Annotated in this window: 105 protein-coding genes, 1 riboswitch and 1 other annotated feature (2 of these 107 only partly in view); of the genes, 9 read left to right on the forward strand and 96 right to left on the reverse strand. The window is 28.8% G+C overall.

Annotated elements, in window-relative coordinates; genetic code table 11:
• The 11 genes from mutS to AACH12_RS07135 form a co-directional block, all read right to left on the reverse strand.
• Positions 1–887, reverse strand: partial view of a DNA mismatch repair protein MutS gene (gene mutS, locus AACH12_RS07085; protein WP_338534737.1) — the start only. Its footprint begins 1,789 nt before the window's first position; only the first 887 of its 2,676 coding nucleotides appear in the window; its start codon is at positions 885–887; its stop codon lies off the left edge, out of view.
• A gap of 15 nt (positions 888–902) precedes the next feature.
• Complete coding sequence (gene miaB, locus AACH12_RS07090; protein WP_338537355.1) at positions 903–2,285, reverse strand: tRNA (N6-isopentenyl adenosine(37)-C2)-methylthiotransferase MiaB; 1,383 nt, start codon at positions 2,283–2,285, stop codon at positions 903–905.
• Positions 2,286–2,456: 171 nt separating this feature from the next.
• Complete coding sequence (locus AACH12_RS07095; RefSeq protein WP_338534738.1) at positions 2,457–3,188, reverse strand: copper homeostasis protein CutC; 732 nt, start codon at positions 3,186–3,188, stop codon at positions 2,457–2,459.
• The gene (gene ptsP / locus AACH12_RS07100; RefSeq protein ID WP_338534739.1) at positions 3,178–4,890 is read right to left on the reverse strand and encodes a phosphoenolpyruvate--protein phosphotransferase; all 1,713 of its coding nucleotides are present in this window, start codon (positions 4,888–4,890) and stop codon (positions 3,178–3,180) included. The genes AACH12_RS07095 and ptsP overlap by 11 nt, the downstream gene beginning before the upstream one ends.
• Before the next feature lie 10 nt (positions 4,891–4,900).
• A complete protein-coding gene (locus AACH12_RS07105; protein WP_338534740.1) occupies positions 4,901–5,143 on the reverse strand; it encodes an HPr family phosphocarrier protein in 243 nt (80 codons plus the stop codon).
• 8 nt (positions 5,144–5,151) lie between these two features.
• Complete coding sequence (locus tag AACH12_RS07110) at positions 5,152–5,625, reverse strand: PTS sugar transporter subunit IIA (RefSeq protein WP_338534741.1); 474 nt, start codon at positions 5,623–5,625, stop codon at positions 5,152–5,154.
• Between the two features lie 23 nt (positions 5,626–5,648).
• A complete protein-coding gene (nagB, locus tag AACH12_RS07115; protein ID WP_338534742.1) occupies positions 5,649–6,374 on the reverse strand; it encodes a glucosamine-6-phosphate deaminase in 726 nt (241 codons plus the stop codon).
• Positions 6,375–6,394: 20 nt separating this feature from the next.
• Positions 6,395–7,513: an N-acetylglucosamine-6-phosphate deacetylase gene (gene nagA / locus AACH12_RS07120; protein ID WP_338534743.1), complete on the reverse strand. Its 1,119-nt coding sequence runs from the start codon at positions 7,511–7,513 to the stop codon at positions 6,395–6,397.
• A gap of 92 nt (positions 7,514–7,605) precedes the next feature.
• A complete protein-coding gene (gene nagE, locus AACH12_RS07125; protein WP_463671013.1) occupies positions 7,606–8,967 on the reverse strand; it encodes an N-acetylglucosamine-specific PTS transporter subunit IIBC in 1,362 nt (453 codons plus the stop codon).
• Positions 8,968–9,123: 156 nt separating this feature from the next.
• Positions 9,124–9,978, reverse strand: a complete 855-nt coding sequence (locus tag AACH12_RS07130; RefSeq protein ID WP_338534745.1) for a PRD domain-containing protein — start codon at positions 9,976–9,978, stop codon at positions 9,124–9,126.
• A 139-nt stretch (positions 9,979–10,117) separates the two neighbouring features.
• Positions 10,118–11,887, reverse strand: coding sequence for a sensor domain-containing diguanylate cyclase (locus AACH12_RS07135; RefSeq protein WP_338534746.1), 1,770 nt, complete (start codon positions 11,885–11,887; stop codon positions 10,118–10,120).
• A 129-nt stretch (positions 11,888–12,016) separates the two neighbouring features.
• Between AACH12_RS07135 and AACH12_RS07140 the strand changes: the two genes are divergently transcribed.
• Positions 12,017–12,193, forward strand: coding sequence for a YjfB family protein (locus tag AACH12_RS07140; protein ID WP_338534747.1), 177 nt, complete (start codon positions 12,017–12,019; stop codon positions 12,191–12,193).
• Positions 12,194–12,275: 82 nt separating this feature from the next.
• Here the strand turns inward: AACH12_RS07140 and AACH12_RS07145 are convergent, their stop codons facing one another.
• From AACH12_RS07145 to AACH12_RS07210, 14 genes are all read right to left on the reverse strand, one after another.
• Complete coding sequence (locus AACH12_RS07145) at positions 12,276–14,447, reverse strand: cache domain-containing protein (RefSeq protein WP_338534748.1); 2,172 nt, start codon at positions 14,445–14,447, stop codon at positions 12,276–12,278.
• A gap of 146 nt (positions 14,448–14,593) precedes the next feature.
• Positions 14,594–15,874, reverse strand: coding sequence for an L-cysteine desulfidase family protein (locus AACH12_RS07150; protein WP_338534749.1), 1,281 nt, complete (start codon positions 15,872–15,874; stop codon positions 14,594–14,596).
• A 3-nt stretch (positions 15,875–15,877) separates the two neighbouring features.
• Positions 15,878–17,323 carry an aminotransferase-like domain-containing protein gene (locus AACH12_RS07155; protein ID WP_338534750.1) on the reverse strand — a complete coding sequence of 482 codons (1,446 nt, stop codon included), beginning with the start codon at positions 17,321–17,323 and terminating at the stop codon, positions 15,878–15,880.
• Positions 17,324–17,455: 132 nt separating this feature from the next.
• Complete coding sequence (locus AACH12_RS07160) at positions 17,456–18,475, reverse strand: ABC transporter ATP-binding protein (protein WP_338534751.1); 1,020 nt, start codon at positions 18,473–18,475, stop codon at positions 17,456–17,458.
• Positions 18,462–19,265: an ABC transporter permease gene (locus tag AACH12_RS07165; protein WP_338534752.1), complete on the reverse strand. Its 804-nt coding sequence runs from the start codon at positions 19,263–19,265 to the stop codon at positions 18,462–18,464. Before AACH12_RS07165 ends, AACH12_RS07160 begins: the two co-directional genes overlap by 14 nt.
• Positions 19,266–19,284: 19 nt before the next feature.
• Positions 19,285–20,322 carry a tungstate ABC transporter substrate-binding protein WtpA gene (gene wtpA, locus AACH12_RS07170; RefSeq protein ID WP_338534753.1) on the reverse strand — a complete coding sequence of 346 codons (1,038 nt, stop codon included), beginning with the start codon at positions 20,320–20,322 and terminating at the stop codon, positions 19,285–19,287.
• Positions 20,323–20,371: 49 nt separating this feature from the next.
• A riboswitch (molybdenum cofactor riboswitch) is annotated at positions 20,372–20,486 on the reverse strand.
• Between the two features lie 92 nt (positions 20,487–20,578).
• Positions 20,579–22,537 (reverse strand): TRAP transporter permease, encoded by a 1,959-nt coding sequence (locus AACH12_RS07175; RefSeq protein ID WP_338534754.1) that lies wholly within the window; start codon positions 22,535–22,537, stop codon positions 20,579–20,581.
• Between the two features lie 150 nt (positions 22,538–22,687).
• The gene (locus AACH12_RS07180; protein WP_338534755.1) at positions 22,688–23,203 is read right to left on the reverse strand and encodes a DUF1850 domain-containing protein; all 516 of its coding nucleotides are present in this window, start codon (positions 23,201–23,203) and stop codon (positions 22,688–22,690) included.
• Positions 23,204–23,227: 24 nt separating this feature from the next.
• Positions 23,228–24,241, reverse strand: coding sequence for a TAXI family TRAP transporter solute-binding subunit (locus AACH12_RS07185; protein ID WP_338534756.1), 1,014 nt, complete (start codon positions 24,239–24,241; stop codon positions 23,228–23,230).
• Between the two features lie 263 nt (positions 24,242–24,504).
• On the reverse strand, positions 24,505–26,736 hold the full coding sequence (locus AACH12_RS07190) for a DNA topoisomerase (protein WP_338534757.1): 2,232 nt from the start codon (positions 26,734–26,736) through the stop codon (positions 24,505–24,507).
• Between the two features lie 247 nt (positions 26,737–26,983).
• The gene (locus AACH12_RS07195) at positions 26,984–27,535 is read right to left on the reverse strand and encodes a biotin transporter BioY (RefSeq protein WP_338534758.1); all 552 of its coding nucleotides are present in this window, start codon (positions 27,533–27,535) and stop codon (positions 26,984–26,986) included.
• 146 nt (positions 27,536–27,681) lie between these two features.
• Entirely contained in the window at positions 27,682–29,562 is a 1,881-nt protein-coding gene (htpG, locus tag AACH12_RS07200; RefSeq protein ID WP_338534759.1) for a molecular chaperone HtpG, read from the reverse strand.
• Positions 29,563–29,904: 342 nt separating this feature from the next.
• Positions 29,905–31,335 carry an adenylosuccinate lyase gene (gene purB / locus AACH12_RS07205; protein WP_338534760.1) on the reverse strand — a complete coding sequence of 477 codons (1,431 nt, stop codon included), beginning with the start codon at positions 31,333–31,335 and terminating at the stop codon, positions 29,905–29,907.
• Positions 31,336–31,475: 140 nt separating this feature from the next.
• Positions 31,476–31,823, reverse strand: coding sequence for a hypothetical protein (locus AACH12_RS07210; protein ID WP_338534761.1), 348 nt, complete (start codon positions 31,821–31,823; stop codon positions 31,476–31,478).
• 349 nt (positions 31,824–32,172) lie between these two features.
• Here AACH12_RS07210 and AACH12_RS07215 point away from each other — a divergent pair, with 349 nt between their 5' ends.
• Positions 32,173–33,477: an IS110 family RNA-guided transposase gene (locus AACH12_RS07215; protein WP_338534762.1), complete on the forward strand. Its 1,305-nt coding sequence runs from the start codon at positions 32,173–32,175 to the stop codon at positions 33,475–33,477.
• 187 nt (positions 33,478–33,664) lie between these two features.
• Here AACH12_RS07215 and AACH12_RS07220 read toward each other — a convergent pair whose 3' ends face one another.
• The 3 genes from AACH12_RS07220 to AACH12_RS07230 all read right to left on the reverse strand — a co-directional run bounded on the left by AACH12_RS07220 (position 33,665) and on the right by AACH12_RS07230 (position 36,501).
• Complete coding sequence (locus AACH12_RS07220) at positions 33,665–33,928, reverse strand: stage V sporulation protein S (RefSeq protein WP_338534763.1); 264 nt, start codon at positions 33,926–33,928, stop codon at positions 33,665–33,667.
• Between the two features lie 18 nt (positions 33,929–33,946).
• Positions 33,947–34,207: a stage V sporulation protein S gene (locus tag AACH12_RS07225; RefSeq protein ID WP_338534764.1), complete on the reverse strand. Its 261-nt coding sequence runs from the start codon at positions 34,205–34,207 to the stop codon at positions 33,947–33,949.
• Positions 34,208–34,830: 623 nt separating this feature from the next.
• Positions 34,831–36,501 (reverse strand): formate--tetrahydrofolate ligase, encoded by a 1,671-nt coding sequence (locus AACH12_RS07230; RefSeq protein WP_338534765.1) that lies wholly within the window; start codon positions 36,499–36,501, stop codon positions 34,831–34,833.
• A gap of 310 nt (positions 36,502–36,811) precedes the next feature.
• Between AACH12_RS07230 and AACH12_RS07235 the strand changes: the two genes are divergently transcribed.
• Positions 36,812–37,039 carry a putative Se/S carrier-like protein gene (locus tag AACH12_RS07235; RefSeq protein ID WP_338534766.1) on the forward strand — a complete coding sequence of 76 codons (228 nt, stop codon included), beginning with the start codon at positions 36,812–36,814 and terminating at the stop codon, positions 37,037–37,039.
• Positions 37,040–37,076: 37 nt separating this feature from the next.
• On the opposite strand, the gene AACH12_RS07240 is transcribed toward AACH12_RS07235, so the two are convergent.
• On the reverse strand, positions 37,077–38,237 hold the full coding sequence (locus tag AACH12_RS07240) for an HD-GYP domain-containing protein (protein WP_338534767.1): 1,161 nt from the start codon (positions 38,235–38,237) through the stop codon (positions 37,077–37,079).
• A 129-nt stretch (positions 38,238–38,366) separates the two neighbouring features.
• Here AACH12_RS07240 and AACH12_RS07245 point away from each other — a divergent pair, with 129 nt between their 5' ends.
• Complete coding sequence (locus AACH12_RS07245; protein ID WP_338534768.1) at positions 38,367–38,912, forward strand: DJ-1 family glyoxalase III; 546 nt, start codon at positions 38,367–38,369, stop codon at positions 38,910–38,912.
• 20 nt (positions 38,913–38,932) lie between these two features.
• Here the strand turns inward: AACH12_RS07245 and AACH12_RS07250 are convergent, their stop codons facing one another.
• From AACH12_RS07250 to AACH12_RS07560, 63 genes are all read right to left on the reverse strand, one after another.
• Positions 38,933–40,270, reverse strand: coding sequence for a replication-associated recombination protein A (locus AACH12_RS07250; RefSeq protein WP_338534769.1), 1,338 nt, complete (start codon positions 40,268–40,270; stop codon positions 38,933–38,935).
• Positions 40,271–40,368: 98 nt separating this feature from the next.
• A complete protein-coding gene (orr, locus tag AACH12_RS07255) occupies positions 40,369–41,430 on the reverse strand; it encodes an ornithine racemase Orr (RefSeq protein ID WP_338534770.1) in 1,062 nt (353 codons plus the stop codon).
• Positions 41,430–42,809, reverse strand: coding sequence for a GlmL-related ornithine degradation protein (locus AACH12_RS07260; protein WP_338534771.1), 1,380 nt, complete (start codon positions 42,807–42,809; stop codon positions 41,430–41,432). Before AACH12_RS07260 ends, orr begins: the two co-directional genes overlap by 1 nt.
• 85 nt (positions 42,810–42,894) lie before the next feature.
• A complete protein-coding gene (gene oraE / locus AACH12_RS07265) occupies positions 42,895–45,108 on the reverse strand; it encodes a D-ornithine 4,5-aminomutase subunit OraE (protein WP_338534772.1) in 2,214 nt (737 codons plus the stop codon).
• Positions 45,108–45,485, reverse strand: a complete 378-nt coding sequence (locus AACH12_RS07270; RefSeq protein WP_338534773.1) for an ornithine aminomutase subunit alpha — start codon at positions 45,483–45,485, stop codon at positions 45,108–45,110. Before AACH12_RS07270 ends, oraE begins: the two co-directional genes overlap by 1 nt.
• Positions 45,486–45,498: 13 nt before the next feature.
• Entirely contained in the window at positions 45,499–46,917 is a 1,419-nt protein-coding gene (gene ortB, locus AACH12_RS07275) for a 2-amino-4-oxopentanoate thiolase subunit OrtB (protein WP_338534774.1), read from the reverse strand.
• Complete coding sequence (gene ortA / locus AACH12_RS07280) at positions 46,907–47,218, reverse strand: 2-amino-4-oxopentanoate thiolase subunit OrtA (RefSeq protein WP_338534775.1); 312 nt, start codon at positions 47,216–47,218, stop codon at positions 46,907–46,909. The genes ortB and ortA overlap by 11 nt, the downstream gene beginning before the upstream one ends.
• 11 nt (positions 47,219–47,229) lie before the next feature.
• Positions 47,230–48,285: a 2,4-diaminopentanoate dehydrogenase gene (ord, locus tag AACH12_RS07285; protein WP_338534776.1), complete on the reverse strand. Its 1,056-nt coding sequence runs from the start codon at positions 48,283–48,285 to the stop codon at positions 47,230–47,232.
• A 275-nt stretch (positions 48,286–48,560) separates the two neighbouring features.
• On the reverse strand, positions 48,561–49,985 hold the full coding sequence (locus tag AACH12_RS07290; RefSeq protein ID WP_338534777.1) for a sigma-54 interaction domain-containing protein: 1,425 nt from the start codon (positions 49,983–49,985) through the stop codon (positions 48,561–48,563).
• 15 nt (positions 49,986–50,000) lie between these two features.
• Positions 50,001–51,230, reverse strand: a complete 1,230-nt coding sequence (gene glyA / locus AACH12_RS07295) for a serine hydroxymethyltransferase (RefSeq protein ID WP_338534778.1) — start codon at positions 51,228–51,230, stop codon at positions 50,001–50,003.
• Positions 51,231–51,387: 157 nt separating this feature from the next.
• Entirely contained in the window at positions 51,388–51,843 is a 456-nt protein-coding gene (locus AACH12_RS07300; RefSeq protein WP_338534779.1) for a SoxR reducing system RseC family protein, read from the reverse strand.
• Positions 51,836–53,632 carry an aspartate--tRNA ligase gene (gene aspS / locus AACH12_RS07305; protein ID WP_338534780.1) on the reverse strand — a complete coding sequence of 599 codons (1,797 nt, stop codon included), beginning with the start codon at positions 53,630–53,632 and terminating at the stop codon, positions 51,836–51,838. The genes AACH12_RS07300 and aspS overlap by 8 nt, the downstream gene beginning before the upstream one ends.
• Positions 53,632–54,942 (reverse strand): histidine--tRNA ligase, encoded by a 1,311-nt coding sequence (gene hisS / locus AACH12_RS07310; protein ID WP_338534781.1) that lies wholly within the window; start codon positions 54,940–54,942, stop codon positions 53,632–53,634. The genes aspS and hisS overlap by 1 nt, the downstream gene beginning before the upstream one ends.
• A 56-nt stretch (positions 54,943–54,998) precedes the next feature.
• Positions 54,999–55,165, reverse strand: a binding site (T-box leader).
• A 103-nt stretch (positions 55,166–55,268) separates the two neighbouring features.
• Positions 55,269–56,804 (reverse strand): coproporphyrinogen dehydrogenase HemZ, encoded by a 1,536-nt coding sequence (hemZ, locus tag AACH12_RS07315; RefSeq protein WP_338534782.1) that lies wholly within the window; start codon positions 56,802–56,804, stop codon positions 55,269–55,271.
• A 127-nt stretch (positions 56,805–56,931) separates the two neighbouring features.
• A complete protein-coding gene (lpdA, locus tag AACH12_RS07320) occupies positions 56,932–58,320 on the reverse strand; it encodes a dihydrolipoyl dehydrogenase (RefSeq protein ID WP_338534783.1) in 1,389 nt (462 codons plus the stop codon).
• Between the two features lie 169 nt (positions 58,321–58,489).
• Positions 58,490–59,110 carry an MBL fold metallo-hydrolase gene (locus AACH12_RS07325; protein ID WP_338534784.1) on the reverse strand — a complete coding sequence of 207 codons (621 nt, stop codon included), beginning with the start codon at positions 59,108–59,110 and terminating at the stop codon, positions 58,490–58,492.
• A 33-nt stretch (positions 59,111–59,143) separates the two neighbouring features.
• Positions 59,144–59,593, reverse strand: a complete 450-nt coding sequence (gene dtd, locus AACH12_RS07330; protein ID WP_338534785.1) for a D-aminoacyl-tRNA deacylase — start codon at positions 59,591–59,593, stop codon at positions 59,144–59,146.
• Positions 59,594–59,606: 13 nt separating this feature from the next.
• Positions 59,607–61,793 carry a RelA/SpoT family protein gene (locus tag AACH12_RS07335; protein WP_338534786.1) on the reverse strand — a complete coding sequence of 729 codons (2,187 nt, stop codon included), beginning with the start codon at positions 61,791–61,793 and terminating at the stop codon, positions 59,607–59,609.
• Positions 61,794–61,915: 122 nt separating this feature from the next.
• Positions 61,916–62,428, reverse strand: coding sequence for an adenine phosphoribosyltransferase (locus tag AACH12_RS07340; protein ID WP_338534787.1), 513 nt, complete (start codon positions 62,426–62,428; stop codon positions 61,916–61,918).
• Between the two features lie 73 nt (positions 62,429–62,501).
• On the reverse strand, positions 62,502–64,652 hold the full coding sequence (recJ, locus tag AACH12_RS07345; RefSeq protein ID WP_338534788.1) for a single-stranded-DNA-specific exonuclease RecJ: 2,151 nt from the start codon (positions 64,650–64,652) through the stop codon (positions 62,502–62,504).
• A 7-nt stretch (positions 64,653–64,659) separates the two neighbouring features.
• Positions 64,660–65,028 carry a LapA family protein gene (locus tag AACH12_RS07350; RefSeq protein WP_338534789.1) on the reverse strand — a complete coding sequence of 123 codons (369 nt, stop codon included), beginning with the start codon at positions 65,026–65,028 and terminating at the stop codon, positions 64,660–64,662.
• Between the two features lie 275 nt (positions 65,029–65,303).
• A complete protein-coding gene (gene secF / locus AACH12_RS07355; RefSeq protein WP_338534790.1) occupies positions 65,304–66,191 on the reverse strand; it encodes a protein translocase subunit SecF in 888 nt (295 codons plus the stop codon).
• Entirely contained in the window at positions 66,192–67,499 is a 1,308-nt protein-coding gene (gene secD / locus AACH12_RS07360; protein ID WP_338534791.1) for a protein translocase subunit SecD, read from the reverse strand. It lies immediately after the preceding gene.
• Between the two features lie 94 nt (positions 67,500–67,593).
• Positions 67,594–68,106 (reverse strand): gamma carbonic anhydrase family protein, encoded by a 513-nt coding sequence (locus AACH12_RS07365; RefSeq protein WP_463671014.1) that lies wholly within the window; start codon positions 68,104–68,106, stop codon positions 67,594–67,596.
• Positions 68,099–69,457, reverse strand: a complete 1,359-nt coding sequence (scfB, locus tag AACH12_RS07370; RefSeq protein WP_338534793.1) for a thioether cross-link-forming SCIFF peptide maturase — start codon at positions 69,455–69,457, stop codon at positions 68,099–68,101. Before scfB ends, AACH12_RS07365 begins: the two co-directional genes overlap by 8 nt.
• Positions 69,458–69,582: 125 nt before the next feature.
• A complete protein-coding gene (scfA, locus tag AACH12_RS07375; RefSeq protein ID WP_338534794.1) occupies positions 69,583–69,726 on the reverse strand; it encodes a six-cysteine ranthipeptide SCIFF in 144 nt (47 codons plus the stop codon).
• A 128-nt stretch (positions 69,727–69,854) separates the two neighbouring features.
• Positions 69,855–70,130, reverse strand: a complete 276-nt coding sequence (gene yajC / locus AACH12_RS07380; RefSeq protein WP_338534795.1) for a preprotein translocase subunit YajC — start codon at positions 70,128–70,130, stop codon at positions 69,855–69,857.
• A 78-nt stretch (positions 70,131–70,208) separates the two neighbouring features.
• Positions 70,209–71,342 carry a tRNA guanosine(34) transglycosylase Tgt gene (gene tgt / locus AACH12_RS07385; RefSeq protein WP_338534796.1) on the reverse strand — a complete coding sequence of 378 codons (1,134 nt, stop codon included), beginning with the start codon at positions 71,340–71,342 and terminating at the stop codon, positions 70,209–70,211.
• A gap of 22 nt (positions 71,343–71,364) precedes the next feature.
• A complete protein-coding gene (gene queA / locus AACH12_RS07390; protein ID WP_338534797.1) occupies positions 71,365–72,387 on the reverse strand; it encodes a tRNA preQ1(34) S-adenosylmethionine ribosyltransferase-isomerase QueA in 1,023 nt (340 codons plus the stop codon).
• 16 nt (positions 72,388–72,403) lie between these two features.
• Positions 72,404–73,948, reverse strand: a complete 1,545-nt coding sequence (locus AACH12_RS07395; RefSeq protein ID WP_338534798.1) for a SpoIID/LytB domain-containing protein — start codon at positions 73,946–73,948, stop codon at positions 72,404–72,406.
• Between the two features lie 20 nt (positions 73,949–73,968).
• A complete protein-coding gene (gene ruvB, locus AACH12_RS07400; RefSeq protein WP_338534799.1) occupies positions 73,969–74,982 on the reverse strand; it encodes a Holliday junction branch migration DNA helicase RuvB in 1,014 nt (337 codons plus the stop codon).
• 14 nt (positions 74,983–74,996) lie between these two features.
• Positions 74,997–75,608 (reverse strand): Holliday junction branch migration protein RuvA, encoded by a 612-nt coding sequence (gene ruvA / locus AACH12_RS07405; protein WP_338534800.1) that lies wholly within the window; start codon positions 75,606–75,608, stop codon positions 74,997–74,999.
• An 84-nt stretch (positions 75,609–75,692) separates the two neighbouring features.
• Positions 75,693–76,418: a radical SAM protein gene (locus AACH12_RS07410; protein WP_338534801.1), complete on the reverse strand. Its 726-nt coding sequence runs from the start codon at positions 76,416–76,418 to the stop codon at positions 75,693–75,695.
• A 71-nt stretch (positions 76,419–76,489) separates the two neighbouring features.
• Entirely contained in the window at positions 76,490–77,980 is a 1,491-nt protein-coding gene (locus tag AACH12_RS07415) for a YjjI family glycine radical enzyme (RefSeq protein ID WP_338534802.1), read from the reverse strand.
• A gap of 259 nt (positions 77,981–78,239) precedes the next feature.
• Positions 78,240–79,637, reverse strand: coding sequence for a Na+/H+ antiporter NhaC (gene nhaC, locus AACH12_RS07420; protein ID WP_338534803.1), 1,398 nt, complete (start codon positions 79,635–79,637; stop codon positions 78,240–78,242).
• A gap of 418 nt (positions 79,638–80,055) precedes the next feature.
• Complete coding sequence (locus AACH12_RS07425) at positions 80,056–80,895, reverse strand: response regulator (RefSeq protein ID WP_338534804.1); 840 nt, start codon at positions 80,893–80,895, stop codon at positions 80,056–80,058.
• A gap of 62 nt (positions 80,896–80,957) precedes the next feature.
• Entirely contained in the window at positions 80,958–82,238 is a 1,281-nt protein-coding gene (locus tag AACH12_RS07430; RefSeq protein ID WP_338534805.1) for a sensor histidine kinase, read from the reverse strand.
• Between the two features lie 11 nt (positions 82,239–82,249).
• Entirely contained in the window at positions 82,250–82,819 is a 570-nt protein-coding gene (locus AACH12_RS07435) for a xanthine phosphoribosyltransferase (protein WP_338534806.1), read from the reverse strand.
• Between the two features lie 15 nt (positions 82,820–82,834).
• Entirely contained in the window at positions 82,835–83,860 is a 1,026-nt protein-coding gene (locus AACH12_RS07440; RefSeq protein ID WP_338534807.1) for a DUF2804 family protein, read from the reverse strand.
• Between the two features lie 17 nt (positions 83,861–83,877).
• Complete coding sequence (locus AACH12_RS07445) at positions 83,878–84,123, reverse strand: hypothetical protein (RefSeq protein ID WP_338534808.1); 246 nt, start codon at positions 84,121–84,123, stop codon at positions 83,878–83,880.
• Between the two features lie 16 nt (positions 84,124–84,139).
• Entirely contained in the window at positions 84,140–84,649 is a 510-nt protein-coding gene (locus tag AACH12_RS07450) for a hypothetical protein (protein WP_338534809.1), read from the reverse strand.
• Between the two features lie 11 nt (positions 84,650–84,660).
• Positions 84,661–85,062, reverse strand: a complete 402-nt coding sequence (locus AACH12_RS07455; protein ID WP_338534810.1) for a hypothetical protein — start codon at positions 85,060–85,062, stop codon at positions 84,661–84,663.
• 30 nt (positions 85,063–85,092) lie between these two features.
• Positions 85,093–86,289 (reverse strand): trans-sulfuration enzyme family protein, encoded by a 1,197-nt coding sequence (locus AACH12_RS07460; protein WP_338534811.1) that lies wholly within the window; start codon positions 86,287–86,289, stop codon positions 85,093–85,095.
• A 3-nt stretch (positions 86,290–86,292) separates the two neighbouring features.
• Positions 86,293–86,946 (reverse strand): class II aldolase/adducin family protein, encoded by a 654-nt coding sequence (locus AACH12_RS07465; RefSeq protein ID WP_338534812.1) that lies wholly within the window; start codon positions 86,944–86,946, stop codon positions 86,293–86,295.
• 8 nt (positions 86,947–86,954) lie between these two features.
• On the reverse strand, positions 86,955–87,734 hold the full coding sequence (locus AACH12_RS07470; RefSeq protein ID WP_338534813.1) for an S-methyl-5'-thioinosine phosphorylase: 780 nt from the start codon (positions 87,732–87,734) through the stop codon (positions 86,955–86,957).
• On the reverse strand, positions 87,735–88,793 hold the full coding sequence (gene mtnA, locus AACH12_RS07475; RefSeq protein ID WP_338534814.1) for an S-methyl-5-thioribose-1-phosphate isomerase: 1,059 nt from the start codon (positions 88,791–88,793) through the stop codon (positions 87,735–87,737).
• 18 nt (positions 88,794–88,811) lie between these two features.
• A complete protein-coding gene (locus AACH12_RS07480; protein WP_338534815.1) occupies positions 88,812–90,107 on the reverse strand; it encodes an amidohydrolase in 1,296 nt (431 codons plus the stop codon).
• A complete protein-coding gene (locus tag AACH12_RS07485; RefSeq protein WP_338534816.1) occupies positions 90,107–90,841 on the reverse strand; it encodes a GntR family transcriptional regulator in 735 nt (244 codons plus the stop codon). The genes AACH12_RS07480 and AACH12_RS07485 overlap by 1 nt, the downstream gene beginning before the upstream one ends.
• Before the next feature lie 118 nt (positions 90,842–90,959).
• Entirely contained in the window at positions 90,960–91,778 is an 819-nt protein-coding gene (locus tag AACH12_RS07490; RefSeq protein WP_338534817.1) for an acetyl-CoA carboxylase carboxyltransferase subunit alpha, read from the reverse strand.
• Positions 91,771–92,646, reverse strand: a complete 876-nt coding sequence (gene accD, locus AACH12_RS07495; protein WP_338534818.1) for an acetyl-CoA carboxylase, carboxyltransferase subunit beta — start codon at positions 92,644–92,646, stop codon at positions 91,771–91,773. The genes AACH12_RS07490 and accD overlap by 8 nt, the downstream gene beginning before the upstream one ends.
• 23 nt (positions 92,647–92,669) lie before the next feature.
• Positions 92,670–94,019 carry an acetyl-CoA carboxylase biotin carboxylase subunit gene (locus tag AACH12_RS07500; protein ID WP_338534819.1) on the reverse strand — a complete coding sequence of 450 codons (1,350 nt, stop codon included), beginning with the start codon at positions 94,017–94,019 and terminating at the stop codon, positions 92,670–92,672.
• 7 nt (positions 94,020–94,026) lie between these two features.
• Positions 94,027–94,491 (reverse strand): acetyl-CoA carboxylase biotin carboxyl carrier protein, encoded by a 465-nt coding sequence (locus AACH12_RS07505; protein WP_338534820.1) that lies wholly within the window; start codon positions 94,489–94,491, stop codon positions 94,027–94,029.
• 216 nt (positions 94,492–94,707) lie between these two features.
• The gene (locus tag AACH12_RS07510; RefSeq protein WP_338534821.1) at positions 94,708–95,064 is read right to left on the reverse strand and encodes a hypothetical protein; all 357 of its coding nucleotides are present in this window, start codon (positions 95,062–95,064) and stop codon (positions 94,708–94,710) included.
• 91 nt (positions 95,065–95,155) lie between these two features.
• Positions 95,156–97,501, reverse strand: coding sequence for an EAL domain-containing protein (locus tag AACH12_RS07515; protein ID WP_338534822.1), 2,346 nt, complete (start codon positions 97,499–97,501; stop codon positions 95,156–95,158).
• A gap of 74 nt (positions 97,502–97,575) precedes the next feature.
• Positions 97,576–98,169, reverse strand: a complete 594-nt coding sequence (locus AACH12_RS07520) for an ATP-binding protein (RefSeq protein WP_338534823.1) — start codon at positions 98,167–98,169, stop codon at positions 97,576–97,578.
• A gap of 163 nt (positions 98,170–98,332) precedes the next feature.
• Positions 98,333–98,500: a hypothetical protein gene (locus tag AACH12_RS07525; RefSeq protein WP_338534824.1), complete on the reverse strand. Its 168-nt coding sequence runs from the start codon at positions 98,498–98,500 to the stop codon at positions 98,333–98,335.
• On the reverse strand, positions 98,487–99,251 hold the full coding sequence (locus tag AACH12_RS07530; RefSeq protein WP_338534825.1) for an ABC transporter permease: 765 nt from the start codon (positions 99,249–99,251) through the stop codon (positions 98,487–98,489). The genes AACH12_RS07525 and AACH12_RS07530 overlap by 14 nt, the downstream gene beginning before the upstream one ends.
• Positions 99,229–100,257, reverse strand: a complete 1,029-nt coding sequence (locus tag AACH12_RS07535; protein ID WP_338534826.1) for an ABC transporter substrate-binding protein — start codon at positions 100,255–100,257, stop codon at positions 99,229–99,231. Before AACH12_RS07535 ends, AACH12_RS07530 begins: the two co-directional genes overlap by 23 nt.
• 4 nt (positions 100,258–100,261) lie before the next feature.
• Positions 100,262–100,954, reverse strand: coding sequence for an ABC transporter ATP-binding protein (locus AACH12_RS07540; RefSeq protein WP_338534827.1), 693 nt, complete (start codon positions 100,952–100,954; stop codon positions 100,262–100,264).
• A gap of 37 nt (positions 100,955–100,991) precedes the next feature.
• The gene (locus tag AACH12_RS07545) at positions 100,992–101,804 is read right to left on the reverse strand and encodes an MBL fold metallo-hydrolase (protein WP_338534828.1); all 813 of its coding nucleotides are present in this window, start codon (positions 101,802–101,804) and stop codon (positions 100,992–100,994) included.
• An 80-nt stretch (positions 101,805–101,884) separates the two neighbouring features.
• Complete coding sequence (locus tag AACH12_RS07550; RefSeq protein ID WP_338534829.1) at positions 101,885–103,408, reverse strand: HD domain-containing phosphohydrolase; 1,524 nt, start codon at positions 103,406–103,408, stop codon at positions 101,885–101,887.
• 121 nt (positions 103,409–103,529) lie between these two features.
• Positions 103,530–104,474 (reverse strand): ROK family protein, encoded by a 945-nt coding sequence (locus AACH12_RS07555; protein WP_338534830.1) that lies wholly within the window; start codon positions 104,472–104,474, stop codon positions 103,530–103,532.
• 150 nt (positions 104,475–104,624) lie between these two features.
• The gene (locus AACH12_RS07560; protein ID WP_338537356.1) at positions 104,625–105,974 is read right to left on the reverse strand and encodes a glucose-6-phosphate isomerase; all 1,350 of its coding nucleotides are present in this window, start codon (positions 105,972–105,974) and stop codon (positions 104,625–104,627) included.
• Between the two features lie 347 nt (positions 105,975–106,321).
• On the opposite strand from AACH12_RS07560, the gene nuoE reads away from it, so the two are divergent.
• The 4 genes from nuoE to AACH12_RS07580 are packed head-to-tail and all read left to right on the forward strand — an operon-like array spanning position 106,322 to position 110,763.
• Entirely contained in the window at positions 106,322–106,807 is a 486-nt protein-coding gene (nuoE, locus tag AACH12_RS07565; RefSeq protein ID WP_463671015.1) for an NADH-quinone oxidoreductase subunit NuoE, read from the forward strand.
• Position 106,808: 1 nt separating this feature from the next.
• Positions 106,809–107,201, forward strand: coding sequence for a (2Fe-2S) ferredoxin domain-containing protein (locus tag AACH12_RS07570; RefSeq protein ID WP_338534832.1), 393 nt, complete (start codon positions 106,809–106,811; stop codon positions 107,199–107,201).
• Positions 107,202–107,212: 11 nt separating this feature from the next.
• Positions 107,213–109,006 (forward strand): NADH-quinone oxidoreductase subunit NuoF, encoded by a 1,794-nt coding sequence (gene nuoF, locus AACH12_RS07575; protein ID WP_338534833.1) that lies wholly within the window; start codon positions 107,213–107,215, stop codon positions 109,004–109,006.
• 14 nt (positions 109,007–109,020) lie between these two features.
• Entirely contained in the window at positions 109,021–110,763 is a 1,743-nt protein-coding gene (locus AACH12_RS07580; protein WP_338534834.1) for an NADH-dependent [FeFe] hydrogenase, group A6, read from the forward strand.
• 311 nt (positions 110,764–111,074) lie between these two features.
• Here the strand turns inward: AACH12_RS07580 and AACH12_RS07585 are convergent, their stop codons facing one another.
• Genes AACH12_RS07585 through AACH12_RS07595 form a run of 3 tightly spaced genes read right to left on the reverse strand, consistent with a single transcriptional unit; the run spans position 111,075 to position 113,399 of the window.
• Positions 111,075–112,343 carry a hypothetical protein gene (locus AACH12_RS07585; RefSeq protein WP_338534835.1) on the reverse strand — a complete coding sequence of 423 codons (1,269 nt, stop codon included), beginning with the start codon at positions 112,341–112,343 and terminating at the stop codon, positions 111,075–111,077.
• A gap of 51 nt (positions 112,344–112,394) precedes the next feature.
• Positions 112,395–112,838, reverse strand: a complete 444-nt coding sequence (locus AACH12_RS07590) for a universal stress protein (protein WP_338534836.1) — start codon at positions 112,836–112,838, stop codon at positions 112,395–112,397.
• 45 nt (positions 112,839–112,883) lie between these two features.
• Positions 112,884–113,399 (reverse strand): DUF5673 domain-containing protein, encoded by a 516-nt coding sequence (locus AACH12_RS07595; RefSeq protein ID WP_338534837.1) that lies wholly within the window; start codon positions 113,397–113,399, stop codon positions 112,884–112,886.
• A gap of 350 nt (positions 113,400–113,749) precedes the next feature.
• Here AACH12_RS07595 and AACH12_RS07600 point away from each other — a divergent pair, with 350 nt between their 5' ends.
• On the forward strand, positions 113,750–115,054 hold the full coding sequence (locus tag AACH12_RS07600; RefSeq protein WP_338534762.1) for an IS110 family RNA-guided transposase: 1,305 nt from the start codon (positions 113,750–113,752) through the stop codon (positions 115,052–115,054).
• 126 nt (positions 115,055–115,180) lie between these two features.
• Here the strand turns inward: AACH12_RS07600 and AACH12_RS07605 are convergent, their stop codons facing one another.
• On the reverse strand, positions 115,181–115,343 hold the final stretch of the coding sequence (locus tag AACH12_RS07605) for a ketopantoate reductase family protein (protein WP_338534838.1). 755 nt of this gene lie beyond the right edge of the window; the window shows 163 of its 918 coding nt (coding positions 756–918); its start codon lies beyond the right edge, outside the window; it ends in the stop codon at positions 115,181–115,183.

Consider the following 115,343-nt stretch of genomic DNA (forward strand, 5'->3'; position numbering starts at 1 on the left):
AGAAGTGATCCTTTTTTTTCTCCGCTTCTCATAGTTTCTCTTATTTCAAGGTTTCTTCTTGTAAATTTATCTAGTATCATAAAATCACTATGTGAGTAAATATCAATATTTGTAAAATGTTTTAAGTTAACTTTTTGTGTATCTTCAATATATTTAAGTAATGCTCCGCTAGAAGAAATAAGTGCAATATTATTATCAAATCCAATACTATCTGAAGTAAATACATTAAAAATTCTACTAATATTAGCTTCACAGTTATCTAAAGAAAAATAAGACTTATCAAGCGGTGTTTTTAAATAATCATTTGGTATTCTATCAATATATTCACTTGAAAGAGAAGAATCATATATAATTTCTGAAGGATTAATTTTATTTATTTCGTCAATTAATTTAATAAATCCGTCTTCAGCGTTAAAATAAGTAGTTTTAATTATTCCTGTTGTAATATCTGCATATGAAAATCCAAATTTATCACTAGAAAAATAAAGGCAAGAGACATAATTGTTTTTAGAATCACTAATCATATTCGGATCAATAATCATACCTGGTGAAATAGTTCTAATTACTTCCCTTTTAACAATTCCTTTTGCGGTTGACGGGTCTTCTACTTGTTCACATACAGCTATTTTAAATCCTTTAGACACAAGTTTTTCAATATATTTACTAGCAGCATGGTAGGGTACCCCACAAAGTGGTGCTTTTTCCTCAAGTCCGCAGTTTCTACCAGTCAGTGTAATTTCAAGTGCTTTTGAAGCTACAATTGCATCATCAAAAAACATTTCATAGAAATCACCTAATCGATAAAATAAAATAGAATCAGGATTTTTCTCTTTTATTGCAAAATATTGTTTCATCATAGGAGTTAATTTATTTTTGTTTATAATCATTATTTCCTCCCTATGCTATTTATCTAATACTTCAACTAATTCACCAACAAGTGAAAATTTCTTTGGATTTGTAATTTTAACCAAAACAAATTTTCCAATTAATTCATCACTACCTTCAAAATGAACACCATTATTCATACGTGACCTACCAGTAAGTAGTTTGTCTTCAGATTTACTTTTTTCTTCAACTAATACTTCTAGAATTTCACCTTTTCTATTAGCATTTTTTTCTATAATTATTTTATTAAGCTCATCTAGTACTTTTTCAAATCGAACGTGCTTTAATTTTTCATCAATTTGATTTTCATAAGTATATGCGGGAGTTCCTTGCCTTTTTGAATAGATATAAGTAAATGCAGAATCATAACGTACTTCTTTAATTAGTTTAATTGTATCTTCAATATCTTCATCAGTTTCACCTGGAAATCCAATTATAAAATCAGTCGAAATAGAAAGTCCTTTAATTCTTTCTTTTGCGTAATTTATCATTTCCATATATTTTTCTACTGTGTAGTTTCTGTTCATAGCTTTTAATAGTCTATTTGAACCAGCTTGAATAGGAAGATGTAAATGCTCACATACATGCTCACACTCTGCCATTGTATCAATTAGTTCCTTTGAAATGTCTTTAGGATGTGATGTCATAAACTTAATTCTCTCTATGCCTTCAATTTTGTTAACTTCACGTAATAAATCAGAAAATGATATTTTATTTTCAAGTGTTTTACCATATGAGTTTACATTTTGTCCTAAAAGAGTTACATCTTTTATACCATCATTTACAAGACCTTCAATTTCATTTATAATATCTTCAGTTTTTCTACTTCTTTCACGCCCTCTAGTATATGGAACTATACAATAAGTGCAGAAATTATTACAACCATACATAATATTAACATATGCTTTTAATCCAAACTTTCTTTCAAGTGGAAGGCCTTCTATGATTTCTCCTTCATTGTCCCAGACTTCTACAACTGTATTCTTAGTTCCAAATGCTTTAGATAATAGAGAAGGAAAATTATGAGTATTATGAGTTCCAAAAATTAAATCGACATGTCTATATTTTTTCTTTATTTCTTCTACTACCTGAGCTTGTTGCATCATACATCCACAAACAGCTATTTTTAAGTTGGGATTTTTCTCTTTTAGTGATTTCAGATGTCCCAAATTTCCATAAACTCTTAATTCTGCATTTTCTCTAACGCAACATGTATTAAAAATAATTAAATCTGCATCTTCTTTAACTTCAGTTCTTTCATAACCCATAAGTTTAAGCATACCAATTAATTTTTCCGAATCATGCTCATTCATTTGGCAGCCGTAAGTGATTATCATAAATTTATTAGTTTTATCTGTTTTTTCAAAAAGTTCATGATTTTTTTGTCTTATATCATTCATTATTATTTGATTTTTAAGAATTAATTCAGTTGGTGATACATATCTATCAATTTTCATTTTTGCCTCCATATAAGCCTTATAATACAGCTTATATTATAACATAATAAAGTCAAAAAAATTAAAAAAAGAATGAACATAATCAAATAAAAGATATTGTTCATTCTCTAATTTCTATGAGTTAATAGCCTTAACTATTTTTACAATTTTTTCTAAAGAAGCTTCTTCAATTAAATATTCGCTTTCCTTTGAAACAGAGCCCATACTTATATTTTTTTTTCTAAACTGCATTTTGCTCTGAGTAAAGTGTTTGCCCGAAAGATGAATCTCACTAATATTTATTTCTTTAAATTTACTTATATTATCCAAGTTTATTCCAGAACCTGCCATAATAATGACATCTTCACTTTTTTTAGTCAGTTTTTCTAATACACCAATTCCATCAATTGCTCTTTGCTTTCCGCCACCAGTAAGAATTCTTTTAATTCCAAGCTCTTTTGATATTTCAAGACTATTATCAAGATTATTTGACATATCAAATGCTCTATGAAATATAAAATCTTTATTTGGTGCAGATTCAATAGCTAGTTTCATTCTCTTTGCATCAATACTTCCATCTGCCTTTAGTATTCCAATTACAAAGCCTTCTATATTAAGCTCTTTAAAGAGTTCAATATCGTTTAACATACAAGAAAATTCATAATCATCATAACAAAAATCCCCAGCCCTGGGTCTAATCATAAGAACTACAGGAATATTTACATTTTCTAGAGTTTCTTTAACTAAACCAAATGAAGGTGTAGTTCCTCCAATTGATAAATCTTGGCACAATTCTAAACGCGTTGCACCAGCTTTTTCAGCTATTACTCCTGAACTTACTCTATCTACACATATCTCAATTTTCATATGAATGCACCTTTAAAGAGTCTTTTACTTGGTCAAGAGTTTTAGATAAAAGTACTTTTTCTTTCCATTTTTTTAATTTTGAAGAATCAATTTGCTTCATAGTAAATCTTGCTTTAAGAATACTTGAACTAGACATAGATAGTTCGTCTATTCCCATAGATATCCATAGTGGCAATAATAAACTATTTGCACCTGCTTCTCCGCACATTCCAACCCAAATATCATTATTTTTTCCAGCTTTTATAACATTTGCAATAAGATTTATAACTGCTGGTTGAAGCGGTGTATATATATTTATTAATTTTGGGTTCATTCTATCACTTGCTGTTACATACTGTGTTAGATCATTGGTTCCAATGCTAAAAAAATCAACTTCTTTTGCAAAATCATTTGCCATTATTGCAGCGGATGGAACTTCTATCATCATTCCTATTTCAATTTTATTAGAAATCTTTTCTGATTTTTTTTGTAGTTTCTCTTTTTCTTCATTATATATTTCTTTTACTTTTCTTATTTCTTCAATCATACTTATCATTGGAAACATAATAGAAAGATTACCAAAATAACTTGCACGAATAAGTGCGCGAAGTTGAGTTCTAAGAACATCATCATTTTCAAGACAATATCTTATAGCTCTAAATCCTAAAAATGGATTTAACTCATTAGGGAAATCCATATATGGAATTTTTTTATCTCCACCAATATCAAGAGTTCTTATTACAACTTTATGATTTGGAAAACTACTCAATATTTTCTTGTAAACTTCAAATTGTTCTTCTTCACTAGGAGCTTTTTTTCTATCCATAAATAAAAATTCTGTTCTAAAAAGTCCTATACCTTCAGCGCCAACTTCTAAAGCATGTTTTAAGTCTTTTTCAGTTCCGATATTAGAAGCTATGTGTATATACTTATTATCTTTAGTTTTTGATCTTTCATTTTTAAGAGTTAAAATTTTAGTTTTAAATTCCAATTCTTTTGTTTTAGTATTTTTATAGTATAGTACTTGTTTATTAGAAGGATTTGATATTAGTACTCCTTTATTGCCATCGATAATTAAATCTGTATTATCTTTAACTAATTTGCTAATATTATTTATTACTAGTGCGGGTATTTCAAGTGTTCTAGCCATAATAGCTGTATGACTTGTCTTGCCACCTTTTTCTGTAACGATTCCCTTAATATATTTTTTATTTAATTTTGCAATTTCGCTTGGCAATAAATCTTCACTTATAATAATTGTATCTTTGCATATTTTACTAAGGTCAATAGTTTTTTTACCATTAACTGCATAGATAAGCTTAGTCATAATATCTTTTAAATCAAGTGCTCTCTCATTCATATAATCGTTATCCATTTGTGAAAACATATCTATATAACTTGAATAAATTTTATGAATAGCATTCAAAGCATACTCATTATTTGCGATTTCTTTTTCTATATTTTCTTTTATCTCAGGATCATCAAGAATCATTAGATGCGCTTGAAAAATTGCAGATTCATCTTGGCTCATTGTTTCATTTGTATGACTAATTAAATGCTTAAGTTCTTTCTCAGTTGTTTTAAGAGCTTCATTATATTTATTTAACTGCAAAATTTGATCTTTAGATTTTCCCTTTTCAAGTATTATTTCTTCTTTCACATATATAAGTGATTTTCCAAAACCTATTCCTTCAGATACTCCAATTCCTTTTATTTCATTCATTTTTTCGCCCCTATAAAGAATTTAATAAATTAATTATTCCCTTCTTTGCTTCTAATTCGTCTTCGCCTATACACTCAATTTCAAATTTACTAGCAAATTTTGCGTCCATACTCATTATTGACATAATACTTTTTGCATTGAATTTAACACCATCTTTTATAAAATTTATTGTAGATTTATATTTTTTTGCTTCTTGAACTATCATACTTGCTGGTCTTGCATGAAGTCCCAATTCATTTTTTATCTCAAACATATTTCCTCCTACTTTGTAATTTTGATAATTTCTGTTTTTAATGCTATCGATTTACCGCTTTCTATACTTATTTTTTTATAATTATCATAATTGGTTATAACAATTGGACTTACAGTTGATTTACCTTTTGATTTAATGAAATCTAAATCCATTTCTGCTATTAAATCGCCTTTTTTAATAGTATCACCTGAGTTTTTGTAATTTTTAAATCCTTGGCCATTCAATTCAACTGTATCAATTCCTAAATGAATAAGAATCTCTACTCCTTGATCAGAAAGTATTGAATATGCATGTTTAGTAGAAAAAACTTGTATAAGTTTACCAGAAATTGGCGCATATACTTTGCCATTTGATGGTTTAATTGCTAGTCCATCTCCTACCATTTTTTTTGAAAATACCTCATCGTCCACTTTACTTAACTCAATGATATCACCTTCTATAGGCGAAATTAAAACAATGTTTTTTTTAAAAATTCCTAGCATAATATGCTCCTTCTATATTAATATTATAATTTACTTGCTGCTTTTTTATCTATTATTAGTACCACATCAGGATGAAGCTGAAGTACACTTGCTGGTAAGTTAGGTGTAATTGGGCCTTTTACCATTTGAAAAATTGCCTCTGATTTTTCAATGCCTGAAGCGAGTAATACTATTTTTTTTGATTGCATTATATTTTTAATTCCCATACTAATAGCCATTTTAGGAACATCATGAGAATCATTAAAAAATCTAGAATTGGCTTCAATTGTAGATTTATCTAAATTTACTAAATGAGTTCTAGCTTCAAATTTAATATCTGGCTCATTAAAACCAATATGTCCGTTTTGACCGATTCCTAAAACTTGAAGGTCAATACCTCCAACACTTTCAATTAGGTGATCATAATTTTTACATTCTTTTTCAATATCTTTAGCTTGGCTGAGTGGAATATGAATATTTTTTTTATTGATATTTATTTTAGAAAATAAATTTTTATTCATATAGTAATGATAACTTTGTTCATTTTCAGCTTTAATTCCATAGTACTCATCTAGATTAATTGTAGTAATTAATGAAAAATCAATTAACTTCTCTCTATAGTATTTAATAAGGCCTTTATACATTCCTTCTGGAGTTGATCCAGTTGCGAGACCTAAAACTGAATTTGGTTTTAGTATAACTTGACTTGCTAAAATTTGTGTTGCTTTAAAACTCATTTCTTCATAGTTTTCAGTTATGATTATTCTCATATAGTCCTCTCTTTAAAATATTAGAATATTTTTTCTCCTTCAATCCAAGTGGAAACAACATCTAAATTTTTATTTAGTATAACAAAATCTGATAATTTACCAATTTCAATTACTCCGTAATTAGAATCTTTATCAATTGATTTTGCAGGGTTTAATGTAGCCATTTTTATTATGTCGTATAAAGGTAATTTCGTTAATTCATTTATATTTTTGATTGCCTTATCCATAGTTAAAATACTACCTGCAAGAACTCCGGATTTTAATCTTGCAGATGTTTTATCAACATAAACTTCTTGGCCGCCAAGTTCATATACGCCTTCTTCCATTCCTCCTGCTCTTATGGAGTCAGTTATTATTATTCCTTGATCAACTCCTATTATATTAATAAAGGTTTCTAAAAATGCTGGATTTATATGAATTTTATCTGCTATAAACTCGGTTTCATATTTTTTACTAAAACATGCTCCAACTATTCCAGGCTTTCTATGGTGGAGGCCTGTCATTGCATTGAAACAATGTGTGCAGTGTTTAACACCCATCTTATATGCAATAAGTGCAGTTTCATAATTTGCATTTGAGTGACCAATACTTAAATTGATACCTGGATTATTTTTTATAAAGTCAAAATTATCATCTTCCTCAACCGCTAATGTTATAATTTTAATTATATCATTATATTTGTCAATATCTTTCCATGAAGGTTTTCTAATATATTTTTCGCTTTGAGCGCCTTTATATTCTTTGCTTATAAAGGGTCCTTCTAAATAAGCGCCCATTATTTTTGCACCTTTATAATTATTTTTATTTATAGCTACTTTAATTACTTCAAGTGAATCAATGATTTTAGAAAGTTTCATTGTCATCGTAGTTGCTAGATACCTTGTTACTCCTGTTTTTATAATTTCTTTTGATATATTTTCAAGTGATTCTAAAGATGAATCCATAACATCATATCCTTTGAATCCGTGTATATGAATGTCAATGAAACCTGGAGATATATAATTTCCCTCTACATCTATGATTTTACAGCCCTTTGGTGCTGCATCTTTTATTGATATTATTGTAGAATCAAATATTAGGACTTTATTATCAAGTATTTGATTTTCTAAAATAATTTTTCCATTAATAAATGCTTTCATATTTTCTCCTCCTTTTGAAAAAGATCCAAATTGAATCTCTTTCAAAAGTGCCAAATAATTTTGGCACGAATTTTATTAGCTAAAAATAACAACTAAAGTATTTTATTGATATTTGAAGCAATAATTTCTGCTTTTGTACCAACAACTACTTGCAGAGAACCTTCTGCTGGTCTGATTACTCCAGAAGAACCTAATTTTTTTAATTCATTTTCATTAATATTTTTATTATCTTTAACGTCTAAGCGAAGTCTTGTTATGCATGCATCAACGTTAAGTATATTTGTTTTTCCTCCAAGAGCTTCAATATAACTTAAAGCTAAATTATCAATAGAACCTTTTGAACTTACAATTATATCTTCATCTTCTCTACCAGGAGTTTTAAGGTCTTTAATTTTAATTATAAAGTAGAATAGTGTAAAATAAATTATTCCGAATACTAGTCCTACAGGAATAAGTAGCCATCCTTTTGTTGATAATCCCATATTAAGAAAATAATCTATTGCTCCTGCTGAAAATGTAAATCCGTGATGTATTCCAAGTAAATAAACAACTGCCATACTAAGTCCTGTAAGTAATGCGTGTACTAGGTAAAGTGCAGGCGCTAAAAACATAAACATAAATTCAATTGGTTCAGTTATTCCTGTTAAAAACGCTGTAAAGGCTACTGAAAATAATAAACCTGCTACCTCTTTTTTTCTATCTTTTTTAGCAGTTACATACATTGCAAGAGCAGCACCTGGAAGTCCAAACATCATAACTGGATAAAAACCTGTCATAAATATGCCTGCACTAGGATCTCCGGCAAAGAATCGCCATAAATCACCATTGGCACCATTATAAGAACCAAATACAAACCATACTAAATTGTTTATTACATGATGAAGTCCAATTGGAATTAGAAGTCTATTTAATGCTCCAAATGCAAAAACTCCAAATACTCCTGTGCTAATTATAAATTGTCCTATTTGATCAATACCACTTTGTACTAGTGGCCAACCATATCCAGCCATTAATGCTAAAACAATAGCTGTCAGTGATGTTACAATTGGAACAAATCTTTTTCCACCAAAAAATCCAAGCCACGATGGAAGCTCTATATCGTGATATTTATTATATAAATTACCTGCTATAATACCAATAATAATTCCACCTAATACCCCCATATTAATAGTGTCATTGATAGCTTTTGCCCCTTCTGTTAATGTAAAATAACCTACTGCACCCGCAAGCCCAGCTGCTCCATTGTTGTCTTTTGCAAGACCAACTGCAATACCTATTGCGAATAGAAGTGCTAGATTTCCAAAGATTGCACTACCTGCAGCGCTCATAAATGGAATGTTAAATACATCTGCCTGACCAAGTCTAAGTAAAATACCTGCAATTGGTAAGACTGCTACTGGAAGCATAAGTGCTTTACCTAGCTTCTGAGTTTTGCTAAAAAAATTACTCAAAATAATTCCTCCCTGTAAAATAATAATATATTTGTGTGAACTTTTATTATTTATATCTAGGATAAATAATAGATTGATTTAAAATCAATAGTTCACAAAAAAAGGCATAAACAAATAGAATCTCTATTCGTTTATGCCTGATTTAACAGTAACACACCTTTATTTATTTTTCTTAATTCTTCTAACTCTATCTATATGAATACTCATATAGCCAACTTCGTCGTCTGTAACTATAACATTAAAAGTTTCCTCAATTACTTTAGCTAATTTTATTGCAATTTTATAAGAATCTTTAAATTCTTTTTTTATATTTTCAAGTAGTCTGTTTTCAATACTTTGTTTTTTTCTAACTCTCTCAATTAATCCTCTTAAATGGCTTATAAGTCTTGTAAAGGTAAGTGAAGATTCATCAATCTTAAAGTCTAAGTTATTTTCAATAATACTCACACAATCTCTTAAGACTCTTGAATATTTTACTGTTTCATTAATTGTTTTATTTTGAAGAGCTGAATGAAGATGGAGTGCTATAAAACCTACTTCAGATTCATTGATTGAAATATTAATTTGCTTTTGTATCATATTTTTAGCAATTAGAGCTACATCATATTCTTTATTATATAAAACTTTTATTTGATATATAAATGGATTTACAATATCTTGACCACTTTTAATTCTTTCTATTGCAAAGCCAATATGATCAGTTAAGGCAATATGAATATGAGGATTTAAAGTTCCAATTTGTTTTTCAGCAATTTGAATAAACTCTTCGCAAAGTCCCATAATTTTAGGATCCAACTGCTCAACAAGTTTCATATACTCTCTATCAAGCTCGTGATTAATTGCAACGAATTTTTTTTCTATTTTATCTTTATCTAAAATTAATTCTTCGCCGATTTTAACGCCGAAACCAAGTCCCTTTCCTATTAGCACTTGTTCTTTATTATTATAAAGATTCTTAGCTAGAATGACGTTATTATTCATCACTTTAATTACATTGTAATGTCTTATTCTCATATATTCCACCTTATGGTCATAATATAAAAAGGCATAAACTTAGCGCTAGAAGCGAAGTTTATGCCTGATTTAACAGTAACACACATTTATTTAACTTATAAATAAATGATATAAAAGATTTATATTATTGTCAAGGACTTTATTTAAAATTCACTTGATTTTTGCCAAGATTTTTAGATGTATATAGGGCCTCATCAGCTCTTGTAATTAATATATCTAATTCGTCATTTTGATTTATTTGTGTTATACCAATACTAGTAGTGATTTTTTCGCTTATGTGAAAGTCTACGATGGAAAGTTCTTTTTTAAGGCGATTTGCAAATGATAATGCATCATTTAAAGTAGAACTTGGTAATATCATTATAAATTCATCGCCTCCCCACCTTGCAACAATATCAGATGTTCTTGCTAAATTTATTAGAAAATTTGAAAAGTCCATTAATATATCATCACCAGCATTGTGACCAAAATTATCATTAATATTTTTAAAATTATCGATGTCTAACATAAGTATACATATGTCTTCTTTATATCTTTTAACTCTATTTAGTGCTTTTCTAATATGATCATTAAAAGCTCTTCGGTTATATAAAGATGTAAGTTCATCAATCGTAGAAAGTTCAAACAGTTTTTTTTCAACTAAAAGCCTTTTATTTATTTCTTTTTCAAGATTAATTTTACTTGTAGTTGTTTTCTTTAATTGTTTTACCATTTCATTAAAGTTTTCAGCAAGCTGTCCTATTTCATTATCAGATTTAATATCGATTTTATAATCAAAGTTACCTTGACCAATTTTATTTACTCCATCTCTAAGTATTGTAAGTGGTTTTAGTATAATCTTCGAACTATAAATAGATACAAGAATAATAGATAGTATAGTAATAAATAATATTATAAAATACTTATTAGTTATACTACTTAGTTTAGATAAAACTTCTTTTTTACTTACACTAGTAAATACATACCAATTTTCATTTTGGTTGCCCTTAGAATGATCAATTGAATACTCGCTTCCACCAAAAGCAATTCCACTTGAGTTAAAAGTGTTACTTATAGGAGCTATGCTTATATATGAATTAGTATTTTCTATCTTAGATACTTTAGGCAAATTAAGGTATTTGATAAAACTGCTGTCAATACTCTTTGAAAGTGGTTCAGTATTTTCTCTTGCTACAATTAGGCCTTTTGAACGAACAATTGATATATTAATTGTATTATATATTTTATCATAGCTATTAATTGCTTTTAGAAGAGTATCATTAATATTAATATTAGCTTTTAATAAACCAATAAATTTATTGTTATCATAAATTGGAACAACAATACCAATTACATAACCGTCTACACTTAAGTCGAAGCCCCTATCGTCTAAAAAAACTTGTGGATTCCCATCGTTATAGCAAGCTTTCCACCAATATTTGTATTTGTGTGTTATTGTTGAGAGTTTATTAGTTAAACCAACAGCTAAACCGTATTTATTTGTTACAAAAATTTCTCCATAATAGTTATTACTTATGCTTTTTTGTTTGTTCAAATAATTAGATAAATCAGTTTCCATAAAAGATCTTGTAAATTCAGTATTCTCAGTTCTTTCATTTTTCCATTTTTCATTTAAATCCTTTAATAAAGAATCCCTATTTTCTAAAGAAATACTAGAATACTTTTCATTACTTTCCTTTAATTTTTTAATAAAAATAGGAGAAGCAGAAAGAGTAGTGACATTTCGAATCATGTCATAAAGGTGTTCATCAATATAAAATGAAACAAGTTTTGTTATTTCTTCAATTTTTACTTTTTCCTCATCAATAATTGAATTTTTATATATATTATTTAGTAAAATTGAACCAAAAGATAGGCTTATAATGCCAATTATTGTGATAACTATTATAAACTTGTTTTTTATTTTCATAAAAACCCCCAATTATGTATTATACTTACCCACAAAAATAAGAAATATTATATTTTTTGTAAAGTTTTATTATTATTAAGCCGATACCATTATATATCAATTTTTTCAAGATACAAAGGAGTGATTTTTATGGATATCGCTTCACTTTCAACTGCGATGAGTCAAATGAATATTGCAAGTCAAGTTTCAACAAGAGTTATGAAACTTGGTATGGATAGTGCAAAGCAAAATATGGAAAATCAATTAAAAATAATAGAGCAATCTGTTTCACCAAATCTTGGAAAAAATATTGATATAAAATTATAGCCTTTTAGGCTATTTTTTTGTATATAATTTAAATAAAAGTATACAATTTATGTATACTTTTATTTAATAATTTATAATTCAATTATGAATCAAATAACTTTAGGAATACTTCGGTTATACTAGGATCAAATTGTGAACCTGCACAAAGTTTAATTTCTTCTATTGCTTCTTTGTGTGTTTTTAAAATGTTATATGGTCTTTGATTCGTCATAGCATCATATGCATCCACTAAAGATAGTATTCTACACTCAATTGGAATTTCTTCACCTTTTATTTTTAAAGGATATCCTTCTCCATCCCATCTTTCATGATGTTTTAATATTAAATCTGCTATATCCGAAAGTTCTTGTGAGTTTATTGCAATCCTATAACCTATTTCTGAATGAGTTTTCATCTTCTTCCATTCAATTCGATTTAAAATCGCTTTTTTATTAAGTATACTATCAGGAATTGCAATTTTACCAAGATCATGAACTTCAGCAAGTAATAAAATTTTATCTTTTCTATCATTTGATAAATGCATACTTTGCGACATCTTTAAAGACATTTCTTTAACCCTATCTGTATGACCTTTAGTAACATAATCTTTTTCTTTAAGTATAGAAAGAAGTAAAGCTAACATTTGGTTTCTTCTACTTGTTCTATTTAATAGTTTATTTCTATACATCATGTCATCAGCATCTTTTAAGGCTACGCGTATATTTTCACTATCAGAAACAGAATATCCAATTGCTACACTTAATTTAACAATATTATTTTTTTCTATATTATTGTAGTCATCGATTTTTTTATTATGTTTATTCATTAAAAACGAAATTTTTTCAAAAGTAGAATTATAAATTATAATATAAAATTCATCGCCACCAGTTCGAGCAATAACCGACTCTGCAGAAAAAATTTCCTTTAATATATTAGCATAATCTTTAATTATTTTATTTCCAAATTTATGTCCAAAAGAATCATTTATTAATTTAAGTCCATTAATATCACTAACAATAACTGCAATATTATCAATTTTTTTTTTTGATATTTCATCAGTTTTATCATTAAAGTAATTTGAATTAAAAAGACCAGTAAGGTTATCATGTATACTTAATTTTATTAGTCTTTCTTCATATTTTTTTGTTTTAGTAATATCAGTATAAATTACGTAACCCCCAATAACAAGATCATTTTGTCTTAAAAAAACCGTTCTTAGAAGCACGTGAATTGCCTTACCATTTTTATCAAATCTAGTAGTTTCAATATTATTTTGAACAGCATTTAAAGAGTCTTTAACATGGTTTATTACATCTGATTTATATGGTTCTTCTTTTGCAATTAAGTCATATATCTTAGATCCTTGGCACTCACTTTTAGTATATTTATATAAATTAACAAATGCATTATTAGCCCTAATTATATTACCTAAATTGTCGAACTCTAAAATTGCATCATGCGAATATTCGAACAATACCTCAAATTTATGTTTTTCATCAAGTACTTTGGCTTTTTCTATCATAAGATTTTGCTTTGCTTTTTCTTTTTCCAAAATTTCAGATTGTAGTTCCTTATTTATTATTACATGTTTTATACTATATATTAAAAACAAAAATATAGATATTAAAATTACTAAATAGTATATCTGTGTATTCATAGAAATAAGTGATAATATATTAGTATATGAAGTTTCTAAATAAGTTCCAGTTCCAATATATGCATTAATTTCTGGAATACCTATTATATAGGCCCTTTTTTTCTCATAAATTGTAGAATTAGGTTTCTTAGATTCATACTCAATATATGAACCTTTTGGATTTTTTTTTGCAGTTTTAATTATTCTCCTAATAACATAATCACCTTTGTCATTAGTGAAATTCCACATATTTGTGCCTACTTTTGATGGTTCATAAGGTTGAACTAAATAATCACCATCATAATCGCTCATAAATAAATAGTTGCTAGAAAAGGAGTCAGAATAAGTCATTCTTGAAACAAGATTAGTAATTCTGTTTATTGCCTCTTTTTTAGTAATTTTACCATCATTTAATTCTTTTATTAGTGGTGAAATTGTATTGTATGATATAGTAACTTTTTGCTTTAAATCTAATGAAATTTGTCGATTTATTTCTTTATTTAAAACATTTGTTGTATATGTATTAAGAGAAATAAGTATCGAAAAAACTAGTAAAGTTAAGAGTACAATAAATTTTACATCTAGTTTTTTTACTATATTTATAAATTTTCGTTTGATTTTCAAATTATCATCACCCACTAATATTTATTTTAATTCACTTACAGTTCATTATACACTATAAATTGAAATTATCATAAAATAAAGTCCGTGTTTTAACACGAACTTTAAAAAATTATTACATATAAATTTCATTTAACTATCAATTATTTAATATAAAGTTTTTACTACTTAGTTTTAGCTACCATTATTTCTAAAATCATTTTGTCAACTTTTTCCATCCCTTTACTTCCGAGTGTTGCCATATTTAATATTGTTTTCTCAATATCATCATCTATTATTCCTTCATATCCACTAACACCTTTATCATTTAGTCCAAGAATAGCTGATGTATAGGCTGCGTCAACTGAATTCGCCACTTTAAGCGAGCAACTTGTTTTTGCACCATCACAGAATATTCCAGTAATTCCACCAATCTGATTTGCCATAGCTTTTATCATTTGTTCGTATGTTCCCTCGTGTAAATATACATAACCGGCAGACGCGCCTACTCCTGCTACAGTCGCTCCACAAAGCGCTGAAAGCCTCCCTAAATTTTTCTTAATATGAATAGGTATTAGATTACTTAATAGAAGCGCTCTTATTAATTTATCTTCACTTAGGTCTAATTTCTGCCACATGGAATATACAGGAATAAAAGCAGTAATACCCTGATCACCACTTCCAGAATTACTCATTGCAGCAAGTTTAGATCCGTCCATTCTTGCGTCAATGGCTGCAGTTGTCATCATAAGCGGATAATTTTTATAGTCGCTAGATAGAAAACCATTATCTATATTTTTTTTAATATTTAATCCTACTTGCAATCCATATTTGTTTTTTAAGCCGTCTTCTGAAAGCGCTTTATTTAATTTTACACCTTCTAATATAAAATCAACATCGTTAATGTCAACATTTAGAGCGAAATCCCAAATATCTTTAACTGTAGTTATAAATTCTTCATCCTTAATTTGGTTAGCAATTTTTCCTTCAATTTCTTTTTCAAATATAATTTCTTTATCAGTTTCAATTTTTACAATATTATCATGAATATTTACAATTTCTACTGTCGCACTTTCACCAAGTTTATTATAGAGCGTTGCTTTAATATAAAGCTTTTCTTCTCTAGAAGTCACATTAATTTTAACAATTTGTTTTTCTCTTAATAAAACACTTTCTTTTACATCTCTATCATTTATATCAGCTAAAACTTCTAATCCTTTATCTGAATTACCAGCAATCATACCCAGAATAGCTGCTAAATCGATACCTATAAGACCCGTTCCTGGTATTCCAACACCCATAGCATTTTTAAGTATGTTTCCACTTAATTCTAAATCAATTTTTACAATTTCTCCGTCAATATACTTCGATGCCTTAGAAGTTGCAAGTGCAATAGCAATTGGTTCAGTACAACCAAGCGCTGGTTTTAACTCTTTTTTTAATGTTTTAATAAAATAATTATACATTTTTCACCTCATATTTTTTATAATATCGTTAATAATTCTGACGCCCTTTATTATTTCTTTTTTTGTGCTAGATGTGAAATTTAATCTAATAAAATTTCTTCCTTCATAGCTATTATTAAAAAAGAATTCGCCTGGTATAAAGTCAACACCATTTTTAAGTGATTCTTTCAATAATAAATCAACAGAAATTCTTTTATCTAGCTGGCACCAAATATAATATCCACCTTTAGGAATTTGAAACGTTAGTTGGCCTTTATTTAACTCATTGACCATTGCATCTCTCTTTAATTTATAATGAGAACGAACTATTTCTAAATGCTCATTATAAAAATCTTTAGAAAGAAATTTGTTTATTATATTTTGTGAAATCGTGTTAGCGTGTATATCTATAAACTGATTAAGCAAAGTTAATTTTTTTATAACAGTTTTATCTGCGGCTATATATCCGATTCGAAAACCTGGAGATAAAGTTTTTGAAAAAGTTCCAATATGTACAACAAAGTTTTCCGTATCTAAAGATTTAATTGAAGGAGTATATTTATCAAAATAAAGCTCTCCATAAGGGTCTTCCTCAATAATAGGAACTTTGTATTTCTTAGATAAATATAAAATTTTCTTTCTATCTTCAATTGACATATTATAACCAGTCGGATTTTGGAAATTCGGAAGTAGATACATAAATTTAATGTTATTGTTTTTAAGTTGAAACTCAATATGGTTTAGGTCTATTCCTTCACCACTAATATTTGTAGAAATCAAATTTGCTTTTGCTTTTCTAAATAAATGAATGGCGCCGAAAAATGATGGATTTTCAATAATTATATTATCACCTGGGTTCACAAATGTTTGTATCAATAAATTAAGTGCTTGTTGAGAGCCTGAAGTAACCATTAATTCCTTATGATTTAGTTTTATATGTTTATTTGAATATAGATATTTAATTAAAGTTAAAACAAATGCTCTATCACCTCTTACTGGAGTTTGAAAAAAAATTTCATTGTTTTCAAGAATCTCAATGTTTATTTGCTTTAATTTGTCGTAGGGATAGACTTCTTTTGATGGAAATCCACCTGAAAGCGAAATTAAATTTTCTTTTGATACTTCACTCATTATTTTGGACATAATATTAATTGAATTTTTAAAGGAATAATTTCCTAAATAATTGTCCCAATAGATTTCATTAAAAATATTTTCATTATTTGCAATATTTTTTTCATATATAACGTATGTGCCTTTTCCAACCTTTGATTCAATTAAGCCCATATCTTTTAACAAATCATACGATTTTATTGTAGTACTTCTGTTTACTCCAAGGATATCAGCCAATTTTCTCTCTGAAAGTAAAATAAAACCATTTGGGTATTCTTCAGAAAGTATAAGCATTTCAATTTCATTTTTAATTTGTAAATATAGTGGCAAAGGATCATTTCTATTAATAGTAAATTTCATATTTATACCTCACATTTATTATATTCTTCAAATCAGCTTTAGATAAGAGCCAATCAAGATTAATTGGACCCATCCAATTAATTATATACCCTAAATATTTAAAACAAATAAAAAAAAGCTAAAAATACTTTTTTAATAAGTACTTTTAGCTTTTTTGTCAGCAATAAAATCTTCAAGAATGCTAATATCCTCAATATTTATACCAACGTATATTTTTTCATTAACTTCAAAGTTTTCTTTCATTTGTTCATTAAATGGTATATACGATATTATAATTCCAAACGAAATTTTAACTATCAATTCTATATACATATTCATTATTGAAATTTCTATTACTTCTCCTTCTTTAGTCAAATCACATTCAAGTTCTTTTCTCCCAATAAAAACGCTTTCTGGCCTAATACCAATATATTTATCATGATCAAGTTTTAAATATTTTCCTTTAAATATATTTTTCATACCAACAAAATTTGCGATAAAAGAATTTTTAGGAAAATGTAGTATTTCTTTCATTGATCCTGTTTGCACAATTTCTCCGTTATTTATAACGCTTACCTTATCACCCAAATAAAATGCTTCTTCAAAGCTATGAGTTATCATTAGTACAGTAATATTGTATTTTTTATGAATTTTTTTTATATCTCGAATTAATTTCTCTTTTATTTGAGTATCAAGAGCTGAAAGTGGTTCATCTAGTAATAATATTTCTGGTTTTACAACAAGAGCTCGCATAAGAGAAACTCTTTGTTTCTCACCACCGCTAAGAGATGTAGGAAACCTATTTAATAATTTTTCAATATTTAAAATTTTTATTAGCTCATTATATAATTCTTCATTTTCTTTAATTTTCTTTTTAAACCTAAATCCATATAAAATATTATCCTTTACAGTCATATGTGGAAATAAACTAAATTCTTGATAACAGATAGAGAGATTTCTATTTTCTGGCTTATAGTTATTTACATTTTGATTGTTAATGAAAATTCCATCATTTTCTGATTTTATAAATCCTCCAATAGAATCAAGTATTAAAGTTTTACCTGCACCACTAGGACCTAAAATTATATAGAATTCTCCTTTTTTGATTTTCAAATTAATATTTTTTAAACTAAATCTATCAAATCTAAGATTTAAATTCTTAATTTCTATCATTATGATACCTCTTTCCACTAAGTGATAATACTCTAAGTAGTAAAAATATGGATAATGAAACTACTAGTAGTATTATAGCAATAGGCATAGCATAACTTATACCATAGTTTGTGAATCTTTCATATATTAAGGTTGGAGCAATCATAGGATGGTATGCTAATATAATAACAGCACCAAACTCACTAATGGATCTTGCAAAAGTTAAAATCATACCGCCAAGTATATCTTTCCAAGCTAAAGGAAAAGTAATATAAATAAAGGTTTCAAAATTAGAAGCGCCAAGGATTCTAGACACATTTTCAGTTCTTTCTGGTATCCACTTGAAAGCTTCTTTACACGAATTAAACATAATGGGAAGACTAACAAAAATCATTGCAATAATTATTGCAATTTCGCTTCCTAAAATTTCAATATTATTTCTATAAAAAAAACTACCAATCATGCTTTTCTTTGATAAAACCGAAAGTAAAATTATTCCTGCAACAGTGTGAGGTAGTACAATTGGAACATCAATAATACTTTCAATTAGTTTTTTGAATTTAATATTACTTCTTACTAAAAAATATGCAAATGGAATTGCTAAAATTGCGCTAAAAAAAGTTGCAATAGAAGCAGTTTTAACACTTCTTATAATCACATTAATAACTGCTTTTTCATGTAAAGTATCAACAATAAGACTTGTATTTGTCCACGCAAAAGTATTAATAAGTGGAAATAATATAAAAAACATAATAATAAATCCACTTATTAAAGAAAATAAATAAAATTTATCAATTTTTCTTTTAATCATAAATTATCCTTTTAAAAATTTATTCTTTAATTATATTTTTAAGCCTATTAGGCATGAGTTTGTAATTAATAACTTTTGGTTTATCTAATACAGGTTGACCAGAATCAATAAGAATACTTTGTCCTTCTTCGCTTAATAAAAAAGTTATAAACTTTATTGCACCGTCTTTATTAGTAGTGCTCTTAGGAATAGTGAGACTATAAATAATCGGTTCAGCTTTTCTCTCAATTACTGTCCCTGGCTCTGTTCCGTTTAATTCAATCACTGCTTTATTGTATTTTTCTTTAAATTTTAATGATGACAAATTTATTTCCTCAGGTAATGAAATATATTTAAAATCAGGGTTAATTTTTTGATGTTGTTTAGCGACTGATTCATATTCAAATGCATAATCAAGTTCTCCAGTTTCAAGCATAGAAAGAAGTTCAACAGCTTTTGGTCTAATATTTTTTTCTTTACTTGCATTCTTTATTTTGTCATTTAATCCATCGATTTTATAGTAGTTTTCAGCAAGTTGCCAAAGAAGTAAACTTCTATATCCGCAAGGATCAGCAAATGGGTCGCTATAACCAAAATCCACATCATTCTTTGTTAAAATATCATACCAATTATCCTTAGTAATTTCATCAGCATATTTACTTGAAGTAGAATACATAATAACCATTGAATTTTTTGCAAATAGTAAATTAAAATCAGCAAATTCAGGAATTACTAAGCTATTTATTACATTGTAGTCTGCAGAAAACAGAATATCAACCGAATCACCTAGTTCTGTAATTTTTCTAGCAACAGTTCTACTTCCACCTGGAGTTCTTATAACATCAATATTTGGGTACTTTTTTTCAAATTCATTTTCCATTTTTTCAAGAGGAACAGAAAGACTCCCAGCATGGTAAATGACAATTTTTTCAGTACTTTTTTTGTTTACTTTGCTCTGATTTGTAGTTACGGTACTTAAATCTTTCGAAGATGAACACCCAAAATTAAATACAAGTACAAGTAGAAAAATCAAAACCAAAAATCCTCTGTTTGTAAATTTGTTCGATAATATTTTCATAAAAATCCCCCTAAAATAAAATACTTCCATTTTAGGAAGCAAAGTTATAGAGTAATCTCTATTAATTGCTTTCCAAATGGGAGGCTTAATTGTTTCCTATTAAACCCATCGTTTCATTTTCATAGCTATGCCTTAGAAAAATGAAATCGCAACGTAAATATTATAACATAATATAACAAAAAAAGTATTATAGGTTAATAACAACCTATAATACTTTTTTTGTTATGAATTAATTAAATACTATATTTCAAAAACTCTATGCTGCAACTTTTAATTTATTTTTTTTGTTTACTTGAAGAAGTACTGCTAAAGCAATTATTGCAAAACCAAATACATTAAGCATAACACTTGTAGTAATTAATAATAATCCTCCAATAACAAATGAAATTCTATCAACAATTGACATATTTGTAATAAAGTAATTTGTAAGTGCTGCTGCAATTGCAATTATTCCAACTAAAGAAGTAATTAACATAATAATTACGTTTAATGGAGTTGCATTAATTAATAACATTTGTGGACTATATACAAAAATATAAGGTATAATAAATGCTGCAATGGCAAGTCGTGCTGCTTGGAAAGCTGTTCTCATCGGTTCAGACTTTGCAACTCCGGATGCAGCAACCGCGGCTAGTGCAACTGGAGGAGTAACATCTGCTATAATACCAAAGTAGAAAACAAACATATGAGCTGCTAAAATTGGAACACCAAGTTGCATAAGTGCTGGTGCAGCGATTGTAGATGTAATTACATAGTTTGCAGTCGTTGGTACACCAATTCCAAGTATTAGAGATGTTAGCATTGTAAACATAAGTGTTAACATTAAGTTACCGTTAGCAATTCCAACCAAAATTGATCCCATTTTAAGACCAAGTCCTGTTTGAGTAACAACACCAATAATAATTCCTGCAGTTGCGCAGGCTGATACAACTGTAATTGCTGAACGAGCACCTTTTATCATACCATCAACGATATCATAAAATGATAAACGCGTTTCTTTTTTAAATCCTGCAACTATAATTGATGTGGCAATTGCTCCAAGAGCTGCTCTAATAGGTGTGTATCCTGCAACTAAAAGATATACAACTGTTATTATTGGAATAAGAAGATGTCCTCTTGTTTTCATAATATAACTAAGTTTAGGAAGTTCATTTCTTGGTGTACCTTTTAAGCCAAGTTTTTTTGCTTCAAAATGTACGCCTGACCAAACTCCAAAATAATATAATAAGGCTGGAATTGCCGCAGCTGCTATTACTTTTACATAGGCAGTGTTTGTAAATTCCGCCATTAAAAAGGCTGCCGCACCCATGATTGGTGGCATTAATTGACCACCTGTAGATGCAGTTGCTTCCACTGCGCCTGCGAATGATTTTTTGTAACCTAACCTTTTCATCATTGGTATAGTAAAACTACCAGTACCAACAACATTTGCTACAGAACTTCCAGTAAGAGTTCCCATCATTGCACTAGACATTACAGCAACTTTTGCTGGTCCACCAGCTGCAAAACCTGCTATAGAATTTGCCGAGTCTATAAAAAATTCACCCATACCAGTTTTTTCTAGATAAGCACCAAATAATAAGAACATAAAAATAAAGGTGGATGAAACACCGATTGGAATACCAAAAATACCTTCTGTAGTAAAGAAAAGTTGTTGAACAAGATTTGGAATATCAACACCACGATGAGCTAATTTTCCAGGAATGTATCTACCAAATAATGCATAAGCGATAAAGACAATTGCAATGATTACCATTGGCCATCCAATAACTCTTCTTGAAGCCTCTAAAACGAGTAGTATTGCAGTAATACCAACTATCATATCTAGAGTATTTACCCTACCTGCTCTTAAAACTAAGTCTTTATAAAATACTACAACATAAAGACAAACTGCTGCTGCAAGAACTGCCATAACAATATCAGCAGGATGCATTTTTTCCCTTGACCAATGCTTTCTCATTGGATAAAGTGTATAAACCAAAGTTAACCCAAAAGCTAAATGAATCGCTCTTTGTATCATTGCATCTAATACTCCAAATATACCAGTGTAGAGTTGGAATAATGTAAACGCAATAAGGATTCCAGCAACTATTTTTGCAGGAAAACCTTTAAACTCTCTAAAGTCAGATCCTTTATCAAACTCTTTAAGAAGCTTTGAAGCTTCTTCGTCTGTTATGATATTTTCATCAACTTTTAATGTTTTATCATCTACCATTGTATACCCCTTCCTATTCTATTATCTTTTCCTAGCTTTCTCTAGTATTTCATCAATTTGATCAAATATTAGAAGAAGCTAGTTTAAGATTTAGAGATTCTTTAGATAGAGTAATTAGCGTCTTTTCTAAAGAATCTCTATTTTGCTAATTTAAATGCCTATTTTATAATATTTATGTCCAATTTTTATAGCTAATTCATCTTTACAATAAATATTAATTAAATCTTCAGGCTTTGTTATTAAATCAAGCAGTTGATATTTTGTTCCATTTACAGTAATCCAATGTTTTGGAATCGGAGATATTCTCATTTTAATTGATTTCATTGTTCTGTTTCTATTAAGAATAAATTTTCCATTTGTTATATCAAACTTATTTTCCTTTTGTGAAAAAGGTAAGCCGACTCCAAATGATTCATAGATTGTCTTATATAAAACAATATCATTATTTTTATTTACTTTTAAAAATTCTTCAGCAGGAGTTAATTCAACAGAATGTATATAACCAATTGAAAATTCGTTGTTTGGTAAAAAAAATTCTGTTTTCATATAATCGTCAAGATCTTCTACAACAACAACCTTTGTTTTTTTTATATTTATAGAAAGAAAAACAATTACTATAAATACGATAATTAACAAGCTACTTACAATTTTTTTTCTGTTATTCAATATTAACACCTACTCTATTATATTCTATTTGCTTTCATCAAAGAATTTTGCAGCTCCTGGATGAACTGGTACAGACATTCCATCAAGTGCACTGTCAACAGTAATATATTTACCAACATTATGTGCAGCAACTACTCTATCATGGTTATCATAAATTGCTTTTACTAAGTTATAAGCTAATTCATCATCCATATCACTACTAACAACAAGCATAGATTTTACTGTTAAAGTATGAATATCTTCGCTTTGTCCTTTGTAAGTATTAGCAGGAATAATAAAATCAGTAAAGAATTTATATTTTTCTTTTAAAGTTTTTGATAACTCTTCTCCAATTGGAACAACTGTAACAGTATTTTGAGCACCTAAATCTTGAATTGCTGCAGTTGGAATACCAGCAGTTAAGAAAGCTGCGTCAATTTGCTTATCTTTTAAACTAGCAGCTGCTTCTGAGAAAGATAAGAATTTAGCCTTGATATCTTTATCAAAATCCATACCTGCTGCTGCAATAATTTGTCTTGCATTAGCTTCAACACCAGAACCAATTGAACCTACAGCAATTTTTTTACCTTTTAAATCAGCAATTGATTTAATGCTTGGATCTGTAGTAATAATTTGAAGAGGCTCAGAATAAAGAGTAGCAAGACCTCTTAATTTGTCATATGCCTTTCCATCAAACATAATTTTTCCATCATGTGCATACATTGCAACATCATTTTGAACAATTGCAACTTCAATTTTACCATCTTCTAATAAATTAATATTAGCTACAGAAGCTCCTGTACTTTGTGCAGTTGCATTAATACCAGGAATAGTGTTATTCCATATTTCTGCAAAAGCTCCACCTAGTGGGAAGTATGTTCCTGCAGTTCCACCAGTTCCAATATTAACAAAAAATTGTTCAACTTTTGCAGGAGCATCTGTTTTAGGTGCGTCTGCAGCAGGCTCAGTAGTTTTTGCTGGGCTTGAACAACCTGCAAAAATACCAATAACAAGTGTTAAAACCATCATTAGTGCAATTAATTTTGTACTTCTTTTCATTTTTTTTCCCCCTTTTATTTATGTTGCCGACTAAAAATACTGAAAACATCAATATTTATAAATTAATCCTAATACTTATACTACAAAATTCTACAAAATTCTACACCATACTACAGATAAATAATTTTTATTTTTTAAATATTTCATAATAATTATTTTAGAGGTAATATATTCAAAAAAAAATCGTTAAAAAATAACGATTTTTTGATATATATTTAAAATTTATGATATCTTCAAGTTGTACTAGAAGTAAAAACATTGTATTATGTGCGCTTTACTTCTAATATTATTTTTTCACCATTATCATTTTTTAATTCCATTTTTAATCCCTTATCGATAACAACACCTATAGTAAGGAGTTGTTTTATTAATGCTGGATCAATTACTCTATTATAGCTTTTTAAAGAGTCTTTCCAAATTGTAAATTTACAACCATCTTTCCAATTTGTACAAAAGAATGCTTTTTTATTTTCTAAAATTTTTCCTCCATTACAAAGTGGACACTCACCTAAAACTTCATTGGTCATTTTAAAATCATCTGCACAGTAATTACTAAGTTTCAATATTTTTTTAGTGTTTTTTTGAATATAACTTTCTAATTTCCCCATATATTCGTCGATTTTAATTTCACCATTTGAAATCATTGTTAAGCCTTTCTCCCAGCTTGCTGTTAATGCAGGATTCAAAAGAGAAGGTATTGATTTATTTACAACAAAGTATATCATTTCTCCTAAATTACTGGGGGTTAAAATTTGAGTTTTTTTATTTAATTTAATATAATCTATCTTTTCTAATTTTTTTAATATTTCTGATCTCGTTGCACTAGTTCCTATTCCACTACCTTTGATTTGTTCTCTAAGCTCTTCATCTTCAATTAACTTTCCTGCATTTTCCATCGCTAAAATTATGGAACCTGATCTATAACGCTTTGGTGGGCTTGTTTCGCCATCTTTAATTATTAAATCTTTAATAGCTACCTTTTGACCTTTTTTTAATATTTTCAAGCTATTAATTTCTTTTGCAATTTTTTCCTGATTTTTTTTACTATTATTTGAAATTTTTAGATATCCCTCATCAGAACAAACCTTTACAGACGTTAGAAAAGATTCTTCACCTATTTTGGTCTTTATTTCAAGTTTACTAAAAATTGCCGGTGGATAAAAAATTGATAAAAATCTTCTAATTACTAGAATAAATATTTTTTTATCAACACTCGATAATCTATTGTAAGAAGTAAGGCCTTGACCAGTTGGTATAATTGCATAGTGATCTGTAATAGCTTTATCGTTTACATATTTTGTTTTTTCTAACCCTTTAAACAAACTATTCTTGATTATATTTTCAGTGAAATATTCTATTTTTTTATCCTCAGCTTCTAGTTCACAAATCTTATTAACATTTTGAAGCCCATTTAAATTCTTATGAATTTCTTTTAAAACTGCTTCTGATAAAACCCTAGCGTCTGTTCTAGGGTAAGTTAACATTTTTTTTTCATACATGCCTTGAATACTTGTCAGAGTTTCATCAGGACTCATCTTAAATTTTTTTGAACATTCATTTTGAATTTCAGCTAAATTGTATAAAAGCGGAGCATTTTTCTTTTCTTTTTTCTTTGTAACTTTATCTATTATTGCAAAAGTTTCAGGACTTTCTGAATTCAATTTTTTAATAAAAGTTTCAGCCATTTCTTTTTCTTTAAAACCAACATCTTTGAATAGGTGTTTTGAAAGATAATACTTTGAACCTTCTATAGCTTTCCATTCTCCATCATATTCTAAACCATCATTAAACTTAAATTTAGAAATAATTTTATAATAGGGAGTTTTTATAAAATTCTTAACTTCTAATTCTCTTTTTACTATCATACCTAAAACACAAGTCATAACTCTTCCAACTGCAATAACTACATAATCTTTATTTAATTTACTACTTATGCTTTTAGAATATGTAAGCGTTAATAATCTTGAGAAATTAATGCCAATTAAATAATCTTCTTTCGCTCTTAAATATGCTGAATCAGATAATAAATCATATTCAGCTAAATCTTTTGCGTTAATTATACCTTTTTTTATTTCTTCCTCTGTTTGAGAATCAATCCAAACTCTTTTTTTAATTTTATTTTTTACTCCAACCATTTCATCAACAAGCCTATATATGTATTCTCCTTCACGTCCGGAGTCGGTACAAACATAAATCTTTGATATATCTTCTCGCGTCATTTGCATTTTTACAATTTCATATTGCCTAGAAGCATTTTTTATTACTTCATATTTATATGAATCAGGTAAAAATGGAAGATCGGAAAGATTCCATTTTTTAAACTTAGAATCATATTCTTCAGGATAACTCATAGTTACTAAATGACCTACACACCAAGTAATAACAGCTCTATCTGATTCTATATATCCTTGTTTACGATTGCCATTCACCTTTAAAACTTTGGCAAATTCTGCTGCGACGCTTGGTTTTTCAGTTATAAATAAAGCTTTCGACATAATAATACTCCAATACTAGTAAAAATTTATTTTTTATATTGATTTTATCATATCTTTTTAAAGGTGAAAAGCAATACGTTAAACAAGTTCTTTATCATAAATATTATTAACTCATTTATCCGATGCCTTAGAGTTCTAATACCCCCACTTCTAAAAAAGTGGGGATAAAGAACTCTAAAAAGGCCCTGGATTATGTTTTCTAAGATTCAGAGGGAGTAAAAACTCCCTCTGAATCCAAGAAACTCATTTATCTCGCTTTATTTACAACGGGTAGAATTTTATACGAACTAATTGCTACTATAAAGCTCCAAATTATATCAGGTATTATAAAAGGTGTAAATCCCCATTTAGCTGCAGTTTGCCATCCAATTTGTGAATCATTTAAATGATTCCACATAAAATATAAATATGAAACTCCAATAGCATAAACAACTGCAAGACCAACCAATACCGATAAAAATCTAAATATCAATTTCTGATTAGGATTATTTTCTGTTAATTTACCAATAATAAATGAACAAAGTATAAAACCAATCAAGTAACCAAAAGTTGGTTGGAAAATATAACTTAGCCCTCCTCCTTTTGTAAATACAGGAACACCAAGTAATCCGATTCCTACATAAATTAGCTGAGAAGTCATACCTTTTTTTGAACCTAATAGCATTCCTGAATATGCACAAAACAGAAACTGCAAACTAACAGGAACAGGCGGAATTGGTATCTTAATAAATGCACCAATCGCTGTAAGTGAAGCAAACATTGAAATTAAAATCATATCTTTTGTACTTAAATTTTTCATAATTCCTCCAATATTTTTTTGTCATAAATAATATAACATGACAAAAAAATATTGTCAACCCGGATTAAATTCTGGTTAACAATATAAAACAAAGCGCTAGTTAACATAATATAATTACGTCAACTAGCGCTTTTGCTTTTTATAAATTAGATAATCATATTTAAAATTTTATTACTTCTCTTTAAAAACTCAACCATTTTTTCAGGTGAAAGCTTTTTATGACCAATAAGTGCTAAATCATAAACCTGCATTGCAACAGTATCCATTAATTCTTTATTTTCTTCATAATTACTATTAATTAAGAAGTCCACAAGTTTGTTGTTTTTATTAAGGACTAATTCTTCATTTGAAGGAAACATATTAGGATCAATTCCTGAATTACCATACATTTTAAGCATATCTTGCATCCTTCTATTCTCTTCAGATAATACAATCATAGCTGATACTTCGTTCGATTTAAAACTTTCAACTTTTAATTTCATTTCTTCTTTATTTAATGCACTTTTGAAAACATTAGATAATTCTTCAGTTATTTTTATTGTTTCTTCAGTATCACTCTCAATTTGAGCATCAGTAAGAACATCACTTAAATCTGCATCAACTCTAATAAATTTAACTTTATCATTCTTAGACTCTAATAATGAAACAAATGGTGGATCAATTGAATGATTAAGAATTAAAACATCAATACCATGTTCTTTAAGTAATTCAATATAATGAGCTTGCTGAACAATATCAGTTGTATAATATACTTTGTTTTCCAATTTGCCAGCATGTAAATCTAAATACTCACTTATCGTAACAAAATTTCCACTTTTATTTTTGTAAAGCATAATTTCTTCAACTTTTTTTGCGAATTTTTCATCTTTTAATGAACCATATTTTATAAAAGGACTAATATCATCAAAGAATTTTTCATATGAAAGCCTGTCAGTTTTAAACATACCACTAAGTTTATCAGAAACTTTCTTTGAGATGTAGTCAGAAATTTTCTTAACGAATCCGTCATTTTGTAAAAAACTTCTTGAAACATTTAGAGGTAAATCGGGGCAATCAATAACGCCTTTTAATAGTAGTAAAAATTCTGGTATAACTTCCTTAATGTTATTTGCAACAAAAACTTGGTTGTTATACAATTTTATTTGCCCTTCAAGTGTATCAAATTCAGTGTTTAATTTAGGAAAATACAAAATACCTTTTAAATTAAATGGATAATCCATATTTAAATGAATCCAAAATAATGGTTCCTTAAAATCTTTGAATGTATCTTTGTAAAATTCTTTATATTCTTCATCTGTACATTCATTCGGTTTTTTAACATAAAGTGGCTGTGTAACGTTAATTGCCTTGGGATCTTCAATAATTACATTTCCATCTTCATCTTTATTAGGCTCTTTGCCAACAACTTCTAAATAAATTGGAAAAGGCATAAATGAACAATATTTTTCAATTGTACTTCTTAAAGTGTATTCATCTAAGAAACTTTTTCCCTCATCTGAAACAAATAATGTAATCTCAGTTCCTCTACTTTCTTTTGTTCCATCTGCTATTTCAAATTCTGTACCACCTTCACAAGTCCAAAGTGCACTTTCACTATTTTCAACATATGATTTAGTATTAATTTGAACTCTTTCAGCTACCATAAACGCTGAATAAAAACCAAGTCCAAAATGACCTATAATTTGCTCTTTATCACCTTTATCCTTGTATTTTTCAAGAAAATCTTCAGCTCCTGAAAAAGCAATTTGATTAATATACTTTTTAATTTCTTCAGCAGTCATTCCAATACCATTATCGATAATTTTAATTGTTTTATTTTCTTTATCAAGGATAATTTTTACGCTAAATTCATTATCTTCTAAAGAAATTTCTCCTAAAGAATTTAATCTTGTAAGTTTAGTAATAGCATCACATGCATTCGAAACAAGCTCTCTGACAAATATATCATGATCAGAATACAACCATTTTTTAATAATTGGAAAAATATTTTCACTATGAATTGATAAACTTCCTTTTTCTTTACTCAAAATAATCACTCCTTATTTTTTTTTCTAACAATATATTAACTCAATATTTTTCTATTGTCAATACTTTTTAGCACTCACTAAGACAGAATGCTAACAATTCCTATTAAAGATTCTTTTTCATAAATTAATTTCTAAGATTCAGAGGGAGTTTTTACTCCCACTGAATCTTAGAAAACATAATCTAGGGCCTTTTTAGAGTCCTTTATCCCCCCACTTTTTTTAGAAGTGGGAGGATTATAACTCTAAGGCATCGGATAAAATATAAAAAAACTTTGAAGTAGAATCTTATAAATTTAAGTTTCTACTTCAAAGTTTTAATTCAATTTATCTTAAAATTAATTATTATACATTTAATTCAACATCTTCTCCAAGTACATCAGCATTTTCTTTGAGTATTGGATCAATTTCTGAAATTATAAATTCTTCTACTTGCTCTGATGCTCTTCCAATATAAAGCGATGGCTCTGCAATTTTTTTAAGTTCACTTAATGTTAAATCAAACTTAGTATCATTTGCAATTCTTTCAAGCAAATCATTATCTTTTCCTTCTACTTTAACTTTACTACCAGCATCCATAGAATGAACTCTAATAAGCTCATGTAACTCTTGTCTATCTCCACCTTTTTTTACCGCTTCCATCATTATATTTTCAGTCATCATAAAAGGTAATTCAGCATCTAAATGTTTTTTTATTACTTTTTCATATACAACCATATTTGTAGCTATATTGTTTGCAATATCAAGTGATGCATCTATCGCTAAAAAACTCTCTGCTAAGGTAAGTCTTCTATTTGCCGAGTCATCTAGTGTTCTTTCAAACCACTGCGTTGCTGCTACTAACTGAGGACTCATTGTACTAGAAATAACAAACTTACATAGCGAAGAAATCCTTTCACTTCTCATTGGATTTCTCTTATAAGCCATTGCCGAAGAGCCAATTTGGTTCTTTCCAAAAGGTTCTTCTAATTCCTTTAAATTTTGAAGTAATCTAATATCGTTTGTCATTTTATGAAGTGATTGAGCGATTCCACCAACTACATTTATAACTCTAGAATCAATTTTTCTTGTATATGTTTGTCCTGTAACTGCCAAACTATCTTTAAAACCAAATTCTTTTGCAATAAATGTATCAAGTTTTTTTACTTTATCATGATCATTATTAAAAAGTTTTAAATAACTAGCCTGTGTTCCTGTAGTTCCTTTAACACCTCTAAGCATCAAAGTATTTGATACATAAACTAAATCATTGTAATCCATAACTAAGTCAATCATCCATAGAGTTGCTCTTTTCCCAACTGTTGTTATTTGAGCTGGCTGAAAATGTGTATATCCTAGTGTTGGAACATCCCTATATTTTATTGAAAAATCTTTTAATTTATATAAAAGATTTGCAATTTTTCCTTTTATTAATTCAAGAGCATCTTTTAAAACAATAATATCAGTATTATCTCCAACGAAAGCACTAGTAGCACCCAAATGAATTATACCTTTAGCCTTTGGACATACATCACCATATGCATGAACATGTGCCATTACATCATGTCTTAATCTCTTTTCATGCTTCTTTGCCACTTCAAAGTCTATATTATATATATTTTCTTCAAGTTCTTTGATTTGCTCATCTGTAATATTTAAGCCTAATTCTTTTTCAGCTTTAGCAAGTGCTGTCCAAAGTTTTCTCCAAGTGCTAAATTTCATTTTAGGAGAAAAAATATACGTCATTTTATCACTTGCATATCTCTCAATTAGAGGATTTTGATATTTGCTATACATATTTACACATCCTTATTAAAATATACGAACTATTTTAAGTTTTTTTAAATATAAGTTCGAAATAATTATATAATATATTTTGTATAACTTCAATAGAAATATATTTTTTTCTATTGCATTAAAAACCTTAATAAATTATATCATTTGATATGAAATTTTGGCTTTTGTTTATTCATTAATTTATCATTTTCTTTGTCTTCTACCAAACTAGTAATTTTAGCAACTTGATTTTTAAAATCATTTATTTTTTTCATTTCATCATCAACTAATTTGGATTTTAAATCAAGCCTACCTTCTCTAAGCCATTTATTTATATATTTTCTTTTAACATTTGTATTTTCTATAACTTCATTTATTGTTGCATTTCTATTTTCACTAATATACTCCTTCACAGAATTAAATAACGATTCTATACAAACATTACAAATAGACAGGTTAGCATCTGCAAAAAAAGGGTTTTTACAACTTTCACATATTCTTTCATCCATATTAATCTCCTTGTATAATTAGGTTAGAAATATTGCTTAAGTTTCTTGCGAATATTCTTACCTAATTCATTTATATTGTTTGTGATTAAAAATAAGTTCAACCACTTAACATACTGTAATTTTTCTATTATAGTTATCTCATAAAGAGTATATGCGTCTTCTCCTTGAATGACTCATTTCTTGAGTTTATATTCGTAACAAAGCTTGCATTATTGTGAGATTCTTTGATTTAGCTGGTTGAATTTCTCTTTGATCATAAATATTATTAGAGAATTATTCGTGTCACTTACAAGGTTAATTGACTCACTAATTATTGTTACTCTTTATTATTTTAAATGGGGGTTATTTTATGTCTAACTATTACCATTTGCCTGTTGTAGGCATTGATGTTGCTGCTAATTTTTCAGTAGTTACTGCTTTAAAACCTAATGGCGACGTATTCCGTAAGAACCTTAAAATTAGCCATACACTTGGGGGCTTCAATAAACTTCTTCTTTTTCTACAAAAAATTGAAGAAGAGTTTAACGATAGTCCCAAAGTATTTTGCGAATCCACGGGAATATATCATCTTACTCTTCTTCATTTTCTTGTTAAAAATCAGATTGATATACATGTAATAAATCCTCTGATAACTAATTCTAACAAGAATTCGAACATAAGAAAAGTAAAAACTGATAAATTAGATTCTCTTTCCATCGCAAAAATTTGTAAATTTGATAATGTAAAGACTTCAACATTCACTAGTGAGGAGTTTTTACACCTTAAACTCCTAGTTCGTGAGTATTACAAAGTTGTTGATTTAAAGGCAAATTTGAAAAAAACTTTCTCAAATAATATTTATATTAACTATCCAGGACTTCAAAATGCATTTGCTAATATAACAGGTAAGACACCTTTAATATTTATTAGAAAATATCCAACACCTAAACATCTTCTTAACGCTGAGCCCAAAGTTGTTATTGAACTTCTAACAAAGTCATCAAGACGTGGTTCTAGTTGGGCTAATAATAAATATAACAAACTTATAAAAATCGCTAATAGTGCCAATATCATTGGTATTACTCCCTTGCTTTTTGAATCTAAAGTAATACGTTTTAGCGAAAGTTTTGATTTTTATACAAATCAACTTAGAAATATTGTAGATGAAATTCACCAATATATTGACAATGCCTCTTTTGGAGAAGTATTTAAACAAAATATTAATCTTCTTAAAAGTTTCAAAGGTCTTGGTGATATAACTGCAATTACTTTGTTAGTTGAAATGGGTGATATTAATAATTTTTCTAAGCCTCAACAACTTGTAGCTTTTTTCGGTGTAGATCCTAGCGTTAATCAATCTGGCAATTTTAGCGGTGATCGCAATAAAATGTCCAAACGTGGTACTGCTATAGGTAGAAGAGCTTTGTACACAGTCGCTCTTGCTTCAATACGTACAAGTAAAAATAAAAAGCCAATAAATCTTGTTTTGTATGAATATTATCACATAGCCCTTGATAAGAAAAAGAAAAAAGTTAAACTTGTAGCTGTTATGAATAAACTACTTCGCTATATTTTTTCAATACTAAAAAATCAAAAACCATATGAAGTTAGAAATCCACTCGTCCACAAAAGGATGTTTTTAGAATCTAAACTTCATAATCCTGTTGCTGCTTAATAAATATTTTTACAGTAAATAATATTGAATGTTCATTTTTACTCGAGCATTATTTAGTATGCTCATTTTTAATAAGAACTTTTTTTATTAAATTACTTGACTATTACTAGCTGGTCTTTTTAACTAAAAAATATAGCCAATTTTATAACTCTTTTAGAGTATCAGCTATATTAAATGAGAAATTATTCTATTTTTTCGGTCGTACAATTAATCTAATCGCTGTACGCTCTTCACCTTCAATTTCTATATTTGTAAATGCTGGCGTGCAAATTAAATCTATTCCAGAAGGTGAAACAAATCCTCTTGCAATTGCAATTGCTTTAATAGATTGATTTACTGCTCCTGCACCAATTGCTTGAATTTCAGCCTCACCATACTCACGAATAACACCTGCTAATGCACCTGCAACTGAATTAGGATTAGAGTGTGACGAAACTTTTAAAATCTCCATAATTTCCTCCTTTTATATTTAATTTGGAAAAACTATTAATTTAATCGCAGTTCTTTCCTCGCCATCAATAACAATATCAGCAAATGCCGGTACACAAACTAAATCAATACCGCTAGGAGCTACAAAACCTCTTGCAATTGCAATTGCCTTAATCGCTTGATTAATTGCACCTGCACCAACTGCTTGCATTTCTGCTGATCCATGTTCTCTTATAACCCCGGCTAAAGCTCCCGCAACTGAATTAGGATTAGACTTTGAAGACACTTTAAGAATTTCCATTTTAAATCCCCCTTTTACATTAAAAACTAGAATCCTTAGTATAATGAGTACTATAATTATGTTTTTCTATACAACTTACTAATACCCTTTATTTTTTTGAATATTCGAACAAATTGAAGTGGTGCAAAAAAAACAAATTAAAACACCTTGTAAGCTTGCTTACAAAAGGAGTTTTAATTTGTTTTTTTTATAGTGAGTGAAACTAAGCGACAAGGCGAATGGTAGCCTGCAAAGCAGGTGAATTCGACGGTGCACCACTTTATATACTTTTACAAAACCAAGAAAACACCTTATAAGAAAGCTTACAAAAGGAGTTTTAATTTGTTTTTTTTATCCGATGCCTTAGAATTCTAATATTTTCACTAATTATAGTGAAAATAAAGAATTCTAGAAGGCCCTGGATTATGTTTTTTAAGGTTCGGCGGGAAAAATACCCTCCGAAACCAAGAAATTCATTTATAGTAAGTGAAACTAAGCGACAAGTCGAATGGTAACAATCGAAGATTGTTATTTGGCGCTGCACCACTTTAATTAGCTATGCAAAAAAATACAAGGCAAATTCACCTATTCTGAGGTAAGTCACCTTGTATTTTTTTATTTATTTAATATAATTATGTTTATCTTTAGAATAAGCCGATAATTTCTCCGCTCTTTAATATATCCATCTTTGTTGCTGCTGGTACTCTTGGTAGTCCTGGCATTCTCATAATTGCACCTGTCATTGCTACTAAGAATCCTGCTCCTGCTGACGCTTTTACTTCGCTTATTGTTATCTTGAATCCTTTTGGTCTTCCAAGTAACTTTGGATTGTCAGATAAAGAATATTGTGTTTTTGCCATACATATTGGTAAACTTCCTATTCCATCATTTTCATACTTTTTAATATCATTTAATGCTTTTGTAGTAAAATCTACTCCATCTGCTCCATATATTTCCTTGCATATTTTTTCGATTTTCTCTTTTGCACTAAGTTCTAAATCATATAGTACTTTGAATTCTGCTTTTCCACTTTCTGCTAGTTCTACAACTTTTTCAGCTAATGCAATTCCACCTTCTCCGCCTTTTGCCCATACTTCTGAAAGTGCCACATCTACTCCAAGCTCATTACATCTCTTTTCTACATATGTTAATTCTTCTTTTGTATCTGTTGGAAATGCGTTTATTGCTACTACTGCTGGTACTCCAAACTTTCTCACATTTTCAATTTGTTTTTCTAAATTCTCAAATCCATCTGCTAGAGCCTTCATATTTTCTTTTCCTAAATCTGCTTTTGCTACTCCGCCGTGATTCTTAAGGGCTCTTACTGTTGCTACTACTACTACTGCTGATGGTTTAAGTGAAGCTGCTCTACATTTGATATTAAAGAATTTTTCAGCTCCGAGATCTGCTCCAAAACCAGCCTCTGTTACTACATAATCACCAAGTTTTAATGCCATTTTTGTCGCTACTACCGAGTTGCATCCATGTGCTATATTTGCAAATGGTCCACCGTGAATTAGTGCTGGTGTATTTTCTAAAGTTTGTACTAGGTTTGGCATTATTGCATCTTTTAATAATAAGGCAAGCGATCCTGTCGCTTCTAACTCACCTGCTGTTACAGGTTTTTTATCGTAAGTATAACCTATAATCATTTTATTTAATCTTTCTTTTAAGTCACTCATGCTTGTTGCAAGGCAAAGAATAGCCATTATTTCTGATGCTACAGCTATATCAAATCCATCTTGTCTTACTACTCCATTTCCTTTTGGTCCAAGTCCTACTGTTATACTTCTAAGAGCTCTATCATTCATGTCAATTGCTCTTCTCCAAACGATTCTTTTTGGATCAATATTTAATGGGTTTCCTTGATGTAGATGGTTGTCTATAAGTGCTGCAAGTAAGTTGTTTGCAGTTGTTACCGCATGAATATCTCCTGTAAAATGAAGATTTATATCATCCATTGGTACCACTTGTGAATATCCACCACCAGCTGCTCCACCTTTTACTCCAAAACATGGTCCAAGAGACGGCTCTCTTAGTGCTGTAAATGTTCTTTTTCCTATTTTATTTAGTGCCATTGAAAGTCCGACATTTGTAGTTGTTTTACCTTCTCCTGCTGCTGTTGGATTTATTGCAGTTACTAGTATTAATTTTCCATCTTCTTCTTTTTCTAATCTATCCATTACATCTAAATGTATCTTAGCTTTGTGATTACCGTATAATTCTAAATCTTCTAACTTAAGGCCCACTTTACTTGCTACATCTCCGATGTGTTGCATTTTTGCTTCTTGTGCTATCTGTACGTCTGTTTTCATTTTTATCCCCCTCATTAATAAATATTAATAATTTAGTAATACTAAAAAATAATAACATGTTTAAGATACTTTTAAAAAACTATTAAAGTAAAACTACGAAACTTTATTCAATTTCACTCTCAATTTACATAATACATCAATATATATTCAATTTCAATAATTGATATAATTATATCATAATTTTTTATATATAATAAAAAATTATGATATTTGTAAAAATATAATAATATCTAAATGTTTTTTATGTACTTATTATAAATATTATTAGTCAAATTTATGTCTAAAATGATATAATCATTATGGTGATAAAATGAAAAAGAAAATGACTTATTTAATTGTAGTAAACAAAACCAATCTTTTTAAACTTGAGAATATGCTGTTGTCAAACAACATTGCTTATGATTATTTTCCAACACCAAAAGAAATTTTATCTGTATGCACAAAATCAATAAGAATTAAACCTTCATTTGCTGAAGAAGTTTCTAATTTGCTATATTTGTATACAGATGTATTAGTTGAAAAAATCATCACATTATAAAGTTAAGCCAATATATCAACAAAGTTGTTATATTGGCTTAACTTATATATGAATTTGTTTTTAGTATTTTTTTATTTCTTATCTTTCTTCTTCTTATTTCTTCTAAATATTCGTCGACATCCCATTTGTCTTTTATGAATAATTTCAATTCTTTCTCTAGGTTAACAATTTCGACTTTTAATAAATTAGAGTTAGTATTAATAACACGCACTCTAGGTCTAGTTGGATTAAATCTATTATAATTTGCAACAATTCCCATTCTATCATCCGTTAATATCACTCCACTTCCTGGAGGGAATACACAAATATTTGTAATTACTGCTTTGTATATTTCGGTATCAATTCTATAAATTGATTCGCCGTTTAATATATCAAAGACCTTATATATAGACATTTTGTCTCTATATACCCTATTAGTAGACATAGCATCAAACATATCGCAAATCGTAACAATCCTAACATACTCAGGAATTTCAATCCCTTTTAATCCTAAGGGATAACCACTACCATCTAATTTTTCATGGTGCAACCTTATAATTTGTTTTGTTGTAAAGGAAAGTTTTTCAATCGAATCTACAATTTGAAATCCAAATTCAGAATGTTTCATGACTTCATTTCGTTCGTCTTCAGTAAGCTTACCAGGTTTTGCAATTAAATTATCTTTAACCATTATTTTACCAATATCATGAAGTAGCGCACCAAGAGCAATATTTTTTATATCATTCTTTTTATAATTAAGTGAATTTGCTGTTAAAATAGTAAGTACCGTAACATTAATACTATGTTTATATGTATATTCATCAGTATCAATTAAATCTGATAATGTAAATAGAATGTCCTTACTGTCACTTAGATCTTTTAAGATAGAATCAATAATTTTTTCTACAAGTATAAGATTTCCTTCAGGTATTAAGGTTTTTACTCCAAGTTTTTCATTATGTAAAGTATCTAAAAACACCTTTTTAATTGTACTTTCAGCTCTAGCAATTCTTTTTTCCTCTAAAGTATTAATAGGTATAATATCTTTTTTTATATCTTCTATAACATAAACAAAATTAATATTATGACCCATTAATTTTTTAAGTACTTTGCTATTAACAATAGTACCTCTGTTTAGAAGCATATTGCCATTGAAAGTAAAAACTGGTTCAACTATTTTATTTCCAATAATTCCTTCTCCAACTCTGGCTGGCTTCATAGATATTCTCCTAATATTAATTATTTCTCTTTAATATTATCGGCATTAATTGAAAAAAAATTAACATTTTTTTCAATTAATTTGATATAATATTATAAATTATTATTTAATAATAGCTTAGGAGGTCATATGTATTATATTTTTTTAGCACATGGTTTTGAGGAATTAGAGGCAATAACCGTTATAGATATGTTAAGACGTGCAAAAATTGATGTAAGAACCGTATCAATTAATGACAAAATTAAAGTTACAGGAGCACATAATATTACTATAAATACTGATTTATTGATAAAAGACCTTAGTAGCAAAAATATTGACGGAATAATTTTACCTGGTGGAATGCCTGGAAGTACCAATTTAAAGAATGATTCCACTCTAACTAAATTAATTTTTGAAAATTTCCATAGAGGCAAATTAATAGCTGCAATTTGCGCAGCACCTATTGTGCTTGCAAAGGCAAATATACTACAGGATATACAAGCAACTTGCTATCCAAGTTTTGAAAATCAATTGACAGGTGCCATAATAAGTGATGAGAAAGTTATAATTGATAAAAATGTTATAACGAGTAAAGGTCCTGGAACTGCCATTAACTTTGGATTCGAGCTTATTAAATATATAAGCGACGATTTAAATGCAAAATCAGTTATTAATGGAATGCTTGTAAATATTTAATAGGAAAACCGAGTGAATATTCACTCGGTTTTTTTAAAAATATTATTTAATTTATTCATTCTTTCATTTATTTTTTTTTCATAGCCATTTTCACTTGGAATATAATATTTGTGATTCCTTATTTTCTTCGGCAAATAATCTTGCTTAACATAATTATTAGGATATGAATGTGGATATTTATAAGTAAGACCATCAATACTCTCATTTTTTTTAGTCATTTTTAAAGAAGTCGCATCTTTTAAATAAAAAGGAATATTTCCGCAATCAAGTGTTTTGACGTCTAAGAGAGCATTATTAATTGCAATATATGATGAATTAGATTTTGGTGCACTCGCAAGATACGTTACAATTTGAGACAAAATAATTCTTGATTCAGGCATTCCTATTTTTTCTATAGCATTCGCTCCGCTTACAGCTAAGGTTAGTGCACTCGGATCAGCATTTCCAATATCTTCAGACGCGAGTATTATAAGTCTTCTTGCAATAAACTTTATATCTTCACCACCCATAATCATTTTAGAAAGATAATGAAGTGATGCATCTGGGTCAGAACCTCTAATTGATTTAATGAAAGCCGAAGTGATATCATAATGCGAATCACCTGATTTATCGTAATGAAAACTTTTTTCTTGAATACAATCTTCAATTATTTCTTTTGATATTACTGACCCATCAGAAAAATCAGAAGATAAGACTGCAATTTCAATTGCATTTAACGCTTTTCTTGCATCACCATCAACAATTTCACTTAGAAACTCAAGAGCTTCGCTTTCAACTTTAATATCGAAGTTTCCAAATCCATTTTCTTTATCTGATAGGGCATTTTTTACTATTTGTTCAATTTCGTCTTTAACTAATTTTTCTAATCTAAATACACTTGATCTTGAAATAAGCGCATTATTTACTTCGTAATACGGATTTTCAGTTGTCGCACCAATTAGAGTAATACTACCATCTTCTACAAATGGAAGTATTGCATCTTGTTGTGCTTTATTAAATCTATGTATCTCATCAATAAATAGGATTGTCTTTTTAAAGTAAAGACCTAAATTATCTTTTGCAATTTTAATAACCTCTCTTAGTTCTTTAACACCAGAAGTTACTGCATTTACTGTTCTAAAATCAGAAGTGGTTGTTTTTGCAATTACTCTAGCAAGACTTGTTTTACCAACACCTGGTGGTCCGTAAAGAATAATTGACCCAAGTTTATCAGCTTTTATTAATCTTCTTAGAATTTTATTTTCTCCAAGTATATGCTTCTGTCCAAAAAATGATTCTATTTTTTGGGGTTTCATTCTTTCTGCAAGTGGTGCGCTTTTTTCTAAATTCTTTTCCGCTGCAATCTCAAACAAATCCATAAATACCTCTTCTTTTCACTTATCTGATTATATGATAATTATATTGTATATTAAAAAAAATTAAAGTCTATACTTTTTTATAGACTTTAAAATAATTTTTACTTTATATATTCTTTTTCAATATATTCAGAAGTAGTAAGCATCAAAAGTGCACCATAGTCAATATTAAACTTTATCACACTACCTATGCTATAGTCTTTACCTGTATTTGTTAAATCAAGGATCAAATGATCACTGCTTGCCCCTACAATTTCAATATCTTTGTCATATGGAGTTAGTCCGTCTGGATTAACATCTTGCCTTCCAATGGCAATTATAGCTCTTTTCATTTTTCCTTTGTCTAAAAAAACAGGATTATTTCCAAAAGCATCCATACCAATATTGCCAGTAGGAATAGAGTCTTTTTCCTTTAGCTCAATTACTTCTGCTTCTAATGTAAATATATCAGTGTGCATTCCTTCAATTAATTCGCCAAACGCAGTTTCTCTTCCAAGAACAATAACTTCTCCAGGCCTTAAATTATTGATTTTACTTGGCATTTTACCATTATCAAGTAAATAAATACTGCTTGAATTTCCTCCAGAAATCATTTCTAATTTAATTTTAAATTTATTTTCAATATTAGTAGCAATTTCAGTTAATTTTCCAAGGTTAATTTCATCAGGAATAACTCCACCGTAACATGTAAGATTAACTCCGATACCATATAAATTAACACCAGAAAGTTTAAGAATTTCTTCAACCGTTTTATCAACGTCACAAGGCAGAATTCCTTCTCTTAAATCACCTAGATCAATCATTAATAAAACATTATGAATTTTATTCAATTTATTAGCTTCAACAGATAATGATTTTATAGTATCAATTTCAGAATTAAGACTAATATCCGCAAATTTAACAACTTCCTTAGTTTCAGAAAGCATAGGTAACCTAAGTAAGACTTTAGGAACCTTCAAATCTTTTATTTTTACTAAATTTGATATTCTAGAATCGGCTAACATATCAGCTCCACCGTCAACTACAGCTTTAGCAGCACTATTTAACGCACAAAACGATTTAGTTACAACCATTATACTTATACCATTTTTATCACATTTTTCTTTGATAAACTTTGTATTTTCTTCAAGTTTACAAAGATTAATTTTTAGTTTTGGATACATTAGTCCTCCTTAAAATCTAAGCTTTTTTTAAGCAACTTAATTGCGGCTATTTTATTTTCTTTAGATAAAACACCTAAAGATGCCATAATATAATCATTATCAATTAGTATTTTAGCTTCTTTATTTGGAAGAAGTTTATCTCCTCTATTACTTAATGCAATGCGTTTTAAAATTTTGATTCTCTTTGGAAGCCTTGTAAGAGCACCGCCTGTACCTATAATATATCTCACATTACTTAAATCTTTACCTTCAGCAATACTTTTCTTTCCACCACCAACAAATAAATCTCTAAAACCACCCGCATGCCTATTTGAAGATACTATTACTGCTTCTTCAGTAAGTCTTTCTACAAAAGTAATTTGATTTTTATTATTCGGAATTGCCACATGGTTTTCTATTAGAGAATTAAGCAAACTAGCTTCTACTTTCAAATCTTCTTCAAGTTTTTTTAATCCAATTATATCAACTATATTTTTCATATTTACATAAACGCCTAAATCCCCTTCTACAGTTCTTTTTGCAGTTGGTTCTGGACTTATTAGTATTGAATTAATTTCTTCTGAACCATCAGTAACTGAATGGATATCAGTGGTAGCTCCGCCTACATCAACAGTAACCAAATCCCCAATATCTTCTCTCAATATTTTTGATGCTTCCATTACAGCGCCTGGTGTTGGAATAATAGGTCCCATCACAAGTTCTTTGACATGTTCCATACCTGGTGCATGAATAATGTGTTCTTCAAATACATCTTGAATAACTTTTCTAGTAGGCTCTACATTTAAAGTATCTATTTTAGGATAAACATTATCTACAATATATAATAAATGTTCTTTATTATTTTCTTCAAATATAAGTTTAATTTCTTCTTGATTTTCAATATTACCCGCGTAAATAACAGGTACATGTAAGTCAAGTTCAGCAATTTTTTCTGCATTATAAATAGCTGTATCTCTTTCACCGTAATCTACTCCACCAGCTATTAAAATTATATTTGGTGATAAATCTTTAATTTTCTTTATATCTAATCTTCTTAATTTACCTGCTGTTAAAAAGTGAATATTTGCTCCTGCTCCAAGTGCTGCTTCTTTTGCAGCTTTTGCAGTCATATCATAAACAAGTCCATGGACAGTCATCTTAAGACCACCTGCCGCACTGCTGGTTGCAAGCATTAAATCATAAGAAATTTCTTCAAGATTTAATTTACTGCGCAAATCTTTTATAGCACTATTTAAACCAATATTAACATTTCCCTCTTTGACTGTTGTTGGTGACTGACCTTGTCCTACGAACAAAGGGTTTTCAGTATTTAAATCACTAAAAGCATTTACTACCGTAGTAGTACTTCCTATTTCTGCTACTAAAACATCAAATTTCATATTTCACCTCATAAAAAATAGGCTTCTCGCATTAAGCAAGAAACCTATTATTAATTAAGCCAATAATATTTTACCGCTTAAAATCCTATGCGTTTTTCATTTCTCTTCTTTTCTTAATAAAGAATGATGCTACATGGTTTCCTCTATCTGATTTTCCAAAACCTTGATCCATTCCATTTTTAACAGCAATTTCTGGTGTAACTTGAGTTCCACCTGCGCAAATAATTAATTTATCTCTTACGCCTTTTTCTATTGCATATTCATGTAATCTCTTCATGTTTTTATAATGAACGTCGTCATGAGAAATAATTGTAGAAGCAAGAATAGCATTTGCATTTAATTCAATTGCTGCGTCTACAAGTTTTTCAACTGGACAAGATGTTCCAAGATACTCAACATCCATACCATATTTTTCAATTCCACCATGTTTAATATCAATTACTTCTCTAAGTCCAACTGAATGCTCATCTTGTCCAACAGTTGCTGCAACAATTAGGAACGACTCCTTGTCTACATCTTCTCTAATTTCTTCATCATTAAGTAAATCAGGAAGTGGAGGAATTACAAGAGTATCTAAGTCAATATCAAACTCAACTTTACCTTTTAATTGAATTCTAGATCCTTCAGCAGGATGAAGCATTTCTGAATGAATTACTTCTACGTCTTTTAAATTCATTTTCTTAGCAAATTCAATTGCTGCAAATTCTGCAGTTCTTTGATTAGTTGGCAAGAAAATTTCAAGTTGAACTGTACCATCAGCTAACCACTCAACTTCTGGCTTAATTAAATTAGTATTTCTATATTTCTCATTAGCATCCATTCTAGTATTTACATTATCAACGTCATCAAGTTCGTCAATAAAAATAATTTTATCTGCGTTTTCTAATGTATCTCCATTAATTGCAGCAGAAGGATTCTTAGCTATTTCTTCACCGTACTGAGCTGCATTATTATAACCATAATGAGCAGTAACTGGAGCAAAATAATCATCATCTCTTGTATAAACAGTTCCAGCACCAACTCCGCCATCAATCTGTCTACCAATACCGTCTCCGTTTCTTTCAGGATATTTACCTGAATCTATGAAGAATCCTTTTTGAACAGATTCAAAGTATCCGCCTTGTTCAATCATTTCTTCCATATAAAGAATTGCTCTTTCTTTTAATTCTCTAACTTCTTTTTTCATGAAGCCATCTTTTTTTACTTCAACCATTTCTAGTATACCGTCTAAACCAACTAAAGTTTGTTTTGCAGTATCACATGCTTCAATATTATACATATGCCAAGGCACATTTCTACCTTCATCTGGTGTAATTGTTGATTGAATATCAGCGCTTGTAAGTTTTGAAATCATCATATTCATAACATGAGTAACTGTAGCTTCTCTTGAAGATGATGTAATATACTTAGTATTTTGCTGTGCTCTCATCTTATATTCACTAAATAAATCTCTTAAAGCAACAGCATAAGGAAGATCATATTTAGTACATGGCATTGGTGCAGCTGTAGGCGGAACTGTTGAAAGACAAATATTTTCTTTTTTCATACCAGCTTTATGTGAGAATATTGAGTTAAGTCCGTGCTGAACCATTAGTTCTGGCATAACCTTCCAAGCATCTCTAGCAGTAGCATTTGCATTATGCGCGCCATCTATTTGTGCCATATCTACAGCAGCCATAACTTTTTTTGATTCAGCAGCATCAACAAATGATCTTACCATATTAATATTTCTATAAAGTACATTATACTGCGGATCTTGATGAGCACCGTTAACGCCTTCTTCTGCAAACATAACAGCAATATCAGGACCAGCAACACCTGAAACATATGAATGATAATTAATTGGTCTACCAACTTCATCTTCTATAAAATCAAGCGCTTTTCTATGAGCTCTTACTTGCTTTCTAGAAACAGCTACTCCGCCAATTCCTTGTGGAGTTCCTTCTATAAGTCCATCAAAATGAGATTGTCCAGCAGTTCTAATAACCATTATATGGTCAGCTCCGTGCCAAGCTGCCATTCTCATTCTTCTAATATCATCTTCAAATCTACCAGATGCTATTTCTGTAGTGATAGTTTCTTGAGGTTGTGGATCTAAATTATCAAAATATCTAACAGCTGCAGGTATTCCAATTGAATTAGTTAAGCCTTCAGCACAATCATGATACTCATGTTGTCCTAAAATTAATTTATTAACTTTTTTTCTCCAAAGCCAACCTTTTCTCTTTGGTCTGTAGTTTTCAAGATCAGAAAGTATTTCTCTGATATCCATTTTTTCATTAATATCATATTTTTTCATTATTTCTGACCTCCTTTAAATATTTCAATAGCTTCATCCCATCTTTTCCCTTCCATTAGTTCAAGTCCTGCTTGTCTAATAGAAATATTATTCTTCTTAGATACTCTGTAAATTATATTTCCTACACCTTTACCAATTAATCCTCTTTCTATTGCACCATCAACAATTGGTTTAGCTTCAAGACTTGAAAATCCCATTCTTAATACAATTGATCTTTCAACTGCAGGTGAAGTATGAGTCTTTGCAAGATCAAGTAAAGGATCAACAAGTGTTTCTGCAAGTTGCCAGAATTTTGCTTTTATTTCTTCATCAGTTAAATTAACTAAATCTTTTCTTCTAGTTTGAAAATCATCGTCTCTCTTTAGGTAGCCTTTCATAATTCCTCCATTTTTATTTAATAGTTACATTAAGTTCTTTCAGTGCATTTATAACGAAGTCTTTATTTGTATTTGTATCTTCCATTAAAAATTCAATATCTTCATTGCTTACAGAAGTTAAATTGTTTTGTTTAATTGCATTTTTAACTAAAGATGTTTTTATTTTATCTAAGTCTAAATCTTTTGCTTTTAGAAGATCTGGAGTTTCAGGAAAAATAATATTTTTCCCTGGAATTTCGTCATTTGGATTACCAAATTTAATTTCGATTCCATTATCTCTTGCAAAAGATAATTGCGGTTGAATATGTTTTCCTGCACCAGTATATTCAGTTTCTTGAACAACTATTATTTGATCTTCGTCCATTTCTCTTGCAATACTAAACGCCGCAGCAAGTGAAACATTTCCAGCTGGTCCTCTTTCAAGACCTTCTAATTGTGCAAATGCTTCAGTCATATAAAATACTTGACCTTGAGTTACTGTAACGTACCTGTCCATATATCTAAGTGGACGAGCAGCAGAACGAGGAACATCAGATCTATCTGGCCAAGTTGAAAACGGTATTCCAAAACCAGTGTGTCCTGTAGTAAAAGATTTTTTGTTAAATTGCGTATCACTTGCCATATGAAGTCCACTTAAATCAACACTAGCAGCTACTACTTTAGTGCTTTTAGCTCCTGCTTTTTCAAGACCTCTTGCAGTACCTGTTAAATTTCCACCGCCTGCATTTGTGCAAACAACAACATCAGGATCTCTATTTTCAAGTTCTCTAAACTGCATAGCTATTTCGTATCCAAGAGTTTCAACACCTGCAATACCAAATGGAGTGTAAAGAGATGCGTTGAAATAACCAGTCTCTTCAAGTAGTCCTAAGAAAGTATAGAATAGTTCTGGTCCAACAGAAAGCTGAATTACTTCTGCGCCGTATGCTTCACATTTTCTAGCTTTTTCTATTATTTCAGGTTGTCCCATTCCTTTTGAATCATAGCATTCTTGTACAATTATGCATTTAAGTCCATGAATTGCAGCTTGAGATGCTACAGCAGCTCCGTAGTTTCCACTAGTTGCAGCAATTACACCTTTATAGCCTAATTTTTTTGCATGAAATACAGCATTTGCTGCTCTCCTTGCTTTAAAGCTTCCAGAAGGATTTGACGCTTCATCTTTAACAAAAATTCTTGCGCCTTTACCTTTTTCAGAAAACTTTCTAGCTAATGCCGTCAAATTTCTAAGTTCATAAAGTGGTGTGTTACCAACTCCACTAAAACTTTGCATTTCTTGCATTTCTTTTAAAGAGTAACCAGTTTCCTTCATCATCTTCTCATAATCAAAACCGATACCTTTAGCTTCAAACTTAGAATAATCAATTCCTACAGCTTTTTTCATTATTTCGTTTCTTCTTGACATTACAGCTTCATATGAATTATTTTTCATTATCTGCACCTCCAAAAAGAATTTCTTTTAAATCCATTCCGATTTTTAACAACTCAGGAATATTGTTTCCGAAAGAGTGAGTAAATGTTGGTTCAATTTCAACAACCTCTCCCTCAGCTTTTCTACCTGTTATAGTCTTAACTTCAATTTTATCGCCTTTTTTACCATCAATTAAAGCAAATCCTTTAACCCACATTTCTAGTGGCACATTTTTAGTGTCATCAGGAACTTGCGGTGCTCTTTCATCTTTCGTTAAAACTACATTATATATTTTAACCCAATCACCTTTTTTGAATTCCATCATATCACCTATTATCCTCTATAAATAAATTCTCTCATATCTCCCATAATTGCTCTTGGAACTGGTAAATCAATCATAGTCTTAAGACCAGGATGAGAATTGATAACGTGAGGGATCATATTACAACACATTGCAATTGTTCCAAGTCCGCCTTCTACTTCAGGTTTTATAACCATATTCACTTCTGGAGTACCTTTTATAGAAATATAATCACCAGTAAAAGTTCCTTCCATTTCTGGCTCAATTTGTTGTGGGTGAATCATATCGATTAGTACAGATCCATTAACATGTCCTTGACCAGTCATATTTACTCCAGCAACATCTCCAGCAGCAGCAAAACCGTAAGGAGCTTGTCTATCTACTGTTGTAACAATTGGTTTCATTTGTTGTTCGATTTTTTCAACCTTCCAGCCAATAGCGTCACCAATCATATTAATTGATTCAGAAAATCCAACGTGACCTGCTAGAGAACCATCTTCAACGCCTCTATTAAAATCATCAACTTTCATTCCAACGCCTTGCTCTTCCATTACAGCAGGTCCAAAAGGTGATAAACTATTTACTCTTTTTGCTTCAATATGTTCTACATCAGTCATACAACCTGTTAAAGTTACAACTAATAAGTCCATAATTAAACCTGGGTTAATTCCAGTTCCTAAAATTGAAACTCCGTTCTCTTTAGCAATTTTATCAAGTTCAGCTGCAAGTTCAGGATTCTGAGCTTTTGGATAAGCCATTTCTTCAGCAGTTGAAATTACATTAACTTTTTGCTCTAAGGCAAATTTTAATTTAGGAAAAGCTTTTTTAGTAAAAGAATCTGTAGCAATTAAACAAATATCGCAACATTTTTCAGTTAATACTTCTTTAATCTCAGGATTAATTAAAACTGATTTTCTTTCTCCTTTTTCAACACCTAAAACTTCAAATATATCTTTATTAACTCTTTCAGGGTGCATGTCACAAACTCCAACAATCTCTACACCTTTTTTGTTTAATAACATACGTGCCATTCCACTTCCCATAGCACCAAATCCCCATATTGCAACTTTAACGTTTTCTTTATTCATTTTTGCACCTCCATATTTTAGTCAATACTTAATATAGCAAACTGCGTGCCAAAGATTTAAAATTTATAATTATACATACCATAACTTACTATTTTTTTCGTATAAATATTGTATTTCCAAAGGTAATCTAATAAAAAATAGTAAAAAAAAAATAATATTATTTTTTTACTTGATTAAACATACACTAATTTATATAACAATATACATTCATAAATTGCTAGCAAAAAATAAACGCAAAATATTTTGCATAGTACATGCAAAATATTTTGCGTTTATTACATTAGGTTGTATTTTTTTATTTTGTATTGCAAATTTTGTCTTGAAATACTTAGACATTTTGCAGTACGAGTTAAATTATATGAGTTTTCTATTAAAAAATATTCAATAACCGCTTTTTCTTTATTCTCTAAAAATAAATTCAAATTAGAAAAATTTTCTGGAAGATTTAATTCTTTAACACTTCTATTTTCAATAATATTAGATTTCGTACTCATTATTTCGTCTATATGTCCTGGAATATGTTCTTTACTTATAACATGTTCATCATCAACCATATTCATAGCACTTTCAATAAAATTTTTAAGCTCACGAATATTACCTTTCCAAGAGTAATTCTTAAATGTATTTTTGAGTTCCTCGCTTAGCATCCATATATCTTTACCTAGTTTTTTATTATATTTTTCGATAAAATAATCTGTAAGCATTGGAATATCATCTTTTCTTTCGCGAAGTGGTGGCAAATTTACATTTATAACATTAATTCTATAAAATAAATCTTTCCTAAAGGATCCTTCATCGATTAAAAATTTTAATTTAATATTAGTTGCAGCAATTATTCTAACATCGACTTTAATATCCTTTTGTCCACCAACACGTCTTATAAATCCTTCTTGAAGCACCCTTAAAATCTTAGCTTGAAGAGAATCACTCATAGAATTAATCTCATCTAAAAACAAGGTTCCCTTATTAGCTTGTTCAAATAATCCAGCCCTATTCTCAGCTCCAGTAAATGAACCTTTAGATGTTCCAAAAAGAATTCCTTCAAGCAAACTCTCAGGAAGCGCTGCACAGTTTTGTGCAATAAATTCATATTTTGTTCTTTTACTTCCCGAATGAATACTCTGAGCTATAAGTTCTTTTCCAGTACCCGTCTCTCCTTGAATAAGAACGCTTGAATCTGTTTTAGTAGCTCTTTTCGCAATTTTTATAGCATTTAAAAATTTTTTATCAATTCCAACAATATCTTCAAAATGATAAAATCTGCTAACTTTTTCGTTTTTTTCATCTAAATCAATTCTATTTCTTAATTTTAATATTTGTTTAGACATTTTTTCGACATTTGTAAAGTTTTTAGCAATCTCCACTGCACCAATAATATTGCTATCTTCATCTAATATTGGATATGTAATATTTTCTGTAGTTATTTTTTTTCCAGAAAAGTTAAAATAAGATTGAATATCCTTTTTAACAACTCTTTTTTCCATTATAGCAGTAAGTAGCGTACTATTTTCGTAAGACCAATTGGGAAACACATCTAATATATGCTTCCCAATTACATCTTCTTTAGTAAGACCTTCTATTTTTTCCATAGAGGAGTTATATAGTATAGTAACACCATCTTTATCAACAATATGAATCCCTTCTTGAATTTCATGCAAAATATTTTGCACTAAGTTACTGCTGATAATTTTAGTATCCATACGTCCTCCAGTTTTTTAGTAAATTGGAAATCCTGCGCAAATATCTTTTACTTTAGCTGTAATTTCTTTTATACTTGATTTTTCTTCCAAAGTATCCGCAATTAAATTTGCGATTGCCTTCATTTCATTTTTACCCATTCCTCTTGTTGTAACTGCTGCAGTACCAATTCTAATTCCACTCGTTACAAAAGGACTTTCAGTCTCAAAAGGAACCGTATTCTTGTTAACTGTAATATCAACTTGACCTAGCATCTTTTCAGCAGCTTTACCAGTTAATCCTTTATTTCTTAAATCAACTAGCATAAGGTGATTATCTGTTCCACCAGAAACTAATTTAAATCCTCTAGAAACTAAAGTTTCAGCCATAACATTACAGTTTTCAACTAAAGTGTGTTGATACACTTTAAATTCCTCAGAAAGAGCTTCTTTAAAGCTTACTGCTTTTGCAGCAATCACATGCATTAATGGACCACCTTGTATTCCAGGGAATATTGCTTTATCGATTGCTTTTGCATATTCTTTTTTACAAAGAATTGCTCCACCTCTTGGTCCCCTTAATGTCTTATGAGTTGTAGTAGTAACAAATTCTGCATAGTCACATGGATTTTCATGTAAACCAGCAACAACAAGACCTGCGATATGAGCCATATCTACCATCAAATAACATCCAACTTCATCGCATATATCTCTGAACTTCTTAAAATCAATTTTTCTTGGATAAGCACTTGCACCTGCAACAATCATTTTTGGTTTGCATTCTAATGCGATTCTTCTAACTTCATCATAATCAATAGTTTCAGTTTCTTTATTTACTCCATAAGGAACAAAATTAAAGTATACACCAGAAATATTTACGTGACTACCATGAGTTAAGTGACCACCATGAGTTAAATTCATACCCATAACAGTATCTCCAGGCTTAAGCATTGCAAAATATACAGCAAGGTTAGCATTCGCTCCAGAATGAGGTTGAACATTAGCATGATCAGCGCTAAATAATTCTTTTAGTCTATCAATAGCCAAATTCTCAGCAACATCAACAAATTCACAACCACCATAGTACCTTTTTCCAGGATAACCTTCAGCATATTTATTTGTAAATACACTTCCCATTGCTTCCATAACAGCAGGGCTAACATTATTTTCAGAAGCTATAAGTTCTATACCATCTCTTTCTCTAACAAATTCATTTTCAAGTGCATCAAATATTTCCTTGTCACATTCTTTTAAACCTTTACACAACATTAATTTTTCCCCCTTTAGTTTTTAAGTACTATAAATGTATTCTACACAAAATAAATAAAAAATCAACTGTTAATTTTATATAAAAGTAAAATTAATATACTAATATCTAAAACACTATTAAATTGTTTAATTTATATTAAAATTGTATACAATATAATTAAGTTATTGGTGTCATTGTATCATTAAATCGCTGAACTATCTTAACGACCTTTGCTAAATACTCTTTACTGTCGTGAAATTTTTTATCATAAGACTTTATTACAATGAAAGTTAAAGCCATTAAAACTATTCCAAAAATACTTGCTATAATTTCTGTATTATTAACTATGCCAATTAAAGGAAATATTTTAATAACAAAAAATATTCCTATTAATAAAGATATTAAGGGTAAAGTATATGCAATAAAAGCAGCTTTTAAAACGTTTTTATCACCTAAATCAATTTCTACAATATCGCCTTTACTAGCACCAATTTCGTCTTCTATGGGTATTTTAACATTACCATCATCTCCATATGAACATTCGTGACAATGTCCACATGCAGACTCTCTTAGTAGTGTAACTTCAATTGTATGAGAATCAATTCTACCGGCAACTACGCCTTGTCTATTCATCTATATCACTACTTTCTTCAATTGTCTTAACTCCAAGCTCATCTAATTGCTTTTTATCAGCAGGGCCAGGAGCATCTGTTAATAGCGAAGTTGCATTTTGAGTTTTAGGGAAAGCAATTACTTCTCTAATATTTTCACTTCCAGTAAGTAACATTACAAGTCTATCAAGTCCAAAAGCGAGCCCGCCGTGAGGAGGAGTACCATATTTAAATGCATCAAGAAGAAATCCAAATTTAGCATATGCTTCTTCATCAGTAAAGCCAAGTGCTTTAAACATTTTCTTTTGTAAATCTGAGTTATGAATTCTAATACTTCCTCCACCAATTTCAAAACCATTTAAAACGATATCATATGCTTTTGCTCTAACTTTTTCAGGGTTTGATTCTAAAAGTTCAATATCTTCATCCATTGGTGATGTAAAAGGGTGATGTTTTGCTACAAATCTATTTTCTTCTTCGTCGTATTCATAAAGAGGAAATTCCGTAACCCAAAGAAGATCATATTCATCTTTATCTAGTAAGTTTAATTTCTTAGCAATTTCACTTCTAAGTGCTCCAAGAGAATCAAAGACAACACTATTCTTATCTGCAACTAATAAAATAAGATCTCCACTCTTAGCTTCCATTTTATCTAGTATCAATTTTATTTCAGTTTCAGATAAAAATTTTGCAATAGGTGAAGTAATACCTTCATCAGTAATTTTCATCCAAGCAAGTCCTTTTGCTCCATATGTTTTCGCAAAGCTTTCAAGCTTTGAAATATTTTTTCTACTAAATGTATCAGCTTGTCCATTAATGTTTATTGCTCTAACGCTACCACCATTTTCTATAGCAGAAGAAAAAACTTTAAATTCAGATGATTTTAATTCATCATTTAATAACTTAAGTTCAAATCCAAATCTTGTATCTGGTTTATCAGAACCATATCTCTCCATAGCTTCTTTATAAGTAATTCTCTTAAAGGGAATTTCAATTTCTTTATTAAGGACTTCCTTAAAAATTCTCTTTAATAATTTTTCATTTACTTCGATAACATCATTTTCCTCAACAAAAGATAATTCCATATCTATTTGTGTGAATTCAGGTTGTCTATCCGCTCTTAAGTCTTCGTCTCTAAAGCATCTTACTATTTGATAGTATTTATCAAATCCTGAAACCATTAACATTTGTTTAAATAACTGTGGAGACTGAGGAAGTGCATAAAATTTACCTTTATTAACTCTACTTGGAACTAAATAATCTCTTGCTCCCTCAGGTGTTGGCTTAGTTAAAAATGGAGTTTCAATATCTAAAAAACCATTAACATCTAAAAAATCTCTAGTAATTTTACTAACTTGATTTCTAAGTCTCATTCTTTTTTGCATTTTTGGTTTTCTTAAATCTAAATATCTATATTTAAGCCTAAGTCTTTCGTTCGCTTCATCTTCATCATTAATATGAATTGGAGGTATTTCTGACTCAGATAAAATTTTAAGTTCATTTGCAAAAACCTCAATTTTACCTGTCGGTATATTATTATTTATAGATTCTCTCATTTTTACAACACCTGAAATTGCAATAACAAATTCACCTCTAATTAAAGACGCTTTTTCAAATGATTCTTTAGAAACTGTAGTATCAAAAACTATCTGAGCAATTCCCTCTCTATCCCTTAAATCAACAAAAATAAGTCCACCTAAATTTCTTCTTTTTTGAACCCATCCCATAAGAGTTACTTTTTCTCCAACATTTGTTTCACGAAGAACTCCACACATATGAGTTCTTTTCATTCCATTTAATGCTTCAGCCATTATAATTCTCCTTTTCTATTTACTAATTCATTTATTTTATACAATTCATCATCTTTATATTCAGTTTGTATCCCGTCATTCATATTTTTAATTAAGTATGTTCCTTTTGAAACTTCATCTTCTCCAATGATAATTACAAACTTGGCACCTAATTTATCTGCATATTTAAATTGAGACTTCATACTTCTGCTTAAATGATCAATATCACAAGATATATTTTTAGTTCTTAAATACTGTGAAATTTTCAGTGCAAATAATTTTGCGTCTTTTCCGCTACTTACAATAAAAACATCCATTGTTTTTTTATTTTCAATTTCCACATCAGTTTGTTCAAGAGTAAGTAATAATCTTTCTATACCCATTCCAAAACCAACACCAGGAGTTGATGGTCCACCAATTTCTTCAACTAAACCGTCATATCTTCCGCCGCCACAAACTGTACTTTGTGCTCCAATGTCATTTGAAATAAATTCAAAAGCTGTTTTAGTATAATAATCGAGTCCTCTAACAATTCTAGGATCAACTATATATGAGATTTCCATAGAATCTAAATTGCTTTTTAGACTTTTAAAGTGATCTGAACATTCATCGCATAAATAATCCATCATAACAGGAGCATCCGTTAACTCGCTTTGACAAGATGGATTTTTACAATCTAAAATTCTCATTGGATTAGTAATAAACCTTTCATTACAAGTTTCACATAAATTATTTAACTTGGACTTTAAAAACGACTTTAATTCTTTATGATAATTAGGTCTGCATACTTTGCAGCCAATTGAATTAATTCTAAGTTCCGTTTTTGTTAAACCAAGTTTTCTTAAATAAGTGTCAGCCAAACTAATTACTTCAGCATCAACTGAGGCTTCATTCGAACTAAATGCTTCAATTCCAAATTGATGAAATTCTCTTAAACGACCAGCTTGTGGTCTTTCATGTCTAAAACATGGAGTAATATAGAAAAGTTTTGTTGGCTGTGAATCCGCATACAACTTATTCTCAGTAAAAGCTCTAACAACTGGTGCAGTTCCCTCTGGCTTCAAAGTAAAACCTTTTTTATCAATATCAAATGAATCATTTCTATACTTTTTTAAATCTACTCCTGAAATAGCAGTATACATCTCTTTTTTTACAATATCTGTGGTTTCACCAACACCTCTTTTAAATAATTTTGTAAATTCAAATAAAGGCGTCCTAATTTCACTATAACTATATAAATTACAAATTTCTCTAAATTTCTCTTCAACGTATAACCATTTATGTATATCCTTTGGAAGTACATCTTTTGTTCCTTTAGGTTTTATTATCATAAGTCCTCCTTTGTTACTAAAATTAGTTCAAAAAATAAAAAACGTCCCTTTATAAATAAAGGGACGAGATATACCCGCGTTGCCACCCAATTTGGTACAAAGTACCCTCTTAATTAGAACGGTATTATTTGAGTGTCTTTCATACTTAGTTAATATATTAGGTTCCACCAACCCCTAACTCTCTAAAATACAACAAGTATTACTCTTCTCATACCAATATATACTTTTAATAATTATATGGCTATGAAGTTGTTTTGTCAAGTTAAACCAACAAAAAACACTACGATTTTACTATTACATTCAACTTATAGCCTTTCTTATTAGAATCAAATTTGATCTAATAAATCAATTTTTTTCTTTACCAATTCATCAAATCTCAATATATATTCTTCAAGTCCCTTAATATTATTAAATCTTTCAAATCTATTTTCTAAGGGATAACAAAATTTAGAAGCACTACCTGCCCCAACTCCAACAATAGTATGTCTCTCTTCCATAATTCTCATGTTATAAAGAGATTCGTGTCCCTTAAGCGAATATCCAATATTTTCGAAATTACCAAGCATATTTTTTTGCCTATATAAATAATAAGGAAAATATAAATTATCTTCAGTATAGCTTTTAGAAAGAGAAAGCATATTTTTAACTATTTCAGAGTCGGTTAATATTTGATTTTCTTTATTTTCATTTAAATACGACGCTCTTTTAATAGCCAAGGTGTGAACAGTTATATTTTCAGGTCTTAATCTCATAATTAAATCTAGAGTATTTTTAAAATCATTTTCATCTTCATCAGTTAAACCTGCAATTAAGTCCATATTTATGCTTTCAAATTCAAATTCTCTCGCTAAATTAAAAACATTTACAATGTCACTTGAAGTATGGTCCCTTCCGATTTTTTTTAGTGTTTCGTCGTTCATAGTTTGTGGATTGATGCATACTCTGTTTACGAAATATTTCTTCATAACTTTAAATTTTTCTTTATTTATAGTATCTGGTCTTCCAGCTTCAACAGTAAATTCTTTTAATTTTTTTAAATCAATATACTCTTGCAATTTCAAGAATATTTCTTCCAATTGCTCTGCACTTAAGGTTGTTGGTGTTCCTCCTCCAATATAAAGGCAATCAATATCAAATTCTCTACTATTAAGATATTTTAGCATACTTTCAAGTTCAAGAATTAATGCTTTAACATATGGCGAAATCAATTTAGATTTTTTTATAGAACTATTTGATGGAAAAGAACAATAAGTACATCTAGTTCTGCAAAATGGAATACAAATATAAATACTAATTTTCTTTTTATCTATAGGGTATAGAAATCTGCGTTCATTTTTTGCCGTTTTAATAATTAATTGTCGTTTATCTTTGCTTACTCTATATTCTTCGTACAATATATCATCTACTTCGTTTTCCTCATAGCCCTTATCAAAAAGTTCATGCACTATTTTAACCGGTCTAATACCTACTAATATTCCCCATGGAGATGAAGTTTTAAAGTTTATAGAAAAAACATCATACAAAAGTACTTTTACAATATTTTTAATTGAAGTATTTTTAAGTTCTTTTCTTGAAATATTAAATAGATTTATACCATAAAAAAAGAATAATGAAACTCTTTTTTTACCATCAATATCTTCTAAGCGTATAATAATATTAATATCTAAATCTTTATCAATATTTAAATTTATTTTGCTAGTCAAATTTACTTGATTTATCAAATTTTTATATTCAGCATCATTTATATATTTTTCTCTATCTTTTTCCCTTAACACTTCAATTTCTTTTTCACTACAAAAAATTTTTACTAAATGAATTATGTCGTAAGCATAATCAAAACCAAATGTATATATTTTTATCATTATAAACTCCTCTAATTAAAATAAGGATAATCAACTCTTCTATTATAGTTGTATTATCCTTATAAATGCAATGCTTTTTATTATTATAGCAAATGTAAAAGTTTTTTTAAATTAAATACTCTAAAAATTATCTTTTAGATTTCACCCTATGAATTGCTTCATCTACTATACCAAGCGATGCTTCTAAAAAGCTCTCAGATAAAGTTGGATGAGGATGTATAGTTTTTCCTATATCAGAAGCTGAAAAATTATTTGATATAGCGAGTGTTCCCTCCATAATTAAATCAGAAGCGTGAGGACCCATTATATGAACACCTAGAATTTTATTTGTAGTTTTTTCAGCAAGTACTTTTACAAAACCATCAGGTTCGTTTAATGCCAATGCTTTTCCATTTGCACCAAATAAAAATTTATTTTTTGAATATTCAATATTACTTTCTTTACATTCTTCTTCTGTCATTCCAACAGTTGCAACTTCAGGACTAATAAATACACAATCAGGAACTGTTTCAAGATCAATATGACTTTTTCCATCAAGCAATTTTTCTACCAGATAAATGGCCTGATTAGATGCAACATGAGCTAACATTTTTTTACCTATAACATCACCAACTGCATAAATTCCTTCAGTAGATGTTTTAAAATCATCATCTACAATTATTCCTTTCCTATCAAATTTAATATGTGCATTTTCAATATTCAAACCTTCAAAATTTGCGACTCTTCCCATTGCAAGAAGCAATAAGTCAGAATCAACTACTTTATTCTTTTCATTTGTTGTATATATTTTAAGGCCATTTTCACTTTCTTCAATTTTCTCTAAATGCGATTTTGCTAAAAATTTAATTCCTTGTTTTTTTACCATCATTGTAACTCTCTTTGAAAGTTCTTTATCAACTCTTTTTAGGAGAGCATTTGATATAATTGTAACTTCAGTTCCAAGTTCGTTAAATATATTTGCAAATTCAAGACCAATAACACCACCACCTGCTATTGTTAGAGTTTTAGGTATAGCTTTTAAACTAAGAAGTTCTCTACTAGTTATAACACCACCTAACTCTACCCCATCTACTTTTGGAATAATAGGACTTGAACCTGTTGCAATTATGATTATATCAGCACTTATTTCAAAGGACTTATCTATTGTTTTCACCAAAAGAATTTTTTCATCAATAAAAGATGCGTTTCCATAAATAAGATCAATATTATAACTCTTTAATATCATTAAAATACCATCGCGAAGTTTACTAACAACATTATCTTTTCTTTCCATTATTTTCTCAAAATCAATACTGTAATTATCTATTTTATAACCAAATTCTTCAGCATTTTTAATATCCTTTAACACTTCAGCATTTTTATAAAGAGCTTTAGTAGGTATACAGCCTCTATTTAGGCAAGTTCCACCAACATCTTCTTTTTCAATAATAGTAACTTTTGCGCCAAGCATTGCCGCTCTAATTGCTCCTTCGTAACCTGCTGGACCTCCACCAATAAAAATAATGCTTTTTTCCAAAATATAGCCCCCTTTTTATATCTACATACAATTATATACTTATACGTTAAAATTGCAATGAAATTTTACATATATTAAAATATTCACAATGTTATTCTTGAATTTATTACATAATAAAATTCTCAACTTAAAATAAGCTGAGAATCTTTATTATAAATTCATTATTTTTTTAATCATTTATAGGATTAGATTTTATTTCAGCACCTATCGTAGTAGAACCACCATGACCCGGATAAACTAAAGTTTTAGGATTTAATTTAAATAGTCTATTTGTGATAGATTTTCTAATTTTATCAAAATTTCCACCTTCAAGATCATATCTTCCATAACTATACATAAAAAGTGTGTCTCCACTAAAAAGTGAATTCTCTATTAATAAGCAAATACCACCTTTGGTATGTCCTGGTGTATGTATTACTTTTGCATGAAGTGAACCAAATTTTATTTTTTTTCCATCTTCAAGTAAAACATCTGGAGTAAATTCCATATCTCCATATGATGTCTTTGAAGATAAATTCAATTCTTTTGATTTTAGTAAATACTCATCTGCCCTGTGAACCATAATACTAATACCATATTCATTTTTAAGAGTCGTTGCAGCACAAATATGATCAACATGTCCATGAGTAAGTACTATATGGATAGGAGTATATCCTTTTGAGTCAATCAATTTTATGATTTTCTCAGCTTCACTTCCTGGATCTATTATAATACATTGTTTTTCTTTTTCATCAGCGACTATATAGCAATTTGCACCATACGTACCCAACGTTAATTTTTCTATTATCATAGTTACCTCAACATTTATATTTATATTTACAATCTAAAACACTTTTTTACTATCAATCATGAGTGTTACAGGCCCATCGTTAATAATTTCTACTTGCATATCAGCTTGAAATTTACCCGTTTCGACTTTAATTACTTTCTCACTGCAAATACTAACAAAATTTTCATAAAGTTCATTTGCGATTTCTGGTCTAGATGCAGTTATAAAACTGGGTCTTCTTCCTTTTCTGCAATCGCCAAGTAAAGTAAATTGTGATATAGCGAGCATTTCACCTTTTACATCAAGTAAAGACAAATTCATTTTTTCATTTTCATCTTCAAATATTCTTAAATTTATAATTTTTTCAGCTAGATATTTTACGTCTTCTAATGAATCACCATCTTCAACGCCGACTAGAACATTTAGCCCTTTTCCAATACTACCAATAGTTTTTCCATCAACATTTACACTTGATTTTTTCACTCTTTGAACTACCGCTCTCATAACACGACCCCTTTTAAGATGTAATTCTTTTTACATCAATCATTTTTGGCATCCCTTTTAGCTTGTTTATTAATTTATTTAACTGAACTGCATTATTAATTTCAATATTTAAATTAATAACTGCAATTTCATTTTTTGTAATTTTTGCATTAATACCCGTCACAAATAAATCCATTTCAGAAATTAAAACTGTAAGTTCTCCAAGTAATCCTTTCCTATCTGGTGCAATTACTTGAATTTGAGCAGCGTATGAAGAGTCAACCTCTCCTGTGTCCCACTCTACTTCAATAAATCTACTTTTGGAATCATCTGTTTTTTCAAAGTTTGTACAATCTGATCTATGAACAGTAACTCCGCGTCCCCTAGTTATATAGCCAATAATATCATCACCTGGAACTGGATTACAGCACTTTGCATATCTAATTAAAAGGTTATCAACGCCTTTTACACTAATACCTTTTGCTTGAGATTTAATTTTCTTATTACTATTTCTTTCTTTTATTTTTCCCTTTAACTCTTCATCAGTTTCATTAGACTTATTTAATTCTTTTTGTTCAAATTTATATTTATCGCGGAGTTTTGGAAGTACTTGACTAAGCATAATACCACCATAGCCTATCGCTGCATATAAATCATCCATATTATTACAACTTAATTTATCTAATAATGGTTCGACCCATTCTGGTCTAACAAGTTCCTTAACAGTATAACCTGATTTTTTAATTTCTTTAAAGAAAGCTTCAGATCCTTTTTCTATATTTTCTTCTCTTCTTTCTTTTTTGAACCAATGTCTTATTTTATTTTTTGCTTGATTACTTTTTACAAATTTTAACCAGTCTCTTGATGGACCATTACTGTTTTTAGCAGTTAATATTTCTATAATTTGTCCATTTGATACTTTAAAATTTAATGGAACAATTCTACCATTAACTTTTGCGCCAACACAACGATTTCCAACTTGTGAATGAATCTTATATGCAAAATCAACTGGAGTTGACCCCATAGGCAAATCAATAACTTTACCATCTGGTGTAAAAACAAAAACCTCATTTGTAAATAAATCTAGTTTTAAAGAATCCATAAATTCTTTAGGATCATTTAAATCCTTCTGCCATTCCATCATCTGTCTTAGCCAAGATAATTTTTCTTCCATATTATCTTCTTCGCTTTTACCTTCTTTGTATTTCCAATGCGCAGCAATACCGTATTCGGCTATCCTATGCATATCCCATGTTCTTATTTGAATTTCGAACGGTTCTCCAGTATTTCCAATAACCGTTGTGTGAATCGATTGATACATATTTGGTTTTGGCATAGCAATATAATCTTTAAATCTACCAGGAATAGGCTTCCAAAGAGAATGAATAATTCCTAAAACTCCATAACAATCTTTAATTGAATCCACAATAACTCTAATAGCAGTTAAATCGTAAATTTCATCAAAATCTTTATTTTGCTTAGTCATCTTCTTATATATACTATAAAAATTTTTGGGTCTACCATAAATATCACAATTAATACTTACAAGCTTTATATTATACTCAAGATCGCTTATTACTTTATTTATAATGCCTAATCTTTCATCTCTCTTTTTATTTACTCTTGTTACTAAATTATAGTAACTTTCAGGTTCTAAATATAAGAACGACAAATCTTCAAGTTCCCATTTAATCTTTGATATTCCAAGTCTATGAGCAATAGGTGCATATATTTCAAGAGTCTCAAGTGCTTTTTCTTTTTTCTTTTCATCAGGCATAAACTTAAGAGTTCTCATATTGTGGAGTCTATCAGCTAATTTAATTAGAATAACTCTAATATCCTTAGCCATAGCAATAAACATCTTTCTTAGGTTTTCAGCTTGTTGTTCTTCTTTTGATTCATAATTTATTTTACCGAGTTTTGTAACGCCATCAACCATATTTGCTACATCTTCACCAAATTCATCTTTAATATCTTTATAAATATACTTAGTATCTTCTACAACGTCGTGAAGTAGTCCAGATATAATTGTATCTTCATCTAGTTCAAGTTCTGCGAGAATTAGCGAAACATGAACTGGATGAATAAAATATTTCTCTCCAGATTTGCGCAATTGTCCTCTATGAGCTTCTTCTGCAAAAGTATATGCCCTAACAATTTTCTCTATATTTAACGAAGAATTCAATTGTTGCAATTTTAAAACATATGATTCTAAATTCATAATTAACACCCTCTGTATTAAAAAATGGTTACACTAAAGTGTAACCATTACATAAATTAAATTTTATACACATTATATATCATTTATGAACTAATAACAACTTTAGATTAATAATAATATACTTAATATTTAATAAGCGACTTAATATTATAATCTCCAATTAAATCTCTTGCGTTTAAAAATGAAAGCTCCATAATAAATACCATTCCAACAACTTCAGCTCCCATACTTTCAATTAATTTTACAATTGCATTTACAGTTCCGCCAGTTGCAAGCAAGTCATCTGCAATAAGAACTTTTTGACCCTTTTTAATTGCATCTTTATGAATCTCTAGCTTATCTACACCATATTCAAGTTCATACTCTATAGAAACCGTTTCAGATGGAAGTTTACCAGGTTTTCTTATTGGAACAAATGATTTTGAAAGAGCATATGACATAGGGGCTGCAACTATAAATCCTCTAGCTTCTGGGCCTACTATAACATCAAAATCGAATTCTGAAACATTTTCAACACACATATCAATCGTCTTTTTAAACACTTCACCATTGTTAAGTAAAGTTGTAATATCTTTAAAACCAATTCCTTCTTTAGGAAAATCTTGTACTTCTCTAATATAATTCTTCAAATCCATAATAACCACCCTTATTTATATTCGTCCAAAAACTATTCTATCAAAAATTATAAAATAATCAAATACCAAATAATTAAATATATTTGTTTTTTTTAAGTATATCTATCACAGCAAAACTGTAATTTTGCACAGACTTATATGAAGCTGACGCAGTAATATCAATTTTTTTATTATTAATTGTTTTCTCGCAGTAATATTCATTGTCAGTGATATCATAAATAATCAAATTATTCATTTTTAAAATATATAAAGCTATTTTTACTTGATATGGCAATATACCACTGAACTTATTTTTAATTAAGCTAATTTTACCATTTTTTATTGCAAATCTATATACAATAGCAATCTGATCTCTATTTGGAAGTAAATTTCTTGCAAAAAACAAAAACTCTGAAATCGAAACCAGTTTTTTATTGAAAATATTAACTATATATTCTTCTAATTCAGTAAAATCAGTATCTTCTAATGTATTTATTATTTTAATAATATATTCATTAAAGAAGTAATCAGATTTTGAAAATTCTAGTTTTTCATTCATTTTTATATCTTTAAGAATAAATTGTATAGTTTCAACACCTCTAAAATTATTTCTTTCCATGCTAAAAGCAAGATTAACAGACTGATTAGTTCTAAGTAGTTCAGCTTTTTCAGCCATTGAAAATCCAAGCGAATCATACACTCGCTTTTCATCATGAACTGTAATTTTTAAATGGTTTTTTTCTTTTCCAATGCATTTAAATTGATCAATATTTAAATTATTATATATGAAAATTGGTTTTGAATTTCCCATTCCAAACGGTTCAAGCAATTCAAGTTCGTCTAACACTTTATAGTTAATATCTTTTGATAATAAAGACATATCATATTTGATTTTGGGAATTATATCTGTTTCTTTCATCTCTAAATCAGCAAAATTGTTAACTCCTATTCTAAGCTTTTCATAATTTATACTTTCCATGCTTAGACCTGCTGCTTGTTTATGGCCGCCAAATTTAAGAAATAACTCCTTAACTGAATCTAAAGCAGAAAATAAATCAAAGTCACCTACACTTCTTGCTGAACCTTTTAAAATTCCATTTTCTTCATTCAAAATTATTGAAGGTTTATAATATTTCTCTGAAATCTTAGAACTAACAATCCCTACAATTCCAGTATGCCAATTTTCACCCTTAACAACAAGAATTTTTTCGTTTATAGGATCTAAATTTTCATCAATATATTTAAGTGCTTCTTCTACTATTAACTTTTCTCTATTTTGTCTTTCTTTATTTAACTGTGTTAGTTCTCTAGCAATTTCCTTCGCCCTTTTTTTTGAATTTGTAGTTAATAATTCAACGGCTAATCTCGGATTACCAATTCTTCCAGATGCATTAATTTTTGGAGCCAATATAAAGCCAATATGACCTGCATTTATTTTCTTATTTGTAAGTTCTGAAATATCAATTAATTCCTTTAGTCCAATATTGCTTGTATTGTTTAATACATCAAGTCCCACCTTAGTTATTATTCTATTTTCATCAACCAAAGGAGCAATATCGGAGACAGTACCAAAAGCAGCTAAGTCGATAATTTCATTAACAAAGAGATTGAATTCATCTTTTAACAAAGCCTGAACTATTTTAAAAACAATTCCAGCTCCGCAAAGCATATCAAATGGATAAGAGCAATCTGTCCTTTTAGGATTTATAACTTCATATGAGTTAGGAATTTCTTCTTGAGGGTTATGATGATCAGTTATTATTAAATCTAAACCAATGGTCTTTGCAAAGTCAGCTTCTTTCACCGACGTTATACCACAATCAACTGAAATAACAAGTGATACACCTTTATTTTTAATATTTTCAAGTGCCAAAGAGTTTATTCCATACCCTTCTTTTTCTCTATCTGGAATATAAAATATAGCTTCATAATTTATTTTCTGAAAATACTTTAAAAAAATAGAAATACTAGTTATTCCATCAACATCATAATCACCGTATATACATATTTTTTCTTTACTTTTAATAGCTTCTGCAATTCTACTAGTAACTTTGTCCATTCCATTAAGTAAAAAAGGATCATATAGTTTAGACAAAGTAGGATGCAAAAATTTATCAACAATTTCTTTTTTTATTAATCCTTTATTTTCTAAAACTCTTTTCGTAACATTAGTTAACGTAACATCATTAAGTAAACCAATGTTTTCCTTGTTTTTTTCTTGCCATAAAAACTCTTTATATTTCATTTTTCACCTATTTTGATATATCGACTTTTAATTCACGTTGACTTTCTGCTGCCTTATACTTTTCGTTTTCTTCTAGTAATTTATCATTATTTTCTACGAGTTCTTCTTTTTCAGATGATAGCTTTTGATAATCTTTTTCTAATGTTTTGAATTTCTTTTCACTTTCTTTAATTTTCATAGTAGACTTAATTTTTTTAAATACACTAAGTAAATATACTACAATAGCTCCAAGCGAAGCGGAAACTAGAATAACTACCGCCTGTGAAGTTTGAAACTTTGAGAATAACACATTAATTGTCACAGTTTCAGCATTAAGAAGTGCAAATAAAGCAACAATAATCGCAAATAATAATGAAATAATAAATGTAAATTGCATATTTTTTCTCCTTTTTAGTTTAATAACTATATTATAAACTATTTAGTTCAAATTAAAAAGACAGTTTATAAAAATATATATTACAATTGAAAAAGCGCAGTTACCTAAGTAACCGCGCCTAAATCAAAGTATTTATAAATTTATCCGATGCCTTAGAGTTCTAATACCCCCACTTCTTAAAAAAAGTGGGGGATAAAGAACTCTAAAAAGGCCCTGGATTATGTTTTCTAAGATTCAGCGGGAGTAAAAACTCCCTCTGAATCTTAGAAATTCATTTATGCTTTTGAATAATGTTTTTGAACTTTTTCTTTTTTAGTTTTCCACAAAGCCCAAATTGGAGAAGCAATAAATATTGAAGAATATGTTCCAACAATAACTCCTGACATTAAAGGAAATGCAAAATCTTTTATTTGCTCAACACCAAGGAAATACAAACTTCCAATTACTACCAAAGTTGTAAGTGAAGTGTTTAATGACCTTGTAATAGTTTGAAGAATACTATTATTTGCAACTTCCATAAAAGGTTCTTTTTTTCTTCTTCGCATATTTTCACGAACTCTATCGAAAACAACAATCGTATCATTTATTGAGTAACCAACAATTGTAAGTATTGCCGCAATAAATGAAGAATTTACTGGAATTCTAAAAATAGCATAAACTGCAAGCAAAACTAAAACGTCATGTAAAAGAGCAGTAATTGCAGAAACTCCATATACGTATTCAAATCTAAAAGTTATATAAATTAACATACAAACTGATGCCGCTAAAATAGCTAACAATGCTTTATTTTGAATTTCTTTACCAATTGAAGGTCCAAATTGTTCAACTGATCTAAATACTGTATCTTTATCCAATTTATATTTTTCAACAAATGCAGCCAATATTTTTATTCTTTCATCATTTGATATAGATGCTTTTGTTTTAATGATTATTTCATGCTTTTCTTGACCTGCATGAACAATCTCTGCATTAAGATTAAAATCTTTTATTACTGATTGAACTTCATCAACTGGAGCTGTTTGTCCAAGATCAATTTGCATCATAGTTCCACCTGTAAAATCAATACCGTAATTTAATCCAGTAGTAGCCATTATAATAAGACCAATTAGAATAACTGCTAAAGAAATTCCAAACCAAATTTTATATTTTCCTACAATATTCATTTAATTACCCCCTCTTACGCCATACATTTTATTACTATTAAATCCTTTAAAACTAAGAGAAGATTTCAGCAAAGTTTTTGTCACAACTACAGCTGTAAACATACTAGTAACAATACCAATCATAAGCGTTACAGCAAATCCTTTTATAGGTCCTTCACCAAATGTAAATAGAACAATAGCTGCAATAAATGTTGTAACATTTGAATCTATAATAGTCCTAAGTGCTCTTGAAAAACCAGAGTCAATAGAAGCACGAAGAGTTTTTCCATTTCTTAATTCTTCTTTTATTCTTTCAAATATAATAACGTTCGCATCAACTGCCATACCAAGTGAGAGTACAATACCAGCAACACCTGGAAGTGTTAAAGTAGCATTGAATCCTACCATAATAAATAATAATACTCCTGCATATAGTACTAAAGCAATACTTGCTATAAAACCAGGTACTCTGTAAAATACCAACATAAATAATACCACTAGTAATAAACCAATTTTTGCAGCATTAACACTTGTTTTAAGTGCATCTAAGCCTAATGTAGGTCCTATTACAGATGTTTGTACTTCATCCAAATTTACTGGAAGTGCACCACCTCTTATAAGAGATGCTAAATTAGTTGCTTCTTCTACTGTAAAGTTACCAGTAATAACCGCTTTTCCGTCACCTATTACAATACTTGTGTATGGTGCAGAAATAACATTATCATCTAAAATAATTGCAATTTGTCCTTTACCGCCTGGATAAGCCACTGCACTTTCAGTAGCAGTTCTAAATAATTTTGTTCCCTCAGTGTTAAATTCTAAACCTACTCCAGGTTTATTGTATTTATCAAAAGATAATTTTGAATCTTTTACTTCTTGTCCAGTTAAAATCTGAGTTCCAACAAAAGCATCTTTTGTCATTCCACTTCTTGCAACAGACTTTTGATCAACTAATACAAACTCTAATTGTGCAGTTTTACCAATCATTGAAATAGCATCATTTGCATTTTTTACTCCAGGTAATTCAATCCTAATTCTTTTATCACCTTGAATTGTAATATTAGGCTCAGTTAACCCCATAGAATTAACCCTTCTAACAATTACATTTTTTGTTTGATTCATAAGCTGAAGTAAATCACTTCCTGTAGCATCTGTCTTTGCTTCGTAAACTACAACTACTCCACCTTCAATATCTAATCCCAGTTTCATCGAATCAGCTATTGATTTTACTCCAAATGTCCCACTACCTACTCCATTAAGCGCTAAGTAACTTACACCGCAAATTAATAGAACAATTACGAGAAAAACTGCTACACCGTTTTTTTTCATCTTTTTCCCTCCCGTTTATTTGTACTATAATAGAATAATATAATTTATTTATTATTACAATAGTAACTATTAGAATTTATTATATTTATACATATTATTTTATATATAATTTTGATAATTCCACGTAATGCTCCGCAGAGCTTTTTAAACTTTCAATTTCACTTTCACTTAAATTCCTTACAATTTTCATAGGTGATCCATATACTAATGAATTTTTTGGAATAACTTTATTCTCAGAAACCAATGATCCTGCACCAACAATAACATTTTCTTCAACAATAGCACCATCAAGTATAATAGCACCCATACCAATCAAAGAATTATCTTTTATAGTGCACCCATGAACAATAGCACCATGACCAACTGTAACGTTCTTACCAATTATAGTAGGATGATTATCATCACAGTGAATCACAGTATTATCTTGAATATTTGTATTTTCACCTATAATAATTTTATTAACATCTGCTCTAATAACAACATTAAACCAAATACTTGCATTTTTATCTATTTTTGTTCTTCCAATTACAGTAGCATTATCTGCTATAAAAGTATTATTATCGATAATTGGAACAAATTCTTTAAAAGTTAAAATCAATTTATTCACCACCAAGCAATGTTTTAGCTTTAATATAAATTGAACATTCTAGTCTTTTCTTTTCCATTTCGCAACCTAATTCATATGGTTTATTTACATCACCATTAAAATTGTATGCATTTGCATGACATCCACCACTACAATAGAATTTAGCCCAACATTCTTTGCATTTTTCTTTAGTGTAAACATTTGCATCTTTAAATTGCTTAGTTAAAGAATCATCTAAATTGTTTTTAAGAATATTTCCCATTTTGAAATCTTCATCACCAACAAATTGATGACATGGATAAATATCTCCTTCAGGTGATATAGCAAGATACTCAGAACCTGCACCACAACCTGAAACACGTTTAATAATACAAGGACCTTGAGTTAAATCATTCATAAAATGAAAAAACTCAAATTCTTTTTCAGTTCCATGTCTATTAATAATTTCTTCCGCAAGTTTATCATATTCACTAAATATTTTTGGTAAATCGCTTTCATCTAATGCATAATCATATTTTGCCTCTGTAACAACAGGTTCGATGGAAGTTAATCTAAACCCATTATTTGCCATATGAATAACATCTTTTGAAAAATCAGTATTGTATTTTGTAAAAGTACCTCTTACATAGTAAGTTTTATCTCCTCTTTTAGAAACTAAAGATTTGAATTTTGGCATAATATTATCGTATGTCCCTTTTTCATTTACAAAATATCTCATTGTATCATTTACTTCTTTTCTTCCGTCAATACTTAAAACAACATTGTCCATATTTTCATTTATATAATCATTAATTTCATCAGTAAGCAGTGTACCATTAGTTGTAATTGTATATCTGAAATTTTTGTTATATTCTTTTTCAAGACTTCTTCCGTAATCAACAAGTTCTTTTACAACTTCAAAATTCATTAGTGGTTCTCCACCAAAAAAATCAACTTCAAGATTTTTTCTAGTTCCTGAATTCTGAACTAGATAAAGCAAAGATTTTTTGCCAACTTCAGCGCTCATCAAGCTTCTTGTTCCTTCAAAATCACCTTGTGATGCAAAACAGTACTTACATCTTAAATTACAATCATGTGCCACATGCAGACACATCGCTTTTACAACAGGTTTTCTATTAACAAAAGCTGGACTATACACATATGTATCTTCTGTAAATAATTGACCATTTTTTCTCAGTTCCTTTATCTCATCAAAAGCAATGTTTAACTCTTCTACCTTAAATTTACCGCTTAATATTTCTAATACTTCTTCTTTTTCTTTTTCAGGGTAGTAATCTAATATCTTATAAATAATTTCATCAACCACATGAATTGAGCCACTATTAATATCTAATAAAAAATATAAATCTCCCTGGCTAAACTTATGAATCATAGCGCCTCCAAATCTTCTCAAAAAAATGAATTAGCCTTACACTAAATAAAAGAAATATTTAATGTTCGAATAATTCATATCCATAACACAAACAAAAAGCAGCATTTGCTGCTTTATAATAGATATTATTTGCTTCTTTCACACTCTTGGTTTCCTACAGTACAAGAAGTTTTACAAGCTGATTGACATGATGTTTGACACTCACCACATCCACCGTAAGATGCACTTTCTTTAAAATTTCCTTTGTTTAATGTTTTAACGTATTTCATAACTACCTCCCTTATATAATTCTAATTAATTATATAACCAATGACAGCATTTGTAAAGTATAACAAAGTAAATGATAGTTCAATAAAATATTAATTAAGCAAATTATTAATATTTTATTGAACTTATATTACATTTTTTCAGAAACTGAATCAATAACGCTACCAACTGCCCACTTTTTAATAATAATTGTGTTCTCTTCCCCAATTTCTATTGTAATGTCATCGTTCGAAATCATTTTAACTTTGGCTAAAACTCCTCCAATTGTTACAATTTCGTCTCCAATAGAAACTCCGTCTCTCATACTTTTAAGTTCTTTTGTCTTTTTTTGTTGAGGCCTAATAAGCAAAAAGTAAAAAATACCTAAAAATGCTGCAACATAAACTATCATCCCGAGTCCTGACATAAACAACCTCCATAATTTTAATATCATTTTTAATTCACTTAACATTTATTCTAGATAAAAAGCAAAATTCCTTTATTATTATAGCAAATTTAATTTTTCATCATAACCGTATTTAGAGAAAAATTCTTTTCTAAAATCAAGTAATCTATCGTTTAATATAGATTCACGCACATCTTCCATCAACTTAAGTAAAAAATGTAAATTGTGGTAAGTTAATAGCCTCGCTGAAAGAATTTCATTTTCTTTAAATAGATGTCTTAAATACGCTTTAGTGTAATTTCTACATGTGTAGCAATCACATTCAGGGTCGAGTGGTGTAAAGTCTTCTCTATGTTTAGCATTTTTAATTACAACTTGTCCTCTTGAAGTCATTGCAGTACCATTTCTTGCAATTCTTGTTGGAAGAACACAGTCGAACATATCAACACCACGAATAACACCTTCAATTAAGTCATCAGGGCTACCTACACCCATCAAATATCTTGGTTTATTTTCAGGCATTAGAGGAGTCGTGTAGTTAAGAACTTCATACATAAGTTTTTTTGATTCACCTACACTAAGTCCGCCAATTGCGTATCCAGGAAAATCTAAGTCAGTAATTTCTTTAGCTGATTGTCTTCTAAGTTCTTCATACATACCACCTTGAATAATTCCAAATAGTGCTTGATTTTCAGTATTTTTATGTGCTTCTTTACATCTTTTTGCCCACCTAGTTGTTCTCTCAAGTGAGTTTTTAACATATTCTTCGTCTGCTGGATAAGGTGCACATTCATCAAACGCCATCATAATATCACTACCTAAATCATTTTGAATTTCAACAGCAATCTCAGGACTTATAAAAAGTTTACTTCCATCAATATGCGATCTAAAATGAACTCCTTCTTCAGTTATTTTTCTAAGTGGTCCAAGGCTAAACACTTGGAATCCGCCACTATCAGTAAGAATAGGACCATCCCAGTTCATAAATTTATGAAGTCCACCAGCTTTTTTAATAAGTTCATTTCCTGGTCTTAAAAATAAATGATAAGTATTACTAAGAATAATTTGAGCCTTTATCTCTTTTAATTCTTCTGGAAGCATAGCTTTTACTGTTGCTTTCGTTCCAACAGGCATAAATATTGGAGTTTCAATAACACCATGCGGTGTGTGAAATCTACCAAGTCTTGCACCTGATTGCTTACAAGTTTTAATTAATTCAAATTCAAATGACATACTTCCTCCATCTTTTCTAATATTATATAACTAACATAGCATCGCCAAAAGAAAAAAATCTATAATTATTTTTAATCGCTTCTTCGTATGCATTTAATACATTATCTTTTCCAGCTAAAGCGCTTACGAGCATAATTAAAGTTGATTCTGGCAAATGAAAATTAGTAATTAATCCATCAATAATTTTGAATTTATAGCCTGGATATATAAATATTTCTGTCCATCCGCTACTTTTTGAAACAAATCCATCTTCATTAACTGCACTCTCGAGTGTTCTAGTTGAAGTAGTTCCAACCGAAATTATTCTTCCACCACCAAGCTTCGCTTTATTTACTTTTTCTGCTGTTTCTTCACTTATTTCGTAATATTCTGAGTGCATTTGATGATCCAAAATATTATCCGCTTTTACAGGCCTAAAGGTACCAAGACCAACATGAAGCGTTACGTATGCTATTTCAACTCCCATATCAATAATTTGATCAATTAGTTCTGGTGTAAAATGAAGTCCAGCTGTAGGAGCCGCTGCAGATCCATTATATTTAGAATAAACAGTTTGGTACCTTTCTTGATCTTTAAGTTCTTCAACTATATAAGGTGGAAGTGGCATAGTTCCAATTTTATCTAAAACTTCTTCAAATATTCCATCATAGGTAAATTCAATAATTCTTGCTCCTTCTTCAGCATGATCCACAATAACGCCTTCAAGTATACCATCACCAAATATAAATTTAACTCCAATTTTAGCTTTTTTTCCTGGCTTTACCAAAGTAAGCCATCTATTATCACCTAAATTTCTTAAAAGTAGAAATTCAACTTTCGCTCCAGTTTCCTTTTTCCCAAAAATTCTTGCAGGCAGAACTCTTGTATCATTTAACACAATTAAATCGCCTTTTTTTAGATATGATAATATATCTTTAAATATCTTGTGTTCAATTTCACCACTAATTTTATTTAGTTTCATTAATTTAGAATTGCTTCTGTCTTTTAAAGGTGTCTGAGCAATAAACTCTTTTGGTAAATCAAAGTAAAATTCATTTTTTTTCATTTTTTTCTCCATAATGTTATTTGTTTAATACAGTATCAGTGTAATAATGACTTAGAATTTGTTCATAAGTATAACCTTCCTCTGCCATTTTTTTCGCGCCCCATTGACTCATTCCAAGACCGTGACCATAACCTTTTCCTTCAAAAGTGTAACTATTCGAAGAAGAATAAATCTTTTTTTTAATATTTCCATTAAATACTTGATAGTATTTATTATTGCTATTTGTTTTTCCATTTGCAGAAAGTAAAGTAACTTTTTTTAAAGATATTTTACCATAATTCATAGAATTTATAATGCTCACTTCATTATCTTTAATAACACTATACCAAATGCTTTTAATTATATTATAACCAAAGATTGATCTAATTTTCTCTTTTTTTAATTCAACATTTGTATTTGAGCCTTTAAAACTAATAGAAAGCACTCTTCCATTTTCACTTTTATGATTAATAGTAACATCTTCTAATTTCCCTATATAAATGCTTCTATCTGCTAGTTTTTTTTCTATTTCTTCAGGTGTAAAAGTTTTTGACCAAATTGAATTTGGCTCATTCAATGAGTAATTATCTTTTACTCCTCTTAAATACGGAACTACTGATGACCAAATATTTTCTGATGATTCTGTATGTCCACCACTATTTGAATGAAAATAAGCTTCGACCAGCGTATTATTATATAATAATAATTCTCCTTTAGTCAAATCTACAGCAAATGAAGAACCTTCAGCTTCTTTTTTAGTCCCACTATAAACTTGGCAATCAGTTGAATCGCAAATATCAAAACCATATTCAATATGTTTATTTAAGTGACTATATGAGTAATTCCTAGCAGCTACAGCTTGTGCTTTAAGTGATTCGAGCGGCCAAGAACTACTCATCTCATTTGGAACAACTCCATACAAGTAGTCCTCTATATAGATATAATTTATTATAGAAATTCCGCTATTAACTACATTCTTTGCGCCAATTCCTCCCCTATAAGAGTATTTATCAGTATCTAAAAAATTCGAATCTAATGGTTTTACATAAAATTCGCCTTGAGAAGAATCATAATTAAAAACAGTGTTATTGCTAGAATCAACTAAGTCTATCGAATTATTATTTTTATATAAAAATACCTGATTAAGTGAAAATTTATTTTTAGTAATATTTATATTGTTTTGTCCTATTTCTTTATCTGCGTAATTACCATAGGCTAAAAACCATCCATCATCAAATGAAATAAAAACTTTATCATCTATTTTTTTAAATTCACCTATCTGTTTAAGTACATCAGCACTCGAAACGCTTTTATCTGTTAATCTAATATGGTAAGCCGAATTTTTATAAGTTAATTTTTTTTCTTTAGTCAATTCAAATAGAGAAATTTCAACATGATTTGCATGTAAAAACAAAGCAAACCCTGAACTTGAATTCAAAGAAAAGTTAGATGTGTTATTATTGTATTCAATTCCAACTCTTATAATAAAATCATTTGGAATAGTTAATGATGTATTTGCAAAAGCGTAATTGCTCATAAGAATTTGAAAAATTATAAGCAAAAATATAATATTTTTTTTCATATTTACTCCTATAATATTGCCTATTTATCGATAAAATTCTTACTTAAATGATCATAACCTAACTTTGTAACAACTCTACCTCTAGGAGTTCTATTAATAAAACCTAGTTGAAGCAAAAAAGGTTCATATACATCTTCAATTGTTGATCTTTCTTCATCAGTAGAAGCAGAAAGAGTATCAAGGCCAACTGGTCCACCATCAAATTTCTCCACAATTGTAGAAAGAATTTTAATATCAACACCATCTAGGCCGAGTTTATCAACTTCAAGTAAATCTAATGCTTCATTTGCAATATTCTTGTTTATTATACCATCTGCTTTAACCTGAGAATAATCACGAACCCTTTTTAACAATCTATTTACAATCCTCGGTGTTCCCCTACTTCTTGAAGCCAATTGCATTGCAGCATCATCTTCAATTACTATATCTAAAATTCCCGAAGACCTTTTTACAATTTTATCTAAATCATCATTATTATATAATTCCAATTTGCATATAATACCAAATCGATCTCTAAGAGGAGAGGTTAATTTACCAAGTCTTGTTGTAGCACCAACTAAAGTAAATTTCGGTAGGTCTATCCTGAGGGATCTCGCACTTGGTCCTTTACCAATTATAATATCGAGTACAAAATCTTCCATCGCAGGGTAAAGTACTTCTTCAATATTCCTATTTAATCTATGAATTTCATCAATAAAAAGTACATCATTTTCCTGTAAATTGGATAGAATTGCAGCTAAATCACCCGGCCTTTCAATTGCTGGACCTGATGTGATTTTTATATTTACTTTCATTTCATTAGCAATAATATTCGCAAGAGTTGTCTTTCCAAGTCCTGGTGGTCCATACAATAATACGTGATCAAGTTGTTCTTCTCTTAAACATGCAGCTTTCATAAATATATCAAGTTTTTCTTTAGTTTTAAATTGTCCAATGTAATCCACCAAGAACTGAGGTCTTAGAGTTGTTTCAATTTCTATGTCTTCCTCAGCAAATGAAGGCGTTATGAACCTTGTTTCAAAAATATCAGGCATATTTATTTCTCCCTTTACTTATTAATTAATTTAAGTAATTCTTTTATTAATTCTTCAGTTGTTTTACTTGAAATATTTATCTTATTCATAGTTTTTTTAACTTCATTTTTTGTATATCCAAGCGAAATCAACGCATTCATTGCATCTTCTACAACAAGACTATTAACTGGTATAATACTACTAGTATCATTTGACTCATCAGAAAAGACGAATAATTTATTCACTTTATCTTTTAATTCTAATACTATTCTTTGTGCAGTTTTATTACCAACACCAGAAGCGGCCGTTAATACAGATAAATCACTAGAAATTATTGCTTTTGCTATATCCTTATAATATGAACTAGAGAGAAGAGCTACACCTACCTTCGTCCCCACACCGCTAACAGAAGTTAGTAAATTAAATACTTCTAGTTCCTCCCTTGAGGAAAATCCACATAAACTAATATCATCTTCTTTTACAATCATTTTCGTGAAAATTGTAATTTTTTCATCTTTATTTAAGGACTTGCTAAATTGATCAATAGAATTTTTTGATGTTAAAACTCTAAAACCAATATCATTGTTTTCAATCACTATAGAATTTATATCAATTTGGTTTATATACCCTTTTATATAATCATACATAATTATCTCCATATATTTTGTCTTATATAAATAATAACACAAACACTTGTTTGTTTAAACCATTAATAAGTAAAAGCAATGCCATTAAACAATTATTGTATTAATCACTCCATTATTTATTGATACTCTTTTTAATTCCATCATATAATCATCACTTGGAGTATTAAAGTTTCTAAAACGCTTTCTAACACCATTTGCTCTATATTTTATTAACTTATATCGAATATTTTTATTAGTAGAAAACTTATAAATTAATTCACTCGTGAAATACACATTTCTAAAGTTATTAAGTAAAGACGGTACTATTACAGTTCTAATTTCAAATACTTTATCGTCTTTAAGTGCCTTTTTAATATTATTAATACAAAGTAAATTTTCTTTACCAGTTAACAGCTTATGTTCTTTATTATTAAAGGCTTTTAAATCAAACATGAATTTATCAACATATTTACTTAAAATATTATATTGTTCTTCTGTAAAATACCCATTTGTATCAATAAAAACATTAATATCTCGTTTTTTATATTCTTTACATAGGTCAACTAAAAATTCAAATTGATATGTGCATTCACCACCTGAAATTGTAATTCCATTTATGAAATCTTTATGTTTTAGTGACATATCTACTAATTCTATATGATCTAAAAGTTCAACGTTTTTAGGAATATTATTACCCTCAATAATATTTATGGTTTCTGGATTATGACAATACTTGCAATCAAAGTTACACCCCTGAAGAAATATTATTGTTCTGTTACCCGGTCCATCTACTGAACTGAAATATATTAATTTTCTAAAATATCCTTTCATCTGTGCTCCTTCCTTATTACGAAAAAATAAGAACTCATTTAAGAGTTCCTATAATAATTATTTTCTATAATCTATTTTCTAATTTTTCTATCAAGTATATGTTGATTAATAACCGAACCCATACCAAGTGCAACTGTATCTCTAAGTACTTGCTCGCCTTCTCTTAGTTTTTCAATTTCTGAAATTTTTACTAAATAACCTGTTATTCTTATAACATCACAATCAGATGCGTATGGCGAAAAATATCTCATCCCATTTTTAAATGATCCCTTAATAATATCAAGTACATAATTAGGATTATTTTTAACAGTAGAATCAAAACTAAAAATATCACCAATACCTGATGGAAAATACTTATGAAAAATGCCTGCTTTTAAAACATGCTCATGTATTTCAGGTTCCTCTCCAATTGGAATTCTACATCCTGGAGATGTAGAATTGTCAGTATCTATTCCTACCTGTGCGTGTAGCAAATAATGTCCATTTGAACCATATAAATATTTCGACTTATGTTCTTGGACAATCTCATAAAGTTTATCCATAATTTTAATACCAATATTATCTGCATTAACTGAATGGCCAAACCTTTGTAGTTTATCTTTTGGATTTTCTATAAAACAATTTACAGCTTCGGCTAATCCTACCATACCAAACATTGCCGTAAAATTATTAATATCAATTAATCCCTCTTTAACTAGAAAATTTCTTTCGAAAAAAGGTGTTTCTTCTACTAAAAATCTTACTCTTTCATCTAAATACTCTAACATTAAATTTGCTGCAGTTGGTAATTTACTTTCTAAGAAATCATCAAGGTCATTCGCCGTAAATGCTAGTTTATTCATTTTAAGTCTAACTAATGAATAACTACCTCCACCAATATTAAGTCCATTGTAACAACTAACAATTGCATAATCACCTTTAAAATCATTTCTAAACATTTGGTCGTTTGCAAAACTTGGTTTTGCTGTTATAAGTGCAGTGTTTATTGCATCAATTGCAAAATCATCAGAAGTTTCTTTACTATATTTAATTGTTATATTTGGAATTGAATCTTGAAGTTCTCTTTCAGCTCTAAGTATTAGTCTTCCAGCTATTGTATCAAGCGGACCAATATTGGCATGACAAAAAGAATCCGTAATCGTTCTATCAATATATTTCAAAAATCTTTTAATTGCTTGAAAAGATTTTTCGTCGTCTTTTACAAAGGGATTAAGAAGCACATCTAAGTTGCCGATGTAAACCGGAAAAGACGATATTGATGGAACATGTCTATAAAGAATTATCAAATTATTTATTGCATCTTCTAAAGAAGTTGTTGGTTCAAGCTTTAGAAACTTACTACCTTGTTTTAAAAATTTTTCATAATCAGGTACAATATACCTTGGTCTATATGGTGCATGACCTTCATACAAATCGCAAATAATATCCTTATCACGTAAATCTTGAACTTCTTTTGATATATTTAGCACATCAATAGAATCTTCGGCAGCTCTCGCTAAAGTAAGAACCTTTTGTTCATAAGTAAGAATTGGATCTTTAATAATGTCTAAAATTTTATTCATTTACCTCACTCCATTAGTTAGTATTTTAACCACTCTGCCAATAATGAGGGTTTTTTAAAGTAATATACATTTACACAAATATTATTGGCAAAATTATTTGAATGTATATTCACTTTGTTAATTATATTTTAATACTAATTCACTTTTTTTTCAAACCATATATTGTAAAAAACACGAACCTATTTATTGTTAAATTAAACAAAGGGTATATGCATATGCATATACCCTAAACTTTTAAATAAATTGTAATTTAATCTAACTAAGCTACCTTTTCATTTGGATCAATTTTTTCCATTGTAAATCCAGTATAACCATAGATTACAGAAATAATAGGATTTAATATGTTAAGGAATGCGAATGGTGCATAAGCCACAGTTGCGATTCCAAGTGTACTCGACATATAAAGACCACCTGAGTTCCAAGGAACTAGTGAAGAAGTTAGAGTACCAGAGTCTTCTAATATTCTAGAAAGGTTCTTAGCTTTAAGACCTCTTTCTTTAAATACATCTTTGTACATTCTACCTGGAACAACGATTGATAAATACTGGTCACCTGCAAGAACATTCATCATAATTACTGTAATAACAGTAACTAAAACTAAAGAACCTGTAGATTTAGCATATTTAAGCATTCCATCAGCAATAGCTTTAAGCATACCTGATTTTTCCATAATACCACCAAAAGTCATTGCAATTAAAATAAGTGAAACTGTCCACATCATACCATCTAAACCACCACGAGAAAGTAATGAATCAAGTGCATCAATACCAGTAGCAGATGAGAATCCATAATGAGCTGCTCCAATAATATCTGTCATACCAGCTCCTTGAATAGTCCACGCAAAGAATGCACCAAGGAATGTACCACCAATAAGTCCTGGAATTGCAGGAATTTTAAGTACAACCATAAGTATTACAAGTGCAGGAGCTAAAAGAAGAATTGGATTTAAGTTAAACGAAGCACTTAAACCATCTAAAATTACAGTTATTGCACTAGCATCAACTGTATTTCCAGCATATTTAATACCAAGAATAGCATAAGCTACCATTGCAATTAAGTACGAAGGACCTGTTGTATAAAGCATATGTCTAATATGTTCGAAAAGTTCTGAACCTGCCATTGCAGGAGCTAAGTTTGTAGTATCAGAAAGTGGTGACATTTTATCTCCAAAATATGAACCAGAGATAATTGCTCCACCTACCATACCCATTGGCATTCCAAGTCCAGCACCAACACCAACTAATGCGATACCAACAGTACCAGCAGTAGTCCATGATGAACCTGTTGCTAGAGATACAATAGAACAAAGTATTAATGTAGCAACTAAGAATACGCTTGGAGATAATAATTTAAGTCCCCAGAATATCATAGTTGGTACAATACCTGCTAATATCCATGTACCAATAATCATACCAATAATCATAAGTATAAGTATTGCCCCCATAGACATTTTAATTGTTTCTACAATTCCTTCTTCAAGTTCTGCCCAAGGAATACCTAGACCGAACATTGCTACTGCACCAGCAACAATTGCTGCGAAAAGAATTGGAAGTTGAGGATCAGCGCCCCATAATTTCATTGCGCTAATCAGTGCTACCATTAAAGTAATAATTGGAATAAGTGCTAAACCGACTGTAGCTTGTTTTCTCTCTCTCATTTTGTTCCCCCTTAATTTATTTGGTTTTACCCTATACACATTATATAGTAATGTTTCAAAATAATTCACAAAAACTTAAAAACGTTCATAAATTGTTCATATTTTTTCGAATTTTCTAATAATTTATAAATAATTAAAATATATTATAGTTATTCAAAAACTTTCTTATGCTACCATTAGCCTCGCCCTGGGAGTAAACTCCCTATAAAAAAAGTCATATTAAAATTTCTTTAAGCAAGCTTAAAAATTTTATTAACTTGTTTATTTATTTTAAAGGTTCGCGGTACACCGGCTAATTCACATAACTCCGTTATGCTACCATTAGCCTCGCCCTGGGAGTAAACTCCCTATAAAAAAAGTCATATTAAAATTTCTTTAAGCAAGCTTAAAAATTTTAATATGACTTTTTTTGCACCGCTTAGTACTCGGAAAAAATAATGATATTATCTATGAATTTTTTTACATTTATTTTTCCACCGGTTTCTTTTTTCCCTCTTAGGTAGTCCATTTCTGCTTTTACATTTTCAAAATCAAATAAGGTATTTGAGTATCTTGTGTATACGTCGTTTAAGTAATCTTCTAGTCCTATGCTTGCTATATTTAGTAGAGATTTATTTATAGTTCTTCTAATTCTCTGCTCCATTGCTCTTGGATTTTTTGTTAGGTCTTTGCATATTTCTTGTAAATTTAGATCATAGGTTGTCTTTTTTTCTTTTATAAGGTATTCACATATTTGAAGTAAATCTTTTGCTCCTTTTTCACCAACTATACCAAGTTTCGAAAAAATAAATGTTATATTATCAACTCTTGTCTTTATTAAACTTGGCGCATTTAATGTTTTATTAAATTCAGAGTTAAAAACTCCCTTCATAATTTCAAATTTATTTTCATACTCTGATATCTTATTTATATTATCTAGTACTTTTTTTAATTCAATTTTATTTATTGGTTTATGTATATAAAAATCAATTCCACTTTCGTAGGCTTTTGAGATAAGTGTTTTTTCATCTACTTGAGAAATCATAACAATTTTAGATTTTACGCTTCTTTTTTTTATTTCTTTAACTAAATTTATTCCATCCATATCAGGCATTAATAAATCAATCAAAATAACATCTGGACTTAAAAATGGAATTTCTTCTAGTGCCACTTTACTACTAGAATTAAATCCTATTATTTCGCCTAAACATTCCTCTTCAATAATATTTTCAAGTATTCTTATTATTAATTCATCATCATCTATTAAATAGTATTTCATAATTTCTCCTCAATCATACTTTTTTACAATAATTATAATGTAAAACTAACACAAAGGATTATTTATAGCATAAAAATAGGAATTACAATTTTTATCTCAGTCCCAATTCCAATTGTTGACTCAATAAAAATTTCTCCGCCAAATTCCTTTTCTACAATATCCTTTATAATAGATAGGCCCATTCCCCTATATATATTTCCAGTGCTTTCATCAAATTTAGTAGAATATCCAGCTTTACAAATATAAGCTAAATCTTTTTTCTTGATTCCTGAACCATTATCAGTTATTCTGATTTTAAGTTTTTTATCTTCTTTATAAACTAATATTTTAATATAGTTATTAGTATATCTTTTAAAACTTTCTATTGAATTATTAAACAAGTTTCTAAATATAGACATCATATAGTAATGTTTCTTTACGTTTCTATCAAAGTGCAAAGAAACTATTATTTTACAATCATGTAGTTTAAACTTTGAATCCTTTTCATAAGTATCTTTTAATATATCTAAAATTTCAGATAAAGTAATTGAAAAATTCCCGCTGTCTTTTTCACCTAGATTTTCCATTCCTATTAAGACTCTTTGATAATTTTTTTTAACTTCATGAATATCTTTTGCAATCCTTAATGACTTTCTTTTATAATCTTCTTTGACAGAGTTTTCATACAAAGAGTAAGCATCTTTCATAACGCCCTCTATATATCCCATATTAGATTTCATAAAGTAAAGTTCAGATTTTAAATCAGAGACAATGCCTATCATTTCTTTATATTTTTCAAGTTGCTTCTCTTTATGAAATATCATCCTATAATACTCAAAAACTAAAACAACTAAGACTGCTATACTCGCTCTAATAAGGCCAACTAAGAGCAATTTATTAAATATTACAACAACATCTTCCTTTAAAGTATGAAACCTTGAAGTAATTTCTATAGCATTCGAGAAAAAATCGCATGCCCAAATTGATGAAAACCACATTATAATAGTTCTTTCATCATAGTTTCTTTTTTTCATAAGATAGTAATAAATTAATCCATAAGAAATGTCAAAAAAAGCAATATTGTAATCATTAAAAAAACCTAAAAGAAAATCACCGGTTGATATATACGTAAGCAGACTTCTAAAAAAAAGTCCAAAAGATGCAATAAAAATTGATGTTGCGATTGGACTTAATTTTCTATTGTAATAGTAAAATATCGGCAAAATAATTACTGATATAGAAATTCTAAAATTTAAAATTATCATATCAATAAAAATCTGTGAAGTTATAGCATCAAAAAGTGCAATTAAAATCATGTATTTTATATTATCTTTACTAAATGCTCTAATTAACTTTTCTTTCATTTTTTCCTCATTTACTTAAATATAGGTACGCCATTTTTAAATTCTTTTATAATAGCTAGAGATTCAAGAGTAATTCCTTTACTTCTTATAATTGAACCTCCTTCTTGAAAACCTTTTTCTATTACTATTCCAATACCAGACACTCTTGCACCAGATTGATTTACTAAATCTATAAGTCCGAGCGACGCTCTTCCATTAGCAAGAAAATCATCTAGTATCAAAATATTATCTTCTTTATTTAGAAACTTTTTCGATACTCTTACTGTATAGTTTCTAGCTTTAGTAAATGAATATACTTCAGTTTCATAAGTATCTTTGTCTAAATTTTTAGAGTCAACTTTTTTTGCAAATACAACTGGAACATCAAAATACTGAGCTGCAATTGATGCAATAGCAATACCTGAAGCTTCAATTGTCAATATTTTATTTATCTCTTTGCCATTAAATTTTTTTTTAAATTCTTTACCAATTTCATTTAGAAGTTTTATGTCTAGTTGATGATTTAAAAATTCATCAACTTTTAAAATATCTTTTCCAACTACTCTTCCTCTACTAAGAATACTTTCTTTTAATAGCTGCATTAAAGCCTCCTAAAATCAAATAGTAATATCTACAACTTCACCAAGTCCAAAATAATTTTTTATCTCAATTTTATTTCCATTTAAATCAGTTATAAAACCATTAAATACACCAAAACATGTCTTATAATCAGATTTTGAAATAAAATAATTCTTATAAACTTCAAAATTCACTTTTACTTTAAATGTTAAATCAATATTACCTTTTTCATCAACTATTTTCCAAATATTTTTACTTCTATCAAATAAAAAAGTAACTGCCGGAAGTAAATTTATTTTTTCATCGATCCAAAAACAATTTTCATTATATTTTGATGGAAAAAGAGATTGATTCTCCGTTAAATTAAAAGCAAATATACCATTTTCATTTTTCATACTTGCACTTGATTGATTCCACCAAAATTCATGTGGATAAAATGATTTTTGATCAGATGCAATCATTGAAGCATTTGAAGATAATTTATAAAAATTTTCATCAATTAGTAAACTTCCACCAACATTCATAAGTTGTCTATGAGAATACATAGCTCTATTATTCTCAAAAGGAATACAACTTATTAGCGGATTAATTAAATCCTTAGCGCCTGTTAAATTACCCTTGATATTTGTATTATTATAATTAAAAACCTCAAAATTTATCTCAACGCAGCCATTTTCAAGTTTATTAGATATTTCAAGCATTACACTTTCATCTTTATAAAATACATTGGAATTAAGAATACTTTTACCAATATCTACTCTAAAAAGAGGCTTATCAATCGAATACGTATATGTATCATCCTCTATCCTATCATATATAACAATTTGTATATTTGATGATTTTTTTAGAGAAAATAATATAATATAAATAGAAAATCTATCATCAGTAATTTGATATGAATTCCACTCTTTTAGAGCGTTATCCTTAATAAACTTTGGTGTAATGCTTCCAATCAATCCATCAGCATCTAGTGGATTAACATTTAAAATATTTTCTTTATACACACCATAATTAAATTTACCTTTTTCAACTAAACTATGCACTTTAGGACTAAATTTTGACATATAAGCCTCCCTAGTAATTATTTTACCTCTTTTGCTTTTAATGTTTCTAATGTTTTATCCATACCATAACTACTTACAAATTCATGAATTAATGATTCACTTAAATTAAAAAGTGAATATAAATTCGTTAATAATTCTTCTGATTTTTCACCATTACCACATTCCAATATCAGTTTTGATAAATAGTCCTTTTGTTTATTAAAAATTTCATCTGTATTTGGATTTTGAAATTCATAAAATTTATCATTAATAATAACTTTCATGCTTAATGTACCTCCATCATCTATTTTTAAAAATATTAAAAAATGAAAACTTATTAACACTTTTTTCTATATTAAGTTGGTCTTTTTCAGTTTTGTTTAATTTTGTATTCAATATTTCTTTATTTAAATTATTTTCTTCTGATTTATCAAACATTTTATTCTCAAGAAGCAATATTCTATCTTTATCATTATTCATAAGTACTTGAAAATTTCTAATTAATTCATCTTTTTTATCTAATTGCTTATCTTTCACATCAATTTGACTTTTAAGATATTCAATTTGTTCTTTAAGCGAAAGGATAAAGTCGCTTTCAATATTTTTACTTGTCTCTATTTTATTCTTATTATCATTCACTAATGTTTCATCAATTTCTTGCTCAAAAACAGATGTGATTTCATCATCTTCCTCAACCAATTCATCTTCCACAAAGTCATCGCTAAGTATTAAATCATCTTTAACTTTTTCATTTGCACTTAAAAATTTTCCTATACCAAGCAAAGCATCTTCTTCAATCTTTTTGAACATAAATACTCCTCCTAGGATTTAATTATATACATTGCTACCATTCCAAGTAAAAAAGTTATAATGTATGAAAATACAACAAACCAAATATTTTCTGTTAAAGAATCTTTCTTTAAAGAATGTTCAAATAATTTTTTGCTTAAATCAGTTAAAGTAAGTTTAGTAAAATTAATTTTAGTAGCACTATTTACATATTTAAAATTCACTTTATCATTTTCATTGTATTCATAATAATCATCATTAGAATAAATATAACCTTTTGCTATTAATATGTCGATATAATATACTAATTCTCTAATTTTAAGTATTTCATCAGTTTCATTTAAAAAAGAAAAATCGTCAATTTTCATTGTATCGTTAATAGTTTCTCCTATTGTTTTCAAGACCTTATACTCAAATTTTGATAAATCTTTCATAACAAATTAACCTCCATAAGTAATATTCATTTAAATCATACTTAACGAAATATCTAAGTCATTAATTATATCGCTAATATCTTCTATACCTACTGAAATCCTAATCAGGCTTTCGCTCATACCAAATTCTTTTAATTTCTCTGAGTCATACCCTCTATGAGTCATTGCAGACGGGAGTTCAATAAGCGATTCACAATCACCAAGACTTACGGCAAGTTTAAGAAGTTTTACATTATCTACTACTTTTTTAGCATCAGTTAAAGAACCATTTAGTTCAAAACTTAATACTCCTCCGAATCCATCCATTTGTTCCTTTGCTAAATTATGACCAGAAAAACTCAAAAGTCCAGGATAATAAACTTTTTTTACTTTAGGATGTTCTTCTAAATACTCAGCTAAGATCATAGCGTTTTTTTGATGTTCCCTCATTCTAACACTTAATGTTTTTAATCCTCTAAGTAGTAACCAAGCATTAAATGGACTAAGAACTCCTCCAAATTCACACATATAATCGAATTTAAGTTTCATTATGTAGTCATTATCTTTGCTTATGGCAACACCTGCTACAACATCGCCGTGCCCACAAATATATTTTGTAGCACTATGAACGACAATATCAGCACCTTGAGTAAGTGGTCTTTGAAGATAAGGTGATGCAAATGTATTATCAACTACAACTTTTATATTATGTTTATGAGCAATTTTAACAACCTTTTTTATATCAATAATAGCTAAAGTTGGATTGCAAGGTGTTTCAAAATAGATTACTTTAGTATTTTCATCTATTAAATTTTCTAAATTATTTAAATTTTCTTCATTACTCAAATCAATACATTTATAATCAATATTATACTTTGGAAGTAATTTTGTTGCAACTGTGTACGTAGAACCATAAATAGTTTTATTAATTACTATATTGTCCTTTGGCGATAAAAGAGAAAAAAGAACAGAACTAATAGCAGCCATACCAGAAGCAAACGCTACAGCTCCTTTTCCACCCTCTAAAACTGCCATTCTATTTTCAAACAATCTAAGTGTAGGGTTATTACCTCTTGTATAAACATAATCATCACTTTCAAAAGACATTACTTTTTCTACGTCATCTATTGAATCAAAAGTAAATGTTGACGTCATATAAATTGGTGAATTTAAGGCTTTTTTAGAATTGTTTTTTTCACTTGCTCCGTGTATCAAAAGTGTATTTATCTTTGCATTATTCATATCCATATTCTACCTCTGTCCATATTTATTTAGATAAAAATCTCGCATAAAATCAACATCAGTTTTACCAAGTTCTACGACTCCACCAAGTAAATTTGCAAAAATTGTGGCTTGAGCAGATTTTTCAACAACATTTACAATCTTTAATGCTTCTTTAAGAGTTGCCGCCGCACTTAAGAGTCCATGATTTGCAAGAATACAAGCGTTTCTACCTTCCAGCGCCTTAACAGCTTCAATTCCAAGTTCAGTTGATCCAGGAAGAACGTAATTAGTAACTTTAACGTCACCTCCAACAATTTGAACTAAGTCCTCAGCAGAAGCTGGAATTGGTTTTCTTGCTATAGCAAAAGCAGTAGAATAAGTAGAATGCGTATGAACAATCGCTGAAATATCACTTCTATGTTTGTAGACATTTAAATGTAGTCCCCACTCTATAGAAGGCTTTAATTCTCCATTAATTATATTTCCATCAAAATCGATTATAACTACATCTTCAATTTTAATTTTGTCGTAATCCACTCCACTAGGTGTAATTGCAAATGAATTTTCATCCTCTATTCTCATACTAATGTTACCCCAAGTACCAACAACATGAGAAAGCCTTAACATTTCAACTCCTGTTTTTATAACTTCTTCTCTAGCTCTTAAATATTTTAAGCTCATATTTCCTCCTATAATTCTAAAATTGCATTATTACAATTACATTCGTCTTGACTTAAATCACCAGACAATATTTCTATAAACATTTTTTCTAATTTAATTTTATTTTTTTCAATCGAACTTGCTATTTCATGTAAAACTATATCTTCCCCTTTTTTAAAACCTGTACACCAGTTAGTTATTATTCCAATTGCCGAATAACACATTCCAAGTTCTTTAGCTAACACAACTTCGGGTACATTCGTCATTCCAACAACATCAGCCCCCATAAAGCCATACATTTTTATTTCAGCACTTGTTTCAAATCTAGGTCCTTCTGTACATGCATATACTGCATTCCCTTTGATATTAATATCATAATCACTCGAAAATTTCATGACCTTATTTCTCAAATACGAGCAGTAAGGATCAGACATATCCGTATGTTTAACGCCATCATCACCATCAAAAAAAGTATTAATTCTATTTTTTGTAAAATCTAAAAAATCATTGATAATTACTATATCACCAATATCATAATTTTCATTTAAAGAACCTACAGCACATGTTGAATATATATGTGTAACTGATAGTTCTTTTAGAGCCATCATATTTGCCCTATAATTTATTAAATGCGGTGGAGTAGAATGCCCTTTACCATGTCTAGGTAAAAAAACTATCTCTTTATCATTATTTAATTTAATAATATTTACCTCTACTTGGCCGTAAATTGTTTTTATATTTAAAATTATTTCATTGCTATTTATTCCATAAACACCTGTTCCACCAATAATTGCAACTCTTTTTATCATTTAATCACCTATATTATTTTTAAGTTTTATTATATTTTTTTCAAATGGTGGATATATAATTCCTTTTTCAGTAACTATGCCATTAATTAAATCATTCGGAGTTACATCAAAAGCTGGATTATATACTTCCATACCTGCTGGGGCTACTACTCTTTCACCTATAATAGTAATTTCATTAGAAGGTCTTTCTTCTATAACAATTTCCCCACCACTTACGATATCGAAATCAATTGTAGTAGTCGGTGCTACAATATAAAAAGGAATATTATATTTCTCAGCAATAACAGAAAGCATAAAAGTTCCAATTTTGTTTGCGCTGTCTCCATTTAGAGCAATTCTATCTGCTCCTACTAAAATTATATCAATTTTTTTGTCTCTTATTAAAGTAGCTGCTGCAGAATCTACTATAAGTTTAGAAGGTATACCTTCTTCCATAAGTTCCCACGCTGTAAGCCTTGCTCCCTGAAGTCTTGGTCTTGTTTCATCAGCATAAACAAAAATATTTTTTTCTTGATAAAAAGCTTCTCTTATAACTCCAAGTGCTGTTCCATATCCTGCGGTAGCAAGAGCACCAGTATTACAGTGTGTTAGAATTGTATCTCCTTGATTAATTAACTTAGCACCATGTTTAGCCATTCTTTTATTTGTTTCAATATCCTCTTTATGAATTAATATTGCTTCCTTTTTTACAGCTAAAGATATATCATCATAAGATTTAGTAGAATTAGTAGAAATAACTTCTTTCATTTTATTAATCGCCCACATCAAATTCACTGCAGTTGGTCGTGAATTATTTAAAAATTCAAGTCCAATATCTATTTTTTTATTAAATTCAACTTTCGTTAAATTTTCTTTTATTAACTCATCTACTAAAAGTAAAGTTCCATAAGCTGCCGTAGCCCCAATAGCCGGTGCACCTCGTACTACCATTTCTCTAATTGCATATTCAACGTCTCTATAATTAGTGCAGGTAAAATATTCAAAAATAGTTGGTAATTTTCTTTGATCTATAAGTTTAAGCATATTATTTTCAAATATAATTGAATTAATTTCTGCCATAAAAACCTCCATATCATATTAGTTAATTCTGTCTACTAGCTCCATCGCCTTTTCATTTGCTTTATGCATAATTTCTCTTTCATTGATTGTTTCAACAATATAATTTTTCATAATAATTTTGCCATTAATTATAACATTACAAACATCAGCTGCACTTGCAGAATAAACCAAAGAAGAAATTAAATTATACCTTGGATAAAAATGTGGTTTCTCAATATCAATCATAATAATATCTGCTTTTTTTCCAACCTCTATTGTTCCAATTTCTTTTTCCCTACCAAGTGCCTTAGCACCATTTATCGTTGCCATTTTTAGCGCCTCAAATGCTGGTATATCAGTTGGTTCATTTGAAAGAGCCTTATTAATTAGAGCTGCGTAATTAATTTCTTCAAACATATTTAAATTGTTATTTGATGAAGATCCATCTGTTCCAAGTGCAACATTTACTCCATTATCAATTAATTTTTTTACTTTTGCGAAGCCATTTGCAAGTTTCATATTACTACCTGGATTATTTAAAACTGTAACATTATTTTCACTTAAAATCTTAATATCATTATCTGAAATATGAACACAATGAGCTGCCATAGTTCTATACTTAAACAAGCCTGTTTTTTCAACCTTTTCAATTGGCGACATTCCATATTCTTTGTATGAGTCTTCAACTTCTTTAGGCGATTCGCTTAAATGAATATGTATCCCCAGATCGTATTCTTCATTTCTTTTTGAAATTTCTTTTAAATATTCATTGTCACAAGTGTATGGAGCATGCGGACCCAGTTCTACCTTAATAAGACCATCCGCTTTATTATTCCAATCTTTATACAACTTAAAAGATTCATCTAATTTAGCTATTGCTTCATCGCTTCTTCCTTCTCCCGTCAGACCTCTTGATAAATTAGCCCTTATACCACTAATTTCGACAGCTTTTGCAACATCATCCATAAAAAAATACATATCATTAAAACAAGTTATACCAGATTTAATCATCTCTACAATACTTAAAAGCGAACCCCAGTAAACATCTTCTCCTTCAAGTTTCTCTTCAAGCGGCCATATTTTTTCAGTTAACCAAGGCCAAAATGGTAAATCGTCAGCATAATTTCTCATAAGAGACATTGCTATATGGGTATGTGCATTAATTAAACCTGGCATTGTTATAAAATTTTCTCCATCTATAATTTCATCTGGTATAAATTCGTCTGGAACATTTCCTATAAATGCAATTTCATCTTCAACTATTCCGATGTTTGAAATAATTATTTCTTCTTTTTTCATAGTAAGTAGTTTGGTATTCCTAATTAATATATTCATTATCTCTCCTCTCTAAATCTATTTATTTTAAATTTTATAATTTCTGGATTAAAGTAATCATTTGAATAGAGTACAGGTTTTCCAGATTTATCAAAATGTATTTGATGTAACATAATAAAAAGCTGATCAATTTTAACATCAAGTTCATTAATCATTTCCATAGACGGTCTTGTAGGCATAATATATGAAATAGCAGATTCAACATATATTCCTAGCTCTTTTTCAAGATAATAAAACATAGATTCTTCTGATATATCGTAAGGAATATGCTCGAAATATTTGACCGGCATAGTATCAATACAGTAAGAAGCTATGTTATTATCAGCTGTTCTTAGCCTCTTAAATGTAACAACTTTTTCTCCTTCTTCTAATTTTAATTTTTCAATCATATCGTCACTTGGATTCTTTACTTCTACACCAATCCACTTAGTACCTGGCATCATTCCAAATTTTCTAATAGTTTCTGTTATACTATCTAGTTTTTCAAGACCTGATTCAATTAAAGTTGGCCTTCTATTTAAAAAAGTTCCTTTACCCTTTATTTTATAGATAATTCTCTCCTGTTCAAGAAGTGCAAGAGCTTCTCTAACTGTATATCTACTTACTCCTAACATTTTTACAAGAGTCGCTTCACTTGGAAGGATTTCATCTACTTTAAAAGCACTCTTTTTTATGTGATCAAGAATTTGAATTTTAGCCTTTTGGCTTAATGATATATTTCTCTCTAAATTCATATTACCCCCATTTACCTGCTTCTTTTTCTTAAAAAATAAACTTATTTCATTATATCATAAAATAATTATTTCATTAACTAGAAAAAGTAAGTTAGAATAATCTAACTTACTTTTTCTACTACATTGTATTAAATTCACCCATATTTCGAAATTTGTTATATCTATGTTCTACTAATTCAGTTCCATTTAATTTTTTAAATCCATTTAAATCAAATAAAAGTTGTTTTTTTAATTTTTTAGCTGTATTTGCAATATTAATATGCGCGCCTTTTTCATCTTCTTCAATAATCTCATCAATAATATTAAATCCAAGCAAATCTTCTGCTGTAATTTTCATTATTTCAGATGCATATCTTGCTTTGCTAGAATCTTTCCACAATATAGTCGCAAAACCCTCTGGTGAAAGTATTGAATATATTGTATTAGTAAGCATATAAACTTTATTTCCTACACCAAGTGCTAAAGCTCCTCCGCTACCACCTTCACCTATTATTATTGAAATTACTGGAACCTTTAAATCAGCCATTTCGAATAAATTTCTGGCAATTGCTTCACCTTGACCTCTTTCTTCAGCTTCTATACCACAGTATGCTCCTGGTGTATCAATGAAACAAATTATAGGTCGATTAAATTTTTCAGCTTGCTTCATAAGTCGAAGTGATTTTCTATAGCCTTCAGGGTGAGCCATACCAAAATTTCTTTTAATATTTTCTGTAACGTTTCTCCCTTTTTGATGTCCTATAACAGTTACAGGCATTCCATCAATTTTTGCAATACCACCCACTATAGCCTTATCATCAGAAAATAAGCGGTCACCGTGAAGTTCAATAAAATCTTCAAATATAAGACTGATATATTCTAAGGTAGTCGGTCTATCTTTATGCCTTGCAAGTTCTACCTTTCTCCAAACTTTTGATACTTCATCTCTATTATGCATAGTCTAACGAATCCTCCCTATGAATAGATAGAATTAATGAAATGTTTTTTTTAAGTTTTTCTCTTTCAATAATTTTATCAATAAATCCATGTTCAAGTAAAAATTCTGATCTTTGAAATCCTTGTGGTAATTTCTGTCTAATTGTTTGTTCAATCACTCTTGGACCTGCGAAACCTATTAATGCACCAGGCTCTGCAATAATAATATCACCAAGCATTGCAAAACTTGCTGTTACACCACCAGTTGTTGGATCAGTTAAAATTGAAATATATAAATTTCCCTTTCTTGAATGTTTATTAATCGCCATAGAAGTTTTTGCCATTTGCATTAAAGAAAAAATTCCTTCTTGCATTCTAGCACCACCAGACGCTGTAAAAATAATTAACGGTAATCTGTTTTTTGTTGCATATTCAGTAATTAATGTTATTCTTTCACCAACTACACTTCCCATTGAACCCATCATAAAACTTGAATCCATTACTCCAATTGCAACCTTTGCATTATCAATTTCACATGTTCCAACTAAAACAGCTTCTGTTCTTTCACTTTTATTTTTATTTTTTTCAATTTTTTTATTATAACCATCAAAATTTAGAGGATTAATACTTTCAAGTTCCTCAAACATTTCAATAAATGAATCATTATCTGCAATATTATCTATTCTTTCAATCGGCGTTAATCTAAAATGATTTCCGCAATTAGGACAGATATATGAGTTTTTTTCTAAGTCATCGCTGTATACCATTTCTAAGCACTTTTTACATTTTATATACATTCCATCTGGTATACTAGGTTTATTTATTCTCAATTCACTATTTACATTATTTAAAGATATATAGTTTGTTTTTTTAAATAATTTTTTTAGCATTTCTCTATCCTCCTTCGAAAAAATCAAATGTAATCTTTTATAAACTCACTAACATATCCAGTAGTAAATTCTCCACTAATATATTCATTACTTGATATTAAATCATACTGAAAATCAATATTTGTTTCTACACCTTTTATAATATATTCACCAAGTGATCTCTTCATAATATTTATAGCTTCATCTCTAGTATTTGCGTGTACAATTATTTTTCCAAGCATCGAATCATAATTTGGTGGTATTTTGTAGCCAGTATAAATAGAAATATCATTTCTAACTCCATAACCACCAGGTAAATTTATATAGCTAATTTCACCTGGTGAAGGCATAAAATTTTTCTTTGGACTTTCTGCATTAATTCTACATTCAATTGCATGTCCATGTATTTTTATATTATCTTGTTTATAGTTTAAATTAATATTTGCAGCAATTTTTATTTGCTCTTTTATCAAATCAATACCTGTAATTAATTCGGTTATGGGATGTTCAACTTGTATTCTTGTATTCATCTCCATAAAATAATAATTGTTATTATTATCAAGTAAAAATTCCATGGTACCTGCACTTGTATAATTAACAAACTTAGCACCCTTTACTGCAGTATTGCCCATCAATTCTCTTAAATCCTGACCAATTATTGATGAAGGTGCTTCTTCCATCACTTTTTGATTATTTCTTTGCATCGAACAATCTCTTTCACCAAGGTGAACAATATTTCCGAAGTTATCTGCAAGTATTTGAAATTCAATGTGTTTTGGATTTACTAAGTACTTTTCCATATACATAAGGTCATCGCCAAAAGACGCTTTTGCTTCCATTCTTGCAGTATTATAAGCATTTTCTAACTCTATAGAGGTATATGCAATCCTCATACCTTTTCCCCCACCACCATTTGAAGCTTTTATAATAACAGGGAATCCAATTTCATCTGCCATTTTCTTAACTTCTTCAAAATCTTCAAGAATTTTATCGGAACCTGGAACTACTGGTACACCAGCATTTATCATCATTTCACGAGCTTTTGACTTATCACCCATATTTTCTATAACATCTGATGAGGGACCAATAAATACTATATTACATTCTTCACACATACGTACGAATTTTGGATTCTCTGATAAAAAACCAAAGCCCGGATGAATTGCATCCGCTCCTGAATTTATAGTTGCAGAAAGTATATTTTTCATATTAAGATATGAGTCACTAGCTTTATTTGATCCAATACATATAGATTCATCTGCAAGTTGTGTATGTAGTGCATTTTTATCAATTTCAGAATATACCGCTACCGTTACAATCCCCATTTCTCTACAAGCTCTTATAATCCTAACAGCAATTTCACCGCGATTTGCAATTAATATTTTTTTAAACATAATTCACCTATACTCTTTCAACTGTAAAAATTATCTGACCATATTCAAGCAAATCCTCATTTTTTGCGTTTTTTTCAATAATTTTCATATCAAATTCTGCGGTAATTTCATTCATTACTTTCATTGCCTCAACAATACATACGACATCACCTTTTTTTACTATATCTCCAAGTTTCACAAAAGCATCTTTATCAGGTGATGGCGACTCATATAAGACTCCAACAATTGGAGATTTAACTGCTTCAAAATTATTTCTTGTCTCTTTAGTAGTATTAGAGTTATCATTTACGTCATTTAAGCTTTCATCAAATTCTTTCACTTTAATCTTTTTTGATAATTTATTATCAAATTGATTTTCATAAATATCATAGTTTTCAATTTTTAAAGTAATACCATTATTACTATATTCAAAATTTTTCAAATTACAATTTACCATATGAGTCATTAATTCTTTAATATCGTTATTATTCATATTTCCTCCACTTTTATTACCTAGTACTAATATCAAGTATTATACGAAACATATTCTCTTTTGTCAACTACTCATAATACTTATTACTATCATTTAGTACTAAGCATCGGACAAATAAATTGATTTTCACTCCTAGGAGGTATTATTACACCTTTCGTTCTGTAAAATCCGCATAAAAAAAAGAGCTAAATTAATAGCTCCATCTAAAAATATAATTTAATTAATATACATTTTTCTACTTTTTTCATTTTTTAATTGTGTATTGCTTTCAACTAATCTCATAAGTTCTTGAACAAATTCTTGTTCATCCTCTGAAAGCGATTCCATAATATCTTCGATGCTTGAATCAAAAGATATTTGTTTAATAATATTGCCTTCACTATTTAAAACAAGATCTTCATAACTTATATTAAGTAAAGTAAATATATCTTCCATTTCACTTATTAACATATTCTTATCCCAAAGCAATTTTTTCTTTAATTCCTTCGCCTCAACTTCTAATTCCTTTGCTATAAAATTATAGTCAATATTATTCTCATTTATATACTCTGTAAGTTTATCTAAAATATTCATTTTTTCCTCTCTTATCTTAGTACTAATCTTAGTACAATACTTTTTCCAACTCATCCTACATTAATAAAGTATAATATAGAAAAAAATAAAGTCAATAAAATTCTTCTAATTTTTTTATTACATTATCAATATTTTTAGCTTTAAAAATATAATGTCCTTCCACTAAGTCACAACCATTTTGAGTTAAATAATCAAATTGATTTTTATTTTCTACGCCCTCAGCAATAATATAAAGTCCAAATTTTTTTGCAATTAAAATTATTGATTCAATTATCAATTTTATTGATTCATCTTGAAAATTATCAATTAACTTATTATCTATCTTAACTATACTTAAAATATTTTTATTTAAATTTGTTATCGACGTAAATCCACTTCCAAAATCATCAAGTCCAAACCTACAACCCAATCTTTTAATACGTCTAATATTAGTAATAATATCACCACTCTCATCAAGCAGTATTTTTTCGGTAATTTCAAAAACAATATTTTTGGGGTCATACTTGTATTTATCTAATAATTCTTCAAGTTTATTTATATAAATTGTATTAAGTAATTGAATATAAGAAACATTAAGATGAAGAATAAAATTTTCGTTAAACTTTGAATTCAACTTTAAAATATCAATAATGCCATTTTCAAGTGCAAAAATTCCAATAGGTAAAATCATACCATTATTTTCTGCAATTGGTATAAATTTAACTGGTTCTACTATACCAATTGTTTTAGATTCCCATCTAATAAGTGATTCAAATCCCCTTATCTTATTTTGCTTATGCGAATAAATCGGTTGATAATTAATAGTAATTTCAGAATTTTCCATTGCATTTTTCATTAATAGAGATAATTCTGCAACTTCATATATATCGTACTTTATTTCATCGTTAAAAATTTCTATGCTACTATTATGTCTATTTTTAGCTTTATTTAACGCAATATATGCATTATTCATTACTTCTAAGTAGTTTTCTTCCATATTAACAATTGTAACACCTGCTGATATTGATAAATTTACATTTCCACTTCCATAATCCACTCCATTATTTAACTGGTTATTTAGTTTTTTAAATATTTTATAACTTTCAAGTTCTGGATCTTCACAAGTAATTAATATCGCAAATTCATCTCCACCAAGTCTACTAAAGGTGAAGTCTTCATTTAAACTTGACAAGGCAAGCTCACTAGTTTCTACTAATAATTTATTACAAATTTCGAAACCGAACGTATCATTAAGTAGTTTGAAATTATCAATTCCAAATAGTAATACACCAATTTTATTATTATAACTGCTATTTCTATTATCAAATTTTTTTTCTAACTGAAAAATAAAATAATTATAATTATTCATTTTAGTTAATCTATCTTTAAATAAAACATCAACTATTTTTTCCATTAGCATATTGAATTTATGACTCATATTTTCAATCTCAATGATTTTATATTTTTTTGCCCTAATATCGTAATTTCCACTTGTAACTTCATCAAAAATTATTCCAAAAGAACTTAGTGGTTCAAGAATCATTTGAGAATTTTTATTAATAAATATTGCGCCTAAAAACAACAGTATTGTAATATAACCAACTTCAAACATTATGCTATGAAAAACTTTTGTCCTTATTTCATTTAAATCAGAATAACTTATAACTTTCCAGTTCATAGTATTTTGAATATCATAAAAGAAAAAATTAATATCATTTGATTTATAAGTATTTAAATAGCCAACATTATCAAAACCTAGGAATTTTTTTGTTGATGGCTTTATATTGTAAATGTTTTTCAATTTATACGAAGAATTATATCTTTTTATATCATTTGAGGACAAAATGTTCCCATTTTCGTCAATTATATAAGAATTTGAATATTTGTTTTCTCCAAAATTTTTCATCAAGTAATCTAGTGAATTAGAATATTTAACACCAGAAAGAGCACCAATTATTTTTTCATTTTTGTATATAGGAACAGAAAAAACAATTACATTTCTCTTATCAATTGATGACTTAATAACATTTGAAACTGTATTTTGGCCTGAAATAACTCTAGTAAAATAATTTCTTTCAACAATACTTCTTTTCCCCTTAAGATTCGATGCTAAAAAATATCCACTATTATTTGAAATATAATAGTAGTCAAATAAACTATTTTCTCCACTTAATTTCAAAATCAAATTTAGTGCATCCCTTTGGTTGGAATCATTATCATTATAATTTTTAACTAAATCCAAATTTGAAAAAACGTCTAACTCTCGCATATTTTTTTTTATCCATTCTGAATAGGCGATAGATGCATTTTTTGTAAAACTAAGATTTTTTTTATTTGAAACTTCTAAAAGATTATTGTAATAAAATTGAGTATTATATAGAATAATAAATATTGAAAATATTATTATAGTAGAACTAATATATAATAGTAATCTGTTTTTATAACTTTTAATAAACATATTTTCACCTACCTTGCTTTGTTAATTATAACAAAAAAGAACTAATAAAATAACAATTTTATTAGTTCTTTTTACTATTCTTTTAAAAATGCAGACGATACAGAATCTTCTACAGGTTCTAAATTTAAATGGTGCAATATTTTACTAGCTCTCTCTTTAGTTGAACCAGAAACGACCATATACTTAATGTTTTCAGATTTTAAAAATGTAAGAATTGCATCGTCAATTTCTTTGGCAATCTCTTCATCTTGCCATCTAACCCCATCTTTCTCATAACCAAATTCCCTTGGCAAATATAATATTGTTTCATAATTTGCAAGATCTTCAAGTGCAAGCATATATAAATCTTTAAGAATTTCAATCTCTTTTTTTGTTCTTTCTTTATCTCCAAGCATAAATCTTCCATAAATATAGGGAACAAAAGTTGCATAATCGGTAAGTGCATAATCAAATTCAGACAATTTACTTTCTAATCTTTTTTGACCTAAATAAATACCATATTGCTCTGAAATTGTTTCAATCATTCCTTTATCTCTTAAATATTCAGTCGAGTATTCAAAAGCGTAGCCAACATTTAATCCAATTATTTTCATCTCAACATATAACTGCTGAATAAGTGTTGTTTTACCACATCTTGGTCCACCAAGTACTGCAATTCTATTAGTCATATTTCACTCCATTAATCAATTAAAAACGTTTGTAAAAACGAAAGCTTTTACAAACGTAATCTATAATATTATTAAAAATGCATTAACATTGTATCATTATTATTATATAGATTCAAGAAAATTGCGAATAATAATACATAAAATAATAATAAAGTTCAGCAATCTAAATATTTTTTAAGAATGTCACCCCTAAATACATATAAATAAATAATACAACCATTCTAAGATATGGTTTTTTCTTTAATTTTTTTAAAAATGATAACTTATTTTCTAAAATATAATAAGTCATAACCAAAAATATTATTCCCGCGATTAATCTAAAATATTCCATTATTAGCTCCTTTTATGTTTTTTAATACCAATTTTTCAATGATTATTGTGATTAGTATTACAATAATTGACCACGCAAAAACTGCGCTAGTGTCAATATTTATTTTTGAATTATAAAGCATTGATCCTATACCATACTTGGGCTGACTTAAAACTTCAGCAGCTATTAAAACTTTTAAATTTAATCCAAGTCCTAAAGAAATTGAACTTATAAGAAAAGGCATTATTGATGGTATATAAATATACCTTAATATTTTTATATTTGAAACTTTATATACCATTGCCATTTCTATATATTTATTATTAATGTTTTTCATTCCTTTTAGAATATTAGTATATACAATAGGAAAAACAATTAATACACATACAAAAATAGCTGTTCCTTCCGATCCAAGCCAAATAAGTGAAAGTAATATTATTGACATAGTTGGAGTAGAACGAAGTATATTAACGAATGGTTTTAAAATTTCTTCTACATTTTCCTTAACACCGCTTAGCACTCCTAGAACAATTCCAAAAATAAATGATAAAAGAAAACTAAAGACCATTCTCCAAAGCGTAATTAAAATATTGAACAAACTATTTATATTAACAATAATATCTAAAAGTCTTTGTAAAGTTTCAAATGGTGAAGGTACTAAATAATCTTTACCTACAATCATATTAATAATTTGCCATACTAAAACAATTAATAATACAGACTTTAATTTATTTATTTTAAAAATATTACTAATTCCCGTAGAAATCTTCACTTGGCACCTTTCCTCCAATTGAATCTTTAGAATTATCAAATAAAACATTATAGTACTTGTTTAAATCATCCTTAGCTTCAAGTGCTGTTTCAAAATGTATATTAGAACGTTCAATTGATTCTTCAATCACTTTTGCAGGAAGACCTAAATCTAATGACTCGTAGTAGATTCCAGCCTCTTCTTTATTAGTATTAACCCACTCACTTGCATCTCTATATTTTTGCATAAATTTTTCAACGAATTCTTTGTTACTACTTGTAAAGGAATTTTTAACAAATATTCCGGCTTGCGGATAGCTCGAGTCACCACCCGATATGCTTTTCCATTCTTTTTGAAAATCTAAAACAATTTTTGTATTCGGTTTTTTAGATAAAATTATCGATAATACAGGCTCAGGCATAATAGATATTTTACTTTTTCCCGATAAAAACAAAGGAGCTAATTCACTTCCACCACTAACATAATTAAATTCTACATCCTTTACATTATTCTCTTTTAAAATATACTTCATTAATATATCTGGAGTAAGTCCTTTTCCTATCATAGTAATAGTTTTGCCTTCTAAATCTTTAATGCTAGTTAATTGCTCTGCACTTACTAAAAACAATGAACCCCATACATTAACACTCTTAAGTGAATAATCCACACCTTTGTTGTAAAGTTTTGCAGCTAAATTTGTTGGAAGAAGAACCATATCCGACTCTCCACTTAGAACTTTAGAAGCTAATAAATCTGTAGCTTTAATAACTTCGATATTTACATTATACCCTTCAATATCTACTCCATCTTTTATCAGTTTAACCATTGAAAGTGCAGTTGAACCTGCAGGTACAGTTATATTAACATCTACAGTTTTTACCTTAGTAGAATCATCATTCACGTCTACAGTTTTGTTATTAGTTTTATCATCTGAATTTAAATCTATTTCTTCGGATTTAGTTGCAGTACAGCCAACTATCGAAAAAATCATAATAAAAATCACTATACTAATCATAATTTTTTTCATAATATCACTCTCCAAGTATTCTATGAATTTCTTCAGTTATATTTTCAACATATTCACTATTTTTAAACCTTAATTTTTTATCTAAATCTAATTCTATCTCGCCTAAAATTTTCACAGGACTTTTAGATAAAAAAACAATCCTATCAGCTAGTAAAGAAGCTACTAATGGATCATGCGTTACAAGTATAATGGAATTTCTATTTTTGTCCCATAAGGCTGCTAATTTACCAAGTAAATCTTTCTTAAGTAGAATATCTAGAGATTTAAAAGGTTCATCCATCAGCATAATTTTAGAGTCATACGAATATGCTCTTGCAATAGAAACCCTTTGTTTCATACCCCCACTTAGTTTTTGTGGATATGAATTAATTTCTTTTTCTAAGTTCAAATCTTTTAGAATATCATTAATTTTTTTTTCTGTAAGTTTGTCATTAACAAACATAATATTCTCTTTTACATTTAACCAAGGCAATAATCTATCTTCTTGAAAAACGTAGCTTAATTTATCAGAATTAATATTAATACTTCCTTTATAATCAAGGTCAATTTTTGATAATAAGTTTAGTAATGTCGTTTTGCCACAACCCGAAGGTCCAAGAATTACTGTAATTATGTCTTTCTTTATTGATAAATTAAATTTATTAAAAATAACTTTTTCATTATAATTTTTATTTAAATTTTCTATTTCAATTATCAATTTATCCCCCATCATAAAATCAACCTATAAAAAAACTCTACAAATCAAATTCCATGCCTTCTTTTGCTATTATAACGTTTTCAGGCGTTGCCTCATCAACTTCAATAAGTTCTTTTAATTTTCTATGAAGACCATGATGTCCCAAATAAATATTTTTACTATTTGAATCAAACATTAACTTTATCCCTTTTGAATGGGAAGAGTGACCCCAACCTTCGTAACGAGGTAAATATTTTTCCTCATCAGTAAAATTAGAATCATAGTATATATTTGTCGAATTTCTAACAAATTCAATTAAAGATTCGTCAATTTCTTTTGAATGCTCAAGATCCGTAATATATGAGAATATATGATTGTCTTTTTTTACTCTATAGGCATAGTTAATTCCTGGATGGTCTGTCCTAAATTTATCAATTTCTAAATCATTAACTTTAACTGTATCATAGTCTTCAATATTATTATACTCAATGTTTGCTTTTAATTGATTAATATTCATAGGCAAAAAAGGCTCTTTAAAAAGCATTGATAAAACATCTTTAGAATTTAATCCTTGAAATCTAGGTGCATAAATAGAAATATTTAAATTAGGATTATAAAATAAAGAAAAAAAAGGCATACCAATAATATGATCATAATGATAATGAGTAATAAAAATAACAATTTTTTTAAATTTTGTAAAATCAATATCACTATGACCGAGTCCTACAATTCCAGATCCACAGTCAAAAATAACAAGAGTGTTATTGTTCATAATTGTAACAGATGATGTGTTTGAACCGTATTCTAGAAGTTCTTTTTTGCCTCCAGGGCACGATCCCATTACTCCCCACAGTTTCACTTTGTACTTCATTTAGTCACCTACTTTTTAAATTTATATACTAGCATTAGTGTTTAATTTCTATAATTTGAAACTAAAATTATGAAATCAAGTTACGATTTGTATAATTCAAAATCATCAAATAAATTTACAAGATTTTTATCAATATTATTTCTATCTGCTTCTTCATGCAAAATACTAAGTGATTTAGGTATTGGAATTGCAGGTTTATATGGTCTATCTTTTGCAGTTAATGCATCAAAAATATCTGCTACAGCTAAAATTCTTGATCTAATTTCAAGATTCTCTGCGCTGAGGCCCTTAGGATATCCTTTTCCATTTAGTTTCTCATGGTGATTACTCGCAATCATTGGAACTTTTAATAAATCTCTTGACCATGTAATTCTTTTAAGTATTTCATTTGTAAATGTTGCATGATCATTAATCATCTTTCTTTCTGAATTTGTTAAGTTGCCTTTTTGAATACTTAAGTTTTTAAATTCATATTCTGATAACAAAATTATTTTTTCTCCATTTAAATCCTCTATTTCAAGTCCATTTATTTCATTTAAGATTTCTTTTAAATCATTAGTTAAAAATCCACATTTATTAATTTTCTCTAATTTTTCTACATAAAAATCTATTTTATTTTTAATCTCGATTTCATAATCAAGTTTTGCGGAAGGCTCACTATCTATATTTTTTATTTCTTTTAGTTCTATCATAATTTTAATATATTTAAATCTAGATCTTATCGCCTCTATTTCAGGAGAATTAAGTTTATCTCTTTTCATAAGTACATATTCTTTTACACCAATCTTACCAACATCATGTAGTAATCCTGCAATATAAAGTTCCTTTAGTTCATCTTCTGAAAAAAACATGTCTTTATAAAAACCTGAATTATCAGCATTAACTCCCTTTGCAAGGTTAAGAGCATATTTTGCAACGCGGTTTGAATGACCTGCAGTTATTGGATCCCTTTGGTCAAGTGCCGTAGTAAGGGTTTTAATAGATGACTCAAGTAAATCATTAAGTTCAATAAAAAGTTCACTTCTTTCAATTAGAATAGCTGCTTGAGAAGATAAGGAACTTATTATTTTCTCTTCACTTTCTAAAAACGCAGTAACATGATTTTCATAATCAGAGTCACTAACAAATTTTATACTTGAGTCATTTTTTTTATTAATTAGCTGCATAACACCGATGACATCGTTCTTAAAATTAAGTAATGGTAATACTAACATATTTTTAGTAGAATAACCATAACTTTTATCAAACGAAGTATTATGCTTAAATCCAAGTTTCTTTTCCACTTCGCTCATCTTTTTAAAATTATATATTTTTTTTGTTACAGCGCATGCACCAGCAATACTATTTTTATCAATATTCATCTCAAATTCTTTAAATGGAAATTCTTTAGAATAATTTTTAGTATATTTAAAAACAAGCATCTTTTTAGCAGGCTCTTCTTTTACAATGTATATACTTCCAGCATCACAAGAAGTAATATCCATAGACTCAAGTAAAATTAGTTCCAACAGTTTATCAATATTTTTTTCAGCTGAAAGTTTAACGCCAACATCGGTAAGTCTATCAACCATTTTTTCGTAGTAATCACAATTATTTGTATTCATAATTCCTCCCATACATTATAATTATACTACAATATCAATAAAAAACCTTTTATTATTAATAATACTCAATTAATAATATTCGAAAAAATATACATAATAATAAAGTTTTAAGTATTTTATACTATTGATATTTATTAAGGAACGCTGCTCCAACTATTCCAGCATCATTACCCATTTCTGCTAATACGAATTTTGGAGGCACAACATTTTTAAAGATTCGCTCTTTTTCAAACTCTTCTCTAATTTTTTTGAGCATAAATTCTCCCGCATGAGATACTCCACCGCCAAAAGAAATGATTTCTGGATCAATAATTACCATTAAATTAACTATTGCTTTCGCTATATACTTAGAAAATCTTTCTACAATTATATTAGCATATTCATCATTTTTTTTGGCAAAATCAAAAACGATTTTTGAAGTAATTTCTTCATTAGAATTATAGAATTTTACTAATTCACTGTTCTCTTTTTCTTTATTTTCTTCTAATAATTTACTAGCATATTTCACAATAGCACTTGCAGATGAAAACGTTTCAAAGCATCCATTTCTACCGCAATTACAGTTATAGAAATTCTCTCCTAGTACCATATGACCAATTTCTGATGCAATACCATTTGCACCAGAATAAACTTTTTTATTAATAATAAATCCTCCGCCAATTCCAGTTCCTAGTGTAATTAGGATACTTGTATCAGTATTTCTAAGACTTCCTTTAACGTATTCTGCAAGCGACGCAACTGTTGCGTCATTATCAATAAAAACAGAAGTATTTAATTCTTTTTCAATTTCTTTTTTTATATGAATTCCATGCCAATTTAAATTAACACATTCAGATACAACACCATTTTCTTTATCAACTAAACCTGGAATTCCAATCCCTATAGATTTAATTTCCGCGTGGGTTTTATCAATGATCTCTTTTATTGCTTCAATCATATCCTTGATAATTTCCGTAGCACCATTTTTGACTCTAGTTTTTTTTGTTATTCTTTCTAAAATTTCACCATCATCGTTTACAAGGCCGACTACTAAATTAGTACCACCAAGATCTATTCCAATATACATATTTTCTTCTCCTTGATTTTCATTTTTATTAAAATTATATCATAAGATATTAGCATATTTTTGTTTTAAAAACACCTATATACATACATAAAAAAAGGAAAACCATTAGATTTTCCTTTTTTATATTCAATTATTGTTAATTAAATTATACTAAAGCTTCTTTCTTAAAATTTCTCCTAGTTCTTCGTAGCCTGGTTTATTTAATAAGGCAAACATATTTTTCTTATAAGCTTCAACACCAGGTTGATTAAATGGATTTACGCCAAGTAGGTATCCGCTAATACCGCAAGCTTTCTCAAAGAAATAAAGAAGTTTTCCAAAAGTAAATACATCTAATTTTTCAAGTTCAATAATAACATTAGGTACATTACCATCATAATGTGCTAAAAGTGTGCCTTCAAAAGCCTTTTCATTTACATCGTTCATAGTTTTTGAACACAAATAATTAAGTCCATCTAGATTTGCCTCATCTTCTGATATACTCATATCAAGTCCAGTATCATTAACTTTAATTACTGTCTCCATTAAATTTCTTCGTCCATCTTGTATATATTGACCCATAGAATGTAAATCAGTAGAAAAATCGACTGCTGCTGGAAAAATACCTTTGTTATCCTTTCCTTCGCTTTCGCCAAATAATTGCTTCCACCATTCTCCAAGATAATGTAGACTTGGTTCATAATTAACCATTATTTCTGTGCTTTTTCCTCTGTTGTAAAGAATATTTCTAATCGCTGCATATTGATAACAAATATTTTCATCAATATTTTCATTCATATACTCTTCACGTGCACTAATAGCACCTTCCAATAATTTAGTGATATCAATACCACTTACTGCAATCGGAAGAAGTCCAACCGGCGTCAAAACAGAATATCTTCCACCAACATCATCAGGAATAACAAAAGTCTCATATCCTTCTTTATCAGATAGATTTTTAAGAGCACCTTTTGATGAATCTGTTGTTGCGTAAATTCTCTTTTTCGCATTTTCTTTTCCATATTTTTTTTCTAAAAGTTTTTTTAACGTCCTAAAAGCTATAGCTGGTTCTGTAGTAGTACCAGATTTTGAGATAACATTTATTGAAAAATTCTTAGTTTCTAGTACATCAATTAAATCATGCAAATATTTGCCCGATATATTATTTCCAGCGTAATAAATTTCCGGTGTTTTTCTTTGATCATTTGATAGCGAATTATAAAAGCTATGCGAAAGTGCCTCAATTGTTGCTCTTGCACCTAAATATGATCCACCAATTCCAATAACAACTAATGCATCTGAATCACTTACTATTTTTTCGCTTACACTTTTAATTCTTTCTAATTCTTTTTTGGAAACTTCTATAGGATAATCAACCCAACCAACATAATCATTTCCTAATCCACTTTTTAAGTGCAATTTATAGTGAGCAGATTTAACAAACTCTTTAAAAGAACTAATTTCTTCTTCTTTAACCATTGACTTTGAATAATTTAATTTAATCAAAATGTCACCCCTTATAATTATATTTAACACATCACCTGTATTTCCTATTTAGTATATATCCAAAAAAATCTTGCGTAAAGCTATTTTAGACATATAATTTTATTTTTATACAATTTTGTCGTATTAAACAAAATTTTTATATTTTGTTAACCTTATCTACAATTTACATGTAAATTAAGTTTTAATGTACATTTACTTATAAAGAGTATATGAATTTTTATCAAAAATTAATTTATGTTAAATATTCGTAATATTCAATCATTAAATAGTATGTGTATTTTTATGCGTTTTGTTATAAAATTATGCTATAAGAATGAAAGGATGGTGGAAGAATGTTAAAACCCGAATTGCAACTTGAAACAATGAGTGTTAAGAATTTGTCAAAAGAAAAACTTAACGAACTTCAGTCTTACATTGATACGCTTGATGATAAGCAAGGCTCATTAATCCATGTACTACATAAAGCTCAGCATCTATTTGGCTTTTTACCTAAAGAAGTTCAGCTTTTTGTAGCAAGAAGATTAGATTTACCTGCCGCTAAAGTTTTTGGTGTAGTGAGTTTTTATTCATACTTTACTCAAAAACCTGTAGGTAAACACGTTATTAGCGTTTGTATGGGAACTGCTTGTTTTGTTAAAGGCGCAGAAAACATTATTGATGTTTTTAAAGATGAACTTGGAATTAAAGTTGGAGAAACTACTGAAGATAAGATGTTTACTCTCAAAGACATAAGGTGTATTGGTGCATGTGGACTTGCTCCTGTTGTTATGATTGGCGAAAAAGTATTTGGCCATGTCAAAAAAGAAGACGTAATAGATATTATAAGTTCTTACAAAGAGGAGGAATAATATGGCGATTAAATCTTTAGATGAACTAAGAAAAATTCGTGAAGCATCTGCAAAAAAAGTTAATTTAAGAGAAACTGGAAATAGTAGTGAAGATATTATTGAAGTATTAATTGGCATGGCTACTTGTGGTATCGCAGCCGGCGCTAGAGAAACTTTAAATACTTTTATAGATGAAATAGATAAAAAAGACATAAAAAATATCCGAGTAATTCAAGTTGGATGTATGGGATATTGCCACAGCGAACCCACAGTTCAGGTTAATATACCTGGTAATTCACCAGTTCTATATGGAAATGTTGATGAAAAAATGGCTATAGACATAATAGAAAAGCATATATTGAACAATGAACTTTTAGATGAAAATATTCTAATAAAAACATTTGAGAAAGCATAAAGGAGGTAAATATGTCTAAAATCCGAAGTCATATAATGGTTTGTGGTGGAACAGGTTGCGTGTCATCTAGTAGCGAAGAAATAATTTCGTCTCTTAAAAGTGAACTTAAAAAGAATGGATATGATAAAGAAATAAAAGTTGTTAAAACTGGTTGTTTTGGATTCTGTGGTCAAGGACCTATTGTAAAAATCCACCCAGATAATGTTTTTTATGTAAAAGTAAAACCTGAAGATGCAAAAGAAATTATTGAAGAACAAATTATTAAAGGTAGAAAAGTGGAACGTCTATTATATAGTGAACCTGTAACTGATATAAAACTTGACGAATACAGCAAAATGAATTTTTACAAAAAACAATATAGAATTGCACTTAGAAACTGTGGTTTAATTAACCCAGAAGATATAAATGAGTACATAGCATTTAACGGCTATGAAGCACTTGGTAAAGTATTGACTGAAATGACTCAAGATGATGTTATTAAAGTTATTAAAGATAGTGGACTTCGAGGAAGAGGCGGCGGTGGCTTCCCTACTGGCCTTAAGTGGGAATTTACAAAACGATCTATTAATGATCAAAAATACATTATATGTAATGCTGATGAAGGTGATCCAGGCGCGTTTATGGATAGATCAATTTTAGAAGGTGATCCTCATAGTGTCCTTGAAGCTATGGCAATTGGAGCATATGCAATTGGAGCAAATCACGGTGTAATTTATATTAGAGCGGAATATCCACTTGCTATTCATAGACTTGAAATTGCTCTTAAACAAGCTAGAGAATTGGGCCTACTTGGCAACAATATATTTAGTAGTGATTTTAACTTCGATATTGAAATTAAATTTGGAGCAGGCGCTTTTGTATGCGGAGAAGAAACTGCTTTAATTCATTCAGTTGAAGGATGTAGAGGAGAACCTACGAAAAAACCTCCATACCCTGCTGAATCTGGTTACAACGGCAAGCCAACATGTGTTAATAATGTTGAAACTTTTGCAAACATTACTTCTATTATCAACAAAGGTTCAAAGTGGTTCAGTTCTATTGGCACAGAAAAATCTAAAGGAACAAAAGTTTTTGCTCTTGCTGGTAAAGTGAATAATGTAGGACTAGTTGAAGTTCCAATGGGAACAACTCTTAGAGAAATAATATACGACATCGGTGGTGGTATTACTGATGATAAAGATTTTAAAGCCGTTCAGACAGGCGGACCTTCTGGTGGCGTTATAACTAAAGCTGATTTAGATACTCCAATTGACTATGAAAGTTTAAAAAGTATAGGATCAATGATGGGTTCTGGTGGTATGATTGTTATGGACGAAGATAACTGTATGGTAAACATAGCAAAATTCTATCTTGAATTCACTCAAGATGAATCGTGTGGTAAATGTACACCTTGTAGAGTTGGAACAAAGAGAATGTATGAAATTCTTGACAGAATTACAAATGGTGAAGGTGTTCCAGAAGATATTGATAAGTTAATTGAACTTGGCAATATGATTAAAGATACTGCTCTTTGCGGACTAGGTCAAACTGCTCCTAACCCTGTTCTTAGCACATTACATTATTTTAGAGAGGAATACGAAGCTCATATTAATGACAAAAAATGTTTTACTGGCACTTGTAAAGCACTTGCGAAATATTCAATTGATCCTGAAAAATGTATTGGTTGTACTGCATGTGCTAGAAAATGCCCAGTAGATTGTATTTCAGGTTCACCAAAAGAAGTACATGTAATTGATCAAGATAAATGTATCGCGTGTGGTGCTTGTTATGACGCATGTAAATTTGATGCTGTAATTAAGCCTTAAGGAGGAAAGAATCTATGGAAATGATTAAACTTAAAATAAACGGCTTCGATGTAGAAGTCCCAAAAGGAACTACTATTCTTGAAGCGTCAAAATCAGTAAACGTTCACATTCCAACTCTTTGCCACTTAGATCTTAAAGGTTTTGGAATTGTAAACCAAGTAGCATCTTGTAGAGTTTGCGTTGTTGAAGTTGAAGGAAGACCAACCCTAGTACCATCATGTGCAGAAAAAGTTACTAATGGTATGGTTGTAACAACCGATTCAATAAGAGCAATTACTGGAAGAAGAATGGCTGTAGAACTTTTACTTTCAAATCACCCAAAAGAATGCTTAACTTGTCCAAAAAACTTAGACTGTGAACTTCAACAATTAGCACATGATTTAGGTGTTCGTGAAATTAAATGGGAAGGAGAAATGATGAATTATGTTAAAGATACTTCTTCTTTCTCACTTGTTAAAGATCCAAACAAATGTGTTATGTGTAGAAGATGTGAAACTATGTGTAATGAAGTTCAAACAGTTAACGTTCTTTCAGCAGTAAACAGAGGATTTAACACTTTTGTAGGACCAGCATTCAATATTGATATGGCTGATAGTTCTTGTACCTTCTGTGGTCAATGTGTTGCAGTCTGTCCTACTGCTGCTCTTACAGAAGTAAATAATACTCATAAAGTTTGGATGGACTTAAATAATCCCAAAAAACATGTTGTTGTTCAAGTTGCTCCTGCAGTAAGAGTTGCAATTGGCGAATTATTTGGTATGGAACCTGGAACAATTTCAACTGGTCAAATAGCAGCTGCTCTTAGAAGAATGGGATTTGATGGAATATTTGATACAGATTTTGGTGCTGACTTAACAATTATGGAAGAAGCTTCAGAACTTGTTCATAGAATTCAGCATAATGGCACACTTCCAATGCTTACAAGTTGTTGCCCAGCTTGGGTAAAATTCTTTGAACATCAATTTCCAGATATGCTTGATATTCCTTCAACATGCAGATCACCTCAAATTATGCTAGGAGCTATAGCAAAAACATATTATGCTGAAAAGAAAAAACTTGATCCTAAAAATATTTCAGTTGTATCTATTATGCCTTGCCTAGCTAAAAAAGCTGAGGCTGCTAGAACTGAATTATCTAAAGACCACAACAATAATGTTGACGTAGTTATTACTACAAGAGAATTTGCTCAAATGCTAAAAGAAGCTACTATTGATTTTTCAACATTAGGCGAAGAAGACTTCGACTCAATATTGGGTGAAAGCACTGGTGCATCAGTAATTTTTGGAACTACAGGAGGAGTTATTGAAGCTGCAGTTAGAACAGCCTATGAATGGATTACAGGAGATGAACTTAAAGATGTTGAATTCACTCAATTAAGAGGACTTGAAGGCATTAGAGAAGCAACTGTAAAAGTTGGCGATTTAGATTTAAATATTGGTATCGCTCATGGACTTGGAAATGCAAGAAAATTACTTGAAGATATTAGAGCAGGAAAATCCAAATATCATGCAATTGAGATAATGGCATGTCCTGGCGGATGTATTGGTGGAGGTGGACAACCTTACCATCATGGAGATATGGATATCATTAGAAAGCGTCAAGAAGCAATTTATCAAGAAGATAGAAATAAAACAAAAAGAAAATCACATGAAAATACTCAAATTCTTAAATTATATGAAGAGTATCTTGGAAAACCTTATGGTGACAAAGCTCACTCTCTTCTTCATACGCATTACACTGCTAAAGATAAAATATAATATTACAATTAATACTTTTAGTCCTTAGCATCTTGTAAATAAAGATTTAAAGTAAACAAAAAACATTTGAAAGATAAACTATCTTTCAAATGTTTTTTTAAAATCATACCTACACTCTCTTTTTCTTTTGATTAAGATATTGATTTAAAATATATATTGCTAAAAGTGCAACTGCAATTATTTTTAGCCCAAATTCCATTTACTCACCTCTAAAATAATATTTAATATATTAAGTTCACTTAATTATATTCTACACTATATTAGAGAAATGTAAACTTTTTTTAACAATCTTTGTACTTTTTTTATCAAAATTATGAATTATAATTCATAGTCCACCTGTTTATATCATCTTTAAATACATTAGTTAAATTTTCACTATATTCGATTAACTTATAATTTGTTAAACCCAAGCCTGTAATTTGTGGTTTTTCACTAGTTAAAAATGGGCCTGATACAGCAACATACCATTTAGAAATACTATTTTCTTCAAAATAATTAAACTTATAGTAATAAATTTTTAAATTCCCTGCTATATTTTTTTCTGAAGTTAAAACGAGATTATTTAGATTATAATCAGCCTTAATTTTTCTATAAATATCACCTTCAGAAAAAAACTTTTGTGTGTAATATTTCACCGGAAATAGTTCGTTTCTATTTATTTGTTTAAGTTTTTCAAATAAAAAAGTCCTACATTCAATTTTTTCACTTAGATTTTCAAATACATAGTAAACTCCTTCTTCTTCGTTTCCTAGCATTATTAAAGAAATTAATGCATGAGTTTTTATATTTTCATTAGAACTTTTTGTTTTTTCTTTAAGAAGTAATATAATTTCTTCATCATATAAGTATGCAAAAATATCAATTAAAATCAACAATTCATTTTCTACTTTAATTCTATTTTTGTACTCTTTGAAAGAGAACTCTAAAGAAGTTTTTTCAAGCTGAGTCCATTTTTTAAGTAATTGTTCTTTATATATTTGGTCTTTATCAATATAAAGTAATTTCTTTTCTAAATATTGATTCATTAGATCAAGAATTTGAGCAGATTTTTCAGAAAAAATAAAAGGAAGTAATTTGGGAAATATAATTTCTGAAAATATTGGTTTTTCTTTTAAATGAGTTAAAGGGATTCGATTCAATTTATCAAAATCATTGGTTAAGGAATTAATGAAAAACTTATAATTTTCATTTGTTCTAAACCAAGAAATGTAATCAAGCACTAGGCTTCTATATTTATATGATATTTTATCATAATTTTCTTTTAAGTATTTTAAATACAAAAGCGATTTATCTAATAAAACTTCATTAAAAAGAATAGTAAAATCAACGTCATCATATTTCTTTTCTAAATTACAGCTTATAATCCATTCAATAATTAATATTCCATCATTATCGCTATAATTTATATTTTTTAATTTTTTAATAAAATTATGCATTTTAGAATCATTTTTACTATCAAAATTAGTAATAATTTCTTTTAATTTATTTTCCGATGAATTATTGTAGGCAATCTTTTTTATGTAAATATATACTACAAAACAAAACAAAACAATTAATAACACTGCTAAAAAATCAACCATAATTACCTCACCTTTTCAAAAAAAAGATACCATAATGGTATCTTTAAAATATTATTTTACAACAAGAACTGGTACACTAGCATGATGTACTACTTTATCAGTAATATTCCCAAGCAAAAAATGTTTTATTGCTGAATCACTTTTATCTGGCATAATAATCATATCTACTTTTTCTTCTTCAGAAACATCAATAATAACAAGTGCAATATTACCTATATCAGATTTTATAGAACACTCAATTCCAACACTCGTAAATTTCAATTTTTCATTTTCAAGTATTTGATTCGAAATCTTAAAGGTGTCTTGCATATCAATATTATCAAAATAATTATTATACATTGTAATATTCGGAGTAATTCTTGATGCCATATTGTTACTGCTAACTACATTTAATAAGAGAATATCAGCTCCATATAATTTTGATAAATCTCTTGCATAATTAAATGTTTTTTCATTTAACCCAAGAGCATCAATTGGAACAAGTATTTTTTTCATAACACTCACCTCACTAAATATATACCCCAAATTTTTATTTTATATCTATTTTTTTTTATTTTTTTTATTTTTTGAACCAATATTTTCTCTAAAAATTTTACTTACTGATGATCTTTCCTCTTCTTTAATAGTATAAAAATATTGAAATTCTTTTCCATTATTACCTTGTACCTCAATAGATATCTTTAGTTTATTCTTTTTTTCAATATAAGAATATCTTTTTACTCTAGAAAAATCATAAAAAATACTTTTTAAAACCACACCATTTTCGCAAATGTAAAATGAACTTGTTTTATATGTCACAAAAAAGCTCACCATTACAAGTAATAAAACTCCTATTGAAGAGATAACCACTGAATTAAACTCTACTCCTCTAGCGAAAATAGATAATGGATACATTACAATAAGAACAACCACCCCAGAAAAATATAATTTTTTATTAATATGCTTTTCTATTAAAATTTTGCCTGCACTTAAAAGTGATTTACTTAAATTTTTATAATTCAAATATGTAAAAGCCGCGAGCATTACCATTGCACCTAAATTAAATACTAAATTCATCCTTATCTCCTTTGTATAATTAGGTTAGAAATATTGCTTAAGTTTCTTGCGAATATTCTTACCTAATTCATTTATATTGTTTGTGATTAAAAATAAGTTCAACCACTTAACATACTGTAATTTTTCTATTATAGTTATCTCATAAAGAGTATATGCGTCTTCTCCTTGAATGACTCATTTCTTGAGTTTATATTCGTAACAAAGCTTGCATTATTGTGAGATTCTTTGATTTAGCTGGTTGAATTTCTCTTTGATCATAAATATTATTAGAGAATTATTCGTGTCACTTACAAGGTTAATTGACTCACTAATTATTGTTACTCTTTATTATTTTAAATGGGGGTTATTTTATGTCTAACTATTACCATTTGCCTGTTGTAGGCATTGATGTTGCTGCTAATTTTTCAGTAGTTACTGCTTTAAAACCTAATGGCGACGTATTCCGTAAGAACCTTAAAATTAGCCATACACTTGGGGGCTTCAATAAACTTCTTCTTTTTCTACAAAAAATTGAAGAAGAGTTTAACGATAGTCCCAAAGTATTTTGCGAATCCACGGGAATATATCATCTTACTCTTCTTCATTTTCTTGTTAAAAATCAGATTGATATACATGTAATAAATCCTCTGATAACTAATTCTAACAAGAATTCGAACATAAGAAAAGTAAAAACTGATAAATTAGATTCTCTTTCCATCGCAAAAATTTGTAAATTTGATAATGTAAAGACTTCAACATTCACTAGTGAGGAGTTTTTACACCTTAAACTCCTAGTTCGTGAGTATTACAAAGTTGTTGATTTAAAGGCAAATTTGAAAAAAACTTTCTCAAATAATATTTATATTAACTATCCAGGACTTCAAAATGCATTTGCTAATATAACAGGTAAGACACCTTTAATATTTATTAGAAAATATCCAACACCTAAACATCTTCTTAACGCTGAGCCCAAAGTTGTTATTGAACTTCTAACAAAGTCATCAAGACGTGGTTCTAGTTGGGCTAATAATAAATATAACAAACTTATAAAAATCGCTAATAGTGCCAATATCATTGGTATTACTCCCTTGCTTTTTGAATCTAAAGTAATACGTTTTAGCGAAAGTTTTGATTTTTATACAAATCAACTTAGAAATATTGTAGATGAAATTCACCAATATATTGACAATGCCTCTTTTGGAGAAGTATTTAAACAAAATATTAATCTTCTTAAAAGTTTCAAAGGTCTTGGTGATATAACTGCAATTACTTTGTTAGTTGAAATGGGTGATATTAATAATTTTTCTAAGCCTCAACAACTTGTAGCTTTTTTCGGTGTAGATCCTAGCGTTAATCAATCTGGCAATTTTAGCGGTGATCGCAATAAAATGTCCAAACGTGGTACTGCTATAGGTAGAAGAGCTTTGTACACAGTCGCTCTTGCTTCAATACGTACAAGTAAAAATAAAAAGCCAATAAATCTTGTTTTGTATGAATATTATCACATAGCCCTTGATAAGAAAAAGAAAAAAGTTAAACTTGTAGCTGTTATGAATAAACTACTTCGCTATATTTTTTCAATACTAAAAAATCAAAAACCATATGAAGTTAGAAATCCACTCGTCCACAAAAGGATGTTTTTAGAATCTAAACTTCATAATCCTGTTGCTGCTTAATAAATATTTTTACAGTAAATAATATTGAATGTTCATTTTTACTCGAGCATTATTTAGTATGCTCATTTTTAATAAGAACTTTTTTTATTAAATTACTTGACTATTACTAGCTGGTCTTTAACTTTTCTAGTAATTATTTTCTATCGTTTTAATCATATCAAATAATATATTATTAATAGGTGTGTCATAACTATTAAGTCCACCTAATTTTATCATTTCTCCTGCAAACATTTCAACTTCAGTTTTTCTTTTAGATTCTATATCCTGAAGCATTGAAGTTTTTCCATTT

It is taken from the genome of Helicovermis profundi, from assembly GCF_033097505.1.
Classification (GTDB): domain Bacteria; phylum Bacillota; class Clostridia; order Peptostreptococcales; family Acidaminobacteraceae; genus Helicovermis; species Helicovermis profundi.

What these genes read in the sequence shown, in the direction of transcription:
- AACH12_RS07445 (WP_338534808.1), bottom strand. Translation starts at nt 84,123, where the DNA reads ATGAAAGTTATTATTAATGATAAATTTTATGAATTTCAAAATCCAAAT.
- tgt (WP_338534796.1), bottom strand. Translation starts at nt 71,342, where the DNA reads ATGTCATTTGAATTTGAATTAATTAAAACTTGTAAGCAATCAGGTGCA.
- AACH12_RS07095 (WP_338534738.1), bottom strand. Translation starts at nt 3,188, where the DNA reads ATGAAAATTGAGATATGTGTAGATAGAGTAAGTTCAGGAGTAATAGCT.
- ord (WP_338534776.1), bottom strand. Translation starts at nt 48,285, where the DNA reads ATGAATAAAGAAAACGTTAAAGTTGCAATATGGGGATTTGGTGCTATG.
- AACH12_RS07185 (WP_338534756.1), bottom strand. Translation starts at nt 24,241, where the DNA reads ATGAAAAGAAGTACAAAATTAATTGCACTAATGATGGTTTTAACACTT.
- AACH12_RS07250 (WP_338534769.1), bottom strand. Translation starts at nt 40,270, where the DNA reads ATGGATTTGTTTGAGATTGCAGCGGAAAAGAATTTAGAAAAAAGCGCA.
- AACH12_RS07225 (WP_338534764.1), bottom strand. Translation starts at nt 34,207, where the DNA reads ATGGAAATTCTTAAAGTGTCTTCAAAGTCTAATCCTAATTCAGTTGCG.
- AACH12_RS07340 (WP_338534787.1), bottom strand. Translation starts at nt 62,428, where the DNA reads ATGGATTTGAAGAATTATATTAGAGAAGTACAAGATTTTCCTAAAGAA.
- AACH12_RS07235 (WP_338534766.1), top strand. Translation starts at nt 36,812, where the DNA reads ATGAAAAAGAAAATGACTTATTTAATTGTAGTAAACAAAACCAATCTT.
- AACH12_RS07230 (WP_338534765.1), bottom strand. Translation starts at nt 36,501, where the DNA reads ATGAAAACAGACGTACAGATAGCACAAGAAGCAAAAATGCAACACATC.
- AACH12_RS07525 (WP_338534824.1), bottom strand. Translation starts at nt 98,500, where the DNA reads ATGGAATATTTTAGATTAATCGCGGGAATAATATTTTTGGTTATGACT.
- AACH12_RS07510 (WP_338534821.1), bottom strand. Translation starts at nt 95,064, where the DNA reads ATGAATATTTTAGATAAACTTACAGAGTATATAAATGAGAATAATATT.
- ruvB (WP_338534799.1), bottom strand. Translation starts at nt 74,982, where the DNA reads ATGCCTGATATTTTTGAAACAAGGTTCATAACGCCTTCATTTGCTGAG.
- AACH12_RS07515 (WP_338534822.1), bottom strand. Translation starts at nt 97,501, where the DNA reads ATGTTTATTAAAAGTTATAAAAACAGATTACTATTATATATTAGTTCT.
- AACH12_RS07490 (WP_338534817.1), bottom strand. Translation starts at nt 91,778, where the DNA reads ATGCATAATAGAGATGAAGTATCAAAAGTTTGGAGAAAGGTAGAACTT.
- AACH12_RS07350 (WP_338534789.1), bottom strand. Translation starts at nt 65,028, where the DNA reads ATGCAATTTACATTTATTATTTCATTATTATTTGCGATTATTGTTGCT.
- AACH12_RS07430 (WP_338534805.1), bottom strand. Translation starts at nt 82,238, where the DNA reads ATGAAAGAAAAGTTAATTAGAGCATTTAGTAAAGATAATATAAAATAC.
- AACH12_RS07155 (WP_338534750.1), bottom strand. Translation starts at nt 17,323, where the DNA reads ATGAAATTTACTATTAATAGAAATGATCCTTTGCCACTATATTTACAA.
- AACH12_RS07300 (WP_338534779.1), bottom strand. Translation starts at nt 51,843, where the DNA reads ATGAATAGACAAGGCGTAGTTGCCGGTAGAATTGATTCTCATACAATT.
- AACH12_RS07465 (WP_338534812.1), bottom strand. Translation starts at nt 86,946, where the DNA reads ATGAGCTTAAAATATTTAAGAGCTAGAGAAGAAGTTATAAAAACAGGA.
- AACH12_RS07270 (WP_338534773.1), bottom strand. Translation starts at nt 45,485, where the DNA reads ATGAAAGGCTACCTAAAGAGAGACGATGATTTTCAAACTAGAAGAAAA.
- AACH12_RS07425 (WP_338534804.1), bottom strand. Translation starts at nt 80,895, where the DNA reads ATGAAATACTATTTAATAGATGATGATGAATTAATAATAAGAATACTT.
- AACH12_RS07395 (WP_338534798.1), bottom strand. Translation starts at nt 73,948, where the DNA reads ATGAAAAAAAATATTATATTTTTGCTTATAATTTTTCAAATTCTTATG.
- hisS (WP_338534781.1), bottom strand. Translation starts at nt 54,942, where the DNA reads ATGATAATAAAACCTAAAGGAACAAAAGATGTACTTCCAAAGGATATA.
- ruvA (WP_338534800.1), bottom strand. Translation starts at nt 75,608, where the DNA reads ATGTATGATTATATAAAAGGGTATATAAACCAAATTGATATAAATTCT.
- AACH12_RS07500 (WP_338534819.1), bottom strand. Translation starts at nt 94,019, where the DNA reads ATGTTTAAAAAAATATTAATTGCAAATCGCGGTGAAATTGCTGTTAGG.
- nagB (WP_338534742.1), bottom strand. Translation starts at nt 6,374, where the DNA reads ATGAGAATAATCATAACTGAAAACTATGAAGAAATGAGTTTTAAAGCA.
- accD (WP_338534818.1), bottom strand. Translation starts at nt 92,646, where the DNA reads ATGCTAAAAAAATTATTTAAAAAAACAAACTATATATCTTTAAATAAT.
- AACH12_RS07585 (WP_338534835.1), bottom strand. Translation starts at nt 112,343, where the DNA reads ATGGTTGATTTTTTAGCAGTGTTATTAATTGTTTTGTTTTGTTTTGTA.
- AACH12_RS07190 (WP_338534757.1), bottom strand. Translation starts at nt 26,736, where the DNA reads ATGTCGAAAGCTTTATTTATAACTGAAAAACCAAGCGTCGCAGCAGAA.
- AACH12_RS07335 (WP_338534786.1), bottom strand. Translation starts at nt 61,793, where the DNA reads ATGAATTTAGAATCATATGTTTTAAAATTGCAACAATTGAATTCTTCG.
- AACH12_RS07245 (WP_338534768.1), top strand. Translation starts at nt 38,367, where the DNA reads ATGTATTATATTTTTTTAGCACATGGTTTTGAGGAATTAGAGGCAATA.
- nhaC (WP_338534803.1), bottom strand. Translation starts at nt 79,637, where the DNA reads ATGAGAGAGAGAAAACAAGCTACAGTCGGTTTAGCACTTATTCCAATT.
- oraE (WP_338534772.1), bottom strand. Translation starts at nt 45,108, where the DNA reads ATGAAAAAATATGATATTAATGAAAAAATGGATATCAGAGAAATACTT.
- AACH12_RS07570 (WP_338534832.1), top strand. Translation starts at nt 106,809, where the DNA reads ATGGCGATTAAATCTTTAGATGAACTAAGAAAAATTCGTGAAGCATCT.
- AACH12_RS07195 (WP_338534758.1), bottom strand. Translation starts at nt 27,535, where the DNA reads ATGAAAAATTTAAGTACAAAAGATATGATTTTAATTTCAATGTTTGCT.
- AACH12_RS07240 (WP_338534767.1), bottom strand. Translation starts at nt 38,237, where the DNA reads ATGAAGCCAGCCAGAGTTGGAGAAGGAATTATTGGAAATAAAATAGTT.
- miaB (WP_338537355.1), bottom strand. Translation starts at nt 2,285, where the DNA reads ATGAATGATATAAGACAAAAAAATCATGAACTTTTTGAAAAAACAGAT.
- AACH12_RS07290 (WP_338534777.1), bottom strand. Translation starts at nt 49,985, where the DNA reads ATGGATACTAAAATTATCAGCAGTAACTTAGTGCAAAATATTTTGCAT.
- AACH12_RS07260 (WP_338534771.1), bottom strand. Translation starts at nt 42,809, where the DNA reads ATGAAATTTGATGTTTTAGTAGCAGAAATAGGAAGTACTACTACGGTA.
- AACH12_RS07220 (WP_338534763.1), bottom strand. Translation starts at nt 33,928, where the DNA reads ATGGAGATTTTAAAAGTTTCGTCACACTCTAATCCTAATTCAGTTGCA.
- nuoE (WP_463671015.1), top strand. Translation starts at nt 106,322, where the DNA reads ATGAGTGTTAAGAATTTGTCAAAAGAAAAACTTAACGAACTTCAGTCT.
- AACH12_RS07505 (WP_338534820.1), bottom strand. Translation starts at nt 94,491, where the DNA reads ATGAATAATAACGATATTAAAGAATTAATGACTCATATGGTAAATTGT.
- AACH12_RS07150 (WP_338534749.1), bottom strand. Translation starts at nt 15,874, where the DNA reads ATGTATAATTATTTTATTAAAACATTAAAAAAAGAGTTAAAACCAGCG.
- AACH12_RS07440 (WP_338534807.1), bottom strand. Translation starts at nt 83,860, where the DNA reads ATGTCAAAATTTAGTCCTAAAGTGCATAGTTTAGTTGAAAAAGGTAAA.
- AACH12_RS07160 (WP_338534751.1), bottom strand. Translation starts at nt 18,475, where the DNA reads ATGATAGAAATTAAGAATTTAAATCTTAGATTTGATAGATTTAGTTTA.
- AACH12_RS07480 (WP_338534815.1), bottom strand. Translation starts at nt 90,107, where the DNA reads ATGAATATATTAATTAGGAATACCAAACTACTTACTATGAAAAAAGAA.
- AACH12_RS07210 (WP_338534761.1), bottom strand. Translation starts at nt 31,823, where the DNA reads ATGGATGAAAGAATATGTGAAAGTTGTAAAAACCCTTTTTTTGCAGAT.
- yajC (WP_338534795.1), bottom strand. Translation starts at nt 70,130, where the DNA reads ATGTCAGGACTCGGGATGATAGTTTATGTTGCAGCATTTTTAGGTATT.
- mtnA (WP_338534814.1), bottom strand. Translation starts at nt 88,793, where the DNA reads ATGGCAGAAATTAATTCAATTATATTTGAAAATAATATGCTTAAACTT.
- scfB (WP_338534793.1), bottom strand. Translation starts at nt 69,457, where the DNA reads ATGATTCATAAGTTTAGCCAGGGAGATTTATATTTTTTATTAGATATT.
- AACH12_RS07595 (WP_338534837.1), bottom strand. Translation starts at nt 113,399, where the DNA reads ATGAATTTAGTATTTAATTTAGGTGCAATGGTAATGCTCGCGGCTTTT.
- secF (WP_338534790.1), bottom strand. Translation starts at nt 66,191, where the DNA reads ATGAATATTGTAGGAAAATATAAAATTTGGTTTGGAATTTCTTTAGCA.
- AACH12_RS07140 (WP_338534747.1), top strand. Translation starts at nt 12,017, where the DNA reads ATGGATATCGCTTCACTTTCAACTGCGATGAGTCAAATGAATATTGCA.
- AACH12_RS07550 (WP_338534829.1), bottom strand. Translation starts at nt 103,408, where the DNA reads ATGAATACAAATAATTGTGATTACTACGAAAAAATGGTTGATAGACTT.
- nuoF (WP_338534833.1), top strand. Translation starts at nt 107,213, where the DNA reads ATGTCTAAAATCCGAAGTCATATAATGGTTTGTGGTGGAACAGGTTGC.
- AACH12_RS07110 (WP_338534741.1), bottom strand. Translation starts at nt 5,625, where the DNA reads ATGCTAGGAATTTTTAAAAAAAACATTGTTTTAATTTCGCCTATAGAA.
- dtd (WP_338534785.1), bottom strand. Translation starts at nt 59,593, where the DNA reads ATGAGAGCGGTAGTTCAAAGAGTGAAAAAATCAAGTGTAAATGTTGAT.
- AACH12_RS07590 (WP_338534836.1), bottom strand. Translation starts at nt 112,838, where the DNA reads ATGAAAAAAATACTTGTTCCAATTGATGCTCTTGGGTTAAATGAAAAA.
- AACH12_RS07600 (WP_338534762.1), top strand. Translation starts at nt 113,750, where the DNA reads ATGTCTAACTATTACCATTTGCCTGTTGTAGGCATTGATGTTGCTGCT.
- nagA (WP_338534743.1), bottom strand. Translation starts at nt 7,513, where the DNA reads ATGAAAGCATTTATTAATGGAAAAATTATTTTAGAAAATCAAATACTT.
- AACH12_RS07455 (WP_338534810.1), bottom strand. Translation starts at nt 85,062, where the DNA reads ATGAAAGATTTATCAAAATTTGAGTATAAGGTCTTGAAAACAATAGGA.
- recJ (WP_338534788.1), bottom strand. Translation starts at nt 64,652, where the DNA reads ATGAAATATAAAGAGTTTTTATGGCAAGAAAAAAACAAGGAAAACATT.
- AACH12_RS07435 (WP_338534806.1), bottom strand. Translation starts at nt 82,819, where the DNA reads ATGCAGCTATTAAAAGAAAGTATTCTTAGTAGAGGAAGAGTAGTTGGA.
- glyA (WP_338534778.1), bottom strand. Translation starts at nt 51,230, where the DNA reads ATGTTGTGTAAAGGTTTAAAAGAATGTGACAAGGAAATATTTGATGCA.
- AACH12_RS07415 (WP_338534802.1), bottom strand. Translation starts at nt 77,980, where the DNA reads ATGAATAAAATTTTAGACATTATTAAAGATCCAATTCTTACTTATGAA.
- AACH12_RS07175 (WP_338534754.1), bottom strand. Translation starts at nt 22,537, where the DNA reads ATGGTAGATGATAAAACATTAAAAGTTGATGAAAATATCATAACAGAC.
- AACH12_RS07555 (WP_338534830.1), bottom strand. Translation starts at nt 104,474, where the DNA reads ATGTATATTGGAATAGATCTTGGTGGTACTAATTTAGTAGTCGGCCTT.
- ortA (WP_338534775.1), bottom strand. Translation starts at nt 47,218, where the DNA reads ATGGAATTCAAAAAAGGTGATTGGGTTAAAATATATAATGTAGTTTTA.
- aspS (WP_338534780.1), bottom strand. Translation starts at nt 53,632, where the DNA reads ATGGCTGAAGCATTAAATGGAATGAAAAGAACTCATATGTGTGGAGTT.
- AACH12_RS07105 (WP_338534740.1), bottom strand. Translation starts at nt 5,143, where the DNA reads ATGTTTGAGATAAAAAATGAATTGGGACTTCATGCAAGACCAGCAAGT.
- AACH12_RS07580 (WP_338534834.1), top strand. Translation starts at nt 109,021, where the DNA reads ATGGAAATGATTAAACTTAAAATAAACGGCTTCGATGTAGAAGTCCCA.
- wtpA (WP_338534753.1), bottom strand. Translation starts at nt 20,322, where the DNA reads ATGAAAATATTATCGAACAAATTTACAAACAGAGGATTTTTGGTTTTG.
- AACH12_RS07135 (WP_338534746.1), bottom strand. Translation starts at nt 11,887, where the DNA reads ATGAAAATAAAAAACAAGTTTATAATAGTTATCACAATAATTGGCATT.
- AACH12_RS07130 (WP_338534745.1), bottom strand. Translation starts at nt 9,978, where the DNA reads ATGAGAATAAGACATTACAATGTAATTAAAGTGATGAATAATAACGTC.
- AACH12_RS07165 (WP_338534752.1), bottom strand. Translation starts at nt 19,265, where the DNA reads ATGATTAAAAGAAAAATTGATAAATTTTATTTATTTTCTTTAATAAGT.
- orr (WP_338534770.1), bottom strand. Translation starts at nt 41,430, where the DNA reads ATGTATCCAAAACTAAAAATTAATCTTTGTAAACTTGAAGAAAATACA.
- ptsP (WP_338534739.1), bottom strand. Translation starts at nt 4,890, where the DNA reads ATGAATGAAATAAAAGGAATTGGAGTATCTGAAGGAATAGGTTTTGGA.
- AACH12_RS07325 (WP_338534784.1), bottom strand. Translation starts at nt 59,110, where the DNA reads ATGATAATAGAAAAATTAACGTTGGGTACGTATGGTGCAAATTGCTAT.
- AACH12_RS07215 (WP_338534762.1), top strand. Translation starts at nt 32,173, where the DNA reads ATGTCTAACTATTACCATTTGCCTGTTGTAGGCATTGATGTTGCTGCT.
- ortB (WP_338534774.1), bottom strand. Translation starts at nt 46,917, where the DNA reads ATGAAAAATAATTCATATGAAGCTGTAATGTCAAGAAGAAACGAAATA.
- AACH12_RS07535 (WP_338534826.1), bottom strand. Translation starts at nt 100,257, where the DNA reads ATGAAAAAAATTATGATTAGTATAGTGATTTTTATTATGATTTTTTCG.
- scfA (WP_338534794.1), bottom strand. Translation starts at nt 69,726, where the DNA reads ATGAAATACGTTAAAACATTAAACAAAGGAAATTTTAAAGAAAGTGCA.
- AACH12_RS07485 (WP_338534816.1), bottom strand. Translation starts at nt 90,841, where the DNA reads ATGAATTTAGAGAGAAATATATCATTAAGCCAAAAGGCTAAAATTCAA.
- AACH12_RS07450 (WP_338534809.1), bottom strand. Translation starts at nt 84,649, where the DNA reads ATGTTCAAAAAGATTGAAGAAGATGCTTTGCTTGGTATAGGAAAATTT.
- AACH12_RS07520 (WP_338534823.1), bottom strand. Translation starts at nt 98,169, where the DNA reads ATGACTAATAGAATTGCAGTACTTGGTGGACCAAGATGTGGTAAAACA.
- purB (WP_338534760.1), bottom strand. Translation starts at nt 31,335, where the DNA reads ATGTATAGCAAATATCAAAATCCTCTAATTGAGAGATATGCAAGTGAT.
- queA (WP_338534797.1), bottom strand. Translation starts at nt 72,387, where the DNA reads ATGAAAAAAAATGAATTTTACTTTGATTTACCAAAAGAGTTTATTGCT.
- AACH12_RS07470 (WP_338534813.1), bottom strand. Translation starts at nt 87,734, where the DNA reads ATGATAAAAAGAGTTGCAATTATTGGTGGAACAGGTGTTTATGGAATA.
- AACH12_RS07545 (WP_338534828.1), bottom strand. Translation starts at nt 101,804, where the DNA reads ATGAAGTACAAAGTGAAACTGTGGGGAGTAATGGGATCGTGCCCTGGA.
- AACH12_RS07410 (WP_338534801.1), bottom strand. Translation starts at nt 76,418, where the DNA reads ATGAAAGGATATTTTAGAAAATTAATATATTTCAGTTCAGTAGATGGA.
- hemZ (WP_338534782.1), bottom strand. Translation starts at nt 56,804, where the DNA reads ATGATAAAAATATATACATTTGGTTTTGATTATGCTTACGACATAATT.
- secD (WP_338534791.1), bottom strand. Translation starts at nt 67,499, where the DNA reads ATGAAAAAAAACGGTGTAGCAGTTTTTCTCGTAATTGTTCTATTAATT.
- AACH12_RS07460 (WP_338534811.1), bottom strand. Translation starts at nt 86,289, where the DNA reads ATGGATATGAATAATGCAAAGATAAATACACTTTTGATACACGGAGCA.